Below are 115343 nucleotides of genomic sequence, written 5' to 3'. Positions count from 1 at the left end.
CGCCCATTCCCTTGGGGAGATACGGTTCGTCAATCTGCTTGCCGTTGACCGTCAGCTTGCCGTCCGTGCAGCAGGCGATCCGGTCGCCGCCGACGCCCACGACCCGCTTGACCATGGGCAGGTCGCCCCACGCCTGCTGCCGGAAGACGACGACGTCCCCGCGGCGCACGTCGTCGCCGTCGATGCGCTGCGCGAGGACCCGGTCGCCCGCACCGATGGTCGGGGTCATCGAGCCGGTGGGGACCGTGTAGGGCTGATAGACGAAGGCGCCCCAGACGAAGCCGCCGAGGAAGAGGACACAGCCGAGGGCCACGGCGACTCCCGACAGCGTGCTGCCGAGCCGTCCGTGGCCCTCGTCCGTACGTCGTGTCGCGCTCATCCCAGTGCTCCCCCGGCTCGGAGACGACCCCGCGGCCCTACGTACCGAGTATGCGAGCGACGTACGAGAACGACGCGCTCCGTCGGACGAGGGCCGTGGAAGATCGGTGATCTGGGACGGCAGACTACCCGGCGGTACCCCCGCCAGAAACCCTGGTGGCGCGCCCGGAATCCGGGCCGGCGGCCGCCCGCCGACGGCGCCAGAGCACGATCGGCACGGCGCCCGCGAGGCCGAGGGCGGCCGGGGCCGCGCTCAGCGCCTGGCTGATGCCGGGCTGGTCGAAGGTGTCCGGGACCGGCAGCGTTCCCCAGCGGGTGGGGGGCCAGGCGATCACGAAGGCGCGGCCCACGACGTTGTCGACGGGGACGGCGCCGCCGCCGGGCTGGTTCTGGTGGTAGCGGGAGTCCAGCGAGTTCTGTCGGTGGTCGCCCATGACCCAGATTTTGCCCTTGGGAACCGTGACCTTGAACTGGCCGCCCTGGTCGTCGACCGTGCAGGGGGTGTTGCCCTCGAAGACGTAGTTCTTCTCGTTCAGCGCCTTGCCGTTGACCTTCACCGGGCCGGTGCCCTTGCACTCGACGGTGTCGCCGCCGACCGCGATGACGCGCTTGATGAGGTCCTTCTCGTCGGCGGACGGCATCAGGCCGATCCAGCCGAGGACCTTCTGCACCGCGTTCGGGTCGGGCGTGGGCTCGCCGTCCAGCCAGTGGCCCGGGTCCTTGAAGACCACGACCTCGCCGCGCTCGGGCTCGGAGCCGAACCACGGGGTGAGCTTGTCGACCAGCACCCGGTCGCCCTGCTGCAGCGTGTTCTGCATGGAGTCCGAGGGGATCGAGAACGCCTGGACCAGGAAGGTCTTGATGACCAGGGCGAGGATCAGCGCGATGCCGATGAGGAGCGGCAGTTCCTTCCAGAAGGACTTCGGCTTCTTGGCCTTCGCCGGCTTGGGCGGCTCGGCGCCCTCGGGGCCGGGGACGCCGGTCTCGCCGGGAGCCGCGGAGCCGGGGGCCGCGACGTCAGGGCCGGTGCTCATCCCGTCCCCCGCGGGTGCGGGTACCGGCCCTGCGGAGTGCCCAGGCTGCTCCTCGGGCCCCTCGTGTCCGGATCGTGCGCCGACCGCCACATCCCCCACATCCACTCCTCAGTCCGTACCGCCGCCTGCCCCGTACGCGATGCAGGCCCACCACTCCCATAACGAGCGGGAGTTCCGCAGGGGTCGGGAGGCCGGTAATTCCGTTGCGATCGCCGGGGGCCACCCTATGCGACGCTCCTGTGGCCGTGTCCGACCCGGAGGGCGCGTCGGGCACGGACGCGTAGGTATCGGGTTCCTCCAGTTGGCGCCAGTGACCGAACGGCCAGGCGATGACGAGTGCGCGGCCCACGACCTCGTCCTCGGAGACGGTGCCGCTGAACTTTTCGTTCCGGTGGAAGCGGGAGTCGGCCGAGTCCGACCGGTGGTCGCCCATCATGAACAGCCGTCCTTCGGGGACCTTCACCTTGAACTCGAAGAGGGAGGGCTTGTCCCCGGGGAAGAGGTACGGCTCGTTGATCGCGACGCCGTTGACGGTGACCTTGTCGTTCTTGTCACAGCACTGCACGGTGTCGCCGCCGACGCCGACGACTCGCTTGATCAGGTCGCGCTCGCCGTCGGACGGGAGCAGTCCGATGAAGGTCAGGCCCTGTTTGATCTGCTTGATGACGACGGGGTCGTCCTTCTTCTTGCCGCGCTCCTCCTCCAGCCAGTTGCCGGGGTCCTTGAAGACGACGACGTCCCCGCGCGAGGGCTTGCTGCCGAACCACGGAGTGAGCTTGTCGACCAGGACGCGGTCACCGATGCGGATCGTCTGCTCCATGGAGCCCGAGGGGATCACGAAGGCCTGCACCAGGAAGGTCTTCAGGACGAGGGCTATCAGCAGGGCGACGACTATGAGGAGCGGTATCTCCTTGATCGCGGAGCGGCGCCTGCGGCGCTTGACCTTCTTCGCGAGCTTGCGCCGCTCGGCTCGGCCGGGCAGCACCGGGCCGCTGGTCGGGCGGGTGCCGGTGGGCAGCCGTGTGTCGGCCGCGTGGGTGGCCTTCGCGCGGCCGCGGTTACCCATGCGCGCCGCCTGGTGCCGGCACGCGCGCGTAGGCGTCGGGACGCTTCAGGGAGGCCCAGCGGCTGAGCGGCCAGACGATCCAGTCGGCCCTGCCGATGACCGCGTCGACGGGGATCATGCCGCCGCCGGGAGAGCCCAGGTGGTCGCGGGAGTCGCTGGAGTCGCCGCGGTGGTCGCCGAGCAGGAAGAGGGTGCCGTCGGGCACGACGACGTCGAAGGGCACCTTGGAGGGGGCGTCCCCGGGGAAGAGGTAGGGCTCGTTGACGGGTTCGCCGTTCACCTTGATCCTCCCCCGGTTGTCGCAGCAGACCACGCGGTCCCCGCCGACTCCCGCGACCCGCTTGACGTAGTCCGAGTCTCCGAAGTACCCGCTGCCGTCGAAGACGACGGCGTCTCCGCGCTGGGGGCCGGAACCGAAACGGTACGCCAACTTGTTGACGAGTACGCGGTCTCCGGGCTGGAACGCGGGCTGCATGGAGCCGCTGGGGATCGCGAACGGCTGCACCACGAAGGTGCTGAGCACGAGCAGGACGACCAGGGTCAGGAGGGCGGTCAGGGTGAGGCGGCCGCCGGGCAGCCAGTCCATGACGGACGCGAAAACGGAGCGCGACCGCTCCTCCGTGCCCTCTGTGTCCGGTGCGTCCGCAGGTGCGGCGTCGGACTCGGAAGAGGGGGAGGAGCGGTCGCGCTCCGTGTGCTGTGCATCGGTGTCCATCGAGGCCAGATGCTATCCGGCCTCACTGTGGACCCGCGTGGGAGCTCGGCCCGAGGGCCGGGCGCGAGATCAGTTCTCGCGCTTCTCCTTGATCTTCGCGGCCTTGCCGCGCAGGTCACGCAGGTAGTACAGCTTGGCGCGACGGACGTCGCCCTTGGTGACCAGCTCGATCTTCTCGACGATCGGGGTGTGCACCGGGAAGGTGCGCTCGACGCCGACGGAGAACGAGACCTTGCGGACCGTGAAGGTCTCGCGGACACCGGCGCCCTGGCGGCGGATGACTACGCCCTTGAACTGCTGCACACGGGAGCGGTTGCCCTCGATGACGCGGACGTGGACGTTGACGGTGTCACCCGGGCGGAAGGCCGGGATGTCGCTGCGCAGCGACGCGGAGTCGACGGAGTCGAGCAGGTGAGACATGATCGTCTGCTTTCTTCGCTGATGCCACAGGTCATCAGCGGTACGTGGTGATGAGGTTTCGGTAGCTGATCGCGTCGGGCCGGCGTCGTTCCCCCTGTGGCAGGGGCGCAGGCTGGACGTACAGCAGCGGCCTATTCTTCCACGGCCTCGGGGTCTCGCCCAAATCGGCCGTCGGGCCCCGGGCGCCACCCCAGGATCGAGAGCATCTCGCGGTCCTTCTTGTCGAAGGCCGCGGGGTCGCAGCGCTCGATCAGGTCGGGCCGGTTGGCGGTCGTACGACGCAGCGCCTCGTCCCGGCGCCAGCGGGCGATCTTGCCGTGGTGGCCGCTGAGCAGGACGTCCGGAATGCCGTGACCGCGCCACTCCGGGGGCTTGGTGTAGACGGGTCCTTCGAGGAGGTTGGCCATGGCTCCGGGCGCGAAGGAGTCGTCGCGGTGGGACTCGGCGTTGCCCAGGACACCGGGCAGGAGCCGGGCCACGGCCTCCGTGACGACCAGGACGGCGGCCTCGCCGCCCGCGAGGACGTAGTCGCCGATGGAGACCTCGTAGACGGGCATCCGGGTCGCGTACTCGTCGATGACGCGGCGGTCGATGCCTTCGTAGCGGGCGGGCGTGAAGACCAGCCAGGGGCGCTCGGAGAGCTCGACGGCGAGTTCCTGGGTGAAGGGGCGCCCGCTGGGCGTGGGGACGACGAGGACGGGCCCGTGCGCCCCTGCCTCGTACCCCTCGGCGAGCACGTCGTCAAGGGCGGCACCCCAGGGATCGGTCTTCATGACCATGCCCGGGCCGCCGCCGTAAGGGGTGTCGTCGACCGTGTTGTGCCGGTCGTACGTCCACTCCCTGAGGTCGTGCACGTTGACGTCGAGCTGCCCACGCGCGCGTGCCTTGCCGACGAGGGAGACGTTCAGGGGTTCCAGGTACTCGGGGAAGATCGTGACGACGTCGAGCCGCATTACGCCTGGTCCTCCGGGGCCGCCTGGATCTCCGACGCCGGCCGGCCCTCCGCGGCCGCCTCGGCCTCCCGGGTGGACGCGATCTCCGCGCGGTCGTCGATCAGCCCGGGCGGCGGGTCGATGACGGCCCGCTGCTCCTCCAGGTCGATCTCGGTGACGATCTTCTCGACGAACGGGATCATCACCTCGCTGCCGTCGGGCCGCTCCACGATGAACAGGTCCTGCGAGGGCAGGTGCGAGATCTCGGTGATCCGGCCGATCTCGACGCCGTCCTTGGTGACCACGTCGAGGTCCATCAGCTGGTGGTCGTAGAACTCCTCCGGGTCCTCCGGAAGCTCCTCCGGGTCGACCTCGGCGATCAGCAGGGTGTTGCGCAGCGCCTCGGCGCCGGAGCGGTCGCGTACGCCCGCGAAGCGCAGCAGCAGCCTGCCGCTGTGCACCCGGCCGGTCTCGATGGTCAGCGGCCCCACGCCGGCGGGGTCGGTGGCGAGCACCGCGCCGGGGCCGAGCCGCAGCTCCGGCTCGTCGGTGCGCACCTCGACGGTGACCTCGCCCTTGATGCCGTGGGCGCGGCCGATCCGCGCGACTACGAGCTGCACTGTGCTGTCTCTCCCTCTGTGAATACGACTGCGGGCCGGGGACGGCCCTGGAGCCCTCCCCGGCCCGAGCCGGTGCTACGTGTGGTTCAGTGAACCTGGTCCACGTCGACGAGGTCGACACGGACACCGCGGCCGCCGATGGCGCCCACGACGGTGCGCAGAGCGCGTGCGGTGCGGCCGTTGCGGCCGATCACCTTGCCCAGGTCGTCCGGGTGGACCCGGACTTCGAGGACGCGCCCGCGGCGCAGGTTGCGCGAGGCGACCTGCACGTCGTCGGGGTTGTCGACGATGCCCTTTACGAGGTGCTCGAGAGCCTCCTCGAGCATGCTCAGGCCTCGGTCGACTCGGCCGCGGACTCGGCCGGGGCCTCGTCCTTCTTCTCGGCCTTCTTCTTCTGGGTGATGGCGTCACCCTTGGGCTCGCCGTCGGCGTCCTTGGCCACGGCCTCGAAGAGGGCGCGGTGGTCGGCCTTGGGCTCCGGCTGCAGCAGCGGAGCGGGGGCCGGCAGGCCCTTGTGCTTCTGCCAGTCGCCGGTGAGCTTCAGGATGGCCATGACCGGCTCGGTCGGCTGGGCGCCGACGGACAGCCAGTACTGGGCACGCTCCGAGTTGACCTCGATGCGCGAGGGGTTCTGCACCGGGTGGTACAGGCCGATCTCCTCGATGGCCCGGCCGTCACGGCGGGTACGGGAGTCGGCGACGACGATGCGGTAGTGAGGCGAACGGATCTTGCCCAGACGCTTCAGCTTGATCTTGACTGCCACGGGAGTGGGTTCTCCTGGATTGACGTGGTTGGGCACAGCGGGATGCCGCGTGGGGTTGCGGTACTCGAGATGCCCGATGGACGCGTCAGCCGGAGGAGAGAGGGGTCCTATGCGACTGTCGAGTACAGCTAGCCATTGTGCCACAAGCCACCGGGGCGGCCGAATCCGGCCGACCGCCCCGCACCAGCTCATCGCGGGTGGGCCCGTCTCACCCGGCCGCCGCGCCGACGCCCACCACCTCCGGGATCCGGAAGGGCTTGCCGCAGCCGCCGCACATGATGGGCGCCTGGGCGAGCACCGACGGCACGACGCGGACGTTGCGCCCGCAGTCGCAGACGGCCTTCACGCGCACGCCGCCTCCGGAGGAGCCGTGCCGGGCGGCCGGGCCGCGGAAGGTGCGTGACGTGTCCGCCGTGGTGGCGGCCGTGTGCGCCCGCAGAGCGCGCTGCAGCCGCTCCATGGTCGGGCGATAGCGCTTCTTGGCCTCGGGGTTGAGCGTGACCAGGGAGAACCCACTGCTCGGATGTGGCTCCTCCGGGTGGTCGAGGCCCAGCTCCTCGGCGATCGAGAGGAATCTGCGGTTGTGGTAGCGACCCGCGCGTGAGGTGTCGCGTACGCCGCGGGCCGCGGCGATGCCGTGGACTGCCTCGTGCAGCAGTCGTTCGAAGGAGAGCTCGGCGCCACAGGCGGACGACGACTCTCCGATCAGGGATTCGGGCGCGGCTAGGTCCGGCAGCTCGGAGTGGTGCCGCTGAATGTCGGCCCACGCCTGTGCCAGCTCTGCGGCGAGAACAGGTGGTGTCGTGCTCACGTCGTGACAACGAGCCGGGGTGCCTCCGGGTTCCATTCCGGGGCATCTCAAATAATTTGCACTTACCCGTCAGTTGCCGTTGATGCGTCCGGACGAGGGCGGGTGCGCTGATCTGCGGAGAAGCCTCGCAGCTCGCATCAAGCCGGTACGTAGTGGCGCGTACGCCCCGGCGCGTAGGTCAACTCCGTGCGCCGGGGCCCCTGTTGCGAAGAGGACCGGCCGACGCCTCATGAAGGCACCCCAGCCGGAATCCGGGGTCTCAGTACGCGCGTGCCACGACGGCGACGTTACCGGGTGCGTCATCGGCGTCCGGCACCGCCCCGTCCTCCGCGACCAGACACCGTACGGTCACCCCGTGCTCGGCCAGCCGCGCCTCGCCCGCCGCGCCGAGGACGGCCCACGGGAGGCGCGCCCAGCCGCCCGCCACGGCCGCCTCTACGGCCTCGCCGACGTCGGCCACGTCACTCGTACGGGACTCCCGGCGGGCGCGGGCCTGGGTGAGCAGCAGCTCCTGGTCCTCTTCGAGGACGGCGGGCAGCAGGGCCGTGAGGGCGTCGAGGGCCACGGGCTGCTTGCCGCCCGCGATGCGGCGCACGAGCATCGCGGTGCCGTTCTCCAGGTCGCGCGGGCCGATCTCGACGCGGACCGGCACGCCCTTGAGCTCCCAGTCCACGGCGCGGCGCCCGAAGGGGGTCTCCGTGCGGTCGTCGACCTGGACGCGCACGCCCGCCGCCGTGAGCCGCTCGCCGATCTCACGCGCCTTGGCGAGCACCGCCTCGTCGTCCTTGACGGCGAGTACGACGGCCTGGACGGGGGCGAGGCGCGGCGGCAGGCGCAGGCCGTTGTCGTCGCCGTGCATCATCACCAGGGCGCCGATCATGCGGGTCGTGGAGCCCCAGGAGGTCTGCCAGACCAGTTCCTGCTCGCCGTCCCTCGACAGGTAGCGGGTGCCGAAGGCCTCGGCGAAGTTCTGGCCGAGTTCGTGGCTGGTGCCGAGCTGGAGGGCCTTGCCGTCGCCCATCATGCCTTCGAGCGTGAGGGTGTTGATGGCGCCCGCGAAGCGCTCGCCGGCCGTCTTGCGGCCGAGGACGAAGTCCATGGCGAGCAGATCCCGCAGGAAGGATCCGTAGACGTGCCGGTGGATGCGGGCGGCGAAGTCGCGGGCCTCCTCGTACGTGGCGTGCGCCGTGTGGCCCTCCTGCCACAGGAACTCCGAGGTGCGCAGGAACAGGCGGGGCCGCAGTTCCCAACGGACCACGTTGGCCCACTGGTTGATGAGCAGAGGCAGGTCGCGGTAGCTCTGCACCCACTTGGAGAAGTACTCGTTGACGATGGTCTCCGAAGTGGGCCGGATGACGACCGGCTCCTCCAGCTCCTTGCCGCCGCCGTGGGTGACGACGGCCAGCTCCGGGGTGAAGCCCTCGACGTGCTCCGCCTCGCGCGTGAGGTACGACTGCGGGATCAGGAGCGGGAAGTACGCGTTCTGGGTACCCGTCTCCTTGATGCGTACGTCCATGTCGTGCTGCATCCGCTCCCACAGCCCGTAGCCGTATGGGCGGATCACCATGGTGCCGCGCACCGGGCCGTTGTCGGCCAGCTCGGCCTTGGTGATCAGGTCCTGGTACCAGCGGGGGAAGTCGTCCGCGCGGGGCGTGAGTACGGGTGCCTTTGCCATGGCGCGCATGGTACGTCCGAGCCGTCTGAAGGGCCGGAAATTTACGGTTCCAGGGGGCGCACGACGGTGGCACACAAGCATTGCCCCACAACCCCTGGACGCCACGACGGATGCGGAGTTCTCTGGCATACGGGGGGAGCGTGAACGCACGTCGTGGGGGCGGACGAACCGTTGAAATCGGCACGACAACTCTCGGCGGATTGGGGCGCTTTCGATGACACCTACGCTCGTGCACTCTCACCGCCCGCGCGCGGGTGCGACCCCACGTGCGGACCGGTGCGCACGCGCGCGTGACTGGGCGGAGATCCAGGAGAGGATGCTGGTCCCGCTCTATGAAGCGGTGTACGAACGACTCGAAGTGGGCCGTGGCACCCGCCTTCTCGACCTGGGCTGCGGCTCCGGGCTAGCCCTGCTGATGGCGGCCTCGCGGGGCGCCTCGGTGACCGGCGTGGAACCGGCGGCGCCCGAACGCCTGGCGCTCGCCCGCGAACGCCTCGCGCCGGACGCGTCCGCGGGCGCACGCCCACGGGCCGGCACCCGGCTCGTGCAGGGCTCCCCCGAAGACGCCGTGTCCCCGGACATCCCGCCGTACACCCTGGTGACCGCGTTCCAGCCGATCGGCTGTGTGGCCGGCGACTCCGAGGGCCTGTCGGCGCTCCTGGAGGCGGCGTCCCCGCTCGCCGAGCACCGCGCGGCCGTGGTCCTGGCCGGGTGGGGTCCCCCCGAGCGCTGCACCACGTCCTCCGTGCTCCGGGTGGCCACGAAGCTCGCCGATCCGCTGCGCAGCGCGCACAGTTGGCGCCCGGCGCGCCGGGACGACCTGGAGGAGGTCGCGCACCGCGCGGGCCTCAAACCGGACGGCTCGGGCCGCGTGGCATGCCCCTTCGGCTACGCGGACATGGACAGCGCCGTCCGCGGCCTGCTGTCCACAGGCCTGTTCGACGCGGCGGTCGGTGCGACGGACCAGGTCCAGGTCGACAAGGAACTGACCGAGGCACTGCATCCGCATCAGCGCCACGACGGCACGGTGTGGATGCCGAACGTATTCCGCTACTTGATCGCACGCACTCCGTAGAACGGAGGCACGGAAACGTTCCTCCCTCTGAGGCATACCCACCTACGTAGACCGCGCCCACCAAAATCGCCCTCTACGTAGACCCCGCACCCCATCCTGCCTGCGGGCCCCGTGGGCGCCTCACGATTCCTTGGTGAGGCGCGTGATGCCGGCCACCCTGTAGGCGTCGGCCTCCTCCAGGGTTTCGTTTTCCAGGAGGGACGCGGCCAGGGCGTCCAGTTGGGGGCGGTGGTCGCGGAGTTGGCGGCAGGCGTCCTCGTAGCACTCGTCGACGATGCGGCGCATCTCGTTGTCGATGGTGTCGAGGGTGCCGGGGGCGGCGGCCAGGCCGTAGGCCTGCTGGGCGTCGCTCGGGAGGGCCGAGAGGCGGCCCACGCGCTCGCTCATGCCCCAGCGGGCGACCATGCCGCGGGCGATGTTGGTGACCTGTTCCAGGTCGTTCTCGGCGCCGGTCGTGATGACTCCGTAGACGACGTGTTCGGCTGCCATGCCGCCGAGGGCACCGATGATGCGGCCGCGCAGATACTCCTCCGTGTACGCGTACTTGTCGGCGTCCGGGGTCGACAGGGTGACGCCGAGGGCGCGTCCGCGCGGCACGATGGTGATCTTGCGGACGGGGTCGGCGCCGGGTCGCAGCATGCCGAGGAGGGCGTGGCCGCTCTCGTGGTACGCGGTGCGGCGGCGCTCCTCGTCGGGCATCACCAGCGGCCGCTCGGCGCCCAGTTGCACCTTCTCCAGGGCTTCGGAGAGGTCGGACTGCGTGACCAGCTCCTGCTTGCGCTTCACGGCGAGCAAGGCCGCCTCGTTCGCGAGGTTGGCCAGGTCCGCGCCGGTCATACCGGGGGTCGTGCGGGCGATCTGGGTCAGGTCCACGTCGTCGGCGAGGGGGATGGCCCGGGTGTGGATCCCGAGGATGGCCTCGCGGCCGCCGCGGTCGGGCGGCGACACGTTGACCACCCGGTCGAAGCGGCCGGGACGGGTCAGGGCCGGGTCGAGGATGTCCGCGCGGTTGGTGGCCGCGATGACGATGACGCCCTCGGAGCCGGAGAAACCATCCATCTCGGTGAGGATCTGGTTCAGCGTCTGCTCGCGCTCGTCGTGCCCGCCCATGCCGCTGCCGCCGCCGCGGGCCCGCCCGATGGTGTCGATCTCGTCGATGAAGATGATGGCCGGCGCGACCTTGCGGGCCTCGGCGAACAGCTCACGTACCCGAGAGGCCCCCACCCCCACGATCATCTCGATGAACTCCGACGCGGAGGCCGAGAAGAACGGCACCCCCGCCTCACCGGCGACGGCCCGCGCCAGCAGGGTCTTGCCGGTCCCGGGCGGCCCGGCGAGCAGCACACCGCCGGGCATCCGCGCGCCCATCCTCCGGTAGGCGTCGGGGTTCTTCAGGAAGTCGACGACGTCGTTCAGCTCGCCCTCGACCTCGTCGATGCCCGCGACGTCCTCGAACGTGGTCCGCTGCTTGCCCGGCTCCAGCTCGACCGGCTTCGGCGGCTGCTTGCGCCCGAGCATGCCGCCCGCGCCGCCCATCCCGGACGCCATCCGCCGCGCGATGAAGATCCACAGCACCACGAGCAGCAGCATCGGGGCCAGCGAGATCAGCAGGTTGGACAGGAAGCTGCGCTGCTGCACGACCGGCTCGGCGGTGACCGTGACCTTGTTCTTCGTCAGATCGCTCCACAGCTTGTCGTCGGCGAACTCGGGCCGCTGCGTCTTGAACTTGGTGTACTCGTCACCCCCATCCGGGTCCTTCTGCTCCTTCTTGAGCTGCCCCTGGATCGCGTCGCCCTTGGAGTAGATCTTCGAGACGTTCCCGGAGTCGACCTGCTTGTTGAACTCCGTGTACGAGATCGTCGGCTCGTCGCCGTCGTTGAAGAAGGAGAGGACGAGGTTGGCGATGAGATAGACGATCAGGGCGGTGAGGATCAGCCCGCCCCAGCCACCGGGCAGCCGCCGTTTGGGCGGCGGCGTGGGCGCGGGCTCCGGAGCGCCCTCGGAGCGCCAGGGCTGCTCGGGCTTCTGGCGCGGCGGCACGGGGTTGCTCATATCCGGACGCTACGACAGGAAAAGGGCACCGGCACCCGCTCCGCGCCCGCCCGAGCACGCGCCCCCGGATACGCCAAGGGCGCCCCCTCACATGACGGGGCGCCCCGGACGACGTACCGAACAGACCTCGCTCAGCCCATGAACTTCTTGAACTCGTCCGGCAGCTCGAAGTCCTTGCCGCCCGGAGCCGCGCCCGGAAGCCCGAACGCGCCTCCCGCGGCGGCCTCCTCGGCCGCGGCGCGCCGTGCGGCCGCCTCGTCCTCCTGCTGCTTGCGCTTCATCGGGTTGCCGGAGCGCTGCTTGCCCTTGGCCTGCTTCTGCTTCTTCTTCTGCCGACCCGGGCCACCGCCCATGCCCGGCATCCCGGGCATCCCCGGCATGCCGCCGCCCTGCGCCATGCGGGACATCATCTTGCGGGCCTCGAAGAACCGCTCGACCAGGTTCTTCACGGCGCTGACCTCGACACCGGAACCCTTGGCGATACGGGCCCGCCGCGAGCCGTTGATGAGCGTCGGCTCCTGCCGCTCCGCCGGGGTCATCGACTTGATGATGGCCGCGGTGCGGTCGACGTCGCGCTCGTCGAGGTTGTTGATCTGGTCCTTGATCTGCCCCATGCCCGGCAGCATCCCGAGCAGCTTGCTGATGCTGCCCATCTTCCTGACCTGCTCCATCTGAGCCAGGAAGTCGTCGAGCGTGAAGTCCTTGCCGCCCTTGCTGCTCGCCAGCTTGGAGGCCATCTTCTCGGCCTCTTGCTGCGAGAAGGTCTGCTCGGCCTTCTCGATGAGCGTGAGCATGTCGCCCATGCCGAGGATGCGGGACGCCATCCGGTCCGGGTGGAACGCGTCGAAGTCGTCCAGCTTCTCGCCGTTGGAGGCGAACATGATCTGGCGGCCGGTGACGTGCGCGATGGACAGCGCGGCACCACCGCGGGCGTCGCCGTCGAGCTTCGAGAGCACGACGCCGTCGAAGCCGACGCCGTCGCGGAAGGCCTCCGCCGTGTTCACGGCGTCCTGACCGATCATCGCGTCGACGACGAACAGGACCTCGTCCGGGCTGACGGCGTCGCGGATGTCCGCGGCCTGCTGCATCAGCTCCTGGTCGATGCCGAGGCGTCCGGCGGTGTCGACGACGACCACGTCGTACTGCTTCGTACGCGCGAACTCGATCGAGTCCTTGGCGACCTGCACCGGGTCGCCGACGCCGTTGCCCGGCTGCGGGGCGTAGACCCCGACGCCCGCGCGCTCGGCGACCACCGAGAGCTGGTTCACGGCGTTGGGACGCTGGAGGTCGCAGGCCACGAGCAACGGGGAGTGTCCCTGGGCCTTCAGCCAGCGGCCGAGCTTTCCGGCCAGCGTGGTCTTACCGGCGCCCTGGAGGCCCGCGAGCATGATGACGGTGGGCGGCTGCTTGGCGAAGCGCAGGCGCCGCGTCTCGCCGCCGAGGATGCCGATGAGCTCCTCGTTGACGATCTTGATGACCTGCTGGGCGGGGTTGAGCGCCGCGGAGACCTCGACGCCGGTCGCCCGCTCCTTGACCTGCTTGATGAAGGCACGGACCACCGGCAGAGCGACGTCCGCTTCCAGCAGGGCGATACGGATCTCGCGCGCCGTGGCGTCGATGTCCGCCTCGGAGAGCCTGCCTTTGCCGCGGAGGTTCTTGAATGTCGCTGCGAGGCGATCGGAAAGAGTGTCGAACACGGCGGTCGCGAATCCTCGGGATCGGGGGCGGGCGGGTCGCCCTCCAGGGTATCTGTCTCTCGCCGGGGCGGGTGCCCTCCGTCCCCACCTGGCCTCGGCCGGGGCCCACGGGGCCGGTATGAGGGTGCGCGCACGCCCGGTTCGACGGCACCCGCGCACCCTGGACGACGGCGCCCTCCGCGGACACCCGCACCCCTTATCCCCGCAACGCCTCCTCCACCCCCCGAGCCACTCCCGCCGCCCGCTCCCCCGGCAACGGCGCCCCGTCCGGCCCCGTCACATAGAACGCGTCCACCGCGTTCGCCCCCAACGTCGACACATGCGCGGAGCGCACCCGCACCTCGGTCGCCTCCAACGCCCGCCCGATCCGGTGCAGCAACCCCGGGGCGTCCTGCGCCCGCACCTCGATCACTGTCGCCCGCCGCGATCCCGCCGACGCCACCGTGACCCGGGGCGGCGGCGCCACCGTGCCGCGCCGCCGCGGGTAGGCGGCATCCCGCTCGGCGAGCCGGGCCGCGATGTCCAGGGACCCGTCGAGCGCCCGCACCAGGTCGGCCCGCAGCCGCGCGGCCTGGGGCATCGAGCCGTACTCGGCGGCCACCCGCCACTGCAGCATCAGCGCCGAGCCGGGCATCTCCGCGGGCAGCCCGACCGCCCGCAGCTCCGCGGTGCGCACCGTCAGGCGGTGCATGGCGAGCACCCCGGCGACGGCGGGCAGCACCCCGCCCTGCTCGGGCACGGCGATCAGCAGCTCCACGCCCAGCGGCTCGGACCGCGCCCCCGCGGCACCCTCGGACCCGCCAGGCCCCGCGTCGGACCGCGCGCCCGAAGCGGAACCGGACCCACCGCCCGCCTCCGAAGCCCCCGAGTCTCCCGAGTCCCCCGAGGCTCCCCCGCCGGCCTCCGCCCGCAGAGCCACCACCGGCGCGCCCGTCCGCACTGCCTCCACCGCGAGCCGTTCCTCCTCGGCCGAGGCGGGCGTGCTCTCGCCCGTCGCGTACGGGTCCTCGACCTCGTCCCCGGCGAGCACCGCCGCGACCCGTTTGACCAGGTCCGCGACCAGCGATCCGCGCCACGACGACCAGGCCGCGGGTCCGGTGGCGAGGGCGTCCGCCTCCGTGAGGGCGTGCAGCAGCTCCAGGGTGCCGGGCGAGCCGACGGCCTCGGCGACGGACTGCACGGTCGCGGGGTCGTCGAGGTCGCGCCGGGTGGCGGTCTCGATGAGGAGGAGGTGGTGGCGTACGAGACAGGCGAGTACGGCGACGTCGGCGCGGTCGAAGCCGATCCGGGCGGCCACGTCGCGGGCGATGATCTCCCCGGCGACGGAGTGGTCGCCGGGCCAGCCCTTGCCGATGTCGTGCAGCAGGGCGGCGACGAGCAGCAGGTCGGGCCGGCCTACGCGGCGGGTGAGGTCGGCGGCGCGCACGGCCGTCTCGACGAGGTGCCGGTCGACGGTCCAGGTGTGGACGGCGTTGCGCTGGGGGCGGCACCAGACCCGCTCCCAGTCGGGCAGCAGCCGCGTGATCAGGCCCTCGGCCTCAAGGGCCTCCCACACCTGGACGGTCGGCCGCCCGGCGCCGAGCAGCGTCACGAGTTGCTCGCGGGCCTCGGCGGGCCACGGGGTCGGCAGCGGCCGGGCGGCGGCCGCGATCCGGCGTACGGCGTGCAGGGAGAGCGGCAGGCCCGCCTGCGCGGCGGCAGCGGCGGCGCGCAGCGGAAGCACGGGATCCCGTTCGGGCCGGGCGGCGCGCGCGAGGACGACCTCGCCCTCCTGCTCGACGACGCCCTCGGCCAGCGGCGACCGCTCGGCCACGGCCGTCTTGCCGCCGCCCAGCAGGCCCCGCAGCCGCGGCCGGGCCTTCCGGGAGCGCAGTACGCGCCCGACCTCGCGCCAGGTCACGTCGCTGGCGTAGGCGACGGTGCGCGCGGCCTCATAGACCTGCCGCAGCAGCGTGTCGGCGTCGAGCAGGCCGAGTTCGGCGGCGACCTGGTCCTGTTCCTGGAGGGCGAGCCGGTCGGTGGCGCGGCCGGTCGTCAGGTGCAGGGCGTCGCGTACGTCGAGCAGGGCGCGGCGGGCCTCGGCGAGGCCCTCGCGGGGTGCGTCGGCGAGCCAGGAGGCGGCGACGGCGCGCAGCGCGGTGGCGTCGCGGAGTCCACCGCGGGCCTCCTTGAGGTCGGGTTCGAGGAGGTGGCTCAGCTCGCCGTGGCGCGCGGCGCGTTCCTCGCACAGCTCGCGCAGCTCCGGGAGCCGTTTGGGCGCCTGGTTGCGCCAGTCGGCGAGTACGGCGCTGCGCAGCCCGGTGGTGAGCCCCAGATCACCGGCGAGGTGGCGGGCGTCGAGCAGGCCGAGGTGGACCTTCAGGTCGTCGGCGGCGGTCTTGCGGGCCTCGCCGGGGGTGCGGACGGAGTGGTCGAGGGCGAGGCCGAGGTCCCAGACGGGGTACCAGATGCGGTCGGCGAGCGCGGCGAGCGCGCCCGGGTCGGCGCCGCCGTCGTGGAGGAGCAGCAGGTCGAGGTCGCTGCGGGGGGACAGTTCGCCGCGGCCGTAGCCGCCGACGGCGATCAGGGCGACGCCGCGCAGCTCGCCGGGTCCGGCGTCGGCGACGCCCGCGCCGAAGAGCCCGTTCAGCCAGTCGTCGGTGAGCTCGGCGAGCGCGGAACGGCGCGGCGGCCCGGACCGCGCCTCCTCCTGCAGGAGGCGCAGCCGGGCCGCCGCGTAGCCGCTGGGTCCGGAGTTTTCCGAGTCTGCTGATTCCGTCGGTACTTCCACGCTCGTCACCCAGCGGCTCCTGTTCTCTGTGGGACTACAGCGCGTACGCCACGTACCGCACGCGCGTCACAGCACGCTCGTCACAGCGCGTCGGGCCCGCGCTCGCCGGTCCGCACCCGGACCGCCGTGTCGACGGGGACGCTCCACACCTTGCCGTCGCCGATCTTGCCGGTGCGGGCCGCCTTGACGACGACCTCGACGAGCTGTTCGGCGTCCTCGTCCTCGACGAGCACCTCGATGCGGATCTTCGGTACGAGGTCGACGGTGTACTCGGCGCCGCGGTAGACCTCGGTGTGGCCGCGCTGCCGTCCGTAGCCGCTGGCCTCGGTGACGGTCAGGCCCTGGACCCCGAAGGCCTGCAGGGCCTCCTTGATCTCGTCGAGGCGGTGCGGCTTGACGACCGCGGTGATGAGCTTCATGCGTCCACCTTCTTGTTCTTCTGGGCCGCCGACTGGCCGGCCCCCTGGACCGGGCCCGGCACGGCGGTCGCGGTGCGCGGTGCGGAGCCGCCGCCCGCGCCGCTGAAGTCGTACGCGGTCTCGGCGTGCTGGACCTGGTCGATGCCGCCAACCTCCTCGTCCTCGTCGACCCGCATCCCGATCGTCTTGTCGATCAGGAAGGCGAGGACGGCGGAGGCGACGAGGGAGTAGCCGAAGACGGCTCCGACACCGGCGGCCTGCTTGCCCAGCTGCTCCAGGCCACCACCGTAGAAGAGGCCCTGCGCCTCGGACTGCCCGCCACCCGTGGCGAAGAGGCCGACGAGGAGCGAACCGGCGACGCCGCCGACCAGGTGGACGCCGACCACGTCGAGGGAGTCGTCGTAGCCGAACTTGAACTTCAGGCCGACGGCCAGGGCGCACAGCAGACCGGCGATGGCGCCGATGGCGATCGCGCCGAGCGGCGAGCAGGAGCCGCCGGACGGGGTGATGGCGACGAGGCCCGCGACCGCGCCGGAGGCGGCGCCGAGGGTGGTGAAGGCGCCGTGGCGGATCTTCTCGTAGGCGAGCCAGGCGAGCATGGCGGCGGCGGTGGCGATCTGCGTGTTGATGAACATCAGCGCGCCGACGCCGTCGTCGTTGCCGAGCCAGGATCCGGCGTTGAAGCCGAACCAGCCGAACCAGAGGAGACCGGCGCCGAGCATGACCAGGGGCAGGCTGTGCGGGCGCATCGGGTCCTTCTTGAAGCCGACGCGCTTGCCGATGACCAGGATCACGCCGAGGGCGGCGGCACCGGCGTTGATGTGCACGGCCGTGCCGCCGGCGAAGTCGATGACGCCGAGCTCGAAGGCCCAGCCGCCGGTGCCCCACACCCAGTGCGCGACCGGGAAGTACACGATCGTCGCCCACAGGGCCACGAACAGCGCCCACGCGGTGAACTTCACGCGGTCCGCGAGCGCGCCGCTGATCAGGGCGGGCGTGATGACGGCGAACATCAGCTGGAACACGGCGAAGACGTAGACCGGGATGGTGTACCCGTCCCACAGTTCGTTGAGGCCGATACCACCGAGGCCTACGTAGTCGCCGTTCCAGCCGAAGAGGCTGCCGTGGTCGGTGCCGAAGGCGACGGAGAAGCCGTAGAGCACCCAGAGGATGGTGACGATCCCGAGGCTGATGAAGCTCATCATCAGCATGTTCAGGGTGCTCTTGACGCGGACCATGCCTCCGTAGAAGAAGGCGAGACCCGGCGTCATGAGCATCACCAGGGCGGAACAGATCAGCATGAACCCGGTGTTGGCGGCAGACAGCTGCGGGGCGTCTGCGGCAAGCGTGATGCCTGGGGGCATCGGCGTCTCCTCGTCGTCGGATACGGCCCGTGCGGGCTTCACCCTCTGCGGTGCGAGGACGGTGGGCCGGTTATGCCGCATGAGGTTGGCGCAGCGCGGTTTCGGTCAGTGCCGCTCGATGTTTCGCGCCAGTGACGAAGAGGTCGTGCGTGTTACGCATGGATGAACAGCGGGGCGCGCGGAGCGGGGCGGTCCTACCCTCACGAGACCGGCCGCGGCGGCCTATCCGGATGACCTGGCATGGGGGAGCCGAGTCGGGCTGTCGGGATGGGCCGGCCGCGGCCGGAGTGTGCGGGGCGCGCCGGTCAGGCGGCCGGGTGCGCGGGCATGTCAGACGGCCTCCGCGGTTTCCGGCATGTCCACGGCTAGCTGGTCGGTGAGCCGGACCACGTCCGGCACGTCCCCGAAGTCCCGCAGGGCGTTGTCGACGGTCTTGCGCAGCCGGGTGTTGACCCGCTCGGAGCGCACCTTCTTGGCGATGCCCAGGGCCTCGCCCGCGAGCACCGCGCTCTGCTCGGGCTCCTTCTGGAGCAGGTGGACGGTGGCCATGCCGATCAGGTTCAGTGCGTACGACCGCTGGTGCTCTGGGTCGCTGCCGAAGAGTTCGACGGCGCGCGCCATGACGGGCTCGGCCAGCGAGGCGTACGTGGGGCTGCGTCCGGCCACGTAGGCCAGGTCGCGGAAGGAGTGGGCGTTCTCACCGTTCAGCTCCGCCTCGGAGAAGAAGCGGATCCAGTCGGGCTCGGGATCGTTCCAGTCGTCCGCGTCGCTGAAGGTGTCCTCGGCCATCCGGACCGCCCGTTTGCAGCGGCCCGGCTGGCCCATCCCGGCGTAGGCGCGGGCCTCCATCGCATACAGCATCGACTGGGTGCGGGGGCTGGCGCAGTCGCGGCTGCCGTACTGCGCGAGGTGGATCAGTTCGAGGGCGTCGTCGGGCCGGCCGAGGTGGATCATCTGGCGGCTCATGCTGGAGAGGATGTACGACCCGAGGGACTTCTCGCCGGCTTCCTTGGCGGCGTGCAGGGCGAGCACGAAGTACTTCTGGGCGGTGGGCTGCAGGCCTACGTCGTAGCTCATCCAGCCCGCCAGTTCGGCCAGTTCACCGGCGACCTTGAAGAGGCGCCTGGCGGTGTCCTCGGGCTGGGGCTCCTGGAGCAGGTCGGTCACTTCGTGGAGCTGGCCGACGACGGCTTTGCGGCGCAGGCCGCCGCCGCACTGGGCGTCCCACTGGCGGAACATCACCGTGGTGGACTCAAGCAGGTCCAGCTCGGGGCGGGAGAGGCGGCCGGGGCGGCGCGGGGTGAGCTGCTGCGGCTCGGGCGCGACCACCGGGGCGGAGGGTCCGGGCACGAGCCAGCGCTGCATGGGCTCGATCAGGGCGGGTCCGGCGGACAGGGCGAGCGAGGTGCCGAGGAAGCCGCGCCGCGCCAGCATCAGGTCGCTGCGGCTGAACTCGCTGATCAGCGCGACGGTCTGGGGGCCGGTCCAGGGCAGGTCGATGCCGGACACGGACGGGGCCTGGTGGGCGGCGCGCAGGCCCAGGTCCTCGACGGCGACGACGCAGCCGAAGCGCTCGGAGAACAGCTCGGAGAGGATGCGCGGGATGGGCTCGCGCGGGTTCTCGCCGTCCAGCCAGCGGCGCACGCGTGAGGTGTCCGTGGAGATGTGGTGCGCGCCCAACTGGCGTGCTCTGCGGTTCACTTGGCGCGCCAGCTCGCCCTTCGACCAGCCGCTGCGCACGAACCAGGAACCGAGCATCTCGTTGGGGCGCTTCTCAGCGTTCGCACCGCTACCGCCATTGCCGCCCACTGGAACGCCCCCATCCCTCAAGCCACTTGTCCGAGGTCCACGTCAAGCCCTAACAGAATGCCGCCTGTTGCGGCGGTCCGTCCGGAGAATGTCACCCTTCGAACGGGGAACCGACTTGCCTCCGGCATACCCACGAGTGCGCAAGTTCCCGAGCCATGTACCGAAAGTAATCCTACGATCACCGCTCCGGCGAGGGCGAACGCGGAAACGCCACCATTCGCCACCCCTTCGAATGAACTCCCTGCCCGCCGCACACGATTCACTTGACACGGGACAACCAAAAGTGGGCGGAGCGAAGCACGCAGGGGCGCGGGCGACGGAGTGCACCACCTGTAATGCCTCCGAGCGCGGGCACCAGTTGACGGCGGAACGCGACGAACGTCGGCGAGAGTCGGCTTGAGACGTGCACAACGCATCCAGGCGCGGCAAGTCACGATCCGAATCCGGTACGTCACCGTCACGCACGTAACCACCGCACACTCGACCCGTTGGAGGGGGCATGGGCTTCACGATCGGCGGCATCCGGGGGACCAAAGAGCCCCGGTTCGGTGTCCGGGGGACGAAGGACGTCCGGGGGACTCAAGAAGCAGGAGCAGCAGGCGCGACGGGCGAGGCGCGCGCAGCGGGTGAGACGCGCGCGACGAGCGCGTCCGGTGAGTCGCGCGCTTCGGGTGCGCCGGGCGAGACCGGCGCGAGGGCGCGGGTGCCGCGCGCGGCCAAGGAGTCACGCGCCACCAAAGAGACCCGCGCCACCAAAGAGCCGCGTGCGGCCAAGGAGACGAAGGAGCCGCGCTCCGCGTCCCGGCGGCGCTGCCGTTCGGCCGCCGAGGAGTGCACAGCCGTCGCCGAGTACACGGGCCTGTGGGGCTGGGCCGTGGTGCCCGGCGCGCGCGCCCAGGACGGCCGCTGCTCCTGCGGCCGGGCCGACTGCGCCGCCCCCGGCGCCCACCCGCTGGACTTCGCCCCGGAGGTCGCGGCCGGCGCCACCCTCGACGAGGTGACCGAGGCCTGGTCGCAGTTCCCCGGCGCCGCGGTGATGCTGCCCGTCGGCCGCGCCTTCGACGTGCTCGAGGTGGCCGAGGCCGCGGGGCGCCGCGCGCTGGTGCGCCTGGAACGGATGGGCCTGCCGCTCGGCCCGGTGACGGCCACGCCGGACGGCCGCACGCACTTCTTCGTGGCCCCCGGCGCCGCCGCCGAACTCCCCCAGTTGCTCTACCGCATGGGCTGGGACGACGCCGGGCTCGACCTGCACGGCCTGGGCCCCGGCGCGCACATCACCGCCCCGCCCTCCGACCGCGCGGGCCTCGGCCCGGTCCGCTGGCTGCGCTCCCCCGACCCCGAGTCCGTCACGGGCCCGCCGCACGCCCGGCTCCTGCTCGGCACGCTGGCATACGTGGCCCACCGGTCGCCCGCGTAACGCGCGCCCCACGCGGGGATCGCGCGCCCGCGCACGGCGACCACATGACGAAGTGCCCCGCTCCCGGCTGCACCCGGGGGTGGGGCACTTCTTCGCCGCTCCCGGACGCACCCGGGCAGTGAGGCACTTCTTCGCCGCTCCCGGACGCACCCGGGCAGTGAGGCACTTCTTCGCTGAACGAGCGCCACGTACCGGCGCCGCAGACACGAAGCACCGGCGCGGCACACGCGCACGCGCCCCGCACACGCGCACCACGACGCCCCGGCTCAGTCCCCGATCAGCGCGTCGACGAACGCCTCCGGCTCGAAGGGCGCCAGGTCGTCCGCCCCCTCGCCGAGGCCGATGAGCTTGACGGGCACCCCCAGCTCGCGCTGGACCGCGACCACGATGCCGCCCTTGGCGGTGCCGTCGAGCTTGGTGAGGACGATGCCGGTGATGTCGACGACCTCGGCGAAGACGCGGGCCTGCACCAGGCCGTTCTGACCGGTGGTGGCGTCGAGGACGAGCAGGACCTCGTCCAGCGGGGCGTGCTTCTCGACGACGCGCTTGACCTTGCCCAGCTCGTCCATCAGGCCGGTCTTGGTGTGCAGGCGGCCCGCGGTGTCGATGAGGACGACGTCGGCGCCCTCGGCGATGCCCTCCTTGACCGCGTCGAAGGCGATCGACGCCGGGTCGCCGCCCTCGGGCCCGCGGACCGTGCGGGCGCCGACGCGCTCGCCCCAGGTCTGCAGCTGGTCGGCGGCGGCGGCGCGGAAGGTGTCGGCGGCGCCGAGGACGACGGAGCGGCCGTCGGCGACCAGGACCCGGGCGAGCTTGCCGGTGGTGGTGGTCTTGCCGGTGCCGTTGACGCCGACGACCATCACGATGGCCGGGGTCTCCAGGCCGGACTCGGTCTTCACGGCGCGGTCGAGGTCCGTGCCGAGCAGGGTGAGGAGTTCCTCGCGGAGCAGGGCCCGCAGGTCCTCGGGGGTGCGCGTGCCGAGCACCCGCACGCGCTCGCGCAGCCGCTCGACCAGCTCCTGGGTGGGGGCGACGCCGACGTCGGCGGTCAGGAGGGTGTCCTCGATCTCCTCCCAGGTGTCCTCGTCCAGGTGCTCGCGCGAGAGGAGCGTGAGCAGGCCCTTGCCGAGTGCGTTCTGCGAGCGCGAGAGGCGCGTGCGCAGGCGCACCAGGCGGCCCGCGGTGGGCTCGGGGGTCTCGATCTCGGGGGCCGGCGGGGCCGCGGGCTCCTCGGTCGCGACGGGTGCGGACGCCGGGGCGTCGGCGCCCGGCAGGTCCACCTCCTCGATCGTGCGGCGCGCTTCGTCGCGCGGCGTCTCGGCCTCGTCGCCGACGTGCGGTTCGGCCGGAGGGGCGGTGGGGGTGGGCGTCGCGGAGGGGGCCTTCGCCGCGGGCAGCTGCTTCTTCTTGCGGCTGCCGACGACGAGCCCGCCGATGGCACCGACCACGACCACGGCGATGACTACAGCAAGGATGACGATTTCCATAACTCACCCAGTATCAGTCATGGGCTCTTCGGGCAGCCCCCTTGTGCCTTCCTCCAAAGGACATAGGCCACTAGCCGCCATTACTCGGACTAAAGTACGATGGAAGAGGCCGCGTCAACGCGCGTAGAGTCCCATCTGCTGATTCACCCAGCTCACCCCCACCGGCCGGCGACGATGTCGACGCAAGCCGAGCGAGAGGCACGGAACCACCCCTCATGAGCACCACCGCCGAAACGGCCGAACACGAAGGCGCCCTGGAGACCCGCGGCCTTGAGCCCGTCCCGGACTCCGAGCGCCACGGCAGGACCCGAGAGCTGTTCCCCACGTGGGTCGCCGCCAACATCAGCGTTCTGCTCCTGACGATGGGCGCGGGCCTGATCGTCTCGAACGGCCTGAACTTCTGGCAGGTCCTGGTCGTCGCCCTGGTCTCCCCCGTCCTGAGCTACGGCCTGGTGGGCCTCGTGTCCATCGCGGGCAAGCGCGGCGGTTCCCCGGGCATGACACTCTCGCGCGCGGTCTTCGGCCAGCGCGGCAACCTCTTCCCCGGCTCGCTGATCTGGGTCGCGCGCTGGGGCTGGGAGACGATCAACGCGGTCACGGGCGCGTACGCGATCCTCACGGTGCTCGACATCTGCTTCGGGGTGAAGCAGAACACCGCGCTGAAGGTCATCACGCTGCTCGGCTTCGTCGCCGCCACGTTCCTGATCTCGGGCCTCGGCCGCAAGGTCCTGCACGTGTGCAGCACCTGGTCGACGTACCTCTTCGGCGCGTTCAGCGTCCTGGTGCTCGTCTATCTCCTCACCGACACCGACTGGGGCCAGGTCTTCGACAAGCCCGCGGGCTCCACGGCGATGATGATCGCGGGCATCGGCACGATCGCGGCGGGCGGCATCAGCTGGGTGCCCACGGGCCCGGACTTCACCCGCTACCTGCCGCGCACGGCCTCGAACAGGCCGCTGGTCGGGCACGCCGTCGGCGGTGCCGCCATCGTCGTCGTCCCGATGGTCCTGATGGGCGCGGTCATGGCCGTCTCGCAGCCGGGGCTCTCCTCGGCGAAGGACCCGGTCGCCTTCCTCGGCGACCTGCTGCCGACGTGGATCGCGGTGCCGTACCTGATCATGGCCCTGATCGGCATGCTCCTGATCAACTCGATGTCGATGTACTCGGCGGGCTTCACCGCCATGACGCTCGGCATCAAGGTCCCGCGCGCGTGGGCGGTCAGCGTGAACGCCGTCATCAGCCTGATCTTCGGCTACCTCCTGATGAACGTCGCCACCAGCTTCATGGGCTCGTTCATCTCCTTCCTGACGCTGCTCGCGGTCGCCTTCTCCGCCTGGATCGGCGTGTTCGGCATCGACATGCTGCGCCGGAAGACCTACGACGGCGCCGCGCTGATGGACACCACGCGCACCAGCGCCTACTGGTACAAGGCGGGCTTCGCCTGGCAGGCCCTCACGTCCTGGGCCGTCGCGCTGGTCGTGGGCCTGCTGTTCACGAAGGTCGACTGGTTCAGCGGCCCGCTCGCCACGTCCTGGATCGGGCGCAACGGCCTCGGCTGGCTCGTCACCATCGTGGTCGCGGGCGCGCTGTACGCCCTGCTGCCGCGGCAGCCGCTCCCCGAGACGGACGCCGCGGCCGAGCCGGAGCTGGCGACCGCCAAGGCGTGAGCCCCGACCGCCGTACACCACTGGTGATCTGACACTGCGTCAGCTAACGTCCCCCTTCGCCGCACCCGGCCCGCTGCCCGCGGCTCGCCGTCCCGGTGAAGGGGGACGTTCCGCATGCCCGTCACAGTCGTACGCTTCAACCTCGTCGACCCCTCGGCCACACCCGACACCCTCAGCACCCGCTACCGGGCCGCCCTGGAGATGGCCGCGTACGCCGACGACCACGGCGTGAGCACCATCCAGACCGAGGAGCACCACGGCGCCACCAACAACTGGCTGCCCTCGCCGTTCGCCTTCGCGGGCGCCGTGTTCGGGGCGACGCGGCGCATCGCGGTCACCGTCTCGGCGATCATCGGGCCGCTGCACGACCCGCTGCGCCTCGCCGAGGACATCGCCGTACTCGACCTGCTGAGCGGCGGCCGGCTCGTCACGGTCGCGGGGATCGGCTACCGGCCCGAGGAGTACGCGGCCTTCGGCGTGGAGTGGACCCGGCGCGGCAAGCTCCAGGACGAGCTCCTGGACACCCTGCTCAAGGCGTGGACCGGCGAGGAGTTCAGCCACCGCGGCCGCACCGTGCGCGTCACCCCGCGCCCGCACACCCGCCCGCATCCCCTGCTCCTGGTCGGCGGCTCGTCACGGGCGGCGGCCCGCCGCGCCGCCCGCTTCGGCCTGCCCTTCTTCCCGAGCGCGCATCTGCCGGAGCTGGCGGCGTACTACGACGAGCGGCGCGCCGAGTACGGCACCGAGGGCTGGACGATGATGCCCGCCCCCGAGACCCCGCTCCTGCACCTCAGCGAGGACCCCGACCGCACCTGGGCCACCTACGGCGAACACTTCCTGCACGAGGCCCGCACCTACGCCTCCTGGCAGTCCAACGACATCCGCTCGGCGGTGCGTTCAGCGGCGACGACGGTCACGGAGCTGCGCGCCGAGGGCGTGTACCGGGTCCTCACACCCGACGCGTGCGTGGCCCTCGCGGAGGGCGGCGCGAACCTGGTCCTGCATCCCCTCGTCGGCGGGATGCCGGTGGACGAGGGGTGGCGGAGCCTGCAGTTGTTCGGCGCAAACGTACTGCCCCGGCTCAAGGACTGACCTTGCGGTCCTCGGGCCGGGGCAGCTTCCTCAAGAGGAGCGGGGCAGCGGGGTTTAGCCCATCTCCTCCAGGGTCTTGCCCTTCGTCTCCTTGACGAACTTGGCGACGAAGGGGATCGAGAGCGCGGCGAACGCGCCGTAGATGATGTACGAGCCGGTCAGGCTCCACTCCGACATGCTCGGGAAGGTCTTGGTGATCGCGAAGTTGGCGAGCCACTGGGCGGAGGCGGCCACGCCGAGCGCCGCGGCGCGGATCCGGTTCGGGAAGATCTCGCCGAGCAGGACCCAGACCACCACGCCCCAGGACAGCGCGAAGAAGAGCACGAAGGCGTTGGCGGCGATGATCGCGACCAGGCCCTGGCCGTGCGGCAGCGAGACGTCGTCACCGGAGCCGGTCCGGTAGGAGAACGCCCAGGCCATGGTGAACAGGGCGACCGCCATGCCGGCCGAGCCGATCAGGGCGAGCGGCTTGCGGCCGATCCGGTCGACGAAGATCATCGCGATGACCGTGCCGACGATGTTCACGATCGAGGTCTCGAAGGAGTACAGGAACGAGCTGCTCGGGTCGTGCCCGATCGACTGCCACAGCTGGTTCGAGTAGTAGAAGATCACGTTGATGCCGACGAGCTGCTGGAAGATCGACAGGAAGATGCCGATCCAGACGATCGGCAGGAAGCCGAACTTGCCGCCGAGCAGGTCCTTGAACGTCGACTTGTCCTCGCGGTGCATGGCCCGCTCGATCTCGGCAGCGCGCGCGTCCACGTCCACGGTGGTGCCCTCGACCTCGGCGAGCACCTTCTTCGCCTCGGCCGCACGGCCGACGGAGAGCAGGAAGCGCGGGGACTCGGGGATCGCGAAGGACAGCAGGCCGTAGAGGACGGCCGGGACCACCATGACACCGAGCATCCACTGCCAGGCCTCGAGGCCGCCGATCTCACCGCGCTGGTCGCCGTCCGCCATGTTCAGGATGCCCCAGTTGACGAGCTGGGAGACGGCGATGCCGACGACGATGGCGGCCTGCTGGAAGGAGGCGAGCCGGCCCCGGTAGGCGGGCGGCGCGACCTCGGCGATGTAGGCCGGGCCGATCACCGAGGCCATGCCGATGCCGATGCCGCCGATGAAGCGCCACACCGTCAGGTCCCACGCGGCGAACGGCAGCGCGGAGCCGATGGCGCTGGCCGCGAAGAGGACCGAGGCGATCTGCATACAGCGGATGCGGCCGATCCGGTCGGCGACGCGGCCCGCGATGGCGGCACCCACGGCGCAGCCGAGCAGGGCGGTGGCGATGATCCAGCCCAGCATGTCCGCGTTGACGTCGAACCGGTCCTGGATGGCGACGGTCGCGCCGTTGATCACGGAACTGTCGTAGCCGAAGAGGAAGCCACCCATCGCGGCGGCGGCCGTGATGAAGATGACATGGCCGAGATGGTCCGGGTGGGCCTCCCTGGCCCCGGGCTGCGGCGGCTGCGCTGTGCTGGTCACGTGTACTCCTCGGGCCACCGGCTGCGTTGCCGGGGTGGGGGTGAGAGCTCTTCAAGTGGCGCACAACTTCACGCCGCCCACCACCTGAAGGTAAAAGCAACGTTGCAGAGACTATGTCTTCAAGTTACGAAGTCAATAGTTCGTTAACTGTGAGTTTGAGGCAGCGGAAAGTTGCCCTGTGTTCAAGATGTGAACACAGGGTGAGCCGGATGAGTGAACCGGACGTGGAGCAGGCCTGGAGCTGCCCCGGCGCCGGCCTGAGGGGGACGGCGACCCGGGAGGAACGCGGCTAGCGCAGCCGCTGGCTGATCACCTTGGAGACGCCGTCGCCCTGCATGGACACGCCGTACAGCGCGTCCGCGACCTCCATCGTCCGCTTCTGGTGCGTGATCACGATGAGCTGCGAGGCCTCCTGCAGCTCCTGCATGATGCGGATGAGCCGCTGCAGGTTGGTGTCGTCGAGCGCCGCCTCGACCTCGTCCATCACGTAGAACGGACTGGGCCGCGCCTTGAAGATCGACACGAGCAGCGCCACGGCCGTCAGGGACCGCTCGCCGCCGGAGAGCAGCGAGAGCCGCTTGACCTTCTTGCCGGGCGGCCGGGCCTCGACGTCGACACCGGTGGTGAGCATGTTGTCGGGATCGGTCAGGATCAGCCGCCCCTCACCACCCGGGAAGAGCCTGCTGAAGACCCCCTCGAACTCCCGCGCGGTGTCCCGGTAGGCCTCGGTGAAGACCTGCTCGACGCGCTCGTCGACCTCCTTCACCACCTGCAGCAGGTCGGCGCGGGTCTTCTTGAGGTCCTCCAGCTGCTCACTGAGGAACTTGTGGCGTTCCTCCAGGGCCGCGAACTCCTCAAGGGCCAGCGGATTGACCTTTCCGAGCTGCTGGTACGCCCGTTCGGCTGACTTCAGGCGCTTCTCCTGCTCGGCGCGGACGTAGCGCACCGGCTTGTTGCGCGGGTGCTCCGGGTCCTCGGGCAGCTCCTCGCCCTCGGCGGGGGGCGAGGGCGGCACGAGCTGGTCGGGCCCGTACTCGGAGACGAGCCCCGCGGGTTCCACCCCGAGTTCCTCCAGCGCCTTGGTCTCCAGCTGCTCGATCCGCAGCCGCTTCTCCGCGCCGAGCACCTCGCCCCGGTGCACCGAGTCCGTCAGCTTGTCCAGCTCCTCCTTCAGCTCCCGCCCCTGGTTCCGCTCGGCGACGAGCTCCCGCTCCCGCACCTCCTTGGCGCGCTCGGCGGCGGCCCGCTCCTGCTCCGCGCGGACCAGGGAGACCTCGACGTGGGCGAGCAGCTGGCGGGCGCCGGAGGCGACGGCCTCGGCCACGGCGGCCTCGTGCCGCAGCCGGGACCGGCGCTGCTCGGCACGCGCGCGTGCCTCGCGTTCGGCGCGGGCGGCGCGGTCGAGGGAGTCGGCGCGCCCGGCGAGGCCCTTTACGCGCTCCTCGTGCGTACGCACCTGGAGCCGCGCCTCCATCTCCGTCTGGCGGGCGTTGGCACCGTCGGCGGCCAGCCGGTCGCGCACGGCGGTGTCGGGCTCCTCGTCGGCGGGCGCCTCCTCGGCGACGGCGAGCCGCTCGGCCAGCTCCTCGACCTCCACGTGGGCCCGTTCCAGGGCCTCCTGGGCCTTGGCGGCCGCGGCGGCCGACCGCTCCGCCTCACCGGCGGCGCCGCGCGCCTGTCCGGCGAGCGACCCGAGCCGCTGCGCGACGGCCGACTTCTCCCGGTCGGCGGCGCGCCGCCGCTCCCCCAGCTCCTCGACGAGCGCGGCACACTCCCTGCGCCGCTCCCCCGCGCGCTCCTGCGCCTCGGCCAACTCCTCGCACTGAACGTCCAGTTCCGTCAGCTCGGCCGCCGCCTCGTCGACGGCGGCCTGCACCTCCAGGAGGCTCGGCGCACCCGTGGACCCGCCCTGCGCGAAGTGCGCCCCGAGCAGATCGCCCTCGGCGGTGACCGCCGTCAGCTCCGGGTGCGCGTACACCAGGTCCTCGGCATCCTCCAGCGACCCGACGACGACCACGCCGCGCAGCAGCCTGCGCACGGCGGGCAGCAACTCGGCGGGACCGCGCACGAGTTCGGCGGCATACGGGGGTCCCTCGCCGCGCGCCTCCTGCGGTACGTCGCCGGGGGCGCCCCCGGCCGCTCCGCTCTGGTCGCCCGCGAGCAGCAGTGCCGCCCGCCCCGCGTCCTGCTTGCGCAGCAGGCGGATCGCTTCTGCAGCCGATGCGGGCGTCGACACGGCGATGGCGTCCGCCGCGGCGCCGAACGCCGCCGCCACCGGCACCTCGAAGCCCGGTGCCACGCTGAGGAGTTCGGCGGCGGGACCGAGCAGCCCGGTCAGCCGGTCGCGGGCGGCGAGCAGCGCGCCCGAGCCGTCCTTGCGGCGCAGGCCGAGGGCGAGGGCGTCGTGCCGGGCGGCGACGGCGGCCCGCTTCCGCTCGGCCGCGGTGACCGCCTCGCGCGCCGCGGTCGCCTCGGCGTCGGCTTCGGCGAGGGCGCGGCGGGCCTCCTCGTGCCGCTCCCCCAGCTCGGCGTCGCCCGCGTCCAGGCCGTCGACCTCCGCCTTGAGCTGTTCGTACTCCTCCTGCGCGGCGACCGCGCGCTCGCGTGCCTCGTCGCGGGCGAGCGCGAGCCGGTCGATCTCGGCCTGCGCGGACGCCACCCGCGACCGGGCCGCGTTGACCTGCCCGCCGAGCCGCGCGAGGCCTTCACGCCGGTCGGCGATGGCCCGCGCCACGTCCTTCAGGCGCCGTTCCTCGGCGGCCAGTTCGCGTTCCAGGTCGGCGCGGTGGGTGACGGTGTCGTCGAGGGCGTACTGCGCGGCCTCCAGGGCGGCTTCGAGCTCCGCCTCCTGTTCGCGGACGCGGGCGGCCTCGCGCTCCATGTCCTCGGGCTCGCGGCCGCGCCGCTCCTCGACGGGCGCCGAGCGGGCGCTCTTGATCCGGGCGTCGGCGAGCGAGATCGTGCCGCGCACCCGCTCGGCGAGCTGCGACAGCTTGTACCAGGTCTGCTGGGCCCGCTGGAGCCGCGGGCTGAGCCGCCGCACCTCGTCCTCCAGGACGGCCTCGCGCTGGAGTGCCGTCTTCAGCTCGGCCTCGGCGGTGTCCTTGCGGGCCTTGAGCGCGGCCTCGTCGGCGACCTCGGCGTTCAGGGCGCGGCGCATGCCCACGAGGTCGTCGGCGAGCAGTCGCAGGCGGGCGTCGCGCAGGTCGGCCTGGATGACGGCGGCACGCCGGGCGACGGCGGCCTGCCGTCCCAGGGGTTTGAGCTGGCGGCGCAGTTCGTCGGTGAGGTCCTGCACGCGCGCGAGGTTGGCCTGCATCGCGTCCAGCTTCCGCAGCGCCTTCTCCTTGCGCTTGCGGTGCTTGAGGACGCCGGCGGCCTCCTCGATGAAGGCGCGGCGGCCCATGGGGTCGGCGTGCAGGACGGAGTCGAGCTGGCCCTGGCCGACGATGACGTGCATCTCGCGGCCGATGCCGGAGTCGGAGAGCAGTTCCTGGATGTCGAGCAGGCGGCAGGTGTCGCCGTTGATCTGGTACTCGCTGCCGCCGTTGCGGAACATGATCCGCGTGATGGTGACCTCGGCGTACTCGATGGGCAGGGCGCCGTCGGAGTTGTCGATGGTGAGGGAGACCTCGGCGCGGCCGAGCGGGGGCCTGCCGGTGGTCCCGGCGAAGATGACGTCCTCCATCTTGCCGCCGCGCAGCGATTTGGCGCCCTGTTCGCCCATGACCCAGCTCAGCGCGTCCACCACGTTGGACTTGCCGGATCCGTTGGGTCCGACGACGCAGGTGATGCCCGGTTCGAATTTCAGCGTCGTGGCCGACGCGAAGGACTTGAAACCGCGCAGTGTCATGGCCTTGAGGTGCACGCCGCGTGACTCTACCTTTCTCGGTGAGTTCACCGAGGAACGTGCGACCAGTTTCACGGCGGAAGGTGCAGGGCACATCAGGTGTAAGGCCCCGCATGGGCACGGTGGCGGGCAAGGCCCGGGCACGGGAGCAGGGAAAGAAAGAAGGGACGCCGAAGCGTCCCTTGCAGATCTCTCGGATCTATCGCGGATCTCTCGGATCTATTCGATCAAACAGATCTCTCTGGTTCAGCGGCTTATGACGGGCAGCCTGACCACGCGTGGCAGGAAAGTCCGTTGCCGTGGGCTCGAGGTGGCGTGGGTCAGGTGAGCGCAGGCTCCGCCTGGGGTACGTCGAGACTCTCGAGGAGCGCGTCGTGAGAAGCGGCAGCCGCCAGCGTGTCGTTCTCCGCCTGGATCCTGACGAGCTCGGATTCCAGGTCCTGGACGCGCTGCTGGAGCCGTCGCATCTCGGCGAGGAGTCGCGGGTCGCTGCCGCCGACGTAACCGAGAAGCGCCTTTGCCATGATGAGTGGTCCTCCACACTGAGTGACCGACCGAATCGGTGTGGGTCGTGAGGGAATCGCACCCGCGGTGCCTGGCACTCTTCTGTTCTTGCTGGGTGTTACTTGGCCGTTCTCACATGCCAAACAGCTAAGGTGCGCGGGGCTTCCAGAGTCTCACCAAAAAGTTTGACGGTCAACACGATCACGCCCCGTATTGACGGGCAACCCGGGGGCGCGCGGCCGTGGAACTGCGGCGCTGCCTCTGCGGCGGGGCCCTGGGGGCGTCGAGATCATCCTTACCCGCGGAGCCTGCCACGGCAAGCCCTTCTTGGCAATCACCAGGTCTTTCCTGCCCCGGGCAGGTGCCTGGGCCACACCCGCCGGAGCCCCGTCGACCGCCCCCGCGTCAGCGAATGGCGAACGCGTCGTAGCCACCCCGGGGCGTGTCCCAGATCTCAGTCACACCGTCGACGCGGCCGGGTGTGTCGCCCGTACGCAGCCAGTCGAGGAGCCGCTGGCAGCGCTCACGTGAACCCTCGGCGACGACTTGCACCCGGCCGTCGTCGAGATTGAGAGCAAAGCCACTCACGTCTCCGATCTCCAGCGCCTTGGCCCGCGTGAACCAGCGGAAACCCACTCCCTGTACACGGCCGCGCACCCAGGCGGTGAGCCGGACTTCTTCGTTCATAAGGTGCACGCTAACCGGCCAATTGCTCAGGGAGCACTTCGCCCCCTTGCGCCATCGCGTACAGTCGCGACTCGACGAGCCTCACCCGTATGGGTGAGTGATGTCGACGGTCAGAACGACGCCCAGAGCCGATGCCGGGCGTCAGGACGAAAGGCCAGGAGATGGGACGCCACCGACGCTCCGCCGCCGGCCGCGCCGCCACCGGCCGCGCCGATCATTCCGGGTATTCCGATCACCTGGATCACCCCGAGCACTCCGAACTCCGTGATCATTCCGACGGCCTCACGGATGCTGCGGACCCTTCGGCTTCCGCAGGCTTTTCGGGTCCCGCGGGATCCGGCGCGTACGAGAACAACTCCGGCGCGTACGGCTTTTACCGGGGGCGCGCGGAATACGGGGGATTCGAGGGATACGACGCGGCCTCGTCCGACGCCTATCTCTTCGGGACCTCGACCGCGGAGACCTCCGCGAATGCGGCGACCGGCGCTGCGGGCCGTAGGCGCGGGAGCTCGCACCGGCGCAGGCGTCGCGCCTCCGCGCCCGTGCGCACCGGGCTGCTCGGCGTCTCCGCCGCCGTCGCGATGGGCGCCGTCGCGGTTGCCTCCGGCCTGGTACCCGGCGGCGACAACTACACGCTGGGCGGTGGCGACACCCCCGGCGCGGTCCGGACCGCGGGCTCCCCGTCCGGACTCGACCCCCAGGGCGGCGCCAACGGCAGCGCCGACGGCGGCCGGGCCACCCCCGGCCGCGGCTCCGACACCCCGGCCCCGACCCCGTCGGAGTCGAACACCAAGCCGTCGCAGAAGCCGTCCGGGAAGCCCTCGACCACCCCGTCCAAGCCGGGGAACGGCACCGGCGAGACCGGCGGCAAGAACGACAGGGACGGCAAGCGCGACGAGGCCGAGAAGGGCGAGGGGCCGGGCAAGAACGGCAAGGACACCGGCAAGGGTTCGGGCACGGGCCGGCCGGACAAGTCACCGGCCCCGAGCCGCCCGGCCCCCGAGAAGCCGAAGGTCCCGCCCACGCCCGCGAACCCGTCGGCCGACGAGACCACGGCCGAGGCCGAGGTGCTCGCACTGGTCAACCAGGAGCGGGCCAACGTGGGCTGCCGACCGGTCGCCGCCGACCCCGGGCTCGCCACCCTCGCCGGGGACTTCAGCGCCGACATGGCCGAGCGGGACTTCTTCGCGCACACCGACCCGGACGGCGCGACCCCGTGGGACCGCGCCGAGAAGGTCGGCATCCAGGACCTGGGCGGCGAGAACATCGCCCGGGGCCAGGCCAACGCCCAGTCCGTCATGGACGCCTGGATGAACAGCCCCGGCCACCGCGCCAACATCCTCAACTGCGACTACAAGACGCTGGGCGTCGGCGCGCACTTCGCGCCGGGCGGCCCGTGGTGGACGCAGGACTTCGGCTTCTGAGGGACGGCTCCGAAGTCTGCGTCGTCAGTCTCCGTAGCCCCCGAAGTCCACAGCCTCGTCAGCGCCCCGGCGCCCAGAGCGTGCCCGGCACGCCCGGTCTCAGGCAGCCACGGCCGCCCGGCACGCCCGGCCTCAAGCAGCCACGGCCGCCCGGCCCGCGACCACGATCCGCGCGGTCTCGGTGACCCGGCGGCCCAGGTGCTCGGCCGTGGCGATGTCCGCCTTGTGCACGGCCTCCGGGCCCTCGTCGGAGTTGGTCTGGGCGGCGGCGCCGGAGAAGAAGCCGAGGCGGTTCAGGTCGTTCTCGGAGCCCTCGGTGGAGTTCCAGCCGGGGAGCAGGCCGAGGCTCACCCAGTGCATGCCCTGCTGGGCGGCGAGGGTCTGGAAGTACTGCAGGGTGTGCAGCTTGTCGCCGCTCTTGGAGGCGGAGTTGGTGAAGCCCGCGGCGAGCTTGTCCTGCCAGGCGCGGCTGAACCAGCGCTTCGACGAGGCCTCCGCGAAGACGTGGAAGGCGCCGGAGGCGGTGCCCATGTAGGTGGGCGAGCCGAAGACGATGGCGTCCGCCGCGTCCAGGAGCTCCCACTCGGCCTCGGTGATCTCGTCGACCTTGATCAGGTGCGTGCTGGCACCGGCGCCCTCGGCACCGGCGCGGACGGCCTCCGCGACGACGGTGGTGTGGCCGAATCCGGAGTGGTAGGCGATGGCGACAACGGGGCTGGACATGGTGGACGTACTCCTCGATGGGGACGGGGGTGGGGAGGCGGCGGTGCGTGGACCTGCCGACAAACGAAAGGAAAGCACTAACTTCTAGTTAGCGCAACCTGTCAGTGAGCGCTGCGGGAGAGTACGCTGTGGGTATGGACTCCCTCGCACGCCCCGAGAGCGCCGCCGACGCCGACGCGGAGCTGGCCTACAACGTGTTCGCCCGCGCCTGCCCGTCGCGGACCACGCTGGAGCACGTCACGGGTCGCTGGGGCGCGCTCACGCTGGGCGCGCTGCACGACGGGACGTTCCGCTTCAATGAGCTGCGCCGCCGGGTCGACGGCGTGAGCGAGAAGATGCTGTCGCAGACGCTGCACGCGCTGGAGCGCGACGGCCTGGTGCACCGCGACGCACAGCCGACGAACCCGCCGCGCGTGGACTACCGCCTCACCCCGCTGGGCGAGCAGATCGCCGAGCGCCTGCTGGCCCTCATCCACTTCGTGGAGGGCAGCCAGGACGACGTGTCGGCGGCCCAGCGGCGCTACGACGGCCAGAGCGAGCGCTGAGGCGCTACGACGGCCAGAGCCAGCGCTGAGGCGCTACGTCAGCCCCGGCGGACGCGGACACCACGCCGCCCTCGGCGGGCGCTGAGCGCTACGACAGCCTCGGCGGGCGCTGGCAGCGCGGGCAGAAGTAGCTCGACCGGTTCATCCAGGGCCGCCGCCGCATCGGCGTACCGCAGCGTCGGCAGGGCTCGTCCTCGCGGCCGTACGCGTCCAGGGAGCGGTCGAAGTAGCCCGACTCGCCGTTCACGTTGACGTAGAGGCTGTCGAAGCTGGTGCCGCCGACGGCGAGGGCCTCGTTCATCACGTCCCGTGCGTGGCCGAGGAGTTCGGCGGTGCGGGGCCGGGTGAAGGTCGCCGTCGGGCGTTCGTAGTGCAGCCGGGCGCGCCACAGCGCCTCGTCGGCGTAGATGTTGCCGACGCCGCTGATGAGGGACTGGTTGAGCAGCGCGCGCTTGATGGTGCTGCGGCTGCGGCGCAGGGCCTGATGGAAGGCCTCGTCGTCGAAGAGCGGGTCGAGCGGGTCGCGGGCGATGTGCGCGATGACGTCCGGCAGGCCGTCCGGGGTGTTCTCGTGCAGGGAGAGCCCGCCGAAGGTCCGCTGGTCGACGAAGCGCAGCTCGGTGCCGGCCGCGTCCGGGGCGGCACCGCCGAGCTCGTCCGTGAAGCGCACCCTGATCCGCAAGTGCTTCTCGTCCGGGGTCTGTTGGGTCTTGACCAGGAGCTGGCCGCTCATGCCCAGGTGGGCGAGGACGGAGGTGTCGCTGTCGGCGAGCGGCAGCCACAGGTACTTGCCGCGCCGCATGGGGGCGCCGAAGCGGTGGCCCTTGAGACCGAGCGCGAAGTCCTCGGCGCCCGCCAGGTGCCGCCGGATGGCGCGCGGGTGCAGGACCTCCACGTCGGCGACGGTCCGGCCGCCGACCCAGCGCTCGAGCCCGCGCCGCACGACCTCGACCTCGGGCAGTTCGGGCACGGGGGTCCTCCGGAGCGGGTACGGGGTGCTGGCGCGGGCAGCGTACCGCGAGCCACTGACAGCACCCGGGGCCCACCCCGGCACCGCGCGCCCGCCCCGGACAACGCGAAGCGCCCGCCCAGGTCGAGAACCGACCCGGGCGGGCGCCCAGCGATCATGCCGACAGGCAATCGATCGTGCCGTCAGGCAGAAGCAACATCCGGTGCGGAGGCCGACGACGCCGCGTCGGCGCCCTCATCCTCAGCAGCCGCTTCGGCGGCGGCCGCACCGGCGGCCGCGGCCGCTTCCCGTGCGTCCGCAGCGGAGCGGATGGCGCGCCAAGCGGACTCGGCTGCCTGCTGCTCCGCTTCCTTTTTGCTGCGGCCGGTGCCGGTGCCGTACGAGACGCCTCCGACGCGGGCGGCAGCAGTAAAGGTCTTCTCGTGGTCCGGGCCGCTCTCCGAGACGAGGTACTCGGGCACGCCGAGGCTCTCCGTCGCGGTGAGCTCCTGGAGGCTGGTCTTCCAGTCCAGGCCCGCGCCGAGGTTCGAGGACTTCTCGATCAGCGGGTCGAAGAGCCGGTGCACCAGCTCGCTCGCCGCTTCCAGACCCCGGTCCAGATAGACCGCGCCGATCACCGCTTCCAGGGTGTCGGCGAGGATGGACGCCTTGTCCCGGCCGCCCGTGCCCTCTTCGCCCCGGCCGAGCCGGATGAAGGAGCCGAGTTCGAGCCCGCGGCCCACCTCTGCCAGCGCACGCGAATTGACCACCGCGGCCCGCAACTTGGCCAGTTGGCCTTCGGGCAGGTCGGGGTGGGTGCGATACAGCGTGTCCGTGACCACCAGGCCGAGCACCGAGTCCCCGAGGAACTCAAGCCGCTCGTTGGTGGGCAGACCGCCGTTCTCGTACGCGTACGAACGGTGGGTGAGCGCACGCACCAGAAGGGCGGACTCGAGCTGATACCCGAGCCGCCCTTCCAGAAGCGTGTGGGACGAGGCTGCGTTGTTGCTGTCTGCCTGCATCTTGGCGTCATCCGCCTTCTTTGGGCTAGACACAGCGCCTCTCACCAGCCGCTCAGACCTCGAGGACCTGGCGCTTGTTGTAGGTGCCGCAAGCGGGGCACGCGATGTGCTGCAGCTTGGGCTCCTGGCAACGCTCACACGAAACCAGGGTGGGGACCGCAGCCTTCCACTGCGACCGGCGGTGGCGCGTGTTGCTGCGCGACATCTTCCGCTTCGGAACAGCCACGGCTACTTCTCCTGCTTCTCGTCGACGTGCGCCGTTCGAGGCGCGTCGCCGCTCATCTCGTCCTTCTCGCCGTCCTGGATGGTGCCAGCGAGTCCCTGCAAAGCCGCCCAACGGATGTCGACGGCGTCGTGGTGGTGGTCCGGGTCGTCCGTGAGCCGCACTCCGCATTCGGAGCACAGGCCCTGACAGTCGTCCTGGCACACCGGCTGCATGGGCAGTGCGAGCACCACCGCGTCCCGCAGCACGGGCTCGAGGTCGAACATGCCGTCCTCGAGAAGAAGCCTGTCCTCGTCGTCCTCGGCGTCGTCGGCCGGTTCCGCGGTGCGGCCCCGGTCGTCGGCGTCAGGGTACGAGAACATCTCCTGGAAGTCCGCTTCGAGCGCGAGCTCCAGCGGCTCCAGACACCTTACGCACTCCCCCTTGGCCGATGCACGGGCGGTGCCTGTGACAAGCACCCCTTCCATGACCGACTCCAGGCGGATGTCCAGCTCGACCGGGGCGCCTTCCGGCACTCCGATGACCCCTTCGACACCGAACGGCACCGGCGAACCGGGGGCGTCGATGCTGCGGGTGACCCTCTGCATGGCACCGGGACGCCGACCCAGCTCGTGTGTGTCGAACACAAGCGGGTTTCGGTGGTCGAGGCGCGTGCTCAGGGCTTTTCCTGCTTTCGAATCCTGGGAGCTTGGCAAGGAGGCCACCGCGCCGAGGCCGCGAGGAGCGGTGTGAGCGGGCAGCCCGGATCGCGGACATACGCGCGACCGAAGAGCCAGGATACTGGACCTTTCGCTCTCGGCCCAATCGGCCGAGTGCTCCGGGCCACCGACCCGTCGGACCGGCCCTAGCGCCCCTGCTCGTACTGGCGCAGCTGCTCCGCGCTGATCATGGTGGTGTCGAAGAGGCTGGTCTCGTCGAGCACGGCGGGCGCGGGGTTCTGCTGGCCGTAGCCCTGCTGCTGCGACTGCTGCGCGGCCTGCTGCTGGCCGGGGTCGTAGCCCTGCTGCTGGTACGCGTACGGGTCCTGCTGGTACGCGTACGGATCCGGCTGGCCGTACCCCTGCTGGTACGCGTACGGATCCTGTCCGGCGTACGGGGCCTGGCCGCCGTACTGGTCGCCGCCCTGGGCGTAGGGGTCCTGGGCGGCCTGCGCGTACTGGTCCTGGGCGCCCTGGCCGTACTGGTCCTGCCCCTGGTACGCGTACGGGTCCGGCTCGTGCTGGGGCGGCGGGGGCGCGTAGGGCTGCTGGGCCGGGATCGGCGGGCTCTGGGGGGCGGCCTGCGGGGCCGCCTGCCGTCCGGGGCGCTCGGCGCGGTCGGGAGTCTCGGCGAGGTCCGCCAGGTAGTCCGCGTCGGAGCTGTGCGCCTTGGTGGCGGCGTCGTCCAGCTCGCTGAGCTCGTCGGCGGGGGCGCGGCCGTGCAGGGTCTGGCGGCCGCGGCCGACGGCCTCCAGGGTCTTGGCGAGGACCGCCTCGAAGGCGCCGAGCTTCACGTCCACGTAGACGTCGGCGTTGCGGCGCAGGGTCTCCGGGTCGTGGCTGCGCTCGGGGGCGTCCTCGTCCTCGTACCCCTGCTCGTCGACTCCCGGGCCGGTGCCGAGGAGCTTCTCGCGGCCTCGGCCGACGGAGCCGAGGGTCTTGGTGAGGACGACCTCGAAGTTGGCGAGCTTGCTGTCCACGTAGTCGTCCGCCTCCTGGCGGACCTCCGTGGCCTCCTGCCGGGCCTCGGCGAGGATGCGGTCGGCCTCCGCCTGGGAGCGGCGCGCGACCTCCGTGTCGGAGATCAGCGAGCCGCGCTCGGCGTGCGCGCCCTCGATGATCCGCTCGGCCTCCTGGCGGGCCTGCTCGACGAGCTGCGCACGGCCGCCGATCAGCTCCTGGGCCTGGGCGAGCGAGCCGGGCAGGGCCTGGCGCACCTCTTCGAGCAGCGCCAGCAGATCGGCGCGGTTGACCACGCACGAGGCGGACATGGGCATGGACTTGGCGCTGCCGACCGTCTCGACGATCTGGTCGATCTTCTTCTGCACGTCCACCGCGGGCTCGCCACTCTCTACAGCTGGTTGGGAGACGGACGGGACGACTGTAGCCCGTGATCAGCCCTTCGCGAGGCGCTTGTTGAGCCCTTCGAGCACCACCGGGGGAACCAGGTGCGCGATGTCGCCACCCCAGGACGCGACCTCCTTGACCAGGGAGGAGGAGAGGAAGCTGTAGGCGGGGTTGGTGGGCACGAACAGCGTCTCCACGCCCGTGAGGCCGTTGTTCATCTGGGCCATCTGCAGTTCGTAGTCGAAGTCGCTGACCGCGCGCAGACCCTTGACGATGGCCGGAATGTCGCGTTCCTTGCAGAAGTCGACCAACAGTCCCTGGAACGACTCGACTTCCACGTTGCCGAACTCGGCGGTGACCTGGCGGATCAGCTCGATCCGCTCCTCGATCTCGAACAGGCCCTTCTTCGACTTGTTGATCATCACCGCGACGTGCACGACGTCGTACAGCTTGGAGGCGCGGGCGATGATGTCGAGGTGTCCATTGGTGATGGGGTCGAACGACCCCGGACAGACGGCGCGGCGCAACGGAAGTCCCTCGCTCTCCGGTCGGGTCATGGCGCGATTTCTTGTTCGTCGCACGTAGAGGCGGCGCGACCGTACCAAAACGTGCCTTCGCCGTAGCGACGGGACCTCAGTGCCTCGAATCCGGTCGGCCAGCCGAATTCTCCGCCTCTGGTACTGCGTTCAACGGTGACGAGCGCATCGTCCGTGAGCCAGCCTCCCGAGCGGAGTGTGAGCAGGATCTCCCGAAGATCGCCGTCCTCGACGGCGTAGGGGGGGTCGAGAAACACCAGGTCATAGGGGGTGTCAGGGGTTGACTCCCGGATGATCTGGGCGGCCTTGCCTGCCCTGGCCTCCGCTCCTGGCAGGCCGAGCGCCTTGATGTTCTCGCGGATGGTGCGCGCCGCGCGGGCGTCGGCCTCGACGAGCAGGGCGTGCGCCGCTCCCCGGGACAGCGCCTCCAGGCCGACGGCTCCGGAGCCCGCGTACAGGTCGAGGACGCGGGCGCCGTCGAGCGTGCCCTGGAAGGCCTGCCAGGTGGAGAACAGGCCCTCGCGGGCGCGGTCCGAGGTGGGCCGGGTGCCGTTCCCCGGCGGAACGGCGAGGCGGCGTCCGCCGGCCACGCCGGCGATCACGCGGGTCATCTGGGTCCTTTGGCTGAGGGGTGGCTTCCCCTCACGATATGGCGTGCACCGGCATCGGCTCTTCTCAGGCCCGCTCGGTCCTGCCGGTCCTGCCGGTCCTGCCGGTCCTGCCGGTCCTGCCGGCCCGCGCCGGGTTTCCCAGCCGCTCCTGGCCCAGCCCGTGGTCGACCCGTCTCACCCCACTCGCCCCTTCACCCCACTCACCCCTTCTCCAAATACTGCTCGCGTTCCTCGTCCAGGAGCGCGTCCAGGGCCGTGCGCAGCTCGGGCAGGTGCTCCAGGTCGGGGTCGCGGGAGACCACGGCGGTCGCCTCCTCGCGGGCCGCGGCGATGATCTCCTCGTCGTCGATGACGGCGAGCATGCGCAGCGAGGAGCGGACGCCGGACTGGGCCTGGCCGAGCACATCGCCCTCGCGGCGCTGCTCCAGGTCGATGCGGGACAGCTCGAAGCCGTCGAGGGTGGCGGCGACGGCGTTCAGCCGGGTGCGGGCGGGGCTGGCCTCCGGCATGTCGGTGACCAGGAGGCACAGGCCGGGCGCGGAGCCTCGGCCGACGCGGCCGCGGAGCTGGTGGAGCTGGGAGACGCCGAAGCGGTCGGCGTCCATGATCACCATGGCGGTGGCATTCGGGACGTTCACCCCGACCTCGATCACCGTCGTGGCGACCAGGACGTGCGTCTCGCCCGCGGCGAAGCGGCGCATCACGGCGTCCTTGTCGTCGGGCTGCATGCGGCCGTGCAGGACCTCGACCTTGAGTCCCTGGAGGGGGCCGTGGGCCAGCTCCTCGGCGACGTCGAGGACGGCGAGCGGGGGGCGCTTCTCGGCCTCGTCCTCCGGGGGCTCCGCCTTGCCCTTCTTGGTGCCCTTCTTGCCACCCTTCTTTGCCTCGTCCGCGCCCTCGTCGTCCAGGTCGCCGATGCGGGGGCAGACCACGTACGCCTGGTGGCCGTTCTCCACCTCCTCGCGCACGCGCTCCCACGCGCGGGCGAGGAAGTGCGGCTTGTCCTGGGACGGGACGACGTGGGTGGAGATCGGCGAGCGGCCCGCGGGCAGCTGGTCCAGGACGGAGGTCTCCAGGTCGCCGAAGACCGTCATCGCGACGGTCCTCGGAATGGGGGTGGCCGTCATGACGAGGAGGTGCGGCGGCTGCTTGCCCTTGCCGCGCAGGGCGTCGCGCTGCTCCACACCGAAGCGGTGCTGCTCGTCCACCACGACCAGGCCCAGGTCGTGGAACTGCACCTTGTCCTCGATCAGCGCGTGCGTCCCGATGACGATCCCCGCGTCGCCCGTGACCAGGTCGAGCAGGGCCTGACGGCGGGCGGCCGTACCCATGGAACCGGTGAGCAGCGTGACCTTCGTGGCATGCTCGGCTCCCCCGAGCATGCCGCCCTCCGCCAGCTCGCCCATCATCTCGGTGATCGAGCGGTGGTGCTGCTGGGCGAGCACTTCGGTGGGCGCCAGCATGGCGGCCTGCCCGCCCGCGTCGACGACGGCGAGCATGGCGCGGAGGGCCACCATCGTCTTCCCGGAGCCGACCTCCCCCTGGAGGAGGCGGTGCATCGGGTGCTCGGTGGCGAGGTCGTCAAAGATCTCCTTGGAGACCGTGCGCTGGCCGTCGGTGAGGGTGAAGGGCAGCTTGGCGTCGAAGGCGTCGAGGAGGCCGTCCGGGCGTGGCCTGCGGGCCACCGCCGGGAGCTGGGCGTCCGCGAACCGGCGGCGGGCCAGGGCGACCTGGAGCACGAACGCCTCGTCCCACTTCAGCCGGTCCCTGGCCGTGGCGATGTCCGCCTTCGCATGCGGGCGGTGGATCTTCAACAGGGCTTCGGGGAGCGGGATCAGGCCCCGGCCCTCGCGCAGGGTGGGCGGCAGCGGGTCCAGGGCCTCCTGGGCGCTCGGCAGCACCGCGTCGACGGACTTGGCGATCTTCCAGGACTCCAGCTTGGCGGTGGCCGGGTAGATCGGGATCAGCGCCCCTGCCCATGAGTCCACCGCGTCCGCCGCGTCCACCGCCGAGTCGCCTTCGCCCCGCAGCAGTTCGTACGCCGGGTGGGCCAGCTGCATCTTGCGGTTGAACACGGACACCTTGCCCGCGAACATCGCGCGCGTGCCCGGCAGCAGGTCCTTGTGCGGCTTGTGGATGCCGCGGCCGAAGAAGACGAGCTGGAGCTGGCCGCTGCCGTCCGTGATGGTCACCTCCAGGCGCTGGCCGCTGCCGCCGTTGAACCGCAGCACGCGGGCCGTGGCCACCTGGGCCACGACCGTGACGTGCTCGTCCAGCGGGAGGTCGGCGAGGCGGGTCAGCTCGCCCCGCTCCGCGTACCTCCGTGGGTAGTGGTGCAGGAGGTCGCCGACCGTGTGCAGGCCGAGGTGCTCGGCCATCACCTTCGCGGTGGCCTGGCCGAGCGCGTTCTTCAATGGTTCTTGGAGCGCGAGCACGAGATCCATTGCACACCACGGCACTGACATTGCGTGGCAGGGGCCGGAAAGTGGGGGTGGGGGCCTCGCGGGGCGCCCCCGTCCCACCCCTTCACCGAAACCATGGGCCGCCGCCCCTGGACCCCGCCGATCGGCCTTCGACCTCGCCCTCGAACGCCGGACGGGCCGCACATCTCACCGATCAGGCGGGCTGCCTCGGGCAGGCAGCCCGCTCGGCGGCGCGTCGGTCACTCAACGCCGATGAGGAGCAGGGGTGCCTGGGGCCCACCCCGGTACAACACCGTGTCCACGGCCAAGTGGCCGTCGCGTACGTGCTTCTCCAGGTGCTCGGCCACCCCGTCCGACACCCCGTCCCCGAGCACGAGCGTCACCATCTCCCCGCCCGCCGCCAGCATCCGGTCGAGCACGGCCGCCGCGGTGCGCGCGACCTCCGGGCCGATCACCGCCACGTCGCCGTCGATGAGGCCGAGGACGTCCCCGGCCTGGCAGATGCCCGCCGTCGTCCAGGACTGCCGTTCGGCGACGGCCAGTTCGGCGTACCGGGTCGCCCCGGCGGCCGAGGTCATCGCGACGACGTCCTCGTCGAACCGGCGGTCCGGCTCGTGCACGGCGAGCGCCGCGATGCCCTGGACGGCGGAGCGGGTGGGGATCAGGGCGACGCGTACGCCTTCGGAGCGGGCCTGCTCGGCGGCCGCCGCAGCGGTGTGGCGCAGTCCGGCGTCATTGGGCAGCAGCACCACCTCGCGCGCGTGGGCGCGCCGGATCGCCTCCACTAGTTCACCGCTGGCGGGCGGCTCCCCCGCGCGCGCGGGCACCGTGGTCGCCCCGGCCTCGGCGTACAGGGCGGCCAGGCCGTCCCCCGGTACGACGGCGACGATGCCGCGCTGGACGCGCTCCCTGGGCGGCTGTTGCGTGCCTGCGGTGTGGGCGTCGCCGACTCCGAAGTGCGTGATGCGGATGCGGTACGGACGGCCCGCCTCGACGCCCGCCTCGACGGCCGCGCCCGCGTCGTCCACATGGACGTGGACGTTCCACAGGCCGTCGCCGCCGACGACCACGAGGGAGTCGCCGAGGACGTCGAGCCGGGTCCGCAGCCGGGCCACGGCGGCGTCCTCGGCTTCCAGGAGGTAGATCACTTCGAAGGCGGGGCCGGGGCCATCGGGAGCGGGGTCGGCGCACTCGGTGAGTGCCGGGACGGTCCCTCCGGAGGCGTCTACGGAGCCTTCGGGCAGGGCGGTGGGTCCTTCGTGGGCGTCAGCGGTGCCTCCGGAGACGTCGGCGAGCCCTCCGGCCGCGTCTGCGGTCCCCCGGGAGGCCTCCGTACTGCCGCCCACAACAGCCCCACCGGCCTCCGCCCCAACCCCGGCGGGAAGCCCGCCCCCCGCCACCCAAGGCCGCACCGTCTCCCCCGACAACGCCCCCACCAACGCACCCAGGACCGCCACCAACCCCCGCCCACCGGCGTCCACGACCCCCGCACGGCCGAGTACCGCGAGCTGCCCCGGCGTCGCGTCCAGCGCCGCGCAGGCGCCGTCGTACGCCGCGCGGGCCACCACCGCGCAGTCGCCCGCCGACCGCACGGCCTCGGCGGCGGCCTCCGCCGCCGCCCCCGCGACCGTCAGGACCGTGCCCTCCACGGGATGAGCCACCGCCTGGTACGCGGACTGGGCCGCCCGCTCCAGCGCGAGGGCGAGGCGCGCCGCATCGGCGTGATGAGCGTCACGCCGAAGCTCACGGCCACCTCGCCTGTCCTCGTCACGGGACTCACGGGGCTCACGGGACTCACGGGGCTCACGGGGCTCGTGGGCCTCGCTGCTGTCACGGGCACCACGGTCACCTCCGGCCGCACGGCTGTCACGCCGACCCTGGGCAGAGCCCGCACCCCCACGCGCCCCCTCCGAGCCTCCGCCCGCCTCCCCCGAGAGAACCTGCGCCATCCCCCGCAGCAGTTGGGCCAGGATCGTCCCGGAGTTGCCCCGGGCCCCGATCAGCGCGCCGTGGGCCAGCGCGCGGACCACGTCGGTGAGCTCGGGGCGGGCCGGTTCGAGGCCGGTGAAGACCGCGTCGACCGCCTGGGAGGCCGACTCCATCGTCAAGTAGAGGTTGGTCCCGGTGTCCGCGTCCGCGACCGGATAGACGTTGATCGCGTCGATCTCCTCGCGGGCCTGTCCCAGCGCGTCCAGAGCGAGCACGCTCCACGCGCGGACTGCGACAGCGTCGAGGTTCTGCGGCAACGGTCGCCTCCTAGGAGCGTCGCGGGACGCCTCCGTCGTGCCTCACGGGATGGTGGGACGCAGCGTAGACCTGGGCCGGAGGGGGTCCTGGGGGTGGGGCCGGGGGCGAGACATGGTAGTTTCGTTGTACCGAAGCAGTCGTTGTATGCTGCTCCGGTTGCCCGATACACATCGGGCCATTCCTCCTGGCAACGCCACTCCGATCATTGCACTGATCCCGGCATGCCGGGTTTAACCGTAAGTGCATCTGAAGTCTTTGGAGTGACCCGTGGCTGCCAACTGCGACGTCTGCGGCAAGGGGCCGGGCTTCGGCAACAACATCTCGCACTCGCACCGCCGTACGCCTCGTCGCTGGAACCCGAACATCCAGCGTGTGCGTGCCGTGGTCGGCGGGACGCCGAAGCGCCTCAACGCCTGCACCTCGTGCATCAAGGCCGGCAAGGTCTCGCGCTGACGCCAGCGCGGCCACCTAGCTGGTTGCTGAATCAGCCGGTTCCCTTCGGGGGGCCGGCTTTTTCGTCTGCCCTGCTCGGGGCCACCGCCGGGCCGCACGCGTGCGTGGTGCCTGCCAGAATCTGACGGATGCGCTTCGGCATCCTCGGCCCGCTCGACGTCCGCACCCCCGACGGCACCCCCTTGGACCCCGGCGGACCGCGCCCCCGCGCACTGCTCACGCTGCTGCTCCTGGACGCGGGCCGCACGGTCCCCGTGGCGCGGCTGACCGACGGGCTGTACGGCGACGAGCCGCCCGCGGGCGCCGCGAACGCCCTGCAGTCCCAGGTCTCCCGGCTGCGCAAGCGCCTGGGTCTGGACATCGGGGCCGTCCCCACCGGCTACTGCCTCACGGTCTCCCCCGAGGACGTCGACCTCCACCGCTTCGAGCGCCTGGCCCGCGAAGGGCGGCGGCTGCTCGGCTCCGGCGATCACGCCCGGGCCGCCGCGCTCCTGCGGGAGGCGCTCGGCCTGTGGCGGGGCCCGGCCCTCGCCGAACTGCCGGACGCCGCTCCCCTCGTCGCCCGGCTCGAAGAGCTGCGCCTGGCCGCCGTTCAGGACCGTGTCGACGCGGACCTCGCGATGGGCGGCGGCCCCGACCTCGTACCGGAACTGCGGGAACTGATCTCCGGGCAGCCGCTGAGCGAACGGCTGTACGGGCAGCTGATGCGGGCGCTGCACGCGGGCGGGCGGCCCGCGGAGGCGCTCACGGTCTACGAAGAGGCGCGGCGGGCCCTCTCCGACGCGCTGGGCGCCGACCCCTCGGCCGAGCTGTCCGCGCTCCACCTGGAGCTGCTGCGGGGGCAGGAACCGGCCAGGCAGCGAGGCGTCCCGGCGCAGGTGACGCGGTTCATCGGGCGGGCCGACGAGCTCGCCCGGATCGGTGCGCTCCTCGCCGACGCCCGCCTGGTGACGCTCACCGGGCCCGGCGGCGCGGGCAAGACGCGGCTCGCCGTGGAGGCCGCCCGCGGGCTGCCGGACGTCTGCTTCGTGGAGCTCGCGCCGCTCGCCGACGGAGCCCAGGTGCCGTACGCGATCCTGACCGCGCTCGGGGTGCGGGACGGCCTGCACGCGCCGGGCGGTGACGCCACCGAGCGGCTGCTGTCCGCGCTGCACGGGCGTGAGCTGCTGCTCGTCCTGGACAACTGCGAGCACCTCGTCGACGCGGCGGCCGCGGTGACCGGGCTGCTGCTCGGCGACTGCCCCGGGGTGCGGGTCCTCGCCACGAGCCGGGAGGGGCTGGGGATCACCGGCGAGGCCCTGTGGCCGGTTCCGCCGCTGGCCGCCGAGCCCGCAGCCCGGCTCTTCGCCGACCGGGCGGCCGCCGTGCGCCCCGACGCGGCAGGCCTCCGCGCCGCGCGCGCACGACGCCTGACCGACGAGATCTGCGCGGCCCTCGACGGACTTCCGCTCGCCATCGAGCTGGCCGCGGCCCGGCTGCGCACCCTCACCCTGGACGAACTCGCCGCGCGGCTCGGCGACCGCTTCCGGCTGCTCTCGCGCGGCGACCGCACGAAGGCGCCCCGGCACCGCACCCTGCACGCGGTCGTCGAGTGGAGCTGGGAGCTGCTCGACGACGAGGAGCGCGACCTCGCCCGCCGTCTGACGGTGTTCCCCTCGGGGGCGACGCTGGACGCGGTGGAGGCGGTCTGCGGGATCCCGTACCCGGAGGACCTGCTCGCCTCGCTCGTGGAGAAGTCGTTCCTCGATGTGACCGACGGGCGCTACGGCATGCTCAGGACCATCCACGCGTTCTGCGCCCGGCAGCTCGCCGCCGCGGGCGAGGAGGAGCGGCTGCGGGACGCACACGCCGCGTACTTCCTGCGCCTGGCCGAGCACGCCGAGCCGATGCTGCGCGGCGGCGACCAACTGCCGTGGCTGGCCGGACTCGCCGCCGAGAGCGGCAACCTGGACGGCGCCCTGCGCCACCTGACCCGCACCGATCCGCACGGCGGGCTGCGGCTGCTGGCCGCCCTCTCCTGGTTCTGGCGGCTGCGGGGGCTGTACGGGGAGCGCAGGGCTCGGGCCCTCGAACTCCTCGACGCCGTCGGTGCGGAGCCGCCGGAGGGCCTCTTCGAGGAGTACGTCCTGTGCGTGATCAACACGATCGCGGGCGACGGCGACGACCCCGCGGAGCCGGAGCGCCTCGCCCGTGCCGACCGTCTCGTCGCCGCGCTGAAGGGCCCGCTCAGGCTGCCGCACCTGGTCGTGCAGTGGTCGGTGGCGGGCGGGCCCGACCACAGCATGACGGAGCTGGTGCGCGCCCAGGTCGGCGCCCACCCCTGGGGGGTGGCGCTGCTGGATCTCGGCCTTGGCTTCCAGGAGCAGTTCGCGGGCCGCCCCGACGCGGCCGAGGCGGCGTTCGCCGGCGCCCTTGCGGGCTTCAGGGAGACCGGGGACCGCTGGGGCATGGCCAACTGTCTCGATCCGCTGGGGATGTTCGCCGACTGGCGGGGCGAGCGGGACCGGGCGCTCGCCCTGCTCGACGAGGGCCTGGTGCACGTACGCGACCTCGCGGCCCCCGAAGAGACCGCCGACCTGCTGCACCAGCGCGCCACGGTCCTGCTGCACCGGGGCGACTTCGAGGAGGCCGCCGCGCACTACACGCGCGCCACCGACCTGGCCCGCACCGCCGGTGTCCCCGACAAGGTGGCGACCGCACGGCGCGGCCTGGGCGACGCGGCCCGCCTCTCCGGAGACACGGCACGCGCGCGTGCGCACTACGAAGCGGCTCTGGAGACGTACGCCGCCAACTGGTTCAGCCTCGGACAGAGCGTGCGGACCCTCGTGGGCCTGGGCCGTACCGCGCTCGCCGAGTCCCGCCCGGAGGAGGCCGCCGACTGGGTGGAGCAGGCCCGCGTCCTGGCCTCGGACACCGGGGAGCTGGCCGAGGTCGCCGAGGCGCTGGCGGCCGTCGCCACGGACCCCGAGGAGGCCGCCCGGCTCCTGGGAGCCGCGCACGGCCTGCGCGGCACCTTGATCGCCGGTGACCCCGATGTCGTACGCGTTGAGGCAGCGACCCGCGCGCGGCTCTCTCCGGAGGCGTACGAGAAGGCATTCGAGCAGGGCCGCAGCCTGCGGTCAGCGGCGGTCAGGGAACGGTAGGCGCACGGTCAGCGGCCGCGCCGAGGCTGCCCCCATGACGACCTCGACGAACACCTCGCAGACCGCCACCCACAGCCTCGCCCACCTGAACGTCCTCATCTCCGGCGCCAGCGTCGCGGGCCCCGCGCTCGCCCTCTGGCTCGCCCGCTACGGAGCCCGCGTCACCGTTCTGGAGAAGGCGCCCGCCCTCCGCGAGGGCGGCTTCGCCGTCGACTTCAGGGGCGAGGTGCACCGCACCGTGCTGCGCCGCATGGGCATCTGGGACGAGGTCCACCGCAGGCAGACGCACATGGGCCGGCAGACCATCGTCGAGGCCGACGACCAGGAGCGGGTGGACCTGCCCGCGTTCCTGATGAGCGGCGACGTGGAGATCTTCCGCGGGGAGCTCTCCAAGATCCTGTACGAGCGGACCAAGGACCGCGTGGAGTACGTCTTCGGAGACTCCGTCGCCTCGCTGACCGAGGACTCCGAAGGCATCGACGTGACCTTCGACCACGGCGCCCCCCGCCGCTTCGACCTCGTCGTCGGCGCCGACGGGCTGCACTCCCACACGCGCCGTCTGGTCTTCGGCGACGAGTCTCAGTACCTGCGCTTCCTCGGCTACTACGTGGCGGGGTTCGGCGTCCCCAACCACCTCGGCCTGGACCGCACCGCACGGATCTACAGCGAACCCGGCCGCAGCCTCATGGTCAGCAACTACGACGGCGACCCGGCGCGGGCCGGGGTGGGCCTGGTCTTCGCGTCCGAGCGGCTCGACTACGACCGGCACGACCTCGGACAGCAGAAGGAGATCCTCGCCGACCGGTTCGCGGGCCTGGGCTGGACGCACGCGGCAACGGCCCTGGAGGGCCTGGAGAGCGCCGGGGACCTGTACTTCGACGCCATCGCGCAGATCCACGTCGACCGGCTCTCCCAGGGCCGTGTGGTCCTTCTCGGCGACGCCGGGTACGGCGCCACGATGGGCGGCATCGGGACCGGCACCGCGCTGGTCTGCGCGTACGTCCTGGCCGGTGAGCTCGCGGCCGCGCGGGGCGACCACCGGGTCGGCTTCGCCGCGTACGAGGCGGAGATCCGCGCCTACGCGAAGGGCTGCCAGAAGACCTCCGGCAACGCGGGTCCCTTCCTCGCACCGGCGACCGAGAAGAAGATCCGCAGTCGCGACCGGATGTACCGGATGCTCAGCTCCCGCTTCCTGGCGGGCTTCTTCAAGAAGCTCACAGAGAAGGCCGCGAGCGACCTCACGCTCAAGGACTACGCCCGGCAGCCCGCCGCGGACTACGCCTCCCTGAACCGCCAGCCGTGATCCACCGGCCCGATCCCGCCGCCGAGTGCGAACCCGGCGGCGATCGCCCCGGTGACGTACTCCTTGGCGGCGCTGACGGCCTGCGGGACGCTCTGCCCCTTCGCCAGCTGCGAGGCGATCGCGCTGGCGAGGGTGCAGCCGGTGCCGTGGGTGTGGCGGTTGTCGTGGCGCGGGGAGCGCAGCCAGTGCTCTTCGGACCCGTCGGTCAGGAGGTCGACGGCGTCTCCGGAGAGGTGGCCGCCCTTGATGACGACCCACGTGGGCCCGTAGCCGAGGACAGCCGTCGCGGCGCGGCGCATGTCGGCCTCGGACTCGACGTGCACGCCGGTCAGTTGGGCGACCTCGTCGAGGTTGGGGGTGGCGACCGTGGCGGCGGGGAGGAGCTTGGTGCGGACGGAGTCGAGCGCGGAGGCGGCGAGCAGCGCGTCCCCGTGCTTGGAGACGCCGACCGGGTCGACGACGGCGGGGGCGTCGGTGGCGGCGATCAACTCCGCGACCGCCTCGACCAGTTCCGCGGAGGCCAGCATCCCCGTCTTGACGGCCTGGACGCCGATGTCGTCGACGACGCTGCGGTACTGCGCCCGCACGGCCGCCACGGGCAGCTCCCAAGCGCCCTGCACACCCAGCGAGTTCTGCGCGGTGACAGCCGTGACGACGCTCATGCCGTGCGTGCCGAGCGCGAGCATCGTCTTCAGGTCGGCCTGGATCCCGGCCCCGCCCCCGGAGTCGGAGCCCGCGACGGTGAGCACCCGCGGCGGCGCGGTCACTCGCCGCCGCCGTTCTCCCCGAAGTGGTCCCAGCCCTGGCTGGTCCAGGGCGCGCCGTCGACGGTGACCTGGGGCTGCGCCGAGGGGTTGAGGACCTCGCCGATGACCTTCCAGCGCGCGGGCAGCTTCACGTCGGAGGGGAAGGTCGCCACGATCGCGTGGTCCTCGCCGCCGTTGAGCACCCACTGGAGCGGGTCGACGCCGACGGCCTGACCGATGTCGTTCATCTGCGAGGGCACGTCCACGTCGCCGGAGCGGATGTCGATGCGCACCTTGCTGGCCTCGGCGATGTGGCCGAGGTCGGCGATCAGGCCGTCGCTGACGTCCGTCATGGCGGTCGCGCCGAGCCCGGCGGCGGCGGGGCCCGCGTGGTACGGCGGCTCGGGCCTGCGGTGGGCCTCCACGAAGGCGCGCGGCGAGCGGAAGCCGCGGGAGAGCACGGCGTGCCCGGCGGCGGACCAGCCGAGCCAGCCGGTGACGGCGACGGCGTCGCCGGGCTGGGCGCCCGCGCGCGTGACCGGTTCGTGGTTGCGCAGGTCGCCGAGGGCGGTGATCGACACGGTGATGGTGTCGCCGCGGACGACGTCGCCGCCGACGACGGCCGCGCCCGCGACCTGGCACTCGTCGCGCAGTCCGTCCATGAGCTCGATGGGCCAGCTCGCGGGGAGTTCGGCGGGCACCACGAGGCCGAGCAGGATCGCGGTGGGCACGGCGCCCATGGCCGCGATGTCGGCGAGGTTCTGGGCGGCGGCCTTGCGGCCGACGTCGTAGGCCGTGGACCAGTCGCGGCGGAAGTGCCGGCCCTCCAGGAGGATGTCGGTGCTGGCCACGACCCTGCGGTCCGGGGCGGCCACGACCGCGGCGTCGTCGCCGGGGCCGAGACGTACGGCCGGAGTGGAGGTGAGCCGCGAGGTGAGCTCCTTGATGAGCCCGAACTCGCCCAACTCGCCGACGGTGCCCTTCATGCGCGTGCTGCTCCTTCTGCCACGGTCGCCGCGGTCCGCTTGCGGTCGCGAGCCGTCCCTGTCGTCGGTACGGTCGACGTGACCGTCAACCTGTGTTGTCCGTCCGCCGCGATGTGCGCGCCACAGCTCACCCGGGTCTCCCCGTGGCGTGCGACGACGCGGTACCGTGGCGTCCCTTCTCCCCACATGATCCTCGTGGCCGCCCTGGAGGTTCCGTGGTACAGGCGTACATCCTGATCCAGACCGAGGTCGGCAAGGCGTCGACCGTCGCCGAGCTGATCGGCAAGATCCCGGGAGTGATCCAGGCCGAGGACGTGACCGGTCCCTACGATGTCATCGTGCGCGCGCAGGCGGACACGGTCGACGAACTCGGCCGCATGGTGGTCGCCAAGGTCCAGCAGGTGGACGGCATCACCAGAACCCTGACCTGCCCGGTCGTGCACTTGTAGCCCCCGTCTACCCTGGCCCGGTGAACTTCCCCCGTCTCCGGCGCCGCTGTCTCATAGGTGCGGCCGCTTGCGCAACGCTGATCGCGTCAACGGCCTGCTCATCAACGGACGACACAGCGTCGGTGGTGGTTCCGTCCCCGGCCGCGAAGGCCGCGGGGCTCTGCCGGGATCTGCGTGCTCAGCTCCCGAAGAAGGTCGACGGTCTGGAGCGCACCGACCCCGGACCGAAGTCGGAGTTGACCGCCGGGTGGGGAGACCCGGCGATCATACTGCGCTGCGGTGTGGAGCGGCCCCCCGAGATGTCCGACCCCGAGGTGGCCAAGTCGGACGGCGTGAAGGTGAACGGCGTCGCCTGGCTGCTTCAGAAGCGCGACGACGGCTCGTACGTCTTCACCACCGCGCTGCGCCAGGCCTACGTAGAAGTGCGTTTGCCCAAGGAGCGGGCGGGGGGCGGCCTCAGCCCGCTCACGGACTTCGCCGCGCCGATCAAGAAGACCATCCCCCAGGGTGTCGCCTGACCGGGTCCGGCCCAGGCGACACCCGTACGGGACGAACGGCTAGCGCAGCCCCGTGGACCGGTCCAGCGCCGCCTGGATGAGGCGGTCCACCAGCTCCGCGTAGCCGACGCCGCTCTTCTCCCACATCTGCGGGTACATGGAGATCGGCGTGAAGCCCGGCATCGTGTTGATCTCGTTGATGACGAACTGCCCGTCCTCGGTGAGGAAGAAGTCCGCGCGCACCAGGCCCTCACAGGACGTCGCCTCGAAGGCCGCGACCGCGAGCCGCTGCACCTCGGCGGTCTCCTCGGCGGTCAGCGGGGCGGGCACCAGACCGGGCGTCGAGTCGATGTACTTCGCCTCGAAGTCGTAGTAGTCGTGCGCCTGCACCGGCGGGATCTCGGCGGGCACGCTCGCGCGGGGGCCGTCCTCGAACTCCAGGACGCCGCACTCGATCTCGCGGCCGCGGAGCAGCGCCTCCACGATGATCTTCGGGTCGTGGCGCTGCGCCTCCGCGATGGCCTCGTCGAGGCCTTCGAAGGAGTCGACCTTGGTGATGCCGATCGAGGAGCCCGCGCGCGCGGGCTTGATGAACAGCGGCCAGCCGTGCTCGCCCGCGAAGTCCGCGACGCGCTGCCGGGCGTTCTTCTCCTCGCGCTGCCACTCGCGGGGCCGGATCACCAGGTACGGGCCGACGGGCAGCCCGAAGGAGGTGAAGACCCGCTTCATGTACTCCTTGTCCTGGCCGACGGCCGAGGCGAGCACGCCCGCGCCCACGTACGGCACGCCGGACAGCTCCAGGAGCCCCTGGAGGGTGCCGTCCTCGCCGTACGGGCCGTGCAGCATCGGGAAGACCACGTCGACCTCGCCGAGCACCTTGGGCACGGCGCCGGGCTCGCTGTAGACGACCTCGCGGTTGCCGGGATCGACGGGCAGGACGACGCCGCCCTCGGTGGACTCGGCGAGCTCGGTGACGCTGGGCACCTTGCGGTCGGCGATGGCCATCCGGTCGGGGTCGTCCGCGGTCAGCGCCCAGCGCCCGTCCGTCGTGATGCCGATCGGCAGCACGTCGTACTTGGTCCGGTCGATGGCACGCAGTACGGCACCGGCGGTGACGACGGAGATGCCGTGCTCCGAGCTGCGGCCGCCGAACACGACGGCCACACGCGGCTTGCGGGGGCTCTGGGGGAGGTTCTCGCTGCTCATATCGCTTCGAGCGTACCCGGTGGCCTCAGCGGAGTCAGTGCGCCGCCGGTGACCGGCGGGTCAGCGGGAGCACGGCCCGAACCCTCGCGGGCGTCAGCGGCGCTCGGGCTTGGCGCTGCGCGACATCAGCTCCTTGAGGGCGACCAGCGGCGGCGTGCCCTCGTGCACGATGCCCACGACCGTCTCGGTGATCGGCATGTCGACGCCGTGCCTGCGGGCCAGATCGAGCACGGACTCGCAGGACTTGACGCCCTCCGCGGTCTGCTTGGTGACCGCGATGGTCTCCTGCAGGGTCATGCCCTTGCCGAGGTTGGTGCCGAAGGTGTGGTTGCGCGAGAGCGGCGAGGAGCAGGTCGCCACCAGGTCGCCGAGGCCCGCGAGCCCGGCGAACGTCAGCGGGTCGGCGCCCATGGCGAGGCCGAGCCGGGTGGTCTCGGCGAGGCCGCGCGTGATGAGCGAGCCCTTGGTGTTGTCGCCGAGGCCCATGCCGTCCGCGATGCCGACGGCGAGCCCGATGACGTTCTTGACCGCGCCGCCGAGTTCGCAGCCGACGACGTCGGTGTTGGTGTACGGCCGGAAGTACGGGGTGTGGCAGGCGGCCTGGAGGCGCTGGGCGACCGATTCGTCCGTGCACGCGACCACGGACGCGGCGGGCTGGCGGGCGGCGATCTCGCGGGCCAGGTTGGGCCCGGTGACGACGGCGATCCGCTCGGCGGGGGCCTTGGTGACGTCCTCGACGACCTCGCTCATGCGCATGGCGGAGCCCAGCTCGACGCCCTTCATCAGCGACACGAGCACCGTGTCGGGGGCGAGCAGCGGGGCCCAGGCGGCGAGGTTGCCGCGCAGCGTCTGCGAGGGCACGGCGAGCACGGTGAAGTCGGCGTCGGCCGCGGCGGCGGCCGGGTCGGTGGTGGCGGTCAGGTTCCGCGGCAGCTCGACGCCCGGCAGGTAGTCCGGGTTGGTGTGCGTGGAGTTGACCGCGGCGGCGAGTTCGGCGCGGCGGGCCCACAGGGTGACGTCGCAGCCGGCGTCGGCCAGGACCATCCCGAAGGCCGTCCCCCACGAGCCGGTTCCGAAGACGGCAGCCTTCAGGGGCTTGGTCACTTGCTCTCCTCCGAACTGCCTTGCTCTGTACGGCTGCTGGCGCCCCCGGCGGGCGCGTCCCCCTCGGCCTCGGCCGAGGCCCCGGACGTCCCGGTCGCCTTGGCCTTGCGGCGCTGCGCGAGACGAACCTCACGCGGGTCGTAACGCTTCTGCGGGGCCTTCTCGCCGCGCAGCTCCTCCAGGAGCTCGGTGATGGCCGCCATGATGGCCTCGGTGGCCTCCTTCAGGAGGTCCGGGGTCATCTCCTTGTCGTAGAAGCGCGCCAGGTCGACCGGCTCGCCGGCGAGCACGTGGTGCGTCTTGCGGGGCAGCACGTCGGGCTTCTTCGCGTACGGCGGCAGCACCTCGTTGGCGCCCCACTGGGCCACCGGAATGACCGGGCACTTGGTCTGCAGGGCCACGCGCGCGACACCCGTCTTGGCCGTCATGGGCCACAGGTCGGGGTCGCGGGTGAGGGTGCCCTCGGGGTAGAACGCCACGCATTCGCCGCGCTCGACGGCCTCGATGGCGGCCCGGAAGGCGCTCAGCGCGTTGGTGGTCTCGCGGTAGACGGGGATCTGCCCGGTGCCCCGCATGAACGCCCCGATGAAGCCCTTCTTGAAGAGCCCGTGCTTGGCGAGGAAACGCGGGACCCGCCCGGTGTTGTACTGAAAGTGGGCGTACGCGAACGGGTCGAGATGCGAATTGTGGTTCACGGCGGTGATAAAACCGCCGTCGGCCGGAATGTTCTCCATTCCCCGCCAGTCCCGCTTGATCAGAACCAACAGCGGCGGTTTAGCGATGACCGCCGCCAAGCGGTACCAGAAGCCGATTCTGCGGCGGGACACTCGGACACCTTCCTCCATGAGCCTGGTCGGCCGCACAAGTGTCGCCCCGGGCTGCCGTCCTGTCGAGAACACCGTACGCCCACCCGTCCGCCCTCCCCCCGTCACGCCCCTTGCGGCCCGTTCGCGCCGGGGAACGGCCCGGCGCACCGGCCGCCGCCCCCGCACCCCACCTCCCGTCCGCCCCCTTCCCGCAGGTCACAATGGGCTCACGCGAAGGACGGAGCCGGGCGTGCAGTGGACCGTGGTGATACCGCTCAAGCCCCTGGAGCGGGCCAAGAGCCGCCTCGCGCCCGCCGCCGGAGACGGCCTGCGGCCCGCGCTGGCCCTCGCGTTCGCGCAGGACACGGTGGCCGCGGCGGTGGCCTGCCCGGCGGTGCGGGATGTGGTGGTCGTCACGGACGACGTCCGCGCGAGCCGCGAACTGGCCGCGCTCGGCGCCCGCGTCGTCCCCGACACCCCGGGAGACGGCCTCAACGCCGCCCTGGCGCACGCGGCGCACCAGGTGCGTTCCTGGCACCCCGAGGCACCCGTGGCGGCCCTCAACGCCGATCTGCCCGCGCTGCGCCCCCGCGAATTGGCCCGCGTCCTCGATGCCGCCGCCCCATTCCCCCGCGCTTTTCTCGCGGACGCCGCGGGAATCGGCACGACGCTGCTCACCGCGGCCCCCGGCACGGAATTGCGGCCCCAATTCGGCGGGCCGTCCCGGGCGCGCCACCGGGACTCGGGAGCGGTGGAACTCGGCAGCGGGCAGGCCGGGGCCGCTGGGGTCACCGGGGCTGCTGGGGCCGCTGGAGCCACCACCGACATCGGCCGCGCCGGTTCCGTGCGCCAGGACGTGGACACCGGCGACGACCTGCGGGCCGCGCTCGCCCTGGGCGTGGGTCCGCACACGGCCGCGGCGGCCGCCGGGCTGCTGATCCCGGACTGAGTACGCTTCCCCCATGCAGGCCACCGCGTACACGTACGACTCCGACACCCGCACGGGCAGCGTGCTCCTCGACGACGGCACCCCGGTGCCCTTCGACACCCCGGCGTTCGACGCCGGCGGCCTGCGCCTGCTCAGGCCCGGCCAGCGGGTCCGCATCGAGGTGACCGGCGAGGGCGAGGCGCGCCGCATCACGCTGGTGACGCTGCAGACCTTCTGACCGGTACTGCCGCGGCCCCTCTGACCGGGCCGCCGAACGAGCCGCCGAACGGACCGCCGACCGCGGGCCGGACGACGCCCCGCAGCCGCGAAGCGCCCCTCGCCCCCCTCCCCCGGACACGCCGCGGGCCGGGCTCCCCCAGGGGAGCCCGGCCCGGTGCGTGAGTGCCCTCAGCCCTTACTTCTTGCGGGCGGTGGCCTTCTTGGCGGTGGTCTTGCGCGCCGTGGACTTCTTGGCGGGCGCCTTCTTGGCCGTGGCCTTCTTGGCCGGAGCCTTCTTGGCGGCAGCCTTCTTGGCGGTGGTCTTCTTCGCCGTGGCGGCCTTGGCCGTCTTCTTGGCCGTCGTCGCCTTCTTGGCCGTGGCCGTCTTCGCCGTCTTCTTGGCGGTGGCCTTCTTGGCCGTCGTCGCCTTCTTGGCCGTGGCCGTCTTCGCCGTCTTCTTGGCGGTGGCGGTCTTCTTCGCCGTGGCCTTCTTCGCCGTGACCTTCTTGGCGGTGGCCTTCTTGGTGGCGGCCTTGGCGGTGGTCTTGGTGCCGCCCGAAAGGCTGCCCTTGGGCGCCTTCTTGACCGCCACGTCGTTCTTCGGGAGCTTCTTCGAGCCGCTCACCAGGTCCTTGAAGCCCTGGCCCGCGCGGAAGCGGGGCACCGAGGTCTTCTTGACCCGGACGCGCTCCCCGGTCTGCGGGTTGCGGGCGTACCGGGCCGGGCGGTCGACCTTCTCGAACGAGCCGAAGCCGGTGACCGAAACCCGGTCGCCACTGACGACGGCACGGACGATGGCGTCCAGGACCGCGTCCACGGCGTCGGCGGCCTGCTGACGGCCACCGACCTTGTCGGCAATCGCTTCTACGAGCTGCGCCTTGTTCACGTCTTCCCCTTCGGAGACATTGCCTGAAGCGAATGCGCCAGGCTTTTTCGCACGTTAGGCAGATATATACCGCAAATCAAACACGAAACGGGCTAATCACCCTTGTGCCGCAACGACCTGAGCTCTCGAGGAGTTCCTCGAAGGCCCGTTGAGGCCCGTTGGGACACAGCAGGCCCGTTGGGGCCCGCCACTCAGCCGTCTTCAGGGATTCGGCCCTCGTCGCCTTCGTCGAGGTACGCCATCAACCGCTCCAGACGCCTTGCCGCATCGGCGAGATCGTGTTTGGCCGCGGCCGTAATGACCAGCAGCTTCCGGGTCAGCGCCATCCGTACGCCCTCCGGGACTTGCAGTGCGCGCACTCGGGAGTGCGCTTCCTTCAACTGGTCCGCCACGAGTCCGTAGAGCTCGAGTTGGTCGTCGCGTCCCATGCACCGATTGTGCCATCTGGGGCGAGTTGTCGCCTCCGCAGGGGGTAACTACCCTCCTCCGGCGCCCATCTGAGGATAACCGCATCCCCGGGGTGCAAGTGGATTTCCGGCCTCTTCTGCCCTTCAGATCAAGGCAGTTGAGACCACCCGTTCAGGTCATCGGGGACATACGAGGGCCGGACACAGATGTACCCCCAACCGTCCACGATTGGGGGTACATCGGGTGCCGGAGCGCCCTCGGGCAACTCGCGAAGGGGCGCTGGGCCGCCCGGGGGACGTGCGTCAGGCGGCCTGCACGGTGCGCGGCTTGTGGGCGGGGCGCCGGGACTCGTAGACCGCGATGTCCTGCTCGTTCTGGAGGGTGATGCTGATGTCGTCCAGGCCGTTCAGGAGTCGCCAGCGGGCGTTCTCGTCCAGCTCGAAGGAGGCGGTGACGCCGGGGGCGCGAACTTGGCGTTCGTGCAGGTCGACGGTGATCTCGACGGTCGGGTCGGCCTCCGTGAGCGCCCACAGCTCGTCCACGGTCGACTGCTCCAGAACCACCGTGAGCAGGCCGTTCTTGAGCGAGTTCCCGCGGAAGATGTCGGCGAAGCGGGCCGAGATGACGGCCTTGAAGCCGTAGTTCTGCAGCGCCCAGACGGCGTGCTCGCGGGAGGATCCGGTGCCGAAGTCGGGCCCGGCGACCAGGACCGTGGCACCCGCGCGCTCGGGCTTGTTGAGCACGAACTCGGAGTCCTTGCGCCAGGCCTCGAAGAGCCCGTCCTCGAACCCGTCCCTGGTGACCTTCTTCAGCCAGTGGGCGGGGATGATCTGGTCGGTGTCGACGTTGCTGCGGCGCAGCGGTACGGCCCGGCCGGTGTGGGTGGTGAAGGCTTCCATGGCTGATCAGACTCCGGCGGTCGTGGGGGCGTCGGCGAGGTCGGCGGGCGAGGAGAGCCGGCCGGTCACGGCGGTGGCGGCGGCGACCTGCGGCGACACCAGGTGGGTGCGCCCGCCCTTGCCCTGGCGGCCCTCGAAGTTGCGGTTGGAGGTGGACGCGGAGCGCTCGCCGGGGGCGAGTTGGTCGGGGTTCATGCCCAGGCACATCGAGCAGCCCGCGTGCCGCCATTCGGCGCCGGCCGCGGTGAACACCTTGTCCAGGCCCTCCTCGACGGCCTGCAGGGCGACCCGCACCGAGCCGGGGACCACCAGCATCCGTACGCCGTCGGCGACTTTGCGGCCGTCCAGGACGGCGGCGGCCGAGCGGAGGTCTTCGATACGGCCGTTGGTGCAGGAGCCTACGAAGACGGTGTCCACCTTGATGTCCCGCAGCCGCTGTCCGGCGGTCAACCCCATGTATTCCAGGGCCTTTTCGGCGGCGAGCCGCTCCGAAGCGTCTTCGTACGAAGCCGGGTCGGGGACGTCCGCCGACAGCGGCAGGCCCTGGCCCGGGTTGGTGCCCCAGGTGACGAACGGCGACAGCTCGGCGGCGTCGATGTAGACCTCGGCGTCGAAGACCGCGTCGTCGTCGGTGCGCAGCGTCCGCCAGTACGCGACGGCCTCGTCCCAGTCGGCGCCCTGCGGGGCGTGGGCGCGGTCCTTGATGTACGCGAAGGTCGTCTCGTCGGGGGCGATCATGCCCGCGCGGGCACCGGCCTCGATGGACATGTTGCAGATGGTCATGCGGGCCTCCATCGAGAGCTTCTCGATGGCCGGGCCGCGGTACTCCAGGATGTAGCCCTGGCCGCCGCCGGTGCCGATCCGGGCGATGATGGCGAGGATCAGGTCCTTGGCGGTGACGCCGTCGGGCAGTTCGCCGTCGATGGTGATGGCCATGGTCTTCGGGCGGGCCAGCGGCAGCGTCTGGGTCGCGAGCACGTGCTCGACCTGCGAGGTGCCGATGCCGAAGGCCAGCGCGCCGAAGGCGCCGTGGGTGGAGGTGTGGGAGTCGCCGCAGACCACCGTGGTGCCGGGCTGGGTCAGTCCCAGCTGCGGTCCCACCACGTGGACAACGCCCTGCTCGACGTCGCCGAGCGGGTGCAGCCGGACGCCGAACTCGGCGCAGTTCTTGCGCAGCGTCTCCAGCTGGGCGCGGGAGACGGGGTCGGCGATGGGCTTGTCGATGTCGAGGGTCGGGGTGTTGTGATCCTCGGTGGCGATGGTGAGATCGAGGCGCCGCACCTGACGCCCGGCCTGCCGGAGGCCGTCGAACGCCTGCGGGCTGGTCACCTCGTGCAGCAGGTGCAGATCGATGAAGAGGAGGTCGGGCTCGCCTTCGGCGCGCCGGACGACGTGGTCGTCCCAGACCTTCTCCGCGAGAGTCCTACCCATCGCTTTCCCTCCGACCGGCGTCGTGCGCCGGCCCAACTAGAGAATCAGTTCGCCGACGCCGTCCCCTCGTGAACTCCGCGCCGGACGCCGGCCGCGAGTCCGTTGGTCTGCGGACCGCTCCTACAGAGTGGCGGGTTCCCAGGAATTTTGAACTTGCGTTTCACAGAGTGAGACGCGAGTATCGTTGCATGGACAACTCTAGCGGCGTCGGCGTTCTCGACAAGGCAGCCCTTGTCTTGAGCGCCCTGGAGTCCGGTCCCGCCACCCTTGCCGGGTTGGTCGCGGCCACCGGTCTTGCACGACCCACGGCTCATCGTCTGGCCGTGGCCTTGGAACACCACCGGATGGTGGCGCGCGACATGCAGGGCCGTTTCATCCTGGGCCCGCGCCTGGCCGAGCTGGCCGCGGCGGCGGGCGAGGACCGCCTGCTCGCGACGGCCGGTCCGGTACTGACGCATCTGCGGGACGTGACGGGCGAGAGCGCGCAGTTGTATCGCCGCCAGGGCGACATGCGCATCTGCGTGGCGGCCGCGGAGCGGCTCTCGGGCCTCCGGGACACGGTGCCGGTGGGTTCGACGCTCACGATGAAGGCGGGTTCGTCGGCGCAGATCCTGATGGCCTGGGAGGAGCCGGAGCGGCTGCACCGGGGCTTGCAGGGCGCACGTTTCACGGCGACGGCCTTGTCGGGTGTACGCCGCCGGGGCTGGGCCCAGTCGATCGGTGAGCGGGAGCCGGGGGTGGCGTCGGTGTCGGCGCCGGTGCGCGGTCCGTCGAACCGGGTGGTGGCTGCCGTCTCGGTCTCCGGACCGATCGAGCGCCTGACGCGGCACCCGGGCCGGATGCATGCCCAAGCCGTGATCGACGCGGCCGGCCGCCTCTCCGAAGCGCTGCGCCGCACCAGCTGACGCAGCCACCCCTCACCTCCGGGCCCGCGGCTTCAACGCCGCAGCGGCGGGCGGGAGTTGGGGGGCACCCCCGTACACGAAGAAGCCCTCCCCGACCGGGGAGGGCTTCCTGTTCGCGTACCCCCGACCGGATTCGAACCGGCGCTACCGCCTTGAGAGGGCGGCGTGCTAGGCCGCTACACAACGGGGGCTTGCTCGTACTGCTGTTACTGCGCTGGGCTACCAGGACTCGAACCTAGAACAAAGGAACCAGAAACCTTCGTGTTGCCAATTACACCATAGCCCACTGGTGGTCTAGACCAGACCACAGTACCCCCGACCGGATTCGAACCGGCGCTACCGCCTTGAGAGGGCGGCGTGCTAGGCCGCTACACAACGGGGGCCCTAGCGATCCTGCATTGAGGTCAGTGGGTGCGACCCGAACTGTCCTCACGGGAAGGATCTGTACCCCCGACCGGATTCGAACCGGCGCTACTGCCTTGAGAGGGCAGCGTGCTAGGCCGCTACACAACGGGGGCTTTGCGGATCTGGATCCGCGGTGCAGATGAGCTCTGCGAGCTGGCCTACCAGGACTCGAACCTAGACTAACGGAACCAGAAACCGTCGTGCTGCCAATTACACCATAGGCCATCAAAGCGCAACCCCCTGCGGGGGCTTTGTTTGACTTGCGCTTCCCGGCCGGACCTCTCGGCCCTCTCGGGCGGCGCAGGAAGAACATTACCCGAAGGTGGACGGCGCTCCAAAACGGGTATCGGCCAGCAACAGCGCGGGCAGCTCGGCCAGACCGCTGATGCGGTGGACGCCCGACGGGCCTTCCAGGGCCGAGTTGTTGCGGTCGAGCCAGATCCCGACCAGGCCCGCGTCCCGGGCGCCGCGCGCGTCGATCTCCGGCTGGTCGCCGACGTAGGCGATCTCCGCGGGCGCGAGGTCCAGCTCCGCACAGACGGCGTGGAACGCCTCGGCCTCGGGCTTGGCGACGCCGAGGTCGGCGGCGCACAGCAGGGCCTCGAAGCGGTCGCGGACGCCGAGGGTGCGGAGCTTGTGGTCCTGCACGGACAGGGCCGAGTTGGACAGGACCGCGTGCCGGTAGCGGTCGGCGAGGGCGTCCAGGGTCGGCAGGGTGTCCGGGAAGAGGGCCCAGGCGGCTTCGTAGTGGGCGCGGTAGCGGGCGAACCAGGTGTCGGCCTCGGTGTCGTCGAGGGCGGCGCCCAGGAAGTCGCGGACGCGGTCGCGGCGCTGACCCTCGAAGTCGACCTCACCGGAGCCGAAGCGGGCCCAGTGCCGGTCGGTGGTCTGCTTCCACAGCGCGAGCGCGTCCTCGGCGGTCCCGTACCGGGACAGGATGCCTTCGGCGACGAGGTGGGCGCGTATGCCCTCGGTGTCGGCGTGTGCGTAGTCGAAGATCGTGTCGTCGATGTCCCAGACGACGGCCTTGATGGTCGTGCCCCGCGTGATCGTCATGCTGTGAACCTACGGGAAGCGGTCGCGCACGCCAGGGGCCGGCGCCCTGGATGTTCCCGGAAGCCGGCGCCCGTACGGCGCCTGTGCCGTAGCGTGGGTGGACCGACGAGCGAGAGATCGAGCCCCACCCATGAGCGAGTACCGCGTCCAGTTCACCGTTGAGGCCCGCGCGGTGTACGACGGCCTGCCCGATGAGCGCCAGGCTCAGTTGGACAAGGCATTGCGCGTGCTGGCCCGTGACCCGTACCACAAGACGGCGACCGCCCAGCTCGGCCCTGACGAACACCTGCGCAAGGCATACGTGGCTCCCGGAGTCGTGCTGGAGTACATGGTGGCGGGCGCAATCATGGTGATCGTCGTCCTTGAGATCTTCGACGAGAGCCACTATCTCGTCGACGAGGCCTAGCAGTCGGAGTCGGCACAGCGACAACGCGAAGGGCCCGGAAGCCGTGACGGCTTCCGGGCCCTTCGTACGTGGCGTACCTGCGCGGTTACGCGGTGAGCTTCGCCAGGGCCGCGTCGACGCGGGCCAGCGCCGCGTCCTTGCCCAGGATCTCCAGGGACTCGAAGAGCGGCAGGCCGACCGTGCGGCCGGTGACGGCGACGCGGACCGGGGCCTGGGCCTTGCCGAGCTTCAGGCCGTGCGCCTCACCGGCGGCCAGGACGGCTTCCTTCAGGGACTCGGCGGAGGTCCAGTCGGCGGCCTCCAGCTGCTCGCGGGCCGTCCGGAGGAGGGCGTCGCTGCCCTCCTTCATCGCCTTCGTCCAGGACGCCTCGTCGAAGGCCGGCTCCGGCAGGAACAGGAAGTCGACGTTGTCCGTGATCTCGGAGAGGACCTTGATGCGGGTCTGGGCGTGCGGGGCGATCGCGTCCCACTTCTCCTGGTCGAAGGCGTCCGGCGCCCAGGGGGCGAAGGGGGCCTTGAGCCAGGGGGCGCAGGCCTCGGCGAACGCCTTCACGTCCAGCATGCGGATGTGGTCGGCGTTGATCGCCTCGGCCTTCTTCAGGTCGAAGCGGGCCGGGTTGGCGTTCACGTCCGCGAGGTCGAACTTGGCGACCATGTCGGGGATCGAGAAGACGTCCTGGTCGGCGGAGAACGACCAGCCCAGGAGGGACAGGTAGTTCAGCAGGCCCTCGGGCAGGAAGCCGCGCTCGCGGTACAGGTTCAGGGACGCCTGCGGGTCGCGCTTGGACAGCTTCTTGTTGCCCTCGCCCATGACGTACGGAAGGTGGCCGAACTCGGGGATCGCCTTCGCGATGCCGAGCTCGATCAGTGCCTTGTAGAGGGCGATCTGGCGGGGCGTGGAGGAGAGCAGGTCCTCGCCACGCAGCACGTGGGTGATCTCCATCAGGGCGTCGTCGACCGGGTTGACCAGCGTGTACAGCGGGGCGCCGTTGGCACGCACGATGCCGTAGTCGGTGACGTTCTCGGCCTGGACGGTGATCTCGCCGCGCACCAGGTCGGTGAAGGTGGTGGCCTCGCCGGGCATCCGGAAGCGCACGATGTGGCTGCGGCCCTCGGCCTCGTACGCCTGCTTCTGCTCGGCGGTGAGGTCGCGGCAGTGGCCGTCGTAACCGGACGGCTTGCCCGCGGCGCGGGCCGCCTCGCGGCGGGCGTCCAGCTCCTCGGTGGTGCAGTAGCAGGGGTAGGCGTGGCCCGCGGCGATGAGCTTCTCGGCGACGTCCTGGTAGATGTCCATGCGCTGCGACTGCCGGTACGGCGCGTGCGGGCCGCCGACCTCGGGGCCCTCGTCCCAGTCGAAGCCCAGCCAGCGCATCGAGTCGAGCAGCTGCTCGTAGGACTCCTCGGAGTCGCGAGCCGCGTCGGTGTCCTCGATGCGGAAGACCAGGGTGCCCTCGTTGTGCCGGGCGTAGGCCCAGTTGAAGAGGGCGGTGCGGACCAGGCCCACGTGGGGGTTGCCGGTCGGCGAGGGACAGAACCGTACGCGTACGGGGGTCGCGTTAGCCACGCTTGATCACCTTGTTGGTGAGAGTGCCGATGCCTTCGATGGTGACGGCGACCTCGTCGCCGACGTTGAGGGGGCTGACCCCTGCCGGGGTGCCCGTGAGGACCACGTCGCCGGGGAGCAGCGTCATGGCCTCGGTGATGTGGACGATGAGGTCCTCGATGGGACGGATCATGTCCGCGGTGCGACCGAGCTGGCGCTGCTCGCCGTTGACCGTGCACTGGACGGTCAGGTCGGCGGCGCGGGCCAGGTCGATGTCGGTCTCCACCCAGGGGCCGAGCGGGCACGAGGTGTCGAAGCCCTTGGCGCGCGCCCACTGGTTCTCGCGCTTCTGCACGTCCCGCGCGGTGACGTCGTTGGCGCAGGTGTAGCCGAGGATGACGTCGGCGACGCGCTCGCGCGGCACCTCGCGGCACATCCGGCCGATGACCACGGCCAGCTCGGCCTCGTGGTGCAGCTCCTGCGAGAACGAGGGGTACTCGATGGGGTCGCCGGGGCCGCACACGGAGGTGGACGGCTTGAAGAAGGCGACCGGCGCGTCGGGGACCTCGTTGCCGAGTTCACGGACGTGCTCCGCGTAGTTGCGGCCGATGGCCACGACCTTGTTCGGGAGTACCGGCGGGAGCAGGCGGACCTTGTTCAGCGGGACCTTCGTGCCGGAAAGCTCGAAGTCCGCGAACGGGATGCCCTTGATGATGTTGAGGACGAGCCCCTCGGTGGATCCGGGGGGAGCTTCGCCCTCGACCGCGCCGAAGGCGACATTGCCGTCGATGGAGAATCTGGCGATGCGCAACGGGGCCCCTTGCGTTTGGGTGGACTGTGACTCGTCGAGTCTATGGGGCGTTGCCCCTGTCCCCCTTTGTCACCGCTGCGCGGCTCGCCCTCCCGCGCCGGACGGGTTGTCCCGCCACGACGGGTCATCCCGCTACGGGGACGTCCATCAGGGTCGTGCGCTTGGGGTTGGCCGTCTGGGCCGGCAGTTGCGTGGTGTGTTCCGGGGTCTGCGTCGCGGGCTGGACCTCGTCGGCGTCCTTGAGGTGCGCGAGGGTGGTGCGGCGCGGGTTGGCTATGTTGCGGAACATCAACGTGGACTTCATCTGCCGTTTCGACCCTGTCGGTTGGGGCGTCGCGCGGTGGACGCCGGTTGTCGGTTTCGCCATCCCTGTAAAGCGTCAGGCTAAACATGCAATTCCCAACCAAAGTCCAGAAGAGGCCATGATCTTCATGTGAGTTTGCTCACTTAGGAGTGGGCAAAAGGGTCAATTCCGGCTGACGGTCCGACCATTGAAAACGGACATTGCCCGCCTGAAGCCCTCATTCCGCTCCTGATCATGAAGACTGGGACACCCCCCGCACCCGGCACTCTCGTACGGGAAAGTCCGTTATGGGCGACTTCACTTTCTACGTCTCGTAACGCGGCAATCACGTGGTGTCACGGAGTTCACGGCCTGACCCACGGGCCTTGTTGGAGATCCTGCACTGTGCTGGAATTCCCGGGACCGCCGCGGGATCGAACCGGCGCACAGGGGCGCAACGCAGCGCCGAGTGGCGGCGGGAAGGGGGAGCAGCGCCGGTCTCACGACCACCAAGGGGTGCCTCGCGCCCCGAGACGCCGACACCGTCCCGCCGTCCACGCGGCAGGACGCCTGGTCCAGAGGTTGCGACGCTAGTGCAGGGACGTTTCAAGAGGGATGGCAGCGCTGCGGCGGAGCCGGAGCGCGGCGGAAGTGACCGCGGCTCCTCGGCCCAGCACGCCCAGAACCCGGGACCGGTTCAGTCCGGTGACGGCGGCACGGGTGCCGGCCGCGCGGGCGCATCGGGCTCCGGCCCGGCCGCGGTCGGAGCACTGCCCAAGGGGTCCAAGACACCCCCGGGTCCCGGCCCGCGAATAGCCCTGCGCAACTGGCGCATCTCCACCCGTCTGGTCTCGCTCCTGGCGCTCCCCGTCATCGCCGCGACCTCCCTCGGCGCACTGCGCATCAACTCGTCCCTGGACGAGATCGAGCAGCTCGACAACATGAAGCTGCTCACCGACATGACCAAGCAGGCCACCGAGCTGGCCGCGGCGCTCCAGGAGGAGCGCGACCAGTCGGCGGGCCCCCTCGCGCACGGCGCGAAGGACTCGGACTTCGTCGTCAAGGGCTCGCGGGTCAAGACGGACCGCGCCTACCGCAACTTCCTGCGCGGCACCCAGCAGCTGGACGACAGCGACAACGACAAGGGTCTGCTCGGCGTCCGCCAGAGCACCATCCAGATCACCCAGCAGCTGCAGAAGATCAACGACGTGCGCCGCAACGCGTACGCCGACGAGAAGTCGGTCTCGCAGACGGTCGACGCCTACAGCCAGCTCATCGAGCAGCTCCTCGCGCTCTCCGAGGACATGGCGCAGGCGACCAGCAACCCGGACATGATCCAGCGCACCCGTGCGCTGTCCGCGTTCTCCTCCGCCAAGGAGTACGCGTCCGTGCAGCGGGCCGTCATCGCCGCCGCGCTGCCCGCGAACAACCGCGAGTTCGGCAAGCTCTCCGAGACCGACCGCCGCTACGCCTTCTCGGCCCTCGACAAGGAGGGCTCGGAGCTCCAGTCGTTCAACCGGATCTACTCCGGCGACTCCGAGAAGCTCCTGAAGCCCATCAGCGACGGCAACGCCGCGATCGAGGACGCCAACTCCTACGCCAAGCGCGTCCTCGAGCAGGAAGGCGGCATCAAGCTCCGCGGCAAGCGCTCCTACAAGGACTGGGTGGACTCCGACTCCACCAAGATCCAGGAGATGTCGAAGATCGAGCTGACGCTGCTCGACGAGATGGAGCAGAAGGCCCGTTCGCTGCGGAACGAGTCCGAGCAGCAGGCGATCCTCAACGGTGCGCTCATCCTGATCGTGCTCGGCGTGTCCCTCGTCGGCGCCTTCGTCGTGGCCCGGTCCATGATCCGCTCGCTGCGCCGGCTGCAGGACACCGCCACCAAGGTCGCCCAGGACCGCCTGCCCGAGCTGGTCAAGCAGCTCTCCGAGTCCGACCCGCAGGACGTCGACACGTCCGTGGAGTCGGTCGGTGTGCACTCCCGGGACGAGATCGGCCAGGTGGCCGCGGCCTTCGACGACGCGCACCGCGAGGCCGTCCGCCTCGCCGCCGAGCAGGCCCTCCTGCGGGGCAACGTCAACGCGATGTTCACCAACCTCTCGCGCCGCTCCCAGGGCCTCATCCAGCGCCAGCTCTCGCTCATCTCCGAGCTGGAGTCCCGCGAGGCCGACCCCGACCAGCTCTCCTCGCTGTTCAAGCTCGACCACCTCGCGACCCGCATGCGCCGTAACGGCGAGAACCTCCTCGTGCTCGCCGGTGAAGAGCCCGGCCGCCGCTGGACCCGCCCGGTCCCCCTCGTCGACGTGCTGCGCGCCGCCGCGTCCGAGGTGGAGCAGTACGAGCGCATCGAGCTGTCCGCCGTGCCCTCGACCGAGGTCGCCGGACGCGTCGTCAACGACCTCGTGCACCTGCTCGCCGAGCTGCTCGAGAACGCGACCTCGTTCTCCTCGCCGCAGACCAAGGTCAAGGTGACCGGTCACGCGCTGCCCGACGGCCGCGTGCTCATCGAGATCCACGACACCGGCATCGGCCTCTCCCCCGAGGACCTCGCCGCGATCAACGAGCGGCTCGCCTCGCCGCCCACCGTGGACGTCTCCGTCTCCCGCCGCATGGGCCTGTTCGTGGTCGGCCGCCTCTCGCAGCGCCACGGCATCCGCATCCAGCTCCGCCCGTCCGACTCCGGTGGTACGACCGCGCTGGTCATGCTGCCCGTCGACGTCGCCCAGGGCGGCAAGAAGGTCCCGAGCAAGGCGGGCGCGCCCGCCCCGACCGGCGGTCCGGCCGCGGCCCAGGCGGCCGCCGGTGCCGCGGCCGCCCGGCGTGGCGGTGGCGTGGCGGCCGGTCTCGGCGGCGCCGCCCGTGCCCGTGGCGGTCAGGTCGGCCCCGGTGCCAGCGCGCAGCGCGGCCAGGTGGCCTCCGGTCCCGGCCCGCGGGCGGCACTGCCCGCACGCGGCGGCAACCAGGGTCCGTCGGCCGGGTCCCCGGTGGCGCCGGGCGGTCTCGCGGGAGCCGGTGCGTCCGGGCCCGGTGGGGGCGCGGGCGCGGGTGGTCCCGCGGGGCTCTCCGGGCCCCCGGCACCGAACGGCCCCGGCCAGCGTCCGCAGGCGCCCCAGCTTCCGCAGAGCCCGGGGGGCCCGCAGGGCGGCCGTGACGGCTTCTCCCAGGGCGGCCGCCCCGGTGCCGGTATGGCACAGCCTCCGGTGCCCCAGCAGCGTACGAACGACGCGGGCCAGGGTGCCGGTGGCGAGCAGGGCCGCCGGCCGCAGCTGCCCCCGCGCCCGGGCACCGGTCAGCGCGGCAACGCCCCGCGCGCCGAGCTGCCGGGCGGCAACCCGCAGCCCCGTACGCCCAGTTGGAGCGACGAGAACGCGCATCCGCAGGTCTCCCGCGAGCCGTTCGACGCCCCCCGCGGTCACGAGGAGCCCGAGTCCACCGGCCAGTTCGCGGCCCCCGCCGGCCTCGACGACCGGCAGGGCCCCGGCTCCACCGCGCAGTTCGACCGCCCCGACTTCGACGGCCCGCCCCCGGGCTCGTCCGGCCAGAACGGCGCCACCCAGACCCCCGGCGGGTCGGGCACCGGCGAGTACATGCGCTCCGACGTCTTCGGCGGCCCCGCCCAGGGTGCCCCGCAGGGCGGCCAGGGCGGCCAGACCCCGCACGGCACCGGCGAGTTCTCCGTGCCGCGTCCGCCCGCGCCGCGCCGCGGCCAGGGCGAGGGCCAGCGCGGCGACCGCGGCCAGGGCGCCCCGCAGCAGCCCCAGGGCCAGCAGCCGCCCGCCCCGCAGCACCCGCAGGCCCAGTTGCCCGAAGCCCCGCAGCAGCCGTCCGAGCCCGAGGCCCTGCCGCCCGCGTCCGGTCCGCTGGACGGCCGTACGCCGCTGTACGACACGTTGGAGACCAACTGGTTCTCCCAGCAGGCGCAGCAGCAGGCCGAGCAGGAGCGGCAGGCGCAGGAGGAGCGGCAGGCACAGGCCCAGCAGGCGCAGGCGCAGCAGCAGGCCGAGCAGAGCCGCCAGGCCGAGCAGAACCGGAAGGCCGAGCAGCGCCACCCGGGGCTGCCGCAGCGCCCCCAGCCGCGCCGGTCCCAGCAGCCGCAGCAGCCCCAGGCCCCGCAGCGCGGCAACGGCTCCCCCGAGCCGGGCCGTCGTCCGGAGCCCGGCCGCCGTCCCGACACCGGGGCCCAGCAGCCGCTCCCGCAGCGCGACCAGCAGCAGCGCTCCGCCCCCGACCAGGGCCGCGCGGGCGGTCTCGGCACTCCCCCGCTGCCCCAGCGTCCGGGCGGCGCCCCGGCCGGGGCGCCGAGCGCGGGCAACGGCAACACGAGCAGCACCACCGGCAACACCAACAACAGCGCTTGGCGCACATCGCCGAACGACGAGCTGGGCCGCCAGGCCGAGCGCGTCCGGCAGCCGTCCGCGGGCGGCGTCACCACCTCCGGGCTGCCGCGCCGGGTGCCACGGGCGAACCTCGTGGCGGGCACCGCACAGCAGGCGCAGGAGGGCGCGGGCCCGCAGGTCTCCCGCGCGCCCGACGACGTGCGTGGCCGGCTGACCAATCTCCGTCGGGGCATCCAGCAGGGTCGCCAGGCCGGTACCGGCCAGACCGGCAGTTTCCCCACTCACCAGCAGGAGCGTTAGTTGAGTCCGATGAGCCAGGCGGCACAGAACCTGAACTGGTTGATCACCAACTTCGTGGACAACACCCCCGGGGTGTCCCACACGGTCGTGGTCTCCGCCGACGGCCTGCTTCTCGCGATGTCCGAGGGCTTTCCGCGCGACCGCGCCGACCAGCTCGCGGCCGTCGCCTCCGGCCTGACCTCCCTCACCGCCGGGGCCTCCCGGATCTTCGAGGGCGGCGCGGTCACCCAGACCGTGGTGGAGATGGAGCGTGGCTTCCTGTTCATCATGTCCGTCTCCGACGGCTCGTCGCTCGCCGTGCTCGCGCACCCCGAGTGCGACATCGGCCTCGTCGGCTACGAGATGGCCCTCCTCGTCGACCGTGCGGGCACCGTCCTCACCCCGGACCTGCGCGCCGAACTCCAGGGCAGCCTGCTCCACTAGGCCTCCCCCACGGCCCGCCCGCCCTCGCTCGGCCGCCCCACCGTCCGAGCGAGCCGACCGTACGTACCGACTCACCGTCCGGCCGCCAGTCATGCCCCCACCCGGCTCTGTCAGACGGAACGCAGACAACTGCTGTCCCGCCCGGAGGATCCATGAACCCGCCCACCGCCTCTCACGACCCGTACGGCGCAGCCCATGCCGGGTACGGCGAGGGCGACCAGCCGCTGGTGCGTCCGTACGCGATGACCGGCGGCCGGACCCGGCCCCGCTACCAGCTCGCGATAGAGGCGCTGGTCAGCACCACGGCCGACCCGGCCCAGCTGATGGGGCTGCTCCCGGAGCACCAGCGGATCTGCCACCTGTGCCGTGAGGTCAAGTCGGTGGCCGAGGTCTCCGCGCTGCTCTCGATGCCGCTCGGTGTGGCCCGCATCCTCGTCGCCGACCTGGCCGAGGCCGGGCTCGTCGCCATCCACCAGCCCGGCGGCGACGAGAACGCCGGCGGCCAGCCCGACGTGACACTGCTCGAAAGGGTGCTCAGTGGACTTCGCAAGCTCTAACGGGGGCGGCTTCGCGGGCTCCGACGCCGGTGCCGGCCGGTCCACCACGTCCGCCAAGATCGTGGTGGCGGGCGGCTTCGGCGTGGGCAAGACCACGTTCGTGGGCGCGGTCTCGGAGATCAACCCGCTGCGCACCGAGGCCGTGATGACGTCCGCGTCCGCGGGCATCGACGACCTCACGCACACCGGTGACAAGACCACCACGACGGTGGCGATGGATTTCGGCCGCATCACGCTCGACCAGGACCTGATCCTGTACCTGTTCGGCACGCCAGGACAGGACCGCTTCTGGTTCATGTGGGACGACCTGGTGCGGGGTGCGATCGGCGCCGTCGTCCTGGTCGACACCCGGCGCCTGGCGGACTGTTTCCCGGCGGTGGACTACTTCGAGAACTCGGGCCTGCCGTTCGTCATCGCCCTCAACGGCTTCGACGGCCACCAGCCGTACACCCCCGACGAGGTCCGCGAAGCGCTGCAGATCGGACCGGGCACGCCCATCATCACCACCGACGCCCGGCACCGTGCGGACGCAAAGAGTGGCCTGATCACACTGGTTGAGCACGCACTTATGGCACGTCTCAAGTAGGCGGGGCCATACGGAAGTTGCCGTAGAGCACACGGAACGATCTGTGTCCTTTGACACGGACGACTGCCGTGTTCATAACGTTTCGACAGAGAATTGCACCGACCCCGCCACACATCGCGGTCGGGTCGTCTCGCTGTGCTCACAAGAGCCCCGCCTTTTGGCGGGGCTCGCTCTTTATGACCGATTTATCTGAGGCTTACACCACTCGGAACTGTTCTTTCCTACTGTTTGGAAGAGCACTGCCTGACGTGCTGGAATGCGCTGAACTGCCCAGTAGCACGGGCCTTTGGAGACGACAGCGGCACCAGCGCGGGAGCCGCCGCCGAGAGGTTGTTGGTCGAGTGAGGCGAAGCAAGACGAGCCCCGCATCCCCGGACCGGGACACGCGGGGCAACTTCACCCCGCCGCCGCGCGCCGCGGCACCCGCCGCGGACGTGCCCGGCAGCGAGCCCCAGGCCGCCTCCGGCGGTCGGATGTCGCCCAGGAACTGGCGCGTGCCGACCCGTCTGAACGCGATCCTCCTCATACCCGTGCTCGTCGGCCTGGTCATGGGCGGCTTCCAGGTGAAGGGCGCCATCGACACCTGGGACGAGGCCCGCGACGCCGAGGCCACCGCCCGCCTGGTGCGCGCCTCCCTCGACTACGGCAACCGCCTCATCGACGAGCGCGACATCTCCGCCGCGCCGCTACTCAAGGGCAAGAAGGACGACCCGGCCGTCGTCAAGGCCCGCAAGGCCACCGACGCCGCCGCCGCCGCGTTCGACGACGCCGCCAAGGACATGCCGCAGAAGGAAGGCCTCAAGCGCCGCCTCGACGGCTTCCGCAAGGTCGAGCCCAAGCTGGCGGGTCTGCGCGAGGCCGCGTACACCAGCAAGCTTCCCGGCGTCCAGACCGAAGAGGCCTTCGTCGGCATCCAGCACCCGCTGATGGAGTTCGCCAACGAGCTCGGCCTCGGCACCGGAAACATCACCTCCTACGGCCGCACCGTCTACGCGGTGTCGCTCGCCAAGGCCGCGCTCTCGCTGCAGCGCTCCATCGGCACCCACCTCCTGACGAAGCCGGGTCCGACCCAGTCCGACCTGTCCAAGCAGCGCGTCGCCTTCTCCTCGTACGCGTACCTCGAAGGCATCGCCATCCAGGAGTACACGGGCGGCGGCACGCCTCAGGACGTCCGCAGGCTCGAGGACGCGCGGAAGAAGCTCACCGCCCAGGGCGAGAAGCGGGCCGCGGAGGCCGCGGCCGCCGCACGCGCCAAGGGCGAGAAGTACGTCCCGCTCCCCGGTGAGAAGGTCATCGCCCTCATCGCGAGCCTGCCCTCCACCCAGCCGAGCGCCCGCGTGGAGCTGGCGGGCAAGGGCATCACCGCCTCCGCCCTGTGGACCACCAACACCGCCAAGTTCGACGCGTACCGCACCATCGAGGCGGACCTCGCGGACAAGGCCGTGAGCGAGGCGTCCGACATCGCCGACAACGCCAAGACCGACGCCTTCATCACCGGCGCCGTCGTCGTGGTCGCGCTGCTCGCCGCCTTCATCCTGGCCGGTCTCATGGCCCGCCAGATGAGCCGCTCGATGCGCAGCCTGCGCACCGCCGCCTTCGGCATCGCCGAGCAGCGCCTGCCGATGCTCGTCGACCAGCTCTCGCGCACCGACCCGGGCCGCGTCGACACCCGCGTGCAGCCCATCCCGATCACGTCCACCGACGAGATCGGCGAGGTCGCCCGCGCCTTCGACCAGGTGCACCGCGAAGCCGTCCGGCTCGCCTCCGAGCAGGCCCTGCTGCGCGGCAACATCAACGCGATCTTCACCAACCTCTCGCGCCGCAACCAGTCGCTGATCGAGGGCCAGCTGACCCTCATCACCGACCTGGAGAACAATGAGGCCGACCCGGACCAGCTGGAGTCCCTCTTCCGCCTGGACCACCTCGCGACCCGCATGCGCCGCAACGGCGAGAACCTCCTGGTCCTCTCCGGCGAGGAGCCCGGCCGCCGCTGGGACCAGCCGGTGCCGCTCGTCGACGTGCTGCGCGCCGCCTCCTCCGAGGTGGAGCAGTACGAGCGCATCGAGCTGTCGGGCGTCCCGGAGGCCGAGATCCACGGCCTGGCCGTGACCGACCTCGTGCACCTGCTCGCCGAGCTCCTTGAGAACGCCACCGCGTTCTCCTCGCCGCAGACCAAGGTCAGGGTCACCGCGACCCGGCTCCCGGACGGCCGCGTGATGGTCGAGATCCACGACAAGGGCATCGGCCTGACCGCCGAGGACTTCGCGGACATCAACCACCGCCTCGCCAACCCGCCGACCGTGGACGCCGCGATCTCCCAGCGCATGGGCCTGTTCGTGGTCGGCCGCCTCTCCGACCGGCACGGCATCCGGGTCCAGCTGCGCCCCTCGGGCGAGCAGGCGGGCACCACCTCGCTGGTCATGCTCCCGGACAACATCACCCACGGTGGCGGTGGCGAACTGCAGGGGCCCGACTCCGAGTTCACCGTCTCCTCGATCATCCCCGAGCAGCAGCTCCCCGAGGTCGAACCGCTGCGCACGGCCGCCGAGCTGGGCTTCGACGACAGCCGCTACCCCGGCGACGGCGCCGACGCGGCCGGCGCGGGCGGTCAACTCGACCCCGTGGGCCGCTCGTTGATGCGCGAGGAGCGCCGCGCCGCGCTGGAGGCCCAGGCCTCCGGCCAGCCCGCCGCCGAGCGCCCGCTGTTCCGCGACGAGGTCCAGGGCGGCCAGGAGACGTACGAGCAGCCGTCCGGCTACGGCTACCCGGAGCAGCAGACCGGATACGAGGACGGGGCGGTCCAGCACCCGGCGTACGACGACCGGCACGCCGCGTACGACACCGCGCAAACCGGGTACGACGGACAGCAGACGCCCGGATACGACCAGGACCAGTCCGGCTACGACGCCCAGCAGAGCTACGACCAGGGCGCGCAGGCGTACGACGAGTCGTACTACACGACGCAGGACGGCTACCAGGACGCCCCCTATACGGAGTCCGGCCAGGACGGTCACGACGCTCGTACGGGCGGTGTCCAGGAGGCGTTCGCCACCTACCCGGAGCGGTCCCACCAGGACGACTGGCCCTTGCGGGACGGTTACCAGGACGGGTACCAGGACGAGTACGCTCCCGAAGCGGAACCCACGTCGGCGACTGACACGGGTGACGGGGAGCGCGTAGGCTTCGACCGTCCGGGACCTGCCGCGTCGGCGCCGCCGGCTCCGTCCGCCCCTCACCAGCTGACCGACGCGGGTCTTCCGCGCCGCGGCAGCACGGCGGCGAACGGCAACGGCACCTCCCCCGCCGCGCAGCGCCAGGAGAGCCAGACCGGCGAAAGCCACGACGGCGACCTGCGGGGCGACGCCCAGCAGGACGAGCAGCAGAGCTCCGGCTGGCGTTCGTCCAACGACGACCGCTGGCAGCGCGCCGAGCAGCTGCGGGAGCCCAAGGCGGGCGGGGTCACCTCGTCCGGTCTTCCGCGGCGGGTGCCCAAGGCCAACCTGGTCGAGGGCACCGCGGAGCAGACCCCGCAGGGCGGCCCCCAGGTCTCCCGCGACCCCGAGGAAGTACGGGGCAGGCTGAGCAACCTGCGCCGCGGCGTCCAGCGGGGCCGCAGCGCGGGCAGTGACACGAACGGCCAGGGCTTCAGCCCTGATAGCACCTACAACCAGGAGCGTTAGTGTGAGCCCGATGAGCCAGGCGGCGCAGAACCTGAACTGGTTGATCACCAACTTCGTGGACAACACCCCCGGGGTGTCCCACACCGTGGTGGTCTCCGCCGACGGACTCCTTCTGGCGATGTCCGAAGGTTTCCCGCGCGACCGAGCCGATCAGCTCGCGGCCGTCGCGTCGGGCCTGACCTCCCTCACGGCCGGGGCCTCCCGGATCTTCGAGGGCGGATCGGTGACCCAGACCGTTGTGGAGATGGAGCGAGGATTTCTCTTCATCATGTCCATCTCCGACGGATCGTCCCTGGCCGTACTCGCCCACCCAGAGGCGGACATCGGTCTCATTGGGTACGAGATGGCACTTCTCGTCGACCGTGCGGGCACCGTCCTCACTCCGGACCTGCGCGCGGAGCTTCAGGGGAGCCTGCTCAACTGACAGACAGACGGTGCGTATTCGCGTCCCGGGGTCGTAAGGTTTCGGGACGCGGCTCCACAGTGATGGTGCCGAGCACAGTTTCGGAGGAGGAGTACGTGGCTGCAACACCCCCAGACGGTTCGTCTTCGGCCAACTGGCCTTCCGGCCACGGCCAGGGCCAGGGTGACGGTTCGCAGAACCGGTACAACTTCCCCTCCGCGCCCAGCCACCGCAGGCAGCCGCAGTACCGGCAGCCGGGCCCCCAGGCGCCCGGTCCCAGCCCGTACGACCAGCCGTACGCACCCCGGATCCAGCCGGTGCAGCCGCAGCGCCGCTCCTCGGAGCCGACGCCCGCGCCGGCCGCGTCCAACCCGCTGGTGCGGCCGTACGCCATGACGGGCGGCCGCACCAGGCCCCGGTACCAGCTCGCCATCGAGGCACTGGTGCACACCACCGCACAACCGCATCAACTACAGGGCCAGTTGCCGGAACACCAGCGCATCTGCACCCTGTGCCGCGAGATCAAATCGGTGGCCGAGATCTCGGCCCTGCTCTCCATCCCCCTCGGCGTTGCCCGGATCCTCGTCGCCGACCTGGCGGAGGCCGGACTTGTCGCCATCCATCAGCCCGGCGGCGACGACACCGCCGGCGGCCAGCCAGACGTGACACTGCTCGAAAGGGTGCTCAGTGGACTTCGCAAGCTCTAGCGGCGGAGCAACAGCCCGCTCCACCACCAGCGCGAAAATCGTGGTGGCGGGCGGCTTCGGCGTGGGCAAGACCACGTTCGTCGGGGCGGTCTCTGAGATCAACCCGCTGCGCACCGAGGCCGTCATGACGTCCGCGTCCGCGGGCATCGACGACCTGACCCACACCGGGGACAAGACCACCACGACGGTGGCCATGGACTTCGGTCGCATCACCCTGGACCAGGACCTGATCCTGTACCTGTTCGGTACGCCCGGTCAGGACCGCTTCTGGTTCATGTGGGACGACTTGGTCCGTGGCGCCATCGGCGCGGTCGTCCTGGTCGACACGAGGCGGCTCGCCGACTGCTTCCCCGCCGTCGACTACTTCGAGAACTCCGGGCTGCCCTTCGTCATCGCCCTCAACGGCTTCGACGGCCACCAGCCGTACACCCCCGACGAGGTCCGCGAGGCCCTGCAGATCGGCCCGGACACTCCGATCATCACCACCGACGCCCGCCACCGCGCGGACGCGAAGAGCGCGCTGATCACGCTGGTCGAGCACGCGCTGATGGCCCGCCTGCGGTAGCACCGCACCCACGCTCGACGGGCGGGGCCTGATGCCGGATCTTGCCGGAACGGGCCCCGCCGACCTGTGTGTTCGCTCACAATCTGTGCATGAGCGCGGAGGCGGCAGCGGTACGACTGGGCGGCACGGTGGCGACGCGGGCGGTGCGATTATGGCTCGCCCCCAAGGAACGCGAGCAGCAGGCCCGCACCGCCATGAGCGAGCTGATCCGGGTCCGGGTGCCGGGCCTGCGGGCGCGGCGCGGTGTGGAGCGGCAGTTCGAGCAGATCGCGGACGCCGTCGCCGGGCGGGTGCAGCCCCTCTTGGAGCACGAGTTCCGCGGGCTGACGGACCACGGCCGCGATGCGGTGCTCGCGGCGGTCACCGACGCCTTCGTACGCGCTGACCTCTCCGACGAGGCCGTGCTCGGCTCGGACGCGGACCCGGCGGAACTGACCCGGCGGGTGCGCGCCCGCGTACCGGTGCCGGACGGCTTCTCCGAGGTGGAGACCCGCTTCCACGAGATCGTGCTCGCCGAGGCTTGCGACTGCTACGTCCGGGTGCTGCGCAGGCTGCCGGTGTTCACCGAGCGCGCCGTGACCGAGCTCCTCGCCAGGTCGACGTCCCTCGCCGACGAGCTGCAGAAGGTCCTTGAGCGCCTGCCCGCCCGTTCGCTGTACGCGCCGCAGGGCACCGGCGAGGACGACGCGTTCCGCAACCAGTACCTGAGTCTGGTGAGCAAGTCCCTGGACGAGATCGAGCTGTTCGGCCTCGGCCCGTCCGACCGCGCGCCCCGCACCAAGCTGTCCGTGGCGTACGTCAGCCTGCGCACCTCGGAGGACGGCGGGTCCCGGCGCCGGGACCGGCCGCGCCCGGCGCTGCGGTCCGGCGCCCAGGACTGGGAGCCGCGCGAGGCCGAGCGGTCGTCCAGCATGCGGGTGGAGGCGGCGCTCCGGGACTCGCCCCGGGTGCTGCTGCGCGGCGAGGCCGGGTCCGGCAAGACGACGCTCCTGCAGTGGCTCGCGGTGACGGCGGCGCGCGGTGCCTTCACCGGGGACCTCGCCGAGTGGAACGGCCTGATCCCGGTCCTGGTCAAGCTGCGGCAGTACGCGGGGAGTCCGCCGCCCGCGCCGGAGGCGATGCTGGACCGGGTGGCCGGGCCGCTGACGGGGCTCATGCCCGCCGGGTGGATGCACCGGGCGTTCGCGGACGGGCGGGTGCTGCTCCTGGTGGACGGGGTCGACGAGCTGCTCGCCGGGGAACGGCGGGGGGTGCGGGACTGGCTGCGCGGGCTGCTGCACCAGTATCCGGACTCCCGCGTGGTCGTGACGTCCCGGCCCGCCGCGGCGCGCGGCGACTGGCTGCGCGCCGAGGAGTTCGCCGCGCTGCACCTCGCCCGGATGACTCCGGCGGACCTGGCCTCCTTCATCCGCCAGTGGCACCAGGCGGTGCGGGACGGCTCCGACGCGAGCTGCGCGGAGGAGGACCTGCCACGCTACGAACGCTCCCTGGTGACCAACCTCCAGGACCGCCCCCACCTGCAGTCCCTGGCGACGAACCCGCTGCTCGCGGCGCTCCTGTGCGCGCTGCACCTGGCCCGCCGGGGACAACTCCCCCGCAACCGCATGGAGCTGTACCGCATGACCCTCGAAGTCCTGGTGCAGCAGCGGGACAACGACCGGGGCGTGCGCAGCGAGCTGCCGGTGCCCCTGACGCTGACCGACAAGCTGTGCCTGCTGCGCGATCTGGCCTGGCGCCTGTCCGACAACAGCCGCACCGAGATCACCGCGGAGCGGGCCGCCGCGCACGTCACCGCGAAGCTCGCCGCGATGCGGCACCTGGACGGCCTCGACGGACCGGCCGTCCTGGACCATCTGCTGCACCGCTCGGGGGTCCTGCGCTCCCCCGCCGAGGGCCGTCTCGACTTCGTGCACCGGACGTTCCAGGAGTATCTGGCGGCGTACGAGGCGGCCGTGGAGGACCGGATCGGGAATCTGGTGGGGCGGGCGCACCTGGATCTGTGGCGGGAGACGGTGGTGATGGCGGCGGGCCACGCCAACCGCACGCAGCAGGAGGAGCTGCTCGGCGGCGTCCTGGAGCGGGCCGGGCGCGAGCCCCGGCACACCAGGGCGCTGCGGCTGGTCGCGGCGTCCTGCCAGGAGACGATGGCGTCGGTGCCGGACGCCCTGGCGGCGCGCCTGGACGAGGCGGTGGCGCGCCTGGTGCCGCCGCGGCGGCAGTCGGAGGTGGCGTCCCTGGCGGCGGTGGGGCCGCCGCTGCTGCGGCTCCTTCCCGAGACGCTGGCGGGGCTGAGCGACACGACCGCGGTGGCGACCGTCGCGACGGTGGCGCAGATCGGCGGGGACGGGGCGCTGGCGCGACTGGAGCGGTACGCGGCGACCGACAGGGCCGTCGTGGGGCAGCACCTCCTGGACTCCTGGGAGTACTTCGACACCGCCGCCTACGCGCACGCGGTGCTGCCGCGGCTGCCCCTGGGCGAGCTGATCATGCACCTGAGCCATCCCGGCCAGTGGGCGTGCGCGACCCGGCTCGACCAGGTCCGCTGGGTGGCCGTGGAGTACCCGATCCCGGACCTGGCCCGGATCGCCGAACTCCCCCCGCTGCGCGCCCTCTGGCTGGCCAACGTGCACGGCGAGGCCGATCTGTCCCTGCTGGGCGGGCGCCCCGACCTGGCCATCCTGTCCCTGGCCGGACGGGGGCGCCCGCACCGCCTCGACGTCCTGCGGGAGTTCACCCGGCTCAGCATCCTGACGCTGCGCTTCAAGGACCTGCCCCCGCTCGCCACCGTGCCCCTGCCCGCGACCCTCCGCCATCTGCGCCTGGGTGAACTCCCCGCCGACTACGACGTGGGCCCCCTCACCGGATACGACCGGCTGCGGCGGCTCACCCTGGCGGGCCGGGGCCGCCCGTGCGGCCTGGACGATCCCGACCTCCTCGCACGGTTGCGGGAGCTGGAGCTGACCGGCTACGACCTGAGCGACTGGGCGCCCCTGCGGGCGGGCTCCCCGCACCCGGCCCTGACCGTCGTGGAGTGCGTGCTGCCGTCGGACCTGGAGCCCCTCGCGGGCGGGGGCGTCTGGCGGTGCCTGACCCCGGACGGCCACCCGCACCCCCTGAACGAGGCCTGACGAGGCCTGACGAGGCCTGACGAGGCCTGACGAGGCCTGACGAGGCCTGACGAGGCCCAGGGTCCCGGACACGCGACGGGCCCCGGCCTCCCCGCAGCGAACTGCTGCGGGAGGACGGGGCCCGTCGGTGTTGCGTCGGTGTGGCGCCGGTGCCGCTCAGCCCTGCCAGCTGTGCGGGGCGCGGAAGCCCGGGGTGCGCTCGAGGCGGCGCCAGCCGGCCTTGTCGCGGCCGCGGTGGGAGGGGGCGTCGGTGGGCTGCGCGGCGGCGCGGGCGAGCAGGATCGCGGTGAGGGCCGCGACCTCCTCGGGCTCGGCGTGGCCCTTCTCGACGCGGATGTCGGGAGTGCTCATTGCAGTGTGCTCCTTGTGGGAACTGCGAGGCGGACGAGGGAGGTCTGGGGTGCGCCGCTGCTACTGCGGCGGGTTGCCGTGCTTGCGCGAGGGCAGGTCGGCGTGCTTGTTGCGGAGCATCGCGAGCGAGTTGATCAGCACGGCGCGGGTCTCGGCCGGGTCGATCACGTCGTCGACGAGTCCGCGCTCGGCGGCGTAGTACGGGTGCATCAGCTCGGCCTTGTACTCCTTGACCATGCGGGCGCGCATGGCCTCGGGGTCCTCGGCGGCGGCGATCTGACGACGGAAGATGACGTTGGCCGCGCCCTCGGCGCCCATGACGGCGATCTCGTTGGTGGGCCAGGCGTAGGTCAGGTCGGCGCCGATGGACTGGCTGTCCATGACGATGTACGCGCCGCCGTAGGCCTTGCGCAGGATCAGGGAGATGCGGGGCACGGTCGCGTTGCAGTACGCGTAAAGCAGCTTGGCGCCGTGGCGGATGATGCCGCCGTGCTCCTGGTCGACGCCGGGCAGGAAGCCGGGGACGTCGAGGAGCGTGACGATCGGGATGTTGAAGGCGTCGCACATCTGGACGAAGCGGGCCGCCTTCTCGGAGGCCTCGATGTCCAGGACGCCCGCGAGCGACTGCGGCTGGTTGGCGACGATGCCGACGACCTGGCCGTCCAGGCGGGCCAGGGCGCAGATGATGTTGCGCGCCCAGCGCTCGTGGACCTCCAAGTAGTCGCCGTCGTCGACGAGTTCCTCGATGACCTTCGTCATGTCGTACGGCCGGTTGCCGTCGGCGGGGACCAGGTCGAGGAGGACGTCGCTGCGGCGCTCGACGGGGTCGTCGGAGGGCGCCACCGGCGGGTTCTCGCGGTTGTTCTGCGGGAGCATCGCGATCAGGTAGCGGACCTCGGCGAGGCAGGTCTCCTCGTCGTCGTACGCGAAGTGGCAGACGCCCGAGGTCTCGGCGTGCACGTCCGCGCCGCCCAGGCCGTTCTGGGAGATCTCCTCGCCGGTCACCGCGCGGACCACGTCGGGTCCGGTGATGAACATCTGCGAGGTGTCGCGCACCATGAACACGAAGTCGGTCAGGGCGGGGCTGTAGGCCGCGCCGCCCGCGCACGGGCCGAGCATCACCGAGATCTGCGGGATGACACCCGAGGCCTTGGTGTTGCGCTGGAAGATGCCGCCGTACCCGGCGAGGGCGGAGACGCCCTCCTGGATGCGGGCGCCCGCGCCGTCGTTCAGGGAGACCAGCGGCGCACCGGCCGCGATGGCCATGTCCATGATCTTGTGGATCTTGGTGGCGTGCGCCTCGCCGAGGGCACCGCCGAAGATCCGGAAGTCGTGGGCGTACACGAAGACCGTGCGGCCCTCGACCGTGCCCCAGCCGGTGATGACGCCGTCGGTGTACGGCTTCTTCGCCTCCAGGCCGAAGCCCTGGGCCCGGTGCCGCCGCAGCTGCTCGACCTCCTGGAACGACCCCTCGTCGAGGAGGAGCGCGATCCGCTCCCGCGCCGTCAGCTTGCCCTTGGCGTGCTGCGCCTCGGTCGCCTTCTCACTGGGTCCCGCCAGCGCCTGCGCGCGGATCTCGGCCAATTCGGCCACTCGGCCCCGCGCGTCGGTGGGCTCCCCCGCGGAAGATCCAGCTTCGTCCAAAACGGTCATGCTCTCGACCTTACGAAGGACACGAGGGAAAACGGACCGTCGACTCTGCACAGTCTCCGGACCGTTTTCCTGGCACCCCCGAACAGAACCGTCCCGAGGCGCAGCCGAAGTGACTGCTCAGAGGCCCTTTCGGCTGTAGGGATTCCACAACCGGTGCCGGTGAGACTCAGGTCACACCCGATAGCGGAGCGACCCATTCCGGGCACGCTGCGCAGTCGTGGCTCACAGGACGTGACGGTCACCGCAGGACGCCGACCGGAAGGCCCGCGCGGGCGCGGGGCGCCGGTGCGCTCGGCGGCGGACAGCGGCCGGGGCCGGCGGGTCGCCGAATTGGCGGGGCCCGACAACCGGTGGGGCGGCGGCGCGGGGTCCGGGGGCGGCTCGCGCGGCGGCCCGGCGGGGCCCCCTCGCGGGGGTTCCGGAGGGCCGCCGGTTCCGGCCAGGAAGGCGGGGGCACCCTTGCGGCACCCCGCTCACGCCCGGTGGATCACGATGTCCCCGGCCCCCGTGCGCCCCCGCACCTGGACCGTCTCGCCGGAGTCGCCGGGACCCTCGGACGAGCCGAGGGCCTGGCGCACGGTCCCGACCTTGGTGCGCACGTCGAGCCAGGCCGCGGTGCCCTCGCGGACGCCGATGTCGATGCGGCCCATGCCGGTCTCCAGTACGACGCTGCCGCGCACGACCTCGCCGACCTGGATGGCGCCGTTGGCCGTCCTGACGCTGACGTCGGAGAGCGCGCGGCCGACGGTGACGGTGCCGTTGGCCGCCTTCACGCGCAGGTCACCGGCGGCCTCGCCGACCTCCGTGGGCCCGTTGGAGTTCTTGACGACGGCGACGCCGCCGATCTCGCCGAGCCGGACCCCGCCGGACGCGGTGGTGACGTCGACGGGACCCTCCGTGCGGTCGACCACGACCTCGCCGAACCCGGTGAGCAGCCGCGCCGATCCCGCCCGGTCGACCCGGATGTCCCCGGCCGAGGTCTTCACCTCGCACTCGCCAAGGCGTCCTGCCGTGCTGAAGTCGGCCATGGACGTGGTGACTTCGAGGTGGGAGCCCTCCGGGAGCGCGATCTCCACGTCGACGGAGGAGCCCCGGCCGAACAGCGAGCGCTCCTTGGGTCCCCTCACCACGAGCCGCCCGTTCGCGTACTCGACCTTCGTGCGCTCGGCGGCGCGCACGTCGGCCGGGCGCGACGCGGTGCTGGGGCGCACGTCCACGACGGTGTCGGCGCGGTCCGACGCGGTGATCCGCACCGTCCCGACCTCCAGGATCACCGAGGCGTAGACGGGCTTGGCGGTGTCGAAGGTTGGCATGGGGCTGTCCTCATCCTGATCCTGATGGGTTGTCCGGATCGGCGTCCGGATCGGTGTCCTGGCCGGCGCCCCGACGCTTGGCCGGGGCCGGACCCGACGGCTGGTGCGGGCCGGGGCCGGGGGCCGCTAGCGCGCCCACCCCGTGAAGCTGTTCCCCGCGCCCCGGTGGCCGCGGGGCGCGGGCTGCTGGGCCGGATCGCCCTGCTTGAGCGCTTCGGCGACGGTGCGCACCAGCCAGGCGTTGACCGACAGGCTCTCGGCGGCGGCGGCCTCCTCGGCCTGGGCCTTGAGGTGCATCGGCAGCCGCAGGTTGATGCGGGCCGTGCCGCCCTCCTCGGGCTCGGGCCCGGACGCGGGCGCCGGGGCGACGACGGGCCGGGGCGCGCGCAGGTCCATGGGCGCCGCGTCGAAGCCCTCGCCCGCCGGGGCGGGCGTGACCACGAAGTCCGGATCGCCCCCACGCAGACGCACGTCGACCGAGCCCGGCGCCAGGTCTCGGGTAATCTCGTCCATGGCCGCGGACAGCACATTCAGCATGGTGAGTCGGGTGGCCGACTCCAGCGGCGCGATCAGACGCTCGGCGATCGCCCGGGCGTCCTCACCACCGGCCTCGGCGGCGACCGCGAGCTCCTGCCGGAGCTGATCGACATACGGCGTGAGATTCATGGCGTCATTCTGGCACCACGATGGCGCCATGACAAGTTCTTAACGGCTCAAAACCGCCACCCTCCCGGCCAGAACTCCGCCATCCAGCCCCACTTCTTCACACTCGACGCGTAATCGCCTCGACACGCTCCGCTTGATGTTGAATATTGAACCGAGTAGCGTTACGGTCAATCTCGTTGAACACTCAACTACTCACGGCCGCGACTCCTCGCCCCGAAGGCCCGGAGCCCGGCCCGTCCCCCGAGGAGCACGCCATGGGAATCTTCAGCCGCAAGGACGACAGCGCCACCCCCGCGACCGCCGAGGCCACCCCGGAGCTCGGCGCGCTGACGGGTGAGTACACGCTCGACCCGGCGCACACGTCGATCGGCTTCGTCGCCCGGCACGCGATGGTCACCAACGTGAAGGGCTCCTTCAAGGAGTTCAGCGGCACGCTGCACCTGGACGGCGCCGACCCGTCCGCGTCGACGGCCGCCCTCGACATCACGATGGACAGCATCGACACGGGCAACGCGGACCGCGACGGCCACCTGAAGAGCGCCGACTTCTTCAAGACCGACGAGTTCCCGCAGATGACCTTCCGCTCCACCAAGGCCGAGGCCCTCGGCGGCGACGACTACCGCATCACCGGCGACCTCACGATCCTCGGCACCACCCGCCCGCTGAGCATCGACCTGGAGTTCAACGGCGCCGCGAAGGACCCGTTCGGCAACGAGCGCGTCGGCTTCGAGGGCAAGGCGGAGATCCTGCGCTCGGAGTGGGGCCTGACCTGGAACGCGGCCCTGGAGACCGGCGGCGTGCTCGTCTCCGACAAGATCAAGCTCAACTTCGACATCTCGGCGATCAAGAACGCCGCGTAACGCCCGGCCGCCGGGCGGGAGCGCACGGTACCGTTCGGCGGTGTCCGAGTTCCTGTCCCAACTGCCCGCCCTCATCGGCGTGGTCATCGGTGCCATGGGGTCGTACGTCGCCGTGATGCGCGGCGAGCGGGTGCGCTTCCGGCGTGAGCGGGAGGCCCGCTGGGAGGAGCGGCGCCTCGCGGTCTACACCGAGTACGCGCGCGTACTGAAGCAGACCGTGACGCTCACCTACCGGATCGCCGCCCACCAGGGCAACGACCCGCACCCCCACCCCCTGTCCGCCGACGAGGGCGAGCCGCACCTCGCCGTGGCCGCCGACGCGCGCGACCCGGCGGGCGAGGCCCTGCTCCTGCTCGGCTCGCCCTTGGTGGTGGAGCGGGCCCGGGTGTGGGTGGTCGTCGTGATCGAGATGGAGCGGTTCCTGCGCGCGGGCGCCCACGACCCGCAGGCGTGGGCGGGCCTCCTGGCCCGGCAGCGGACGGCCCGCGACGGCTACTACTCGGCGGTACGCGAGGACTTGGGGCTGCCGCCCGGCCATTCCGGGCGGTGGGAGCTGCCCGGACTCAGGCCGTCTGCGGGCTGACCCGCACGCGGCTCGGCGCATGTCACGGCCGCTCCGCACACGGCTCGGCGTAGGTCTCCGCCACCCCGCACGCCGCTCCGCGCGCGGCTCGGCCGACCGTCACCTCGCCTGGCGCGCGGCCGCGGTCGCCGTGTGCTCCAGGATCGCCGTCACCAACGGCCCCTGCACGGCCGGGGGCAGGGCGTGCCCCATCCCCGGGATCTCCACCAGGCGGGCGTTCGCCACGACCTGGGCGAGGTGCTGCGGGTGCGGCGGCGGGAACACCGGCTCGGCGGGGGCCACGGTCACCAGGACCGGGACCTCGTTCCGCGCCAGCTCCACCGTGCGCTCCATCCCCGAGTCGTCCGCGCGGCCGTGTGCGGTCGACGCCTCGTACGTGCCCGCGTGCGCGATGACGCGCCGCTCCAGATCCCGGAAGAACGCCTCGTCGAAGGGGAGTTGACCGCCCCCGAGGACCCGCCAGTGCGCGACCCGGCGGTCCAGCTCAGCCTCCGTCCCCGCGTCCTCGACGGGTCGCGCCCACATCTCCAGGACCTCCGGGAAGATCGGGGGCAGCTCGGCCACCGGCAGGGACGTGCCGTCAGGGGCGACGTACGGGTGGGCGCTCAGCGCGCAGGTGCCCATGAGCGTCGCGCTCAGGACACGGTCGGGGTGGTCGGCGAGGACCAACTGCGTCAGCATGCCGCCGAGGGAGAGTCCGGCCAGGTGCGCCCGCGGGATCTCCAGGGCGTCCAGGACGGCGATCACGTCCTGCGCCAAGTCCACGACGCGGTACGGCTGTTCGTCGTACGCGGTCGTCGAGCGGCCCGTGTCGCGGTGGTCGTAGCGGATGACGTGGTGGTGGTCGGCCAGCGCGTCCACCATGGCTTCCGGCCACCCGATGCCGGAGGCGGTGGCGCCCATGACCAGGAGCAGGGGTGTGGCATCGGGCGCGCCGCGACGCTCGGTCCACAGGCGCACTCCGGGGGCCGCGTCGACGTACTGCTCGGTGGCGGGGTGGCGCATCAGGGTCTCCTGGGGCGGGGCACGGGTGGGCGGACGCGGTGGGGTGCCACGTCTATCACTTCTTGACGATACGTATCGTCTCGTTAGTTGGGGCTGACGTCAAGCCACGCCCATGGGGTGCGGGTCGGTCGGAGCCGTGGGGCGCGGCCAACCGGAGCCTCGGGGGTGCGGAGTTCAGCCGAAGCCGTTGCGGTCCAGCCAGTGGGCGAGGAGGGCCGCGTCGCCCGTGACCTCGGTGGTGGGGGTGCCGGGCGGGCGGCGGCGGTAGAGGGTGAGGAGCAGTGCGGTGAGCGGGCCGGTGACGGTGACGTCGGGGGTGCCGGGGTCGTCGGCCGTGCGGCGCCAGGCGAGCGCGTCACCCCGGAGGTCGACCAGCCAGTCGGCGCGGGCCGCGGGCGGGGCGTCCGTCGCCAGGAAGCGGAGGGTGCTCCCCCGGGACAGCAACTCCCGCTTCTCCGGGTGGAATGAGAGCTGCAGCGGATGTGTGCCCAGCTCCATCCACTCGTCGACGGCGTCCACAGCGACGGCCTCGTCCGTGACGGTGAAGTCGATGCCGAGGGCGAGGGCCGCGTCGGCCCGGTGGATCAGGGACTCGTGGGCGAAGCGGCGGGCGAAGAAGCCGGACGTCTCCTCCGGCAGCGGGGTCCACACCGGGGCGTCCGGGCCCGACTCGCGCAGGGTGTCGGCGAGGGCCGCGGCGCCCTCGCGCAGCCAGGGGGCGAGGACGGCCGGGTCCTCGTCGACGTACGGCGTGAGGTCGCGCATCTCGGTGTCCTGGGGCGGGGCCGCGGCGCGGGTGCGGATCGTCGTCTCCGCCCAGCGGTAGCCGTGGCCCAGGTGGCGGACCAGCTGGTTCACCGTCCAGCCCGGGCAGGACGGGACGGGCGTCGACAGGTCGGCGTCCTTCAGATGCGTGGCCAACTGGTCGGCCTGGACGGTGATCTGGTCACAGTTGCGGGGGTGGCCGAGGCGGCCGTGACTCAGCTTCGACATGGGGCCACCGTAGCCCCGGGCGCTGACGGCGCCCGGTGGCGCGGAGGGCCGGTGGACCGGCGAGGCAGAGGAAGCCAGGACCGGAGGACCCGAGGGCCGGAGGAAACGGGTGGCCCCGCCACGTACCCGGCGGCTAGCGTCCGCACCGATGAAACAGCGACAGCAGAAAAGGCTCTCCCGGCAGCTCTTCGAGGCCATCTGGATGGACGCCCCCACCCGCGCGCAGGCACTGCTCCGGGCCGGAGCCGACCCGGAGCGCCGCAACCGCGAGGGGACCACCCCGTTGTACGAGGCCTCCGTGTGCGGTCGAGCCGCGCTCGTCCGGCTGCTCCTGGCAGCCGGAGCCGCCCCCGACACCGAGAGCCGCGGGCTCGGCGCGGACGGCACGCCCTTGTGCGCGGCCGCCTGCTGGGGGCACACCGAGACCGTGCGCGCCCTGCTCGCGCACGGCGCCGACCCGAACCTCCGCGAGGAGCACGGCACGGGCTCGTCCCCGCTGCGCTGGGCGCAGCACGGCCCGCACCCCGAGACCGCCGCCCTCCTCGTCGCGGCGGGCGCGACCCCGTGGGAGGCAACCCAGCCGCCGCACGGCCCCGGGCCGACGCTCCCCCCGGCCTAGGCGCCGAGTTGGAAGGCGCTCCGGCCCAGAAGCCCCAGCGCCCAGAAACCCGAGCCGAATCCCACCCCGGCCTAGAACCCACCCCCGAAGTCCCCACCCCCGCCGAAGTCCCCGCCCCCGAAGTCACCGGACGAGAAGTCACCGGACGAGAAGTCCGCGCCGGACACGTCGCCGCCCTCGTAGCCGCCGCCGAAGTCCCCGTATCCGGAGCCGTAGCTCGCCGCGTACGCGGGGCTGGCCATCATGGAGCCGAGCATCGTGCCGACGAGGAGGCCCGGCAGCAGGCCGCCGCCGAAGTAGCCGCCCGCCCAGGGGCCGTACGCGGGTCCGGCCTCCCAGTAGGGGCGCCGTTCGCCGGAGTCGGTGGTGACGGTGCGGGCCATCGGGTCGTCCCCGTCGGCGAGGCGCACCGCGTCGGCCGCGCACACCGGTACCTCCCGGGTGGCGCCGCCGGCGGGGGTCCACTCGGCGTCCTTCACGGAGGGGCCGTGCCGGGGGTCGAAGAAGCAGGGGGCCCGGCGTTCGGGCAGCGGGCGGCCCTCCCGGCGGGCCGCGAGCAGCGCCAGCGAGAACCGGCCGTCATCCAGGGCCTGGGTGACGGCCCGCACCTGTTCGGGGCGTTCCGCCGCGGCCATGAACGACTTGGCCTTCTCGTAGGCGTCGAGGGACCGTTCGTAGTCCGCGCGCATGGCGTCGTCCGCGCCCGCCTCCGCCGGATGGAAGTCGAGGCGGTCCAGCTCCTCGCCGAAGGCGGTGATGTCCTCGTCGACGACGACGCGCAGCTTGTCCAGGGCCGCGCGCTGCTCGTCCTCCCGCCGGCGGCGCTTGCGGCGGGCGATCGCGTAGGCGCCCGCGCCGCCCGCGGCCACCACCGCGCCGACGCCGATCAGGGCGCCGACGGGCACACCGTCGCCGCCGCCTCCCGTGCTGCCCCAGGAGGCGGGCGCCGAGCCCCTCAGCTGCGGGAGCGCCTGGTCGACGAAGTCGTTGAGCTGGGACTTCGCGTCCTCGCCCTGAACCAGCGAGGACAGGTTCCGGACGGCGTTGTCGGAGAGCACGGAGGCGTCGGCCCTCGCGTCGAAGCGGTCGCCGAGGCGGACGGCGTAGGCGCCGGTGACGCCGGTGGCGGTGCGCAGGTCACGGAAGAGGTCGTCCCGGCCGGGGAACGAGGCGGGGAGCACCGCCACGAACAGCGGCTTGTCGGCCTTCTTGATCTTGTCGGCGAGGGCGTCCGCGTCGGCGGCGGAGAGCTGCGAGGCGGCGGCCTCGTCGATGTACACCGGGTTCTTCTTCAAGGCGTCGGCCACGGCCTGGACGTCCGTCGCGGCCTGGGCTCCGGGCGCCGTCGTGAGCGTGGCGCCGAGGGCCAGGAGCAGTCCGGACAGGATCAGGGTCAGCCGCGACGCCGTCTGCCTGGTGGGCCTCATACTTCACGCTAACTCCTCCACGGCCGGAACGTTCCCTCCCTTCGGTACGGAAAGCGCTCGCTGCGTTCGGCTCCCGAAGTCTTGACGGGCCCTTGGGGCGGCAGTTAACTCACGCCTTGAACTAAGGCATGACATAGCCATGACACCCGCCATGGCTCCCGACCCGACCCCCCGAAGGGCGGCGAGCGTCCCATGCGCAGACCCACCCCCACCCCCTGTGGGCCCACCCGGCTCACCCGCTTACTGGCCGCCGGACTCCTCACCACCGCCGGGCTCACCGGCCTCGGCGTGTCCTCCGCCGAGGCGGCGGGCGAGCCGGTCTCCATCTGGCTGACCACGACCGACGACAGCGGCGGCCGCCACGTCACCCGGGGCCTGCAGCCGCAGACCCCCATCGCCTTCCAGCCCGGCACGGGCGGCGGCGGCACGAACATCACCGTCGACGAGAACACCCGCTACCAGACCTTCACCGGCGGCGGCGCCTCCTTCACGGACACCGCGGCCTGGCTGCTGGACGGCAGCGGGGCGCTCACCCAGGCCAAGCGCGACGAGACCATGCGGAAGCTGTTCTCGCCGACCGAGGGCATCGGCCTTTCCTACCTCCGCAACCCCATGGGCGGCTCCGACCTCGCCCGCTTCGGCTACACCTACGACGACGTGCCCGCCGGGCAGACCGACCCGGGCCTCGCCCGCTTCTCCATCGCCCACGACCTCCAGGACGTGCTCCCCCTCACCAAGCAGGCCGAGCAGCTCAACCCGAAGCTGACGACGGTCGCCTCGCCGTGGACGGCCCCGGCCTGGATGAAGGACAACGGCCAGCTCAACGGCGGCTGGCTGAAGGCGGAGTACTACGGGACGTACGCCCAGTACTTCGTGAAGTACCTGCAGGCCTGGCGCGACCAGGGCGTGCCCGTCGACTACGTCACCGCGCAGAACGAGCCGACCTGCTGCGCCGGTTACCCGTCGATGAGCTGGAACGGCAACGGACTCGCGTACTTCACGAAGAACGAACTCCTGCCCAAGCTCGCGGGCGCGGGCCTGCCCACCAAGGTCCTCGCGCACGACTGGAACTGGGACACCTACGACGCGTACGCCGCCCAGACCGTCGACGACGCGGCCGTGCGCGCGCACCCCAACTTCGGCGGCATCGCCTGGCACGGCTACGGCGGCAACGTGTCCAAGCAGACCGAGATCCACCACAAGTACCCGCAGCTCGACGCCTTCCAGACGGAGCACTCGGGCGGGACCTGGATCGGTCACCAGCAGCGCGAGGACATGATGAACATCATCGACTACACCCGGAACTGGGCGAAGTCGGTGACGAAGTGGTCGCTCGCCGTGGACCAGAACCGCGGCCCGCACAACGGCGGCTGCGGCACCTGCGACGGACTCGTCACCGTGCACAACGGCGACGGGCGGCACGGACAGGTCGACTACACCGTCGAGTACTACACGATGGGGCACCTGACGAAGTTCGTGCAGCCCGGTGCCGCCCGCGTCTCCTCCACCGCCAGTGCGGACGTGCCGAACGTGGCGTGGCGGAACACGGACGGCACGAAGGCGCTGATCGCCTACAACGACTCCACGTCAGCGAAGACGGTCACCGTCAACTGGGGCGGCCAGCACGCGACTTACTCGCTGCCGGGCCGGACCTCGGCGACGTTCACCTGGAAGAGCTGACGGCGTGCGCCCGGCCGTGCGGGGGCCGGGGGTGCCGGGGCCGGGCCGTGCCGGACTACTCGGTCGGCTCGACCCCGGCCCGCAGCAGGCCGTAGGTGACCGCGTCCTCCAGGGCCTGCCACGACGCGGCGATGACGTTGTCCGCGACGCCGACCGTGGACCACTCGCCGTCGCCGTCGGTCGTGGCGATCAGCACCCGGGTCGTGGAGGTCGTGCCGTGCTTGCCCTCCAGGATGCGGACCTTGTAGTCCACCAGCTCCAGCTTGGCCAGCTGCGGGTAGATCCGCTCCAGGCCCACCCGCAGCGCCCGGTCCAGGGCGTTGACCGGGCCGTTGCCCTCCGCCGTGGCGACGATCCGCTCGCCCTTGGCCCACACCTTCACCGTGGCCTCGTTGGCGTGCGTGCCGTCGGGGCGGTCCTCGGTGATGGCGCGCCAGGACTCGGTGCGGAAGTAGCGCCGGGCGCGGCCCTCGGCCTCCTCGCGGAGCAGCAGCTCGAAGGAGGCGTCGGCGGCCTCGTACGTGTAGCCCGCCAGCTCGCGCTCCTTGACGCGCTCCACGACCCGGCCGATCAGCTCGCGGTCGCCGCCGAGGTCGACGCCGAGCTCCTTGCCCTTGAGCTCGATGGAGGCGCGCCCGGCCATGTCGGAGACCAGCATCCGGATGCGGTTGCCGACGAGTTCGGGGTCGATGTGCTGGTACAGGTCCGGGTCGACCTTGATCGCGGAGGCGTGCAGGCCCGCCTTGTGGGCGAACGCGGAGACGCCGACGTAGGGCTGGTGCGTGGACGGGGTGAGGTTCACGACCTCGGCGATGGCATGCGAGACCCGGGTCATCTCGCGCAGCGCGCCGTCGGGAAGGACCCGCTTGCCGTACTTCAGCTCCAGGGCGGCGACGACCGGGAACAGGTTGGCGTTGCCGACCCGCTCGCCGTAGCCGTTGGCGGTGCACTGCACGTGGGTGGCGCCCGCGTCGACGGCGGCGAGGGTGTTGGCGACCGCGCAGCCCGTGTCGTCCTGGGCGTGGATGCCGAGCCGGGCGCCGGTGTCGGCGGCGACGGTGGCCACGACGGCCTGGACCTGGGCGGGGAGCATGCCGCCGTTGGTGTCGCACAGCACGACGACGTCGGCGCCCGCCTCGGCCGCCGCGCGCACGACCGCCTTCGCGTACTCGGGGTTCGCGCGGTAGCCGTCGAAGAAGTGCTCACAGTCGACGAACACGCGGCGGCCCTCGGCGCGCAGGTGGGAGACGGTGTCGCGGATCATCTCCACGTTCTCGTCGAGGGTGGTGCGCAGGGCCAGCTCGACATGCCGGTCATGGGCCTTGGCGACCAGCGTCACGACCGGGGCGCCGGACGCGAGCAGCGCCTTGACCTGCGGGTCGTCGGCCGCCTTGGCGCCGGGGCGGCGGGTGGCGCCGAACGCGACGAGCTGGGCGTTCCTGAACGTGATCTCCGCCTGCGCGCGGGCGAAGAACTCGGTGTCACGGGGGTTGGCGCCGGGCCAGCCGCCTTCGATGAAGCCCACGCCGAAGTCGTCCAGGTGCCGGGCGATGGTCAGCTTGTCCGCGACGGTCAGGTTGATGCCCTCGCGCTGCGCGCCGTCGCGCAGCGTCGTGTCGAACACGTGGAAGGAATCGTCGGGCACAGGGGAGGAATCGTCGGGCCTGCTGGTTTCCGTCATGCTGTCGGGCTCCTGTGTCGGATGTCGGTCTACCGGATGGACCGGCTCCACCACCCCCCATGATCCCTCGCGCTCCGTCTGCCGACTGCGGGTGGGCCGGAAAACGAAAAGACCCCTCGCGGGTGCGAGAGGTCGGCGCGCGGGTCGAGGACGACGGTGTCCGCTCAGTACGTGATGGGTACCGGGCGGTCACTGCGGACCGGCGCGCTTGCTGCCAATAATCATGGCGAACACGAGCATGTCCGGCAGGGTGCCACAGGTTCTGTGGCACCCGCCTCACCGTCTCACCATGCGGTCCGGCGCGTGGTTCGCGCCGGTGCGCGAGGTGGCCGGATCGTGTCGGCCCCGGGCCCGGGGCCGCATCCGGTCGGCCTCGCGCCCGGGCCGGATCCCGTCAGCGCACGTTGCGGCGTACGAAGACGTCACGCGCCGTGTTCGTGTCGCCCGGGACCATGTTCGTCGCGTCCGAGGTGAACGTGAACGTCCTGGCGTCGGCGCTCAGGGCGTAGGCGGGCCAGCCCTGGTCCTCGCTCTCGCCGCCGCCCTTGGGCACGTTGACGCGCCGGGTCACGCCGTCCTTCAGGTCCCGAACGTACAGCGGGCCCTTCGCCGGGTCGCCCGCGGTGAGCCCCGACGCCGAGGAGATGAAGCCGACGTGGCGGCCGTCGGGGCTGATGCGGGCCTGGTAGGAGTCGGCGTCGGTCTGGCCGCCGCCCGCCGTCCGGGTGACCTTCTTGAGGGCGCCGGTGCGGGTGTCGAGGCGGTAGACGTCGCTCTTGCCGTTGGTGTCGCCGGACAGCATCGGCTCGGGGGTCTCGAAGGCCGCGTACCGCCCGTCCTTGCTGAGCGAGGGCAGTCCGACCTTGAGGTCCTTGCCGGTGGCCGACAGGTCGAGGCGCTTGGTGGTGCCGGTGTTCACGTCGTGCGTGTACGTCAGGGCGCCGAGGCCGGGACGGACCTGGCCGAGGGTGTAGCCGACGTGGCGGCCGTCCGCGCTCAGGCTCATCCCGCCGATGATCCAGGTGGGCTGGCCGGTGACGATCTCGCTGACCCGGCGGGTCGTGCCCTCCTTGCGGTCGCGCAGGTAGATGCCGGTCCACATGCCGTCGTCGCCCCCGTCGCCGTGGTCCTTCAGGGCGGACACGAACGCGACGTACCGGCCGTCGGCGCTGACCTGGGCGCCGACCACGTAGTCCCCGAAGACCGGCTTGTCGTCGTCGGAGAGGCTGACGATCTCGGTGCGGCCGGTCTTGCGGTCCTTCAGGAACGTACCGCTGTACAGGCCGCCGTCCCGGTCCACCTGCGCGGAGTAGGTGACGTACCGCCCGTCCGCGCTGATCGACGGGTCACCGGCGTGCGAGGTGTACTGCGCGCCGGAGTTCTGGAGGCTGATCCGCTCGACCTTCTTGGTGCTCAGGTCGCGCAGGTAGATGTCGGTCACGCCGTTGGTGTCGCCCGGCACCAGGTTGGTGGCCTCGGACGCGAACACGACGGAGCGGCCGTCGGCGCTGATGTCCGTGGCGTCGGACGGGCCGTCGCCCTGGGCGCCGCTCGCGCCGACGCTCACCCGCTCGGTGCGGGGAGCGGGGGCGCGGGTGTCCGCGGCGGCCGCGGCCGGCAGGACCGCGCCGGTGACGGCGGCGACGAGCGCGGCGGCGAGCGCCGCGCGGGTGGTGAGACGCATGGGTGGTTCCCCCGTGAGATGAGTGCTCGGTACGCGTGCTTGTTGCTCGGTACGCGTGCTTGTTGCTCGGGTCCCACGCCAGTGCTGTTGCCCGGGACCCGTGTCTGTAGGGAGTGCCGTACGGGCACTCCTGGTTGCTATGCGGACTGTCCGTCCTTGACTGTCCGCAGGAAGACGTCCGACACCCTGTTCGTGTCGCCCGTCACCAGATCGGGCGAAGCGGTGTCGAAGGCCACGACGCTGCCGTCGTCGTTGACCGACGGGTGCCGGGCCGGGAGGTCGTTGCGGCCGCCGTCCAGGTCCGCGCTGATCAACTGCGTCTTCCCGGTGGCCAGTTCACGCAGGAACACGGCGGGCACCCGGGCGGCCCCGCCTCGCACGGCCGAGACGTACGCGAGGTGCGTGCCGTCCGCGCCGAGCGCCGCGTCGTAGGTCGTCGCGCGCTTGGTCTCGCCGCGCACCAGGCGGGTCGTGCCCTGGTCGAGGTCGCGCACGAAGACGTTGACGCCGCCGTTCCGGTCGCCCGCCGTGAGGTTGGAGGCGGTCGAGTCGAAGGCGAGGTGGCGGCCGTCGCCGCTCAGGGACGCGCCGGACGAACGGCCGTTGGCCGGGCCGCCGCCGCGGGCCACGGAGGCCTTCTCCAGGGTGCCGGTGTCCAGGTCGCGCACGTAGACGTGCCCGCCGGACTCGTACGCGACATGGCGGCCGTCGGCGCTGATGGAGGAGTGGTCGGCCGGTGCCGACGGCTCGCTGGCGAGGCGGACCGTACCGTCGTAGATGCGGTAGCGGTAGACGCGCGGCCGCCCCGCGGTGCCGTCCGGGCCTTCGAGGGCGCCCGTGAACGACACCCACATGCAGTCGTCGCTCACCTGGGGCCGGTCCGCCCACGCGAAGGGCGTGCCCTCGAAGGACTGGCTGGCGCGGGAGACCTTGCCGACGGCGCGGTTGCGGACGTAGACCGTCCGGCGGTCGTCCGGGACCGGGGTGGACGTGATGTTGGTGGCCTTGGAGACGAACGCGGTCATGCGGCCGTTCGTGCACGGCGCGCCGCCGTGGGACGGGCCGTTGCCCATGCCGCGCGGGTACCCGGAACTGATGGCGGAGTCGCCGAAGTACACGTCGGCCAGGCCGTTCGTGTCGCCCTCCCACACCGGCCCCGCCGTGGTGAAGGTGGGCCTGGCGGCGAACCCGGCCGACAAGTCCTGTCCGTACGAGGGCACGTGGAGCTGGGCGCCGTTCCTGTCCACGCTGGCCCGCGCCGTCGTGGGCCCGCCGGGCGCGGGGTCCGCGTGGGCCGGTGCGGCGGCCGTCGCGGCGAGGGCGGCGGCCAGGAGTGTTCCGGCGGCGGTTCTCGCGGCGGCACGTGCGGTGTTCGCCTTGCTCATGGAGGTCCCCCGTGGGTGGGTTCAGTGGGTGTGGCGCAGGAAGATGTCCGTGCTCGCGTTGGTGTCGTCCGGGACCAGGTCGGTGGCGGCCGAGGTGAAGGCGACCGCGCGGCCCTTGGCTGCGACCGCGCCGGGCACGACGGCACCGGGGCCGACGGGGGTGCGCCTGCCCGTGCGGACGTCGAGGAGGGTGAGCGCGGTGCCGTCCGCGCCCTCGGCCAGGACGGCGTGACGGGCGTCCGGGCTCGCGGCCGCGGCGGGCCCGTCGGCGACTTCGCGAACCGCGCCCTCGCGCACGTCGTACGCGTACGTCTTGCCGTCGGCGGCGAAGAGCGCGGTGCGGCCGTCCTCGGCGAGCTGGACGAACCCGGCCTCGCCGAGGCCCTGGTCGAGCTGCGTCGTCGCTCCGGTCGTGCGGTCGCGCAGGAAGAGGTCCGCGCTGTCCGGGCTGTCCGGGCTGTCCGGGCTCCGGGTCACGTACGCGAGGAGCTTGCCGTCGGTGCTCAGGGACGCGGCCCCGAACCAGCCGTCGCCGCCGATCAGTTCGTCGGCTCCGGTGGCCGTGTCGTGGACCCACAGGTTCTGGGCGGGGCGGAAGCGGTCGCCCGAGGTGTACGCGACGTGGCCGCCGTCGGGCGAGACGGCGCGGAGCAGGCCGGTGCCGTTCCCCGGCGCCCCGACGTTGACGCTCCGGCCCGTGTCGCGGTCGAACAGCAGCGGCGAAGGGGACTTGGTGCCCGCCGTGTAGCCGATGTACCGGCCGTCACGGCTGAGCAGCGGCGTCCCCCACGTGGTGTTCCCGCCGATCTCGGCGAGCTTGCCCGTGACCCGGTCCTTCAGAACCAGGCAGGTGTACGACTGCTGGTGGCAGCGCAGCTCCTCGGCCTTGGTGGCGAAGGCGACGTACCGGCCGTCGGCGCTGATCCCCGCGTCGAGGGAGCGCCCGTCGAGCTGACCCCCGTGCCCCCCGGTGCTCACCCGCTCGACGCCCGGCCTGTGTGGGCGTACATCCGCCGCGGTGGCGGCCGACAGAGTCGCGCCGCTGACGGCGAGCGCAACTGCCGCACCCAGCAAGGCCTTTGCGCACCGCATGCGCGTGTCCCCCTTCATCGCTCCATCGCCCCAGCGCCCCATCGCGGGTGCCGTACGAAGACATCCGGCACCCCGTTGGTGTCGCCCGGCACCAGGTCGGCGGCGCCCGAACTGAACACGACGGCACGGCCCTTGGCGGACACCGCGCCCAGTCCGGCCCGCGCGTCGGCCGGACCGACGTCCGCGCCGCGGCCGGTGCGCAGGTCGAGCAGGCGCAGCCCGGCGGCGTCGGACAGGACGGCGTGGCGGCCGTCGGCGGTGGCGGACCGGGCGCGGCCGTCCGCGACGCGCTCCGTGGTGCCGGTGCGCACGGTGTGGACGTACAGGCCGCCCCGCGCGTTGAACAGGACGCGCCGGCCGTCGCTGGTGAGCCGGACCAGTTCGCCGGTGCCGAGGCCGGTGTCGAGCTGGACGCGGGCGCCGGTGCCGGGCTCCTTGAGGAAGACGTCGCCCCGGTCCTCGGGGCCCTCGCTGTAGCCGCCGATCTGGTACGCGACGCGGGTGCCGTCGTCGGCCACGGACGCGCCGCCCTTGTCACCCTCCTCGGGCGCGGAGATCAGCTCGTCCGTGCCGGTGGCGGTGTCGCGGACGTACAGCAGGCGGGCGTTCTGACTGCCGTTGCGGTTGCCGAGCGTGTAGGCGACGCGGGTGCCGTCCGGGCTGATCGACTGCACGGCGCCGAGTTCGTTGCGGCCGGGCGGGTCGGCGGGCCAGAGGCGGGTCGCGGTGCCGGTGGCCCGGTCGTACAGGTAGGGCGTGGCAAAGCGTTTGTCGGCCGTGAAGGCGACGCGGCCGCCGTCGGCGCTGAGCAGCGGGTTGCCGTAGAGGTGGCCGCTGCCGAGGTCGACGCCGGTCAGGGCGCCGGTGCGGAGGTCCTTCAGTTTCAGGCAGTGCAGATACGTGTCGCAGCCGAGGGCGGGCGCCCGGGTCACGAACGCGGCGTGCCGGCCGTCTCCGCTGATCGCGCCGTCCGTGGAACCGCCGTCGAGCTGGGTGCCGTCGGCGGCGGTGCTGAGGCGGTCGGTGCGGGGGACGCGGGCCCCGGCGGCGGCCGAGGTGTCGCTGGTGGCCGGGGGGTCGCTGGTGGCCGGGGGGTCGCTGGTGGCCGGGGGGTCGCTGTCGGCCGGGGGGTCGCTGTCGGCGCGGGCGTGCGCCGTGGTGTCGGGGGCGGCGGGCGCAGTGGTGGCCGCCGTCAGTGAGGCGCCGCTCAGGGCGAGGGCGAGGGCGGCGGTGCACAGGGTTCTCGCGCGTCCGCCGCCGTGCCGCCGGGTCACGCTCACTTGCGCGTCCACTTGAACACGTCGCTCAGGCCGTTGGTGTCGCCGGGCACGACATCGGTCTCCGCCGAGGTGTAGACGACGGTGCGGCCCTTGGCTCCGACGGCGCCGGGTACGGCCGAGCCGGTGCCGACGACGTCCACGCGGCCGGTGCGCAGGTCGCGCAGGCGCAGCGTCGACGCGTCGTCGCTGTAGAGCAGGTGGCGGCCGTCGGGGCCGACGGCCTTGGCCCTGGTGCCGGAGAAGTGCCTGACCTTGCCGGTGCGCAGATCGCGGAGGTAGGCGCCGTTCGCGGAGTTCAGCGCGACCGTGCGGCCGTTGCCGCTGATCTCCACGAGGGTGGAGGGGGTGCCGTCGTCCACGCGCTCGAGGCCCCCGGTGTCGCGGTCGCGGACCCAGACCTGCTTGGTGCCGTAGTCCTCGTAGGCGACGTGGCGGCCGGTGTCGCTGATGGACGGGTTCACCATGTCGCGGGCGGCGTCGGGCGGGCCGTCGCTGACGACCTCGCGGGTGTCGGTGGCCCAGTCGTAGACCTCGATCCGGTACGGGTCGGCGGGGTGCTGCGGGCGCAGGACGTACGCGACGTGGCGGCCGTCGGCGCTGATCTCGGACTCGCCGGAGCCCTCCTTGAAGCCCTTGGCGTCGACCCGGCGCTTCTCCCCCGTGCTCAGGTCCACCACGAAGGCGTTGGTGGTGTGGCTGCCCCAGTCGAGGTACGTGGCGTAGCGGCCGTCGTCGCTGACGCTCGGCGCGGTCAGGCTGTCCCGGATCCGGCTGACCTTGCGGGACTGCTGGTCGCGGACGTGGGCGGAGCTCTGGGGGCGCGGGTGGGTGTCGGGCGTGAGGTTGGTGGCGCCGCTGCTGAAGGCGACGTGCCCGCCGTTCGTCGTGACGGTGGCGGCGCCCGACGCGCCGTTGGCCTCGGTGCCGTCGGCGGCGACGCTGACGCGCTCCACGCGGGGCCCGGGACGTCCTGACGAGGCTCTCGGGTCGGCCGCGTGGGCGGCCGACGGTAAGGCGACGGCGGCGAGTGCGGTGGTGAGCGCGGCTGCGGACAGGACACGTACGGCTCTGCGCATGATTCCCCCCGGAATCCCCTCGGCGCGCCCGTGCTGCCGCGGGCGCACCTCCCCCGGCCCGGCGCCGAGGGCCCACCGGGATACAAGCGCTTTCTCCCGCGCCCCGCAATCCGCAGGAGTACGTACAACCTGGACGCCCCTTCAGGCGTCCGTGGGCGCGGCACCTACCCCTGCGGAGCCAGCGTTTCGTCCAGGAACTCCCTTGCGTGCGCGAGGACTTGGTCCCGTCCGGTGCCGCGCAGGCCGATCGCCACATGGATGGAGAAGCCGTCGAGCAGCGCCCGGAGCCGGGCCGCGTACCGGTCGGCGTCGACGGCCCGGAACTCCCCGCGCGAGACGCCCTCGGCGAGCAGCGCCACCAGGTCCCGGTGCCAGGAGCCCTCGATGGCGGCCTGCCGGTCGCGCCCCTGCTCGTCCGCGTCCAGCGACCGGTTCCACACCTCCAGCCAGAGGATCCAGTGCGGGTCGCGATGCCCGTCGGGGACGTACAGCTCGACGTACGCGTCGAGGCGCGCGCGGGCCGGTCCCGGCCGGGCGAGCAGCCGTCCGCGCTCGGCGCCGAGCCGCCCCTCGCTCCACTCCAGGGTGCGCAGGAGCAGCTCGTCCTTGGAGCCGAAGTAGTAGAGGAGATGGCCGCTGCTCATGCCGACCTCGCGGCCGAGCGCGGCCATGGTGAGCTGCTCCAGGCCGTGGGCGGCGATCATCTCCATGGCCGTCGCGAGCACGTCTTCGCGCGGGGGCGCGTTCTTGCGTGCGCTTCGCTGGGCGCGCGCTTCGGCCACGTCGTACTCCGGCTGCTAGATCCTTGGCTGCTGCTGGGTGATGCAGTGGATGCCACCACCCCCGGCAAAGATCGTACGGGCGTCCACGAGGGTGACGGTCCGCCGGGGGAACAGCCGCCGGAAGATGCCCGCGGCCAGCTCGTCGTGCGGGTCGTCGAAGGCGCACAGGACGACACCGCCGTTGCACAGATAGTGGTTGATGTACGAGTGGTCGACCCAGCCGTCGTCGTCGGCGAGGCCGGTCGGCGCGGGCACCTCGACGATCTCCAGGGTGCGGCCGCGGGCGTCCGTCTGTCCCTTCAGTACGCCGATGACCTCGCGGCTGACCTCGAAGTCCGGGTGGGCGGGGTCCGCCTGGGAGTGCACGAGGACGACGCCGGGGGCGGCGAACGCGGCCACGATGTCGACGTGGCCGAGGGTGCCGAAGCCGTGCCCCGGGTAGTCGGCGGTGAGGCCGCGCGGCAGCCACAGGGCCTTGCGGGTGCCGATGCGGGCGTGCATCTCCGCCTCGACCTGCTCCCTGGTCCAGCCGGGGTTGCGTTCGGGGCCGAGCTGCACGGTGTCGGTGAGGAGCACGGTGCCCTCACCGTCGACGTGGATGCCGCCGCCCTCGTTGACCAGCGGCGAGGAGTGCGTCTCGGCGCCCGCGAGGTCCGCGACCTGGCGGGCGATCTTCGCGTCGTGCTCCCAGCTCGCCCACTCCTGCGCGCCCCAGCCGTTGAACGTCCAGTCCACGGCGCCGAGCCGCCCGGCGCCGTCGGTGACGAAGGTCGGGCCGATGTCCCGCATCCAGGCGTCGTCGAGCTCGCGCTCCACCAACTCGACGTCCGGGCCGAGGAGTTCCCGGGCCGCCGTGGACTGCCCGGGCCCGCAGACGACGGTGACCGGTTCGAAGCGGCGCACGGCGCGGGCCACCGCGGCCCACGCGCGGCGGGACTCCGCGAGGCCCTCGGGGTCGTCGAAGGTCACGTTCGGTCCCGGCCAGGCCATCCACGTGCGGTCGTGCGGGGCCCACTCGGCGGGCATGCGGAAGGTCATGGCAGCGGTCCTCACAGGAAGTACAGGCGGTTGAGGGAGACGGAGTCGGCGGGTGCCGAGCGCAGCGGGTCGCCGTCGAGGCTGACCAGGCCGGTGCGCTGGTCGACGTCGACGGCGCCGGTGCGGGAGTTCAGGCGCAGGTCGGCGGGGCCGATGCCGCGGGTGCCGCGCACGGCGACGCGGCGGCGCCGGGTGGGCATCCGGTCGTTGCCCTGCTCGACGGCGGCCCCGGCGACGAACGCCACGGAGATGTCGGCGGGTGTGGCGCCGTACGCCCCGAACTGCGGGCCGAGGACGAGGGGTTCGCAGGTGTCGGTGGCGGCGTTGGGGTCGCCGACGACGCCGTACGCCGGGAAGCCCGACTTCAGCACGAGCTGCGGCTTGGCGCCGAAGAACTCGGGTCGCCACAGCACGATGTCGGCGAGCTTGCCGACCTCGATGGAGCCGATCTCGTGGGCGAGGCCGTGGGCGAGGGCGGGGTTGATGGTCAGCTTTGCGACGTACCGCAGCACCCGCCCGTTGTCGTCGTGCGGCCCGTCCCCTTCCATCGGCCCCAGCTCGGCCTTCATCTTCCCGGCCATCGCGAAGGTCCGGCGGACGGTCTCACCGGCCCGCCCCATGCCCTGCGCGTCGGAGGACGTGATCCCGATGGCGCCGAGGTCGTGCAGGACGTCTTCGGCGCCCATGGTCCCGGCGCGGATGCGGTCGCGGGCCATGGCGGCGTCGCCGGGCAGGTCCGTCTTCAGGTCGTGGACGGACACGATCATGCCGTAGTGCTCGGCGACGGCGTCCCGGCCGAAGGGCAGCGTGGGATTGGTGGACGACCCGATGACGTTCGGGACGCCCGCCATCTTCAGGACGTTGGGGACGTGCCCGCCGCCGCACCCCTCGATGTGGAAGGCGTGGATGGTCCGCCCGTCGAGGACGCTCAGGGTGTCCTCGACCGACAGGCACTCGTTCAACCCGTCGCTGTGCAGGGCGACTTGGACGTCGTACTCCTCGGCGACCCGCAACGCCGTGTCCAGGGCGCGGGTATGGGCCCCCATGTCCTCGTGCACCTTGAAGCCGGACGCCCCGCCCTCCGCGAGCGCCTCGATCAGCGGAGCCTCGTTGGAGGACGAACCGCGCCCGAGGAAGCCGATGTTGACCGGCCAGGCGTCGAAAGCGTTGAACGCGTGCCGCAGCGCCCACGGCGAGTTGACCCCGACACCCCACACCGGCCCGAACTCCTGGCCGATGACGGTGGTGACGCCGGAGGCGAGGGAGGCCTCCATGATGCGCGGCGACAGGAGATGGACGTGGGTGTCCACGGCACCGGCGGTGGCGATCAGCCCCTCGCCGGACACGATGGAGGTCCCGGTGCCGACGACGACGTCCACCCCGTCCAGGGTGTCCGGATTCCCGGCCCGCCCGATGGCGTGGATGCGCCCCTCCCGGATGCCGATCGACACCTTCCGGATCCCCAGCACGGCGTCGATGACGAGGACGTTGCTGATGACGACATCGCAGGTCTCGCGCACGGCGGCGGCCTTCAGGTGCAGCCCGTCGCGGGCCGTCTTGCCGAACCCGGCCAGGAACTCGTCCCCCGCCAGCTGCGCGTCGGACTCGACCCGGACGACCAGGCCGGAGTCACCGAGGACGACTCGGTCCCCGGCGCGCGGGCCGTGCACGGAGGCGTACTCGTAGGGGTCCATCACGCGCCCTCCTCAGGGGTGCTCGGGGCGACCTCAGGGGTGCTCGGGTCGACCTCAGGGGTGCTCGGGGCGACCTCAGGGGTGCTCGGGGCGACCTCAGGGGTGCTCGGGGCGACCTCAGCGGCGCTCACACCGGCCTCGGCGGTGTTCGCCCCGAGGTAGCCGCAGGCCACCGCCCTGCGCAGCGCCTCGTCCCGCGCGCCCGGCGCGTCGAGGGGCCCGTCGACAAGACCGGCGAAGCCGATGGCGACGCGCGCGCCGCCGATGGGCACGAGCCCGGCCTCGACGCGCTCGCCGGGCCCGAAGCGCAGGGAGGAGCCGGCCGGGACGGCGAGCCGCATGCCGTAGGCGGCGGCGCGGTCGAAGTCGAGGCGCGGGTTGACCTCGAAGAAGTGGAAGTGCGAGGTCACGCTGACGGGCACGGTCGCCGTGTTGTGCACGGACACGGTCACGACGGGTACGCGCTCCGGTGTGGCCGGGGCGGGCCGCAGCGCGCCGGGGGCGTCCGGGCCGAGGGAGCCGCCACCGATCGGATCGGCGACCACGGCGAGCCGCGAGCCGTCGTCGAACACGGCCTCCACATGCACCTCGGTGACGACGTCCGCGACACCGGGCAGCACGTCGTCGGGGCCGAGCACGGACCGCGCCCGCTCGACGGCCTCGGCGAGCCGGGCCCCGTCACGGGCGGCCTCGCAGACCGTGTCGGCGATCAGGGCGGTCGCCTCGGGGACGTTCAGCCGCAGGCCGCGCGCCCTGCGGGCCCTGGCGAGCTCGGCGGCGCCGAAGAGCAGCAGCCGGTCGCGTTCCGTGGGGGTCAGGCGCACGCCGCCACTCCTCGCATCCGTGGGTCACCGGGTCCGGACCCGGACGTTCCGGGCCGACCACTTAGAACATCACTCTAAACGGCAACTGCCCAGACCGAAACCATTGACGCGGACGCAATGCGTCCTTCACATTGAACGGCACTCAAATACCGAAGAACGATTCGAGCGAGCGTCAGGGGCAGCCCCATGCCGATAGAACAGCGCGGAGTCGACACCATCCCCGAAGAGGAACGCACCAGCGGTCCCCGGGACGTGATCTCGATCCTCCTCGGCTCCAACCTCTGCCTCGGAGTGATCATCTTCGGCTGGCTGCCGGCGTCGTTCGGCCTCGGCTTCTGGCAGTCGGTGAGCGCGGTGGTGGCGGGCACGCTGATCGGCACGGCGCTGACGGCGCCGCTCGCGCTCGTGTCCCTGCGGACGGCGACGAACCTGTCGACGTCGTCGGGCGCGCAGTTCGGTGTCCGCGGCCGCCTCGTCGGCTCGGTCGTCGGGCTCCTGCTGTCCCTCGGCTACACCGCGCTGACCATCTGGATCGGCGGCGACGTCATGGTCGGCACGCTGCACCGGCTGACCGGCCTGCCCGCGGACGGCCTCTCCTACAGCCTGGTGTACGCGCTGCTCGCGGCGGCGACGGTGGCCGGGGCGGTGTACGGCTACCGGGTGCTGCTCCGCCTCTCCCGCATCCTCGCGGTCGGCATGACGGCCCTGCTCGTCCTCGGCGTGGTGGCGTACGCCCCCGACTTCACGACCTCCGCGCTGCCCGACGCGGGCGGCTACGCGCTCGGGTCGTTCTGGCCGACGTGGCTGCTCGCGCTCGTCGCCGCGGGGCTCTCCGGGCCCATCGCCTTCATCACCCTCCTCGGCGACTACACCCGGTACGTCTCCCCCGCCCGGCACACCCCCCGCTCCGTCCTGCGCGCCACCTGCCTCGGCCTGACGGCCGGACTCCTCGTCCCGCAGCTCTTCGGCACCTTCACCGCGTACGCCGCCCGCGCGGCCCTCGACTACGCCGAGCCGCTGGTCTCCACGGCGCCCGGCTGGTACCTCGTCCCCCTCCTCCTCGCCGCGTCCGCCGGGTCCGTCGGCAATGCCGGGCTGATGCTGTACTCCATGGGGCTCGACCTCGACGCGATCGTGCCGCGGGCGTCGCGGGCGCGGGCCACGTACACCGTGGCGGTGGTGGCCACGGGGTGCGTCTTCGTCGGCCACTTCGCCTGGGCGGCGCAGGACGCCATGACCTCCTTCGTCCTTCTCCTCACCGCCATCGGCACCCCCTGGGCGGTGATCACCCTCATCGGCTTCGTCCGCTGCCGCGGGGTGTACGACGCCGACGCCCTCCAGGTCTTCAACCGCCGTTCCCGGGGCGGGCGTTACTGGTACCGGTCCGGCTGGAACCCCGCCGCCACCACCGCCTGGGCCCTGGGCGCCTGCGTCGGCCTCCTCTCGGTCTCCCTCCCCTCCTGGGAGGCGCCCCTGCTGCCCCTCACGGGCGGCGTGGACTGCAGCTTCCTGCTGTCGGGGGTGGTGGGGGGCGCCGCTTACGCGCTGTACCCCACCGCACCCAGCAGCGCGCTCCGCACGCGGGCACCCCTTCCCGATCCTGGGGCTCCGCCCCAGACCCCGCTCCTCAAACGCCGGAGGGGCTGAAACCTACCCACCCACCGCACCCGCCCACCGACCGACCACAAGCCCGGCACCCTCAGCCCACCTCCAGCACGGCCTTCCCGTGCAACCGCCGCCCCCGCAGCGCCGCCACCGCCGCCCCGGCCTCCCCCCACGCCCCGCGCCACGCCTCCCCCGCGTCGAGCCGCCCCCCGGCGACCTCCCCGGCCAGCCACTCCAGGTCCCGCCCGAGCCCACGGCACCCCAGCAGGTGGAAGCTCACGATCGCCCGATCGTGCCGCCCCTGGTCCCCGTACAGCACCCCGTGCGCGAAGTGCTCGTCGTCCCCGCCCGAGTGCCCCACGGCGACCAGCACCCCACCCGCCGCCAACTTCTCGTAAGCGGCGACGAGTTGCCGCCCGCCGACGAGGTCCACGACCCCGTCCAGAGGTACGTCGACCTCCCCGGGGTCCCCGACGACGGCGTGCGCGCCGAGCGCCCGCAGGGACTCCCCCCGCGCACCCGGATCCCCGGTCGAGGCGACCACGTACGCGCCACCGCGCCGAGCGAGCTGCACGGCGTACCGCCCGACTCCGCCCGTCGCCCCGGTGACCAGGATCCGCCGCCCGAGCAGGGGCCCCACCCGGTGCAGGGCGCGCAGCGCGCTCGCCCCGGCGACGGGGATCGTGCTGATGGCGCCGAGGTCGGCCCCGTCCGGCACCACACCCATGAACCCCGTGTCCACGGCACGGAGTTCGGCCCAGCCGCCGGCCTCGCCGAGGGTCACCACGGGGGTGCCGACCGGGGGGCCGGAGCCGTCGGCGGCGGCCCGCTCGATGTGTCCGGCGGCGTCCCAGCCGAGTACGGCCCCGGGCTCGGCGCCGGGTACGACGCCCGCGACCTCGCCGTAGTTGAGGGAGGTCGCGGCGACCCGGACGAGCGCCTGGTGCGGGGCGGGTTCGGGGTCGGGCGCGGCGCCGAGACGGAGTCCGGCGGGGGCGGTGGGGTCGACGAGGAGAGCACGCATGACGAAGTCACCTTTCACAGGCACGACAGAACAAGGCACGGCGAAGCAGGGCGCGACGAAGCAGGCAGGGCGCTGCCCAGCTGCCGCCCCGAGCCGGGACGCAGCCATAGTGCCACTCAGTGGCACAAGCCATCAAGGGGCATTGGCTACCGAGCTACACTCCCCGCATGGACTCCGCCCGCCCCACCGCCCCGCTCCCCCTGCGCGAGCGCAAGAAGCTCCGCACCCGGCAGGCCCTGGTCGACACCGCCCTGGAGCTGTTCACGGAGCGCGGCTTCGACGGGGTCACGCTCGACGAACTCTGCGACACCGTGGAGGTGTCCAAGCGGACCTTCTTCCGTACGTTCACCAGCAAGGAGGACGTGGCCTGCGCGCCGCTGCACGACCTGTGGACGGCGTTCCTGGAGGAGTTGGAGCGGGTGCGGCCGCAGGGCGGGCCGCTGCACGAGCTGCTGCGCGACGTCCTGCTCACGACGCTCGACCGGATGCCGGACGAACAGTGGGCGCGGCGCGTGCTGCTCAGCCGCCGTCTCGCCGCGCGGAACCCGTCGATGGACGCGCACGGCCTCGCGTTCTGTGACCGCACCGGCCGCGCCGCCGTGGCCGTCGTGGTGCGCCGCTTCGACCTCGGCGGCGTCCCGGACGACCCGGACCATGTGCGCGTGCGTCTGGCCGTGGACCTGCTCGTGGCCGCCTGGCACCGCGGCCTGGACGCTTGGACGGGCGGTGCGCCCGCGCCCGAGCGGGCCGGTCTCGCCGCCGCGTTCCGGCGTGCGAGCGCGGCCGTGCCGGAGAGCCTGGCGCTCACCGCGCGCCCCGGACCGGACCGGAACGACACGGAGGCCGGGTCCGGCAGGTGACTGCCGGACCCGGCCTCCGTGGCCGGACGATCGGGGAAGGGCTCAGCCGAGCCGGTGCATCCACCCGTGCGGATCGGCCGCCACGCCCCGCTGAACGTCCAGCAACGCGTCCCGCAGCTTCATGGTCACCGCACCCGGCGCGCCACCGCTCTGCACCCACTCCCCCCGAGCGGACTTGACCGTCCCCACGGGGGTGATGACGGCGGCGGTGCCGCAGGCGAAGACCTCCGTGAGGGTCCCGTTCGCGGTGTCGGCCTGCCACTGGTCGATGGACACGCGCCCCTCCTCGGAGGTGTAGCCGAGGTCCCGGGCGACGGAGAGCAGCGAGTCACGGGTGATCCCGGCGAGGAGCGACCCGGTCAGCTCCGGGGTGACGATCTTGTCGCCGTACACGAAGTACAGGTTCATGCCGCCCAGTTCCTCGACCCACTTGTGCTCGACGGCGTCGAGGTAGGCGACCTGGTCGCACCCCTTCTCGGCGGCCTCGGCCTGCGCGAGCAGCGACGCGGCGTAGTTGCCACCGGTCTTGGCGTCGCCCATGCCGCCGGGGACGGCGCGCACGCGGTCTTCGGAGAGCCAGATGGAGACGGGCTTGACGCCGCCGGGGAAGTAGGCGCCGGCGGGCGAGGCGATGACGGCGAAGAGGTATTCGTTGGCGGGCTTCACACCGAGCCCGACCTCCGTGGCGATCATGAAGGGCCGCAGGTAGAGGGACTCCTCGCCGCCGTGGGCGGGCACCCAGTCGATGTCCTGGCGGACGAGCGCGTCGCAGGCTTCGATGAAGGTCTCGACGGGCAGCTCGGGCATGGCGATGCGCCGGGCGGAGGCCTGGAAGCGGCGGGCGTTGGCCTCGGGCCGGAACATGGCGACGGAGCCGTCGGGCTGCCGGTAGGCCTTGAGGCCCTCGAAGATCTCCTGGGCGTAGTGCAGGACGGTGGTCGCCGGGTCGAGGGACAGCGGGCCGTAGGGCACGAGCTGGCCGTCGTGCCAGCCGCGGCCTTCCGTCCAGCGGATGGTCACCATGTGGTCGGTGAAGTGGCGGCCGAACCCGGGGCTGGCCAGGACCGCCTCGCGCTCCGCGGCGGAGACCGGGGTCGAGGAGGGCTTGAGCTCGATCGTGGGCGTCGTCATGGTTGCGTGTCCTTCACCGGTTTTGTGTGTGACGGACCGCGCTCAGGCCCGTACGCGCGCGTTCCTCGCGGCGTCTGGGCACACGCCGTTTCGCGGCCCACGTTCGATTATCGCTCGCGGGACGACCTGGACGAAACGGCGGCCGAGGCGGCCTTGGGTTCGATGGTGACACCCGGCGGCCGCAAACGAGAAGCCGCCGGGTGCTGGTGCGACCCGGCGGCTTGCTGTGACGGAGCTGGTAGCCGGCGGATCAGCCCGCTACGCGTACGGCGAGCGCGTCGCCGATCTCGTCGGTGGTACGAGTGGTGTCACCGCGCTCGCCGAGGTCGGCGGAGACGGCTGCCTCGACCCGGGTCGCCTCGTCGTCGTACCCGAGGTGGCGCAGGAGGAGGGCGACGGACAGCACGGTGGCGGTCGGGTCGGCCTTGCCCTGGCCCGCGATGTCGGGCGCGGAGCCGTGCACGGGCTCGAACATCGAGGGGAACTCGCGGCTCGGGTTGATGTTGCCGGAGGCGGCGACGCCGATGCCGCCGGAGACGGCCGCGGCGAGGTCGGTGATGATGTCGCCGAAGAGGTTGTCGGTGACGATCACGTCGAACCGGGCCGGGTCGGTGACCAGGTAGATCGTGGCCGCGTCGACGTGGATGTAGTCGGTGGTGACGTCGGGGAACTCCGTGGCCACCTGGTTGAAGACGTTCGTCCACAGGTGACCCGCGAAGGCCAGCACGTTGTTCTTGTGGACGAGGGTCAGCTTCTTGCGCGGGCGGGCCTGGGCGCGGGCGAAGGCGTCCCGGACGACGCGCTCGACGCCGAAGGCCGTGTTCACGGAGACCTCGGTGGCGACCTCGTGCGGGGTGCCCTTGCGGATCGTGCCGCCGTTGCCGGTGTAGGGGCCCTCGGTGCCCTCGCGCACGACCACGAAGTCGATCTCGGGCTGGCCCGCGAGCGGCGTGGCGACGCCGGGCAGCAGCCGCGAGGGGCGCAGGTTGACGTGGTGGTCGAAGGCGAAGCGGAGCTTGAGCAGGAAGCCGCGCTCCAGGACGCCGGAGGGGACCGAGGGGTCGCCGATGGCGCCGAGCAGGATCGCTTCGTGCTTCTTCAGGTCCGCGAGGTCGGCGTCGGTGAGGGTCTCACCGGAGGCGTGATAGCGGCGGGCCCCGAAGTCGTACTCCTTGGTCTCCAGCTTCACATCCTGCGGGAGGACGGCGTTGAGGACCTTGAGCCCCTGGGCCACGACTTCCTGGCCGATCCCATCTCCGGGGATCACTGCGAGATTGATGCTGCGAGACATGACGGCACCGTACTCCTCGTCCCAGCCAATGACATCGCCTGTCCGCCATACGGACAACGCCGGTCACTCCACGCGGCAGCCATCACATGGCCACCCTCTCTTCACCCCGCGGTCTGGCCCGAGTTGGAAGTTACTGGGAAGTTCCCTAGTCATGACCGCTCCTTCCCGGGGGACACCCTCCGGACCTCCCACTCCGAACGTCGGCATCCCCGAGCAGCTCGCCCAGCGGATGAGCATGCCGGAGCAGCACGAGTACCTCCGCGGCAAGCTCGCCCGGCGCAAGGTGCTGGCGAGTTCGTTCGCCACGGCGGGCGTCGCGGGCGGGATCGGCCTGCTCGCCGGGAGCTCGGGCAGCGCGCACGCCGAGCGCCCCTCGGCGTCGGCCCCGCTCGCGGCCGCGCGCGGTCCGGTCGAGGTGGACGGCAGGCTCGTCGCCCCCTTCGGCCGCCATCTCGCGTTCGGCGCCGACCCGAAGACGCAGATGCGCATCTCCTGGCAGGTGCCGTTCGCCGTCAGGTCCCCTTATGTGCGGGTGGGCCTGAAGCCCTGGGAGCTGAGCCGGAAGATCGAGGCGGAGGTGCGCGACCTGCACACGCCGTCCCTGTCGAAGAAGCTCCCGAAGGTCGAGCAGTACTACCTGCACGTGGCGCTCGACGGCCTGCGGCCCGGCACCACGTACTACTACGGCGTCGGCCACGACGGCTTCGACCCGGCGTCGCCGGAGCGGATGGCCACCCTCGGCTCGTTCCGCACGGCCCCGGCGCGGCCGGAGAAGTTCGTCTTCACGGCCTTCGGCGACCAGGGCGTGAGCTACGAGGCGCTGGCCAACGACCAGTTGATCCTGGGCCAGAACCCGTCGTTCCATCTGCACGCGGGCGACATCTGCTACGCCGACACCACGGGCCACGGCAAGGAGGGCGACAGGTACGACGCCCGCGTGTGGGACCAGTTCCTCGCGCAGACCGAGTCGGTGGCGAAGTCCGTGCCGTGGATGGTGACGACGGGCAACCACGACATGGAGGCGTGGTACTCGCCGAACGGCTACGGCGGCCAGTCGGCCCGCTGGTCGCTGCCCGAGAACGGCTTCGACCCCCGGGGCGCGCCGGGCGTCTACTCGTTCCGCTACGGCAACGTCGGCGTCGTCGCCCTGGACGCGAACGACGTCTCGTACGAGATACCCGCCAACAAGGGCTACACGGACGGCAAGCAGACCGCCTGGCTGGACAAGCGCCTCGGGCAGTTGCGCGCCGACGAGGACATCGACTTCGTCGTCGTGTTCTTCCACCACTGCGCGTACTCCACGGCGACGCACGGCTCCGACGGCGGGGTGCGCGACGCGTGGCTGCCGCTGTTCACCAAGCACCAGGTGGACCTGGTGATCAACGGCCACAACCACGTCTACGAGCGGACCGACGCCATCAAGGGCGGCGAGGTCGGCAAGCCGGTGCCGGTCGGCGCGTCGACCGATCCGACGCGCGACGGCATCGTGTACGTCACCGCGGGCGGCGCCGGCAAGGACCTGTACAGCTTCCCGGTCGGGGTCGCGGACAGCTACGAGGGCCACGAGAAGGACGAGGGCACGATCCTCACCTTCCACTGGACCAGGCTGCGCCTGCCCGACCCGGACACGGTGCAGTGGTCACGGGTGCGCTACACCGGCTTCTCGTTCCTCGCGGTGGAGGTGACGGCCGGGGCGAGCCCGAAGCTCACGGTCTCGGCGCTCGCGGAGAGCGGCGAGCGCGTCGACCACTTCGAGATCAGGCGCGGGAAGTAGCGCGCGGCAGCAACAGGGAGCGGGCAGGCGGGCGGGGCTCAGTGCCCCGTCTCGCCGCCGTTGTCCCTGCGGTCGAGGGCCCGCTGGAGGGCGGCGGCGGCGTTCTTGCGCTCGGACTCGCTGGGGCGGACGGCGTGGCGGACTCGGCGGGCGGTCGTCTCGGCCATGGGAAATCGACTCCTTAGATCGCATCCGGGAGTGCGGATCCGCGTACGCACTGTCGTACGCGGAGAAAGGGGGGTTACGAGACGCCGGAAGAGGCGGGGAGCGTGGGCCGCAGGGTTCGCCTGCGCGGGGCCCGGCTCGCAGCCGCCAATCGCTTGATCGAGCGAGACGTTCGGCTCCTACAAAGCTAGGACAGCTTCGCCCACTTGTCTCTACAGTTACTCGGACTTCCTACTATCTGAGACGGCTCCCACCGGGTCGGCCGACTCCGCCTCCTCTTCCAGCCGCCCCCGCAGGGCCCGCAGCTCCCGGATCAGGGCCCGCACGGCCAGCGATCCGGCCTGCTCAGGGGTAGTGACATAGCCCACGGAGCGCGTCGGGCGAGCCGCCCCCAGATCGACGACCGCCACCGTCGGCGGCGCTCCGGTCAGGGACAGCGCGGGCATGATCGCCATGGCGTGCCCGGCGCTCACCATCGCGAGGACCGCCCCGTCGTCCTCGGTCTGCGTGGTCGCCTTCGGGATCCAGTCCTGGCCCGCCCACCAGTCGCGGGTGTACGCGGTGCAGTTCTCGGCCCAGTCCACGAGCGGCAGGGAGCGCGGGTCGGGGTGGCCGGCCGGGTGCACGAAGGCGTAGGGCTCCTCGACGAGTACACCGCCGACCAGGCCCGGCGGGATCGGCGAGCTGGTGCCGATGGTCGCGATGCCGAGGTCGGCGCGCCCGTCGGCGACCTCGCCCGCGGTGCCCCGGCCCAGCTCACGGACGACGCGGACCTCGGGCTCCAGGCCGGGGTGGCGGGCGCGCAGGTTCGCCAGGGCGGGCGGCAGGAGGTGCAGGGCGGCGCTGCGGAAGGCGGCGATGCGGAGGGGGCCGGTGAGGGTGGGCGAGCCGGTGCCCGCGGCGCCGCGGGCCTCGGCGGCCAGGGTGTCGAGGAGCCGGAGCACGCGGCGCGCGTGGGCGGCGGCGCGCTCGCCCGCCGGGGTGGGCGTGGCGCCCCCGCGGCCGCGTTCGAAGAGCACCGCGCCGAGCTTCCGCTCCGTGCCGCGCACCGAGTGCGAGACCGCCGACTGTGTGCGGCCGAGGTCGCGGGCGGCGCCGGAGAAGCTCCGGGCCTGCTCGACGGCGACGATGATCCGCAGTTCGTGCGGGGCGAGGTCGTGCTCGGCCACCGGTTCCCACCTCGTCCTATGAGGAGTGTTCATGCTTCGACGCGTTCCATGAACCGAACCCTCTGCCGCTCCCCGGCATTCCCCGCCTACCGTCGGCCCCATGAACGAGCACTCCGGCGCCCGCGCCCGCACCGTCCACCAGACCGCCCGCCCGCACGGCTTCCCCACCCCCGACGACTTCGCGTTCGTGGAGTCCGCGGTGCCGGAGCCCGCGCCGGGCACCGCCCTGGTCGAGAACCTCTACTGGTCCGTCGACCCGTACCACCGCGAAATGATGGACGGCGAGTTCGCGCTGAACGCCCCCCTCGAAGGCCGCACCATCGGCCGCGTGACCGCGTCCCGGACGCCGGAGCTGGCCGAGGGCGAGATCGTCTTCCACCGGCAGGGCTGGCGCACCCATGCGGTGGTGACCCCGGAGGAGGTCCGTCGGCTGCCGCGCTTCGACGGGGTGCCGCTGTCCGCGTACATGAGCATCCTCGGCGGCACGGGCCTGACCGCGTACGTGGGTCTGACGCGGATCGCGCGGCTGCAGGAGGGCGAGGACCTGTTCGTCTCCGCGGCGGCGGGCGGTGTGGGAACGGCCACCGGGCGGCTCGCGCGGGCCATGGGCGCGCGCCGGATCGTCGGCAGCGCGGGCTCGCCCGCGAAGGTGGCGTACCTGACGGAGCAGGTCGGCTACGACGCCGCCTTCGACTACCACGCGGGTCCGGCCGTCGACCTGCTCGCGAAGGCCGCGCCCGACGGCGTGGACCTGTACGTCGACAACGTCGGCGGCGAGCAGTTGGAGGCCGCGATCGAGGGCCTGCGGGAGTTCGGCCGGATCGTCCGCATCGGCACCGTCGCGCAGTACAACGCCCCGCAGCCGCTGTCCGCGCCCCGCAACCTCACCGAGATCGTGGAGAAGAGCCTGCGCATGGAGGGCTTCCACGTCCGCAACTACCGTGATCTTCAGGACGAGTTGTACGACTTCGTGGTCCCGCATCTGCAGAGCGGCCGCATCGGCCTCGACGAGACGATCGTGGACGGCTTCGACCAGATCGTGACGGCGTTCCTGGGGATGCTGCGGGGCGCGAACGTGGGCAAGATGATCATCCGCGCGACGACCGCGCAGCCGTAGCGCGGAGCACCCCCGACGGCGGCGTCCCGCCGACCCGTCGGACCGGCCCTAGAAGACGTCCCCGTCCCGCCAGTCGATGAGCAGTTCGTGGGCCGGGTCGAGGTCGGCGCGCCACAGCATCGGCGGGTCCTCGTCCGGCATGGACCGAGGCCCCTGGGGCCCGAGCGTGCCGACGCGCCCCGGCCAGGTCACCCAGCCGTGCGCGCGGTACAGCTGCTCGCCCTCGTCGGACGGCGAGAGCACGCCGAGGTCGTAGCCGCCGTCGACGATCCGCTCCAGGGCGCTCATCACCCGCCCGCCGAGGCCCTGGCGCTGCCGGTCGGGGCGCACGGCGACGTTCTCGACGTAACCGACGCGCAGGGACCGGCCGTTGTGCAGGATCCGTCGCTGCACGACACAGCCGTGGGCGAGCAGCACGCCGTCCTCGTCGTGGACGACGGCGTGCATGCCGCCGAGGCCGTGCGCCCAGTCCTCGTCGCTGAAGTCCCCGTCGAAGGCGAGGTCCATCAGGGCGCGGGCGGCGCGGAGTTCGGCGGCGGGCAGGTCGGCGGTGTGGGCGGTGCGCGGCACCGCGTCGGCGCCGACGGCATGGGGGGTGATCACGGACCTACCGTACTCAGACCCCATTTGAGTACGCACCCCGATTATCCGGCGCCCGCCGCGGCGGCAGAGTCACCTGCATGAACGCTTCCTCTGGCTCCTCGGGATCGCCCGGTCCCGGATCTCCCGGTCCCGGCCTGTACGCGCTGAAGCCCTGGTACGCGCGGAAGCTGTCCGGTGTCCGCGGCGCGCTGGCCCGCCGCGGGGTGTCACCGGACACCCTGACCGTGGCGGGCGTGGGCTGCGCGGCGGGCGCGGCGGCGGCCCTGGCCTGGCTCCCGGCCCCCCTCGCGGCCCTGCCGGTGGCGGTACTCCTCGCGGCCCGGCTGGCGTTCGCGAACCTGGACGGCGCCCTGGCCCGCGACACGGGCCGCACGACGCGCCGCGGCGCCCTCCTCAACGAACTCGGCGACAGGGCCGCCGACTTGGCGGTCCTCGCCGGTTTCCTCACCCTGGCCCCCCTGTGGCTGGTGGCGACGGCGGCCCTCGCGGCCACGCTCCCCTCCTGGGTGTCCCTCGCGGGCGCGGCGGCGGGCGCGGAACGCCTGAACGGCGGCCCGGTCGGCAAGACGGAACGCTGCGCGCTGGTGCTCGTGGCGGCGGTGTCGGGGTGGTGGGTGCCGGTGCTTGCGGTGATCGCGGCGGGGTCCGCTTTGACGGCGGTTACACGGGGTGTGCGGTTGTGGGGGGAGTTGGGGCGGCTGGGGCTCTCTGGGCTGTCGGGGCGATCGGGACGGCCGGAGACCCTGGGCGACGCGGGGCAGCCGCAGGCACCGGGCGACGCGGGGCAGCCGCAAGCACCGGGCGACGCGGGGCAGCCGCAAG

The 115343-nt window shown here is 72.0% G+C and carries 99 protein-coding genes, 5 tRNA genes and 2 pseudogenes (1 of these 106 running past the window's edge); 33 read left to right on the top strand and 73 right to left on the bottom strand.

The window, feature by feature from the left end:
• The 11 genes from lepB (IE274_RS34585) to proS form a co-directional block, all read right to left on the bottom strand.
• A protein-coding gene (gene lepB, locus IE274_RS34585; RefSeq protein WP_190119894.1) for a signal peptidase I crosses the window boundary here: on the bottom strand, positions 1 to 379 show its beginning. It extends 440 nt beyond the left edge of the window; only the first 379 of its 819 coding nucleotides appear in the window; the start codon lies at positions 377 to 379; its stop codon lies off the left edge, out of view.
• Between the two features lie 124 nt (positions 380 to 503).
• A complete protein-coding gene (lepB, locus tag IE274_RS34580) occupies positions 504 to 1511 on the bottom strand; it encodes a signal peptidase I (RefSeq protein ID WP_190119893.1) in 1008 nt (335 codons plus the stop codon).
• Entirely contained in the window at positions 1396 to 2478 is a 1083-nt protein-coding gene (gene lepB / locus IE274_RS34575) for a signal peptidase I (protein WP_190119892.1), read from the bottom strand. Before lepB (IE274_RS34575) ends, lepB (IE274_RS34580) begins: the two co-directional genes overlap by 116 nt.
• On the bottom strand, positions 2471 to 3193 hold the full coding sequence (lepB, locus tag IE274_RS34570) for a signal peptidase I (RefSeq protein ID WP_190119891.1): 723 nt from the start codon (positions 3191 to 3193) through the stop codon (positions 2471 to 2473). Before lepB (IE274_RS34570) ends, lepB (IE274_RS34575) begins: the two co-directional genes overlap by 8 nt.
• A gap of 69 nt (positions 3194 to 3262) precedes the next feature.
• On the bottom strand, positions 3263 to 3613 hold the full coding sequence (gene rplS, locus IE274_RS34565; RefSeq protein WP_016638799.1) for a 50S ribosomal protein L19: 351 nt from the start codon (positions 3611 to 3613) through the stop codon (positions 3263 to 3265).
• A gap of 131 nt (positions 3614 to 3744) precedes the next feature.
• Entirely contained in the window at positions 3745 to 4566 is an 822-nt protein-coding gene (trmD, locus tag IE274_RS34560) for a tRNA (guanosine(37)-N1)-methyltransferase TrmD (protein WP_190119890.1), read from the bottom strand.
• Positions 4566 to 5165 carry a ribosome maturation factor RimM gene (rimM, locus tag IE274_RS34555; protein ID WP_190119889.1) on the bottom strand — a complete coding sequence of 200 codons (600 nt, stop codon included), beginning with the start codon at positions 5163 to 5165 and terminating at the stop codon, positions 4566 to 4568. Before rimM ends, trmD begins: the two co-directional genes overlap by 1 nt.
• Before the next feature lie 86 nt (positions 5166 to 5251).
• The gene (locus tag IE274_RS34550; protein ID WP_030361979.1) at positions 5252 to 5491 is read right to left on the bottom strand and encodes an RNA-binding protein; all 240 of its coding nucleotides are present in this window, start codon (positions 5489 to 5491) and stop codon (positions 5252 to 5254) included.
• Positions 5492 to 5493: 2 nt separating this feature from the next.
• Positions 5494 to 5928 carry a 30S ribosomal protein S16 gene (gene rpsP / locus IE274_RS34545; RefSeq protein WP_190119888.1) on the bottom strand — a complete coding sequence of 145 codons (435 nt, stop codon included), beginning with the start codon at positions 5926 to 5928 and terminating at the stop codon, positions 5494 to 5496.
• A gap of 208 nt (positions 5929 to 6136) precedes the next feature.
• Complete coding sequence (locus IE274_RS34540; protein WP_190119887.1) at positions 6137 to 6775, bottom strand: hypothetical protein; 639 nt, start codon at positions 6773 to 6775, stop codon at positions 6137 to 6139.
• A 223-nt stretch (positions 6776 to 6998) separates the two neighbouring features.
• A complete protein-coding gene (gene proS / locus IE274_RS34535; RefSeq protein ID WP_190119886.1) occupies positions 6999 to 8414 on the bottom strand; it encodes a proline--tRNA ligase in 1416 nt (471 codons plus the stop codon).
• 214 nt (positions 8415 to 8628) lie between these two features.
• Between proS and IE274_RS34530 the strand changes: the two genes are divergently transcribed.
• A complete protein-coding gene (locus tag IE274_RS34530; RefSeq protein WP_190119885.1) occupies positions 8629 to 9489 on the top strand; it encodes a class I SAM-dependent methyltransferase in 861 nt (286 codons plus the stop codon).
• Between the two features lie 120 nt (positions 9490 to 9609).
• Here the strand turns inward: IE274_RS34530 and ftsH are convergent, their stop codons facing one another.
• The 6 genes from ftsH to nsdA all read right to left on the bottom strand — a co-directional run bounded on the left by ftsH (position 9610) and on the right by nsdA (position 19600).
• Positions 9610 to 11541 carry an ATP-dependent zinc metalloprotease FtsH gene (ftsH, locus tag IE274_RS34525; protein WP_190119884.1) on the bottom strand — a complete coding sequence of 644 codons (1932 nt, stop codon included), beginning with the start codon at positions 11539 to 11541 and terminating at the stop codon, positions 9610 to 9612.
• 131 nt (positions 11542 to 11672) lie between these two features.
• Complete coding sequence (gene ffh, locus IE274_RS34520) at positions 11673 to 13238, bottom strand: signal recognition particle protein (RefSeq protein WP_190119883.1); 1566 nt, start codon at positions 13236 to 13238, stop codon at positions 11673 to 11675.
• A 196-nt stretch (positions 13239 to 13434) separates the two neighbouring features.
• Positions 13435 to 16017, bottom strand: a complete 2583-nt coding sequence (locus tag IE274_RS34515; protein ID WP_190119882.1) for a [protein-PII] uridylyltransferase — start codon at positions 16015 to 16017, stop codon at positions 13435 to 13437.
• Positions 16018 to 16088: 71 nt separating this feature from the next.
• Positions 16089 to 16427, bottom strand: a complete 339-nt coding sequence (locus IE274_RS34510; RefSeq protein ID WP_030361971.1) for a P-II family nitrogen regulator — start codon at positions 16425 to 16427, stop codon at positions 16089 to 16091.
• A complete protein-coding gene (locus IE274_RS34505; RefSeq protein ID WP_190119881.1) occupies positions 16424 to 17791 on the bottom strand; it encodes an ammonium transporter in 1368 nt (455 codons plus the stop codon). The genes IE274_RS34510 and IE274_RS34505 overlap by 4 nt, the downstream gene beginning before the upstream one ends.
• Positions 17792 to 18121: 330 nt before the next feature.
• The gene (nsdA, locus tag IE274_RS34500) at positions 18122 to 19600 is read right to left on the bottom strand and encodes a transcriptional repressor NsdA (RefSeq protein ID WP_190119880.1); all 1479 of its coding nucleotides are present in this window, start codon (positions 19598 to 19600) and stop codon (positions 18122 to 18124) included.
• 703 nt (positions 19601 to 20303) lie between these two features.
• On the opposite strand from nsdA, the gene IE274_RS34495 reads away from it, so the two are divergent.
• Positions 20304 to 21017 (top strand): bifunctional DNA primase/polymerase, encoded by a 714-nt coding sequence (locus tag IE274_RS34495; protein ID WP_190119943.1) that lies wholly within the window; start codon positions 20304 to 20306, stop codon positions 21015 to 21017.
• A gap of 266 nt (positions 21018 to 21283) precedes the next feature.
• Here IE274_RS34495 and ftsY read toward each other — a convergent pair whose 3' ends face one another.
• Positions 21284 to 22504 (bottom strand): signal recognition particle-docking protein FtsY, encoded by a 1221-nt coding sequence (gene ftsY / locus IE274_RS34490; protein WP_190119879.1) that lies wholly within the window; start codon positions 22502 to 22504, stop codon positions 21284 to 21286.
• 215 nt (positions 22505 to 22719) lie between these two features.
• Here ftsY and IE274_RS34485 point away from each other — a divergent pair, with 215 nt between their 5' ends.
• Positions 22720 to 24171, top strand: coding sequence for a purine-cytosine permease family protein (locus IE274_RS34485; protein WP_190119878.1), 1452 nt, complete (start codon positions 22720 to 22722; stop codon positions 24169 to 24171).
• A gap of 114 nt (positions 24172 to 24285) precedes the next feature.
• On the top strand, positions 24286 to 25263 hold the full coding sequence (locus tag IE274_RS34480; RefSeq protein WP_190119877.1) for an LLM class flavin-dependent oxidoreductase: 978 nt from the start codon (positions 24286 to 24288) through the stop codon (positions 25261 to 25263).
• A gap of 54 nt (positions 25264 to 25317) precedes the next feature.
• Here IE274_RS34480 and IE274_RS34475 read toward each other — a convergent pair whose 3' ends face one another.
• The 4 genes from IE274_RS34475 to IE274_RS34460 form a co-directional block, all read right to left on the bottom strand.
• On the bottom strand, positions 25318 to 26745 hold the full coding sequence (locus IE274_RS34475) for a sugar porter family MFS transporter (RefSeq protein ID WP_190119876.1): 1428 nt from the start codon (positions 26743 to 26745) through the stop codon (positions 25318 to 25320).
• A 289-nt stretch (positions 26746 to 27034) separates the two neighbouring features.
• Positions 27035 to 30613, bottom strand: coding sequence for a chromosome segregation protein SMC (smc, locus tag IE274_RS34470; RefSeq protein WP_190119875.1), 3579 nt, complete (start codon positions 30611 to 30613; stop codon positions 27035 to 27037).
• Between the two features lie 302 nt (positions 30614 to 30915).
• Positions 30916 to 31119: a hypothetical protein gene (locus tag IE274_RS34465; RefSeq protein WP_190119874.1), complete on the bottom strand. Its 204-nt coding sequence runs from the start codon at positions 31117 to 31119 to the stop codon at positions 30916 to 30918.
• Positions 31120 to 31504: 385 nt separating this feature from the next.
• On the bottom strand, positions 31505 to 31786 hold the full coding sequence (locus IE274_RS34460) for an acylphosphatase (protein ID WP_190119873.1): 282 nt from the start codon (positions 31784 to 31786) through the stop codon (positions 31505 to 31507).
• 542 nt (positions 31787 to 32328) lie between these two features.
• Here IE274_RS34460 and IE274_RS34455 point away from each other — a divergent pair.
• Entirely contained in the window at positions 32329 to 33210 is an 882-nt protein-coding gene (locus IE274_RS34455) for a CAP domain-containing protein (RefSeq protein ID WP_307821972.1), read from the top strand.
• Between the two features lie 132 nt (positions 33211 to 33342).
• Here IE274_RS34455 and IE274_RS34450 read toward each other — a convergent pair whose 3' ends face one another.
• Positions 33343 to 33933, bottom strand: a complete 591-nt coding sequence (locus IE274_RS34450) for a flavodoxin family protein (protein ID WP_190119871.1) — start codon at positions 33931 to 33933, stop codon at positions 33343 to 33345.
• 134 nt (positions 33934 to 34067) lie between these two features.
• On the opposite strand from IE274_RS34450, the gene IE274_RS34445 reads away from it, so the two are divergent.
• Positions 34068 to 34478 carry a winged helix-turn-helix transcriptional regulator gene (locus IE274_RS34445; protein ID WP_190119870.1) on the top strand — a complete coding sequence of 137 codons (411 nt, stop codon included), beginning with the start codon at positions 34068 to 34070 and terminating at the stop codon, positions 34476 to 34478.
• 88 nt (positions 34479 to 34566) lie between these two features.
• Here the strand turns inward: IE274_RS34445 and mutM are convergent, their stop codons facing one another.
• The 9 genes and pseudogenes from mutM to IE274_RS34400 all read right to left on the bottom strand — a co-directional run bounded on the left by mutM (position 34567) and on the right by IE274_RS34400 (position 44491).
• The gene (gene mutM, locus IE274_RS34440; RefSeq protein ID WP_190119869.1) at positions 34567 to 35448 is read right to left on the bottom strand and encodes a bifunctional DNA-formamidopyrimidine glycosylase/DNA-(apurinic or apyrimidinic site) lyase; all 882 of its coding nucleotides are present in this window, start codon (positions 35446 to 35448) and stop codon (positions 34567 to 34569) included.
• 182 nt (positions 35449 to 35630) lie between these two features.
• On the bottom strand, positions 35631 to 36494 hold the full coding sequence (rnc, locus tag IE274_RS34435; RefSeq protein WP_190119868.1) for a ribonuclease III: 864 nt from the start codon (positions 36492 to 36494) through the stop codon (positions 35631 to 35633).
• A gap of 7 nt (positions 36495 to 36501) precedes the next feature.
• Complete coding sequence (gene rpmF / locus IE274_RS34430) at positions 36502 to 36675, bottom strand: 50S ribosomal protein L32 (protein WP_030361955.1); 174 nt, start codon at positions 36673 to 36675, stop codon at positions 36502 to 36504.
• Between the two features lie 2 nt (positions 36676 to 36677).
• Entirely contained in the window at positions 36678 to 37367 is a 690-nt protein-coding gene (locus IE274_RS34425; protein WP_229909996.1) for a YceD family protein, read from the bottom strand.
• A 149-nt stretch (positions 37368 to 37516) separates the two neighbouring features.
• Positions 37517 to 38704, bottom strand: a complete 1188-nt coding sequence (locus tag IE274_RS34420; RefSeq protein WP_190119867.1) for a F0F1 ATP synthase subunit B — start codon at positions 38702 to 38704, stop codon at positions 37517 to 37519.
• 60 nt (positions 38705 to 38764) lie between these two features.
• The gene (gene coaD, locus IE274_RS34415) at positions 38765 to 39244 is read right to left on the bottom strand and encodes a pantetheine-phosphate adenylyltransferase (RefSeq protein WP_190119941.1); all 480 of its coding nucleotides are present in this window, start codon (positions 39242 to 39244) and stop codon (positions 38765 to 38767) included.
• 26 nt (positions 39245 to 39270) lie between these two features.
• Positions 39271 to 39873 (bottom strand): annotated as a pseudogene (gene rsmD, locus IE274_RS34410) (16S rRNA (guanine(966)-N(2))-methyltransferase RsmD); the annotation flags it as partial.
• A gap of 191 nt (positions 39874 to 40064) precedes the next feature.
• The gene (gene recG / locus IE274_RS34405) at positions 40065 to 42308 is read right to left on the bottom strand and encodes an ATP-dependent DNA helicase RecG (protein ID WP_190119865.1); all 2244 of its coding nucleotides are present in this window, start codon (positions 42306 to 42308) and stop codon (positions 40065 to 40067) included.
• Between the two features lie 218 nt (positions 42309 to 42526).
• A complete protein-coding gene (locus IE274_RS34400; protein WP_504740272.1) occupies positions 42527 to 44491 on the bottom strand; it encodes a DAK2 domain-containing protein in 1965 nt (654 codons plus the stop codon).
• Positions 44492 to 44801: 310 nt separating this feature from the next.
• On the opposite strand from IE274_RS34400, the gene rpmB reads away from it, so the two are divergent.
• The 3 genes from rpmB to IE274_RS34385 all read left to right on the top strand — a co-directional run bounded on the left by rpmB (position 44802) and on the right by IE274_RS34385 (position 49433).
• Positions 44802 to 44987: a 50S ribosomal protein L28 gene (rpmB, locus tag IE274_RS34395; RefSeq protein ID WP_030195073.1), complete on the top strand. Its 186-nt coding sequence runs from the start codon at positions 44802 to 44804 to the stop codon at positions 44985 to 44987.
• A 128-nt stretch (positions 44988 to 45115) separates the two neighbouring features.
• The gene (locus IE274_RS34390) at positions 45116 to 48130 is read left to right on the top strand and encodes an ATP-binding protein (RefSeq protein WP_190119863.1); all 3015 of its coding nucleotides are present in this window, start codon (positions 45116 to 45118) and stop codon (positions 48128 to 48130) included.
• A gap of 34 nt (positions 48131 to 48164) precedes the next feature.
• Positions 48165 to 49433 (top strand): FAD-dependent monooxygenase, encoded by a 1269-nt coding sequence (locus IE274_RS34385; protein ID WP_190119862.1) that lies wholly within the window; start codon positions 48165 to 48167, stop codon positions 49431 to 49433.
• Here the strand turns inward: IE274_RS34385 and thiD are convergent.
• Positions 49406 to 50200 carry a bifunctional hydroxymethylpyrimidine kinase/phosphomethylpyrimidine kinase gene (gene thiD, locus IE274_RS34380; RefSeq protein ID WP_190119861.1) on the bottom strand — a complete coding sequence of 265 codons (795 nt, stop codon included), beginning with the start codon at positions 50198 to 50200 and terminating at the stop codon, positions 49406 to 49408. The two genes, IE274_RS34385 and thiD, sit on opposite strands and share 28 nt — an antisense overlap.
• Positions 50197 to 51165, bottom strand: a complete 969-nt coding sequence (locus IE274_RS34375) for a thiamine-phosphate kinase (RefSeq protein WP_190119860.1) — start codon at positions 51163 to 51165, stop codon at positions 50197 to 50199. Before IE274_RS34375 ends, thiD begins: the two co-directional genes overlap by 4 nt.
• A gap of 215 nt (positions 51166 to 51380) precedes the next feature.
• On the opposite strand from IE274_RS34375, the gene IE274_RS34370 reads away from it, so the two are divergent.
• Together IE274_RS34370 and IE274_RS34365 are read left to right on the top strand one after the other, a co-directional pair.
• On the top strand, positions 51381 to 51614 hold the full coding sequence (locus IE274_RS34370; RefSeq protein WP_016642988.1) for an Lrp/AsnC family transcriptional regulator: 234 nt from the start codon (positions 51381 to 51383) through the stop codon (positions 51612 to 51614).
• 20 nt (positions 51615 to 51634) lie between these two features.
• Positions 51635 to 52132 (top strand): DUF3515 domain-containing protein, encoded by a 498-nt coding sequence (locus tag IE274_RS34365; protein ID WP_190119859.1) that lies wholly within the window; start codon positions 51635 to 51637, stop codon positions 52130 to 52132.
• Between the two features lie 39 nt (positions 52133 to 52171).
• Here the strand turns inward: IE274_RS34365 and IE274_RS34360 are convergent, their stop codons facing one another.
• From IE274_RS34360 to IE274_RS34350, 3 genes are all read right to left on the bottom strand, one after another.
• Complete coding sequence (locus IE274_RS34360) at positions 52172 to 53317, bottom strand: D-alanine--D-alanine ligase family protein (protein ID WP_190119858.1); 1146 nt, start codon at positions 53315 to 53317, stop codon at positions 52172 to 52174.
• A gap of 93 nt (positions 53318 to 53410) precedes the next feature.
• Complete coding sequence (locus tag IE274_RS34355; protein ID WP_190119857.1) at positions 53411 to 54421, bottom strand: NAD(P)H-dependent glycerol-3-phosphate dehydrogenase; 1011 nt, start codon at positions 54419 to 54421, stop codon at positions 53411 to 53413.
• Positions 54418 to 55248: a lysophospholipid acyltransferase family protein gene (locus IE274_RS34350; protein WP_190119856.1), complete on the bottom strand. Its 831-nt coding sequence runs from the start codon at positions 55246 to 55248 to the stop codon at positions 54418 to 54420. Before IE274_RS34350 ends, IE274_RS34355 begins: the two co-directional genes overlap by 4 nt.
• 229 nt (positions 55249 to 55477) lie before the next feature.
• Here IE274_RS34350 and cofC point away from each other — a divergent pair, with 229 nt between their 5' ends.
• Both cofC and IE274_RS39810 read left to right on the top strand, forming a co-directional pair.
• Positions 55478 to 56176 (top strand): 2-phospho-L-lactate guanylyltransferase, encoded by a 699-nt coding sequence (gene cofC, locus IE274_RS34345; protein ID WP_229909995.1) that lies wholly within the window; start codon positions 55478 to 55480, stop codon positions 56174 to 56176.
• 13 nt (positions 56177 to 56189) lie between these two features.
• Complete coding sequence (locus IE274_RS39810) at positions 56190 to 56393, top strand: hypothetical protein (protein ID WP_229909994.1); 204 nt, start codon at positions 56190 to 56192, stop codon at positions 56391 to 56393.
• A 177-nt stretch (positions 56394 to 56570) separates the two neighbouring features.
• On the opposite strand, the gene IE274_RS34340 is transcribed toward IE274_RS39810, so the two are convergent.
• From IE274_RS34340 to leuC, 4 genes are all read right to left on the bottom strand, one after another.
• On the bottom strand, positions 56571 to 57260 hold the full coding sequence (locus IE274_RS34340) for an HU family DNA-binding protein (RefSeq protein WP_190119855.1): 690 nt from the start codon (positions 57258 to 57260) through the stop codon (positions 56571 to 56573).
• Between the two features lie 191 nt (positions 57261 to 57451).
• Positions 57452 to 57688 (bottom strand): SCO5555 family protein, encoded by a 237-nt coding sequence (locus tag IE274_RS34335; protein WP_190119854.1) that lies wholly within the window; start codon positions 57686 to 57688, stop codon positions 57452 to 57454.
• Positions 57689 to 57970: 282 nt separating this feature from the next.
• Entirely contained in the window at positions 57971 to 58567 is a 597-nt protein-coding gene (gene leuD / locus IE274_RS34330; RefSeq protein WP_190119853.1) for a 3-isopropylmalate dehydratase small subunit, read from the bottom strand.
• 6 nt (positions 58568 to 58573) lie between these two features.
• Positions 58574 to 59998 (bottom strand): 3-isopropylmalate dehydratase large subunit, encoded by a 1425-nt coding sequence (leuC, locus tag IE274_RS34325; RefSeq protein WP_190119852.1) that lies wholly within the window; start codon positions 59996 to 59998, stop codon positions 58574 to 58576.
• Between the two features lie 188 nt (positions 59999 to 60186).
• Here leuC and ndgR point away from each other — a divergent pair, with 188 nt between their 5' ends.
• Positions 60187 to 60903 carry an IclR family transcriptional regulator NdgR gene (gene ndgR / locus IE274_RS34320; protein ID WP_030361934.1) on the top strand — a complete coding sequence of 239 codons (717 nt, stop codon included), beginning with the start codon at positions 60187 to 60189 and terminating at the stop codon, positions 60901 to 60903.
• Between the two features lie 118 nt (positions 60904 to 61021).
• Here the strand turns inward: ndgR and IE274_RS34315 are convergent.
• From IE274_RS34315 to IE274_RS34290, 6 genes are all read right to left on the bottom strand, one after another.
• Positions 61022 to 61094: transfer RNA gene (locus IE274_RS34315), tRNA-Glu, on the bottom strand.
• A gap of 23 nt (positions 61095 to 61117) precedes the next feature.
• Positions 61118 to 61189 (bottom strand) — tRNA-Gln (locus tag IE274_RS34310).
• A gap of 24 nt (positions 61190 to 61213) precedes the next feature.
• Positions 61214 to 61286: transfer RNA gene (locus tag IE274_RS34305), tRNA-Glu, on the bottom strand.
• Positions 61287 to 61348: 62 nt separating this feature from the next.
• Positions 61349 to 61421: transfer RNA gene (locus tag IE274_RS34300), tRNA-Glu, on the bottom strand.
• A 40-nt stretch (positions 61422 to 61461) separates the two neighbouring features.
• A tRNA-Gln gene (locus IE274_RS34295) sits at positions 61462 to 61533 on the bottom strand.
• Between the two features lie 87 nt (positions 61534 to 61620).
• Complete coding sequence (locus tag IE274_RS34290; protein ID WP_190119851.1) at positions 61621 to 62364, bottom strand: HAD family hydrolase; 744 nt, start codon at positions 62362 to 62364, stop codon at positions 61621 to 61623.
• A gap of 130 nt (positions 62365 to 62494) precedes the next feature.
• On the opposite strand from IE274_RS34290, the gene IE274_RS34285 reads away from it, so the two are divergent.
• Positions 62495 to 62770 (top strand): type II toxin-antitoxin system RelE family toxin, encoded by a 276-nt coding sequence (locus IE274_RS34285; RefSeq protein ID WP_190119850.1) that lies wholly within the window; start codon positions 62495 to 62497, stop codon positions 62768 to 62770.
• Between the two features lie 85 nt (positions 62771 to 62855).
• Here the strand turns inward: IE274_RS34285 and gltX are convergent, their stop codons facing one another.
• The 3 genes from gltX to IE274_RS34270 all read right to left on the bottom strand — a co-directional run bounded on the left by gltX (position 62856) and on the right by IE274_RS34270 (position 65428).
• Positions 62856 to 64334, bottom strand: coding sequence for a glutamate--tRNA ligase (gene gltX / locus IE274_RS34280; RefSeq protein ID WP_190119849.1), 1479 nt, complete (start codon positions 64332 to 64334; stop codon positions 62856 to 62858).
• Positions 64327 to 65124 carry a fumarylacetoacetate hydrolase family protein gene (locus IE274_RS34275; RefSeq protein ID WP_190119848.1) on the bottom strand — a complete coding sequence of 266 codons (798 nt, stop codon included), beginning with the start codon at positions 65122 to 65124 and terminating at the stop codon, positions 64327 to 64329. Before IE274_RS34275 ends, gltX begins: the two co-directional genes overlap by 8 nt.
• A 124-nt stretch (positions 65125 to 65248) precedes the next feature.
• The gene (locus tag IE274_RS34270; RefSeq protein ID WP_190119847.1) at positions 65249 to 65428 is read right to left on the bottom strand and encodes a hypothetical protein; all 180 of its coding nucleotides are present in this window, start codon (positions 65426 to 65428) and stop codon (positions 65249 to 65251) included.
• Positions 65429 to 66000: 572 nt separating this feature from the next.
• On the opposite strand from IE274_RS34270, the gene IE274_RS34265 reads away from it, so the two are divergent.
• The 9 genes from IE274_RS34265 (at position 66001) to IE274_RS34225 (ending at position 80096) form a co-directional block, all read left to right on the top strand.
• Positions 66001 to 70047 (top strand): sensor histidine kinase, encoded by a 4047-nt coding sequence (locus IE274_RS34265; protein WP_190119846.1) that lies wholly within the window; start codon positions 66001 to 66003, stop codon positions 70045 to 70047.
• A 9-nt stretch (positions 70048 to 70056) separates the two neighbouring features.
• A complete protein-coding gene (locus tag IE274_RS34260; RefSeq protein ID WP_030361929.1) occupies positions 70057 to 70470 on the top strand; it encodes a roadblock/LC7 domain-containing protein in 414 nt (137 codons plus the stop codon).
• Positions 70471 to 70622: 152 nt separating this feature from the next.
• A complete protein-coding gene (locus tag IE274_RS34255) occupies positions 70623 to 71027 on the top strand; it encodes a DUF742 domain-containing protein (protein WP_190119845.1) in 405 nt (134 codons plus the stop codon).
• Positions 71008 to 71613 (top strand): GTP-binding protein, encoded by a 606-nt coding sequence (locus IE274_RS34250; RefSeq protein ID WP_190119844.1) that lies wholly within the window; start codon positions 71008 to 71010, stop codon positions 71611 to 71613. Before IE274_RS34255 ends, IE274_RS34250 begins: the two co-directional genes overlap by 20 nt.
• Positions 71614 to 71954: 341 nt before the next feature.
• A complete protein-coding gene (locus IE274_RS34245; RefSeq protein WP_190119843.1) occupies positions 71955 to 75293 on the top strand; it encodes a sensor histidine kinase in 3339 nt (1112 codons plus the stop codon).
• A gap of 10 nt (positions 75294 to 75303) precedes the next feature.
• Positions 75304 to 75717, top strand: a complete 414-nt coding sequence (locus IE274_RS34240) for a roadblock/LC7 domain-containing protein (RefSeq protein WP_030361925.1) — start codon at positions 75304 to 75306, stop codon at positions 75715 to 75717.
• A gap of 62 nt (positions 75718 to 75779) precedes the next feature.
• A complete protein-coding gene (locus tag IE274_RS34235; RefSeq protein WP_190119842.1) occupies positions 75780 to 76403 on the top strand; it encodes a DUF742 domain-containing protein in 624 nt (207 codons plus the stop codon).
• Positions 76384 to 76968, top strand: coding sequence for a GTP-binding protein (locus IE274_RS34230; protein WP_030361923.1), 585 nt, complete (start codon positions 76384 to 76386; stop codon positions 76966 to 76968). Before IE274_RS34235 ends, IE274_RS34230 begins: the two co-directional genes overlap by 20 nt.
• An 89-nt stretch (positions 76969 to 77057) precedes the next feature.
• Positions 77058 to 80096: an NACHT domain-containing protein gene (locus IE274_RS34225; RefSeq protein ID WP_190119841.1), complete on the top strand. Its 3039-nt coding sequence runs from the start codon at positions 77058 to 77060 to the stop codon at positions 80094 to 80096.
• A gap of 156 nt (positions 80097 to 80252) precedes the next feature.
• Here the strand turns inward: IE274_RS34225 and IE274_RS34220 are convergent, their stop codons facing one another.
• The 4 genes from IE274_RS34220 to IE274_RS34205 all read right to left on the bottom strand — a co-directional run bounded on the left by IE274_RS34220 (position 80253) and on the right by IE274_RS34205 (position 84079).
• Positions 80253 to 80447, bottom strand: coding sequence for an acyl-CoA carboxylase subunit epsilon (locus IE274_RS34220; protein ID WP_190119840.1), 195 nt, complete (start codon positions 80445 to 80447; stop codon positions 80253 to 80255).
• Positions 80448 to 80507: 60 nt separating this feature from the next.
• Entirely contained in the window at positions 80508 to 82100 is a 1593-nt protein-coding gene (locus tag IE274_RS34215; RefSeq protein ID WP_190119839.1) for an acyl-CoA carboxylase subunit beta, read from the bottom strand.
• A 473-nt stretch (positions 82101 to 82573) separates the two neighbouring features.
• Positions 82574 to 83413 (bottom strand): DUF4097 family beta strand repeat-containing protein, encoded by an 840-nt coding sequence (locus tag IE274_RS34210; RefSeq protein WP_190119838.1) that lies wholly within the window; start codon positions 83411 to 83413, stop codon positions 82574 to 82576.
• A 126-nt stretch (positions 83414 to 83539) separates the two neighbouring features.
• Positions 83540 to 84079, bottom strand: coding sequence for a toxin-antitoxin system HicB family antitoxin (locus tag IE274_RS34205; RefSeq protein ID WP_190119837.1), 540 nt, complete (start codon positions 84077 to 84079; stop codon positions 83540 to 83542).
• A gap of 254 nt (positions 84080 to 84333) precedes the next feature.
• On the opposite strand from IE274_RS34205, the gene IE274_RS34200 reads away from it, so the two are divergent.
• Together IE274_RS34200 and IE274_RS34195 are read left to right on the top strand one after the other, a co-directional pair.
• The gene (locus IE274_RS34200; protein WP_190119836.1) at positions 84334 to 84939 is read left to right on the top strand and encodes a YceI family protein; all 606 of its coding nucleotides are present in this window, start codon (positions 84334 to 84336) and stop codon (positions 84937 to 84939) included.
• A 40-nt stretch (positions 84940 to 84979) separates the two neighbouring features.
• Positions 84980 to 85522, top strand: a complete 543-nt coding sequence (locus tag IE274_RS34195) for a hypothetical protein (RefSeq protein WP_190119835.1) — start codon at positions 84980 to 84982, stop codon at positions 85520 to 85522.
• Positions 85523 to 85621: 99 nt separating this feature from the next.
• Here IE274_RS34195 and IE274_RS34190 read toward each other — a convergent pair whose 3' ends face one another.
• Together IE274_RS34190 and IE274_RS34185 are read right to left on the bottom strand one after the other, a co-directional pair.
• Positions 85622 to 86527, bottom strand: a complete 906-nt coding sequence (locus tag IE274_RS34190; protein WP_190119834.1) for an alpha/beta fold hydrolase — start codon at positions 86525 to 86527, stop codon at positions 85622 to 85624.
• Positions 86528 to 86701: 174 nt separating this feature from the next.
• Complete coding sequence (locus tag IE274_RS34185) at positions 86702 to 87520, bottom strand: maleylpyruvate isomerase N-terminal domain-containing protein (RefSeq protein ID WP_190119833.1); 819 nt, start codon at positions 87518 to 87520, stop codon at positions 86702 to 86704.
• Between the two features lie 148 nt (positions 87521 to 87668).
• Between IE274_RS34185 and IE274_RS34180 the strand changes: the two genes are divergently transcribed.
• Complete coding sequence (locus IE274_RS34180; RefSeq protein WP_190119832.1) at positions 87669 to 88139, top strand: ankyrin repeat domain-containing protein; 471 nt, start codon at positions 87669 to 87671, stop codon at positions 88137 to 88139.
• A gap of 71 nt (positions 88140 to 88210) precedes the next feature.
• Here the strand turns inward: IE274_RS34180 and IE274_RS34175 are convergent, their stop codons facing one another.
• Positions 88211 to 89566 carry a hypothetical protein gene (locus tag IE274_RS34175; RefSeq protein WP_190119831.1) on the bottom strand — a complete coding sequence of 452 codons (1356 nt, stop codon included), beginning with the start codon at positions 89564 to 89566 and terminating at the stop codon, positions 88211 to 88213.
• A 192-nt stretch (positions 89567 to 89758) separates the two neighbouring features.
• Between IE274_RS34175 and IE274_RS34170 the strand changes: the two are divergent.
• Positions 89759 to 91237: pseudogene (locus IE274_RS34170) on the top strand (glycoside hydrolase family 30 protein); the annotation flags it as partial.
• A gap of 64 nt (positions 91238 to 91301) precedes the next feature.
• Here the strand turns inward: IE274_RS34170 and cimA are convergent.
• From cimA to ureA, 10 genes are all read right to left on the bottom strand, one after another.
• Positions 91302 to 92927 (bottom strand): citramalate synthase, encoded by a 1626-nt coding sequence (gene cimA, locus IE274_RS34165; RefSeq protein WP_190119830.1) that lies wholly within the window; start codon positions 92925 to 92927, stop codon positions 91302 to 91304.
• Between the two features lie 394 nt (positions 92928 to 93321).
• Positions 93322 to 94611: a TolB family protein gene (locus tag IE274_RS34160; protein ID WP_190119829.1), complete on the bottom strand. Its 1290-nt coding sequence runs from the start codon at positions 94609 to 94611 to the stop codon at positions 93322 to 93324.
• Between the two features lie 137 nt (positions 94612 to 94748).
• Positions 94749 to 95996, bottom strand: a complete 1248-nt coding sequence (locus IE274_RS34155) for a TolB family protein (RefSeq protein ID WP_190119828.1) — start codon at positions 95994 to 95996, stop codon at positions 94749 to 94751.
• 21 nt (positions 95997 to 96017) lie between these two features.
• Positions 96018 to 96974, bottom strand: a complete 957-nt coding sequence (locus tag IE274_RS34150; protein WP_190119827.1) for a TolB-like translocation protein — start codon at positions 96972 to 96974, stop codon at positions 96018 to 96020.
• Between the two features lie 128 nt (positions 96975 to 97102).
• Positions 97103 to 98368: a TolB-like translocation protein gene (locus tag IE274_RS34145; RefSeq protein ID WP_190119826.1), complete on the bottom strand. Its 1266-nt coding sequence runs from the start codon at positions 98366 to 98368 to the stop codon at positions 97103 to 97105.
• Complete coding sequence (locus tag IE274_RS34140) at positions 98365 to 99444, bottom strand: TolB-like translocation protein (protein WP_190119825.1); 1080 nt, start codon at positions 99442 to 99444, stop codon at positions 98365 to 98367. Before IE274_RS34140 ends, IE274_RS34145 begins: the two co-directional genes overlap by 4 nt.
• Before the next feature lie 164 nt (positions 99445 to 99608).
• Complete coding sequence (locus tag IE274_RS34135; protein WP_229910002.1) at positions 99609 to 100154, bottom strand: TetR/AcrR family transcriptional regulator; 546 nt, start codon at positions 100152 to 100154, stop codon at positions 99609 to 99611.
• A gap of 87 nt (positions 100155 to 100241) precedes the next feature.
• Positions 100242 to 101264, bottom strand: coding sequence for an agmatine deiminase family protein (locus IE274_RS34130; protein WP_190119823.1), 1023 nt, complete (start codon positions 101262 to 101264; stop codon positions 100242 to 100244).
• An 11-nt stretch (positions 101265 to 101275) separates the two neighbouring features.
• Positions 101276 to 102958, bottom strand: coding sequence for an urease subunit alpha (locus IE274_RS34125; RefSeq protein ID WP_190119822.1), 1683 nt, complete (start codon positions 102956 to 102958; stop codon positions 101276 to 101278).
• On the bottom strand, positions 102958 to 103782 hold the full coding sequence (ureA, locus tag IE274_RS34120; protein WP_190119821.1) for an urease subunit gamma: 825 nt from the start codon (positions 103780 to 103782) through the stop codon (positions 102958 to 102960). Before ureA ends, IE274_RS34125 begins: the two co-directional genes overlap by 1 nt.
• A gap of 186 nt (positions 103783 to 103968) precedes the next feature.
• On the opposite strand from ureA, the gene IE274_RS34115 reads away from it, so the two are divergent.
• Positions 103969 to 105429 (top strand): cytosine permease, encoded by a 1461-nt coding sequence (locus IE274_RS34115; RefSeq protein WP_190119820.1) that lies wholly within the window; start codon positions 103969 to 103971, stop codon positions 105427 to 105429.
• Positions 105430 to 105481: 52 nt separating this feature from the next.
• On the opposite strand, the gene IE274_RS34110 is transcribed toward IE274_RS34115, so the two are convergent.
• Positions 105482 to 106411, bottom strand: a complete 930-nt coding sequence (locus IE274_RS34110) for a zinc-binding dehydrogenase (protein ID WP_190119819.1) — start codon at positions 106409 to 106411, stop codon at positions 105482 to 105484.
• Positions 106412 to 106578: 167 nt separating this feature from the next.
• On the opposite strand from IE274_RS34110, the gene IE274_RS34105 reads away from it, so the two are divergent.
• The gene (locus IE274_RS34105; protein ID WP_190119818.1) at positions 106579 to 107271 is read left to right on the top strand and encodes a TetR/AcrR family transcriptional regulator; all 693 of its coding nucleotides are present in this window, start codon (positions 106579 to 106581) and stop codon (positions 107269 to 107271) included.
• A 42-nt stretch (positions 107272 to 107313) separates the two neighbouring features.
• On the opposite strand, the gene IE274_RS34100 is transcribed toward IE274_RS34105, so the two are convergent.
• Together IE274_RS34100 and IE274_RS34095 are read right to left on the bottom strand one after the other, a co-directional pair.
• The gene (locus IE274_RS34100; protein WP_190119817.1) at positions 107314 to 108402 is read right to left on the bottom strand and encodes a branched-chain amino acid aminotransferase; all 1089 of its coding nucleotides are present in this window, start codon (positions 108400 to 108402) and stop codon (positions 107314 to 107316) included.
• A 250-nt stretch (positions 108403 to 108652) separates the two neighbouring features.
• Positions 108653 to 109693, bottom strand: a complete 1041-nt coding sequence (locus IE274_RS34095; protein WP_190119816.1) for a 3-isopropylmalate dehydrogenase — start codon at positions 109691 to 109693, stop codon at positions 108653 to 108655.
• 151 nt (positions 109694 to 109844) lie between these two features.
• Between IE274_RS34095 and IE274_RS34090 the strand changes: the two genes are divergently transcribed.
• On the top strand, positions 109845 to 111467 hold the full coding sequence (locus IE274_RS34090; protein WP_190119815.1) for a purple acid phosphatase family protein: 1623 nt from the start codon (positions 109845 to 109847) through the stop codon (positions 111465 to 111467).
• A gap of 38 nt (positions 111468 to 111505) precedes the next feature.
• On the opposite strand, the gene IE274_RS40145 is transcribed toward IE274_RS34090, so the two are convergent.
• Positions 111506 to 111634, bottom strand: coding sequence for a hypothetical protein (locus tag IE274_RS40145; protein ID WP_087885970.1), 129 nt, complete (start codon positions 111632 to 111634; stop codon positions 111506 to 111508).
• A gap of 216 nt (positions 111635 to 111850) precedes the next feature.
• A complete protein-coding gene (locus tag IE274_RS34085) occupies positions 111851 to 112801 on the bottom strand; it encodes a LysR family transcriptional regulator (protein ID WP_229909993.1) in 951 nt (316 codons plus the stop codon).
• A 100-nt stretch (positions 112802 to 112901) separates the two neighbouring features.
• Between IE274_RS34085 and IE274_RS34080 the strand changes: the two genes are divergently transcribed.
• Positions 112902 to 113918, top strand: a complete 1017-nt coding sequence (locus IE274_RS34080; RefSeq protein ID WP_190119813.1) for an NADP-dependent oxidoreductase — start codon at positions 112902 to 112904, stop codon at positions 113916 to 113918.
• A 48-nt stretch (positions 113919 to 113966) separates the two neighbouring features.
• On the opposite strand, the gene IE274_RS34075 is transcribed toward IE274_RS34080, so the two are convergent.
• Entirely contained in the window at positions 113967 to 114521 is a 555-nt protein-coding gene (locus IE274_RS34075; RefSeq protein WP_229909992.1) for a GNAT family N-acetyltransferase, read from the bottom strand.
• 77 nt (positions 114522 to 114598) lie between these two features.
• Here IE274_RS34075 and IE274_RS34070 point away from each other — a divergent pair.
• Positions 114599 to 115343, top strand: a 745-nt coding sequence (locus tag IE274_RS34070) for a CDP-alcohol phosphatidyltransferase family protein (protein WP_229909991.1), incomplete at its 3' end; no start/stop codon positions are given.

This window comes from Streptomyces flavofungini, from assembly GCF_014650815.1.
Classification (GTDB): domain Bacteria; phylum Actinomycetota; class Actinomycetes; order Streptomycetales; family Streptomycetaceae; genus Streptomyces; species Streptomyces flavofungini.
Note: the sequence above shows the minus strand (reverse complement) of the source record. Positions and strands in the feature narration are given on the sequence as shown.

Bases quoted from the DNA above. Each gene is read 5' to 3' on its own strand.
- lepB (WP_190119892.1), bottom strand. From the start codon at position 2,478: ATGGGTAACCGCGGCCGCGCGAAGGCCACCCACGCGGCCGACACACGG.
- lepB (WP_190119891.1), bottom strand. From the start codon at position 3,193: ATGGACACCGATGCACAGCACACGGAGCGCGACCGCTCCTCCCCCTCT.
- rplS (WP_016638799.1), bottom strand. From the start codon at position 3,613: ATGTCTCACCTGCTCGACTCCGTCGACTCCGCGTCGCTGCGCAGCGAC.
- trmD (WP_190119890.1), bottom strand. From the start codon at position 4,566: ATGCGGCTCGACGTCGTCACGATCTTCCCCGAGTACCTGGAACCCCTG.
- IE274_RS34550 (WP_030361979.1), bottom strand. From the start codon at position 5,491: ATGCTCGAGGAGGCTCTCGAGCACCTCGTAAAGGGCATCGTCGACAAC.
- IE274_RS34540 (WP_190119887.1), bottom strand. From the start codon at position 6,775: ATGGAACCCGGAGGCACCCCGGCTCGTTGTCACGACGTGAGCACGACA.
- proS (WP_190119886.1), bottom strand. From the start codon at position 8,414: ATGGCAAAGGCACCCGTACTCACGCCCCGCGCGGACGACTTCCCCCGC.
- IE274_RS34530 (WP_190119885.1), top strand. From the start codon at position 8,629: ATGACACCTACGCTCGTGCACTCTCACCGCCCGCGCGCGGGTGCGACC.
- ftsH (WP_190119884.1), bottom strand. From the start codon at position 11,541: ATGAGCAACCCCGTGCCGCCGCGCCAGAAGCCCGAGCAGCCCTGGCGC.
- IE274_RS34510 (WP_030361971.1), bottom strand. From the start codon at position 16,427: ATGAAGCTCATCACCGCGGTCGTCAAGCCGCACCGCCTCGACGAGATC.
- IE274_RS34505 (WP_190119881.1), bottom strand. From the start codon at position 17,791: ATGCCCCCAGGCATCACGCTTGCCGCAGACGCCCCGCAGCTGTCTGCC.
- ftsY (WP_190119879.1), bottom strand. From the start codon at position 22,504: ATGGAAATCGTCATCCTTGCTGTAGTCATCGCCGTGGTCGTGGTCGGT.
- IE274_RS34485 (WP_190119878.1), top strand. From the start codon at position 22,720: ATGAGCACCACCGCCGAAACGGCCGAACACGAAGGCGCCCTGGAGACC.
- IE274_RS34480 (WP_190119877.1), top strand. From the start codon at position 24,286: ATGCCCGTCACAGTCGTACGCTTCAACCTCGTCGACCCCTCGGCCACA.
- IE274_RS34465 (WP_190119874.1), bottom strand. From the start codon at position 31,119: ATGGCAAAGGCGCTTCTCGGTTACGTCGGCGGCAGCGACCCGCGACTC.
- IE274_RS34460 (WP_190119873.1), bottom strand. From the start codon at position 31,786: ATGAACGAAGAAGTCCGGCTCACCGCCTGGGTGCGCGGCCGTGTACAG.
- IE274_RS34450 (WP_190119871.1), bottom strand. From the start codon at position 33,933: ATGTCCAGCCCCGTTGTCGCCATCGCCTACCACTCCGGATTCGGCCAC.
- IE274_RS34445 (WP_190119870.1), top strand. From the start codon at position 34,068: ATGGACTCCCTCGCACGCCCCGAGAGCGCCGCCGACGCCGACGCGGAG.
- recG (WP_190119865.1), bottom strand. From the start codon at position 42,308: ATGGATCTCGTGCTCGCGCTCCAAGAACCATTGAAGAACGCGCTCGGC.
- IE274_RS34390 (WP_190119863.1), top strand. From the start codon at position 45,116: ATGCGCTTCGGCATCCTCGGCCCGCTCGACGTCCGCACCCCCGACGGC.
- IE274_RS34385 (WP_190119862.1), top strand. From the start codon at position 48,165: ATGACGACCTCGACGAACACCTCGCAGACCGCCACCCACAGCCTCGCC.
- IE274_RS34375 (WP_190119860.1), bottom strand. From the start codon at position 51,165: ATGAAGGGCACCGTCGGCGAGTTGGGCGAGTTCGGGCTCATCAAGGAG.
- IE274_RS34360 (WP_190119858.1), bottom strand. From the start codon at position 53,317: ATGAGCAGCGAGAACCTCCCCCAGAGCCCCCGCAAGCCGCGTGTGGCC.
- IE274_RS39810 (WP_229909994.1), top strand. From the start codon at position 56,190: ATGCAGGCCACCGCGTACACGTACGACTCCGACACCCGCACGGGCAGC.
- IE274_RS34335 (WP_190119854.1), bottom strand. From the start codon at position 57,688: ATGGGACGCGACGACCAACTCGAGCTCTACGGACTCGTGGCGGACCAG.
- leuD (WP_190119853.1), bottom strand. From the start codon at position 58,567: ATGGAAGCCTTCACCACCCACACCGGCCGGGCCGTACCGCTGCGCCGC.
- leuC (WP_190119852.1), bottom strand. From the start codon at position 59,998: ATGGGTAGGACTCTCGCGGAGAAGGTCTGGGACGACCACGTCGTCCGG.
- ndgR (WP_030361934.1), top strand. From the start codon at position 60,187: ATGGACAACTCTAGCGGCGTCGGCGTTCTCGACAAGGCAGCCCTTGTC.
- IE274_RS34290 (WP_190119851.1), bottom strand. From the start codon at position 62,364: ATGACGATCACGCGGGGCACGACCATCAAGGCCGTCGTCTGGGACATC.
- IE274_RS34285 (WP_190119850.1), top strand. From the start codon at position 62,495: ATGAGCGAGTACCGCGTCCAGTTCACCGTTGAGGCCCGCGCGGTGTAC.
- IE274_RS34270 (WP_190119847.1), bottom strand. From the start codon at position 65,428: ATGAAGTCCACGTTGATGTTCCGCAACATAGCCAACCCGCGCCGCACC.
- IE274_RS34260 (WP_030361929.1), top strand. From the start codon at position 70,057: ATGAGCCAGGCGGCACAGAACCTGAACTGGTTGATCACCAACTTCGTG.
- IE274_RS34255 (WP_190119845.1), top strand. From the start codon at position 70,623: ATGAACCCGCCCACCGCCTCTCACGACCCGTACGGCGCAGCCCATGCC.
- IE274_RS34240 (WP_030361925.1), top strand. From the start codon at position 75,304: ATGAGCCAGGCGGCGCAGAACCTGAACTGGTTGATCACCAACTTCGTG.
- IE274_RS34235 (WP_190119842.1), top strand. From the start codon at position 75,780: ATGGTGCCGAGCACAGTTTCGGAGGAGGAGTACGTGGCTGCAACACCC.
- IE274_RS34225 (WP_190119841.1), top strand. From the start codon at position 77,058: ATGAGCGCGGAGGCGGCAGCGGTACGACTGGGCGGCACGGTGGCGACG.
- IE274_RS34220 (WP_190119840.1), bottom strand. From the start codon at position 80,447: ATGAGCACTCCCGACATCCGCGTCGAGAAGGGCCACGCCGAGCCCGAG.
- IE274_RS34215 (WP_190119839.1), bottom strand. From the start codon at position 82,100: ATGACCGTTTTGGACGAAGCTGGATCTTCCGCGGGGGAGCCCACCGAC.
- IE274_RS34210 (WP_190119838.1), bottom strand. From the start codon at position 83,413: ATGCCAACCTTCGACACCGCCAAGCCCGTCTACGCCTCGGTGATCCTG.
- IE274_RS34205 (WP_190119837.1), bottom strand. From the start codon at position 84,079: ATGAATCTCACGCCGTATGTCGATCAGCTCCGGCAGGAGCTCGCGGTC.
- IE274_RS34200 (WP_190119836.1), top strand. From the start codon at position 84,334: ATGGGAATCTTCAGCCGCAAGGACGACAGCGCCACCCCCGCGACCGCC.
- IE274_RS34190 (WP_190119834.1), bottom strand. From the start codon at position 86,527: ATGCGCCACCCCGCCACCGAGCAGTACGTCGACGCGGCCCCCGGAGTG.
- IE274_RS34185 (WP_190119833.1), bottom strand. From the start codon at position 87,520: ATGTCGAAGCTGAGTCACGGCCGCCTCGGCCACCCCCGCAACTGTGAC.
- IE274_RS34180 (WP_190119832.1), top strand. From the start codon at position 87,669: ATGAAACAGCGACAGCAGAAAAGGCTCTCCCGGCAGCTCTTCGAGGCC.
- IE274_RS34175 (WP_190119831.1), bottom strand. From the start codon at position 89,566: ATGAGGCCCACCAGGCAGACGGCGTCGCGGCTGACCCTGATCCTGTCC.
- cimA (WP_190119830.1), bottom strand. From the start codon at position 92,927: ATGACGGAAACCAGCAGGCCCGACGATTCCTCCCCTGTGCCCGACGAT.
- IE274_RS34160 (WP_190119829.1), bottom strand. From the start codon at position 94,611: ATGCGTCTCACCACCCGCGCGGCGCTCGCCGCCGCGCTCGTCGCCGCC.
- IE274_RS34155 (WP_190119828.1), bottom strand. From the start codon at position 95,996: ATGAGCAAGGCGAACACCGCACGTGCCGCCGCGAGAACCGCCGCCGGA.
- IE274_RS34140 (WP_190119825.1), bottom strand. From the start codon at position 99,444: ATGCGCAGAGCCGTACGTGTCCTGTCCGCAGCCGCGCTCACCACCGCA.
- IE274_RS34135 (WP_229910002.1), bottom strand. From the start codon at position 100,154: ATGGAGATGATCGCCGCCCACGGCCTGGAGCAGCTCACCATGGCCGCG.
- IE274_RS34130 (WP_190119823.1), bottom strand. From the start codon at position 101,264: ATGACCTTCCGCATGCCCGCCGAGTGGGCCCCGCACGACCGCACGTGG.
- IE274_RS34125 (WP_190119822.1), bottom strand. From the start codon at position 102,958: ATGGACCCCTACGAGTACGCCTCCGTGCACGGCCCGCGCGCCGGGGAC.
- IE274_RS34115 (WP_190119820.1), top strand. From the start codon at position 103,969: ATGCCGATAGAACAGCGCGGAGTCGACACCATCCCCGAAGAGGAACGC.
- IE274_RS34110 (WP_190119819.1), bottom strand. From the start codon at position 106,411: ATGCGTGCTCTCCTCGTCGACCCCACCGCCCCCGCCGGACTCCGTCTC.
- IE274_RS34105 (WP_190119818.1), top strand. From the start codon at position 106,579: ATGGACTCCGCCCGCCCCACCGCCCCGCTCCCCCTGCGCGAGCGCAAG.
- IE274_RS34100 (WP_190119817.1), bottom strand. From the start codon at position 108,402: ATGACGACGCCCACGATCGAGCTCAAGCCCTCCTCGACCCCGGTCTCC.
- IE274_RS34095 (WP_190119816.1), bottom strand. From the start codon at position 109,693: ATGTCTCGCAGCATCAATCTCGCAGTGATCCCCGGAGATGGGATCGGC.
- IE274_RS34090 (WP_190119815.1), top strand. From the start codon at position 109,845: ATGACCGCTCCTTCCCGGGGGACACCCTCCGGACCTCCCACTCCGAAC.
- IE274_RS40145 (WP_087885970.1), bottom strand. From the start codon at position 111,634: ATGGCCGAGACGACCGCCCGCCGAGTCCGCCACGCCGTCCGCCCCAGC.
- IE274_RS34080 (WP_190119813.1), top strand. From the start codon at position 112,902: ATGAACGAGCACTCCGGCGCCCGCGCCCGCACCGTCCACCAGACCGCC.